General features: G+C 62.3%; 122 protein-coding genes, 2 tRNA genes and 1 pseudogene (1 of these 125 only partly in view). 70 read left to right on the plus strand and 55 right to left on the minus strand.

Annotated elements, in window-relative coordinates; translation table 11 throughout:
* The 6 genes from WBR68_RS08460 to WBR68_RS08485 all read right to left on the minus strand — a co-directional run.
* Window positions 1–2,963 (minus strand): retention module-containing protein (locus WBR68_RS08460; RefSeq protein ID WP_230693923.1); only part of this gene is annotated, 2,963 nt, incomplete at its 3' end.
* A gap of 84 nt (window positions 2,964–3,047) precedes the next feature.
* Window positions 3,048–3,704 (minus strand): helix-turn-helix transcriptional regulator, encoded by a 657-nt coding sequence (locus WBR68_RS08465; protein ID WP_127184102.1) that lies wholly within the window; start codon window positions 3,702–3,704, stop codon window positions 3,048–3,050.
* Window positions 3,705–3,723: 19 nt separating this feature from the next.
* A complete protein-coding gene (locus WBR68_RS08470) occupies window positions 3,724–5,145 on the minus strand; it encodes an HlyD family type I secretion periplasmic adaptor subunit (protein WP_127184103.1) in 1,422 nt (473 codons plus the stop codon).
* A gap of 7 nt (window positions 5,146–5,152) precedes the next feature.
* Window positions 5,153–7,318, minus strand: a complete 2,166-nt coding sequence (locus WBR68_RS08475) for a type I secretion system permease/ATPase (RefSeq protein WP_050448631.1) — start codon at window positions 7,316–7,318, stop codon at window positions 5,153–5,155.
* Window positions 7,302–7,514 carry a hypothetical protein gene (locus WBR68_RS08480; RefSeq protein ID WP_050448630.1) on the minus strand — a complete coding sequence of 71 codons (213 nt, stop codon included), beginning with the start codon at window positions 7,512–7,514 and terminating at the stop codon, window positions 7,302–7,304. Before WBR68_RS08480 ends, WBR68_RS08475 begins: the two co-directional genes overlap by 17 nt.
* A gap of 24 nt (window positions 7,515–7,538) precedes the next feature.
* Complete coding sequence (locus WBR68_RS08485) at window positions 7,539–9,056, minus strand: TolC family outer membrane protein (protein ID WP_050448629.1); 1,518 nt, start codon at window positions 9,054–9,056, stop codon at window positions 7,539–7,541.
* Between the two features lie 517 nt (window positions 9,057–9,573).
* Between WBR68_RS08485 and leuC the strand changes: the two genes are divergently transcribed.
* The 9 genes from leuC (at window position 9,574) to WBR68_RS08530 (ending at window position 19,144) form a co-directional block, all read left to right on the plus strand.
* Window positions 9,574–10,977, plus strand: a complete 1,404-nt coding sequence (gene leuC, locus WBR68_RS08490) for a 3-isopropylmalate dehydratase large subunit (RefSeq protein ID WP_050448628.1) — start codon at window positions 9,574–9,576, stop codon at window positions 10,975–10,977.
* Between the two features lie 26 nt (window positions 10,978–11,003).
* Window positions 11,004–11,654 (plus strand): 3-isopropylmalate dehydratase small subunit, encoded by a 651-nt coding sequence (leuD, locus tag WBR68_RS08495; RefSeq protein WP_050448627.1) that lies wholly within the window; start codon window positions 11,004–11,006, stop codon window positions 11,652–11,654.
* A 30-nt stretch (window positions 11,655–11,684) separates the two neighbouring features.
* A complete protein-coding gene (gene leuB / locus WBR68_RS08500; RefSeq protein ID WP_230693924.1) occupies window positions 11,685–12,761 on the plus strand; it encodes a 3-isopropylmalate dehydrogenase in 1,077 nt (358 codons plus the stop codon).
* A gap of 235 nt (window positions 12,762–12,996) precedes the next feature.
* Window positions 12,997–14,127 (plus strand): aspartate-semialdehyde dehydrogenase, encoded by a 1,131-nt coding sequence (gene asd / locus WBR68_RS08505; protein WP_050448625.1) that lies wholly within the window; start codon window positions 12,997–12,999, stop codon window positions 14,125–14,127.
* Between the two features lie 344 nt (window positions 14,128–14,471).
* Entirely contained in the window at window positions 14,472–16,232 is a 1,761-nt protein-coding gene (locus tag WBR68_RS08510) for a type IV pilus assembly protein FimV (RefSeq protein ID WP_230693925.1), read from the plus strand.
* A gap of 3 nt (window positions 16,233–16,235) precedes the next feature.
* Entirely contained in the window at window positions 16,236–17,045 is an 810-nt protein-coding gene (gene truA / locus WBR68_RS08515; protein WP_050448623.1) for a tRNA pseudouridine(38-40) synthase TruA, read from the plus strand.
* Window positions 17,046–17,099: 54 nt separating this feature from the next.
* Window positions 17,100–18,194, plus strand: coding sequence for a TRAP transporter substrate-binding protein (locus tag WBR68_RS08520; RefSeq protein WP_230693926.1), 1,095 nt, complete (start codon window positions 17,100–17,102; stop codon window positions 18,192–18,194).
* 63 nt (window positions 18,195–18,257) lie between these two features.
* The gene (locus WBR68_RS08525) at window positions 18,258–18,920 is read left to right on the plus strand and encodes a phosphoribosylanthranilate isomerase (protein WP_050448621.1); all 663 of its coding nucleotides are present in this window, start codon (window positions 18,258–18,260) and stop codon (window positions 18,918–18,920) included.
* Between the two features lie 147 nt (window positions 18,921–19,067).
* A tRNA-Val gene (locus WBR68_RS08530) sits at window positions 19,068–19,144 on the plus strand.
* A gap of 164 nt (window positions 19,145–19,308) precedes the next feature.
* Here WBR68_RS08530 and WBR68_RS08535 read toward each other — a convergent pair.
* The 22 genes and pseudogenes from WBR68_RS08535 to WBR68_RS08640 all read right to left on the minus strand — a co-directional run bounded on the left by WBR68_RS08535 (window position 19,309) and on the right by WBR68_RS08640 (window position 31,388).
* Window positions 19,309–20,550 carry a tyrosine-type recombinase/integrase gene (locus WBR68_RS08535; protein ID WP_230693927.1) on the minus strand — a complete coding sequence of 414 codons (1,242 nt, stop codon included), beginning with the start codon at window positions 20,548–20,550 and terminating at the stop codon, window positions 19,309–19,311.
* Window positions 20,551–20,557: 7 nt separating this feature from the next.
* Entirely contained in the window at window positions 20,558–20,818 is a 261-nt protein-coding gene (locus WBR68_RS08540) for a helix-turn-helix transcriptional regulator (RefSeq protein WP_230693928.1), read from the minus strand.
* Window positions 20,819–21,067, minus strand: a complete 249-nt coding sequence (locus tag WBR68_RS08545; protein WP_230693929.1) for a hypothetical protein — start codon at window positions 21,065–21,067, stop codon at window positions 20,819–20,821.
* Window positions 21,060–21,425 carry a hypothetical protein gene (locus WBR68_RS08550; protein WP_230693930.1) on the minus strand — a complete coding sequence of 122 codons (366 nt, stop codon included), beginning with the start codon at window positions 21,423–21,425 and terminating at the stop codon, window positions 21,060–21,062. Before WBR68_RS08550 ends, WBR68_RS08545 begins: the two co-directional genes overlap by 8 nt.
* Window positions 21,422–21,787, minus strand: a complete 366-nt coding sequence (locus WBR68_RS08555; RefSeq protein WP_230693931.1) for a hypothetical protein — start codon at window positions 21,785–21,787, stop codon at window positions 21,422–21,424. The genes WBR68_RS08550 and WBR68_RS08555 overlap by 4 nt, the downstream gene beginning before the upstream one ends.
* On the minus strand, window positions 21,784–22,398 hold the full coding sequence (locus tag WBR68_RS08560) for a 3'-5' exonuclease (RefSeq protein ID WP_230693932.1): 615 nt from the start codon (window positions 22,396–22,398) through the stop codon (window positions 21,784–21,786). Before WBR68_RS08560 ends, WBR68_RS08555 begins: the two co-directional genes overlap by 4 nt.
* Window positions 22,399–22,411: 13 nt before the next feature.
* Complete coding sequence (locus WBR68_RS08565; protein ID WP_230693933.1) at window positions 22,412–24,193, minus strand: AAA family ATPase; 1,782 nt, start codon at window positions 24,191–24,193, stop codon at window positions 22,412–22,414.
* Window positions 24,194–24,202: 9 nt separating this feature from the next.
* Window positions 24,203–24,460, minus strand: coding sequence for a DNA translocase FtsK (locus WBR68_RS08570; RefSeq protein ID WP_342490496.1), 258 nt, complete (start codon window positions 24,458–24,460; stop codon window positions 24,203–24,205).
* Window positions 24,449–25,351: pseudogene (locus WBR68_RS08575) on the minus strand (recombination-associated protein RdgC); the annotation flags it as partial. The pseudogene WBR68_RS08575 and the gene WBR68_RS08570, both read right to left, overlap by 12 nt.
* Window positions 25,352–25,361: 10 nt before the next feature.
* The gene (locus WBR68_RS08580; protein WP_230693934.1) at window positions 25,362–26,537 is read right to left on the minus strand and encodes a hypothetical protein; all 1,176 of its coding nucleotides are present in this window, start codon (window positions 26,535–26,537) and stop codon (window positions 25,362–25,364) included.
* Window positions 26,538–26,539: 2 nt separating this feature from the next.
* Entirely contained in the window at window positions 26,540–26,758 is a 219-nt protein-coding gene (locus tag WBR68_RS08585; RefSeq protein WP_230693935.1) for a hypothetical protein, read from the minus strand.
* Between the two features lie 8 nt (window positions 26,759–26,766).
* Window positions 26,767–27,573: a RecB family exonuclease gene (locus WBR68_RS08590; RefSeq protein ID WP_230693936.1), complete on the minus strand. Its 807-nt coding sequence runs from the start codon at window positions 27,571–27,573 to the stop codon at window positions 26,767–26,769.
* Between the two features lie 14 nt (window positions 27,574–27,587).
* Complete coding sequence (locus tag WBR68_RS08595; RefSeq protein ID WP_230693937.1) at window positions 27,588–27,737, minus strand: hypothetical protein; 150 nt, start codon at window positions 27,735–27,737, stop codon at window positions 27,588–27,590.
* Window positions 27,734–27,943: a hypothetical protein gene (locus tag WBR68_RS08600; protein WP_230693938.1), complete on the minus strand. Its 210-nt coding sequence runs from the start codon at window positions 27,941–27,943 to the stop codon at window positions 27,734–27,736. The genes WBR68_RS08595 and WBR68_RS08600 overlap by 4 nt, the downstream gene beginning before the upstream one ends.
* Entirely contained in the window at window positions 27,940–28,260 is a 321-nt protein-coding gene (locus WBR68_RS08605) for a hypothetical protein (RefSeq protein ID WP_230693939.1), read from the minus strand. The genes WBR68_RS08600 and WBR68_RS08605 overlap by 4 nt, the downstream gene beginning before the upstream one ends.
* On the minus strand, window positions 28,257–28,541 hold the full coding sequence (locus WBR68_RS08610; RefSeq protein WP_230693940.1) for a DUF3846 domain-containing protein: 285 nt from the start codon (window positions 28,539–28,541) through the stop codon (window positions 28,257–28,259). Before WBR68_RS08610 ends, WBR68_RS08605 begins: the two co-directional genes overlap by 4 nt.
* Window positions 28,538–28,894 carry a hypothetical protein gene (locus WBR68_RS08615; protein WP_230693941.1) on the minus strand — a complete coding sequence of 119 codons (357 nt, stop codon included), beginning with the start codon at window positions 28,892–28,894 and terminating at the stop codon, window positions 28,538–28,540. The genes WBR68_RS08610 and WBR68_RS08615 overlap by 4 nt, the downstream gene beginning before the upstream one ends.
* Window positions 28,891–29,103: a hypothetical protein gene (locus WBR68_RS08620; RefSeq protein WP_230693942.1), complete on the minus strand. Its 213-nt coding sequence runs from the start codon at window positions 29,101–29,103 to the stop codon at window positions 28,891–28,893. The genes WBR68_RS08615 and WBR68_RS08620 overlap by 4 nt, the downstream gene beginning before the upstream one ends.
* A gap of 183 nt (window positions 29,104–29,286) precedes the next feature.
* Complete coding sequence (locus WBR68_RS08625) at window positions 29,287–29,700, minus strand: hypothetical protein (protein ID WP_230693943.1); 414 nt, start codon at window positions 29,698–29,700, stop codon at window positions 29,287–29,289.
* A gap of 140 nt (window positions 29,701–29,840) precedes the next feature.
* Complete coding sequence (locus WBR68_RS08630; RefSeq protein WP_230693944.1) at window positions 29,841–30,392, minus strand: hypothetical protein; 552 nt, start codon at window positions 30,390–30,392, stop codon at window positions 29,841–29,843.
* Window positions 30,376–30,594, minus strand: a complete 219-nt coding sequence (locus tag WBR68_RS08635) for a hypothetical protein (protein ID WP_230693945.1) — start codon at window positions 30,592–30,594, stop codon at window positions 30,376–30,378. The genes WBR68_RS08630 and WBR68_RS08635 overlap by 17 nt, the downstream gene beginning before the upstream one ends.
* A 416-nt stretch (window positions 30,595–31,010) precedes the next feature.
* On the minus strand, window positions 31,011–31,388 hold the full coding sequence (locus WBR68_RS08640) for a helix-turn-helix domain-containing protein (RefSeq protein ID WP_230693946.1): 378 nt from the start codon (window positions 31,386–31,388) through the stop codon (window positions 31,011–31,013).
* A gap of 74 nt (window positions 31,389–31,462) precedes the next feature.
* On the opposite strand from WBR68_RS08640, the gene WBR68_RS08645 reads away from it, so the two are divergent.
* Window positions 31,463–31,672 (plus strand): helix-turn-helix domain-containing protein, encoded by a 210-nt coding sequence (locus WBR68_RS08645; RefSeq protein ID WP_230693947.1) that lies wholly within the window; start codon window positions 31,463–31,465, stop codon window positions 31,670–31,672.
* Window positions 31,673–31,683: 11 nt separating this feature from the next.
* Here WBR68_RS08645 and WBR68_RS08650 read toward each other — a convergent pair whose 3' ends face one another.
* The 3 genes from WBR68_RS08650 to WBR68_RS08660 form a co-directional block, all read right to left on the minus strand.
* Window positions 31,684–32,163, minus strand: a complete 480-nt coding sequence (locus tag WBR68_RS08650) for a hypothetical protein (RefSeq protein ID WP_230693948.1) — start codon at window positions 32,161–32,163, stop codon at window positions 31,684–31,686.
* Window positions 32,164–32,435: 272 nt separating this feature from the next.
* A complete protein-coding gene (locus WBR68_RS08655) occupies window positions 32,436–32,648 on the minus strand; it encodes a hypothetical protein (RefSeq protein ID WP_230693949.1) in 213 nt (70 codons plus the stop codon).
* An 85-nt stretch (window positions 32,649–32,733) separates the two neighbouring features.
* Window positions 32,734–32,928, minus strand: a complete 195-nt coding sequence (locus WBR68_RS08660; RefSeq protein WP_230693950.1) for a hypothetical protein — start codon at window positions 32,926–32,928, stop codon at window positions 32,734–32,736.
* Between the two features lie 82 nt (window positions 32,929–33,010).
* Here WBR68_RS08660 and WBR68_RS08665 point away from each other — a divergent pair, with 82 nt between their 5' ends.
* From WBR68_RS08665 to WBR68_RS08690, 6 genes are all read left to right on the plus strand, one after another.
* Window positions 33,011–33,586: a hypothetical protein gene (locus WBR68_RS08665; protein ID WP_230693951.1), complete on the plus strand. Its 576-nt coding sequence runs from the start codon at window positions 33,011–33,013 to the stop codon at window positions 33,584–33,586.
* The gene (locus WBR68_RS08670) at window positions 33,583–33,921 is read left to right on the plus strand and encodes a hypothetical protein (RefSeq protein ID WP_230693952.1); all 339 of its coding nucleotides are present in this window, start codon (window positions 33,583–33,585) and stop codon (window positions 33,919–33,921) included. The genes WBR68_RS08665 and WBR68_RS08670 overlap by 4 nt, the downstream gene beginning before the upstream one ends.
* Window positions 33,922–34,628: 707 nt before the next feature.
* A complete protein-coding gene (locus tag WBR68_RS08675) occupies window positions 34,629–35,084 on the plus strand; it encodes a hypothetical protein (protein WP_230694065.1) in 456 nt (151 codons plus the stop codon).
* Window positions 35,081–35,305: a hypothetical protein gene (locus WBR68_RS08680; protein ID WP_230693953.1), complete on the plus strand. Its 225-nt coding sequence runs from the start codon at window positions 35,081–35,083 to the stop codon at window positions 35,303–35,305. Before WBR68_RS08675 ends, WBR68_RS08680 begins: the two co-directional genes overlap by 4 nt.
* A complete protein-coding gene (locus WBR68_RS08685; RefSeq protein WP_230693954.1) occupies window positions 35,302–35,796 on the plus strand; it encodes a RusA family crossover junction endodeoxyribonuclease in 495 nt (164 codons plus the stop codon). Before WBR68_RS08680 ends, WBR68_RS08685 begins: the two co-directional genes overlap by 4 nt.
* 37 nt (window positions 35,797–35,833) lie before the next feature.
* Entirely contained in the window at window positions 35,834–36,373 is a 540-nt protein-coding gene (locus WBR68_RS08690; protein WP_230693955.1) for a hypothetical protein, read from the plus strand.
* Window positions 36,374–36,406: 33 nt separating this feature from the next.
* Here WBR68_RS08690 and WBR68_RS08695 read toward each other — a convergent pair whose 3' ends face one another.
* Window positions 36,407–37,891, minus strand: a complete 1,485-nt coding sequence (locus WBR68_RS08695; protein ID WP_230693956.1) for a KAP family P-loop NTPase fold protein — start codon at window positions 37,889–37,891, stop codon at window positions 36,407–36,409.
* Window positions 37,892–38,844: 953 nt separating this feature from the next.
* Between WBR68_RS08695 and WBR68_RS08700 the strand changes: the two genes are divergently transcribed.
* A complete protein-coding gene (locus WBR68_RS08700) occupies window positions 38,845–39,636 on the plus strand; it encodes a DNA adenine methylase (protein WP_230693957.1) in 792 nt (263 codons plus the stop codon).
* 18 nt (window positions 39,637–39,654) lie between these two features.
* Here the strand turns inward: WBR68_RS08700 and WBR68_RS08705 are convergent, their stop codons facing one another.
* Entirely contained in the window at window positions 39,655–40,020 is a 366-nt protein-coding gene (locus WBR68_RS08705) for a hypothetical protein (protein WP_230693958.1), read from the minus strand.
* Window positions 40,021–40,192: 172 nt separating this feature from the next.
* Here WBR68_RS08705 and WBR68_RS08710 point away from each other — a divergent pair, with 172 nt between their 5' ends.
* From WBR68_RS08710 to WBR68_RS08840, 27 genes are all read left to right on the plus strand, one after another.
* Window positions 40,193–40,801, plus strand: a complete 609-nt coding sequence (locus WBR68_RS08710; RefSeq protein WP_230693959.1) for a putative metallopeptidase — start codon at window positions 40,193–40,195, stop codon at window positions 40,799–40,801.
* Between the two features lie 55 nt (window positions 40,802–40,856).
* Entirely contained in the window at window positions 40,857–41,729 is an 873-nt protein-coding gene (locus WBR68_RS08715) for a hypothetical protein (RefSeq protein ID WP_230693960.1), read from the plus strand.
* Window positions 41,730–41,760: 31 nt separating this feature from the next.
* Window positions 41,761–42,234 (plus strand): DUF2280 domain-containing protein, encoded by a 474-nt coding sequence (locus WBR68_RS08720; protein WP_230693961.1) that lies wholly within the window; start codon window positions 41,761–41,763, stop codon window positions 42,232–42,234.
* Window positions 42,185–43,768 (plus strand): phage terminase large subunit, encoded by a 1,584-nt coding sequence (terL, locus tag WBR68_RS08725; RefSeq protein ID WP_230693962.1) that lies wholly within the window; start codon window positions 42,185–42,187, stop codon window positions 43,766–43,768. The genes WBR68_RS08720 and terL overlap by 50 nt, the downstream gene beginning before the upstream one ends.
* Window positions 43,765–45,048 carry a phage portal protein gene (locus WBR68_RS08730; protein WP_230693963.1) on the plus strand — a complete coding sequence of 428 codons (1,284 nt, stop codon included), beginning with the start codon at window positions 43,765–43,767 and terminating at the stop codon, window positions 45,046–45,048. Before terL ends, WBR68_RS08730 begins: the two co-directional genes overlap by 4 nt.
* Complete coding sequence (locus WBR68_RS08735; protein WP_230693964.1) at window positions 44,990–45,829, plus strand: phage head morphogenesis protein; 840 nt, start codon at window positions 44,990–44,992, stop codon at window positions 45,827–45,829. Before WBR68_RS08730 ends, WBR68_RS08735 begins: the two co-directional genes overlap by 59 nt.
* A gap of 10 nt (window positions 45,830–45,839) precedes the next feature.
* Entirely contained in the window at window positions 45,840–46,925 is a 1,086-nt protein-coding gene (locus tag WBR68_RS08740; protein WP_230693965.1) for a DUF2213 domain-containing protein, read from the plus strand.
* On the plus strand, window positions 46,922–47,380 hold the full coding sequence (locus WBR68_RS08745; protein WP_230693966.1) for a structural cement protein Gp24: 459 nt from the start codon (window positions 46,922–46,924) through the stop codon (window positions 47,378–47,380). The genes WBR68_RS08740 and WBR68_RS08745 overlap by 4 nt, the downstream gene beginning before the upstream one ends.
* A 60-nt stretch (window positions 47,381–47,440) precedes the next feature.
* Window positions 47,441–48,400 carry a DUF2184 domain-containing protein gene (locus WBR68_RS08750; RefSeq protein ID WP_230693967.1) on the plus strand — a complete coding sequence of 320 codons (960 nt, stop codon included), beginning with the start codon at window positions 47,441–47,443 and terminating at the stop codon, window positions 48,398–48,400.
* Complete coding sequence (locus tag WBR68_RS08755) at window positions 48,400–48,738, plus strand: hypothetical protein (protein WP_230693968.1); 339 nt, start codon at window positions 48,400–48,402, stop codon at window positions 48,736–48,738. The genes WBR68_RS08750 and WBR68_RS08755 overlap by 1 nt, the downstream gene beginning before the upstream one ends.
* Before the next feature lie 2 nt (window positions 48,739–48,740).
* Window positions 48,741–49,115 carry a DUF4054 domain-containing protein gene (locus tag WBR68_RS08760; RefSeq protein ID WP_230693969.1) on the plus strand — a complete coding sequence of 125 codons (375 nt, stop codon included), beginning with the start codon at window positions 48,741–48,743 and terminating at the stop codon, window positions 49,113–49,115.
* Window positions 49,105–49,557, plus strand: coding sequence for a hypothetical protein (locus tag WBR68_RS08765; protein ID WP_230693970.1), 453 nt, complete (start codon window positions 49,105–49,107; stop codon window positions 49,555–49,557). Before WBR68_RS08760 ends, WBR68_RS08765 begins: the two co-directional genes overlap by 11 nt.
* A gap of 3 nt (window positions 49,558–49,560) precedes the next feature.
* Complete coding sequence (locus WBR68_RS08770) at window positions 49,561–49,929, plus strand: hypothetical protein (RefSeq protein WP_230693971.1); 369 nt, start codon at window positions 49,561–49,563, stop codon at window positions 49,927–49,929.
* 175 nt (window positions 49,930–50,104) lie between these two features.
* Window positions 50,105–50,581 (plus strand): phage neck terminator protein, encoded by a 477-nt coding sequence (locus WBR68_RS08775; protein WP_230693972.1) that lies wholly within the window; start codon window positions 50,105–50,107, stop codon window positions 50,579–50,581.
* 98 nt (window positions 50,582–50,679) lie between these two features.
* Window positions 50,680–52,050 carry a DUF3383 family protein gene (locus tag WBR68_RS08780; protein WP_230693973.1) on the plus strand — a complete coding sequence of 457 codons (1,371 nt, stop codon included), beginning with the start codon at window positions 50,680–50,682 and terminating at the stop codon, window positions 52,048–52,050.
* Between the two features lie 15 nt (window positions 52,051–52,065).
* Entirely contained in the window at window positions 52,066–52,494 is a 429-nt protein-coding gene (locus tag WBR68_RS08785; RefSeq protein WP_230693974.1) for a phage structural protein, read from the plus strand.
* The gene (locus tag WBR68_RS08790) at window positions 52,494–52,979 is read left to right on the plus strand and encodes a phage tail assembly chaperone (RefSeq protein WP_230693975.1); all 486 of its coding nucleotides are present in this window, start codon (window positions 52,494–52,496) and stop codon (window positions 52,977–52,979) included. Before WBR68_RS08785 ends, WBR68_RS08790 begins: the two co-directional genes overlap by 1 nt.
* 148 nt (window positions 52,980–53,127) lie before the next feature.
* The gene (locus WBR68_RS08795; protein ID WP_230693976.1) at window positions 53,128–55,632 is read left to right on the plus strand and encodes a tape measure protein; all 2,505 of its coding nucleotides are present in this window, start codon (window positions 53,128–53,130) and stop codon (window positions 55,630–55,632) included.
* A gap of 14 nt (window positions 55,633–55,646) precedes the next feature.
* On the plus strand, window positions 55,647–56,276 hold the full coding sequence (locus WBR68_RS08800; RefSeq protein WP_230693977.1) for a phage baseplate protein: 630 nt from the start codon (window positions 55,647–55,649) through the stop codon (window positions 56,274–56,276).
* A 5-nt stretch (window positions 56,277–56,281) separates the two neighbouring features.
* Window positions 56,282–56,605, plus strand: coding sequence for a phage baseplate plug family protein (locus WBR68_RS08805; protein ID WP_230693978.1), 324 nt, complete (start codon window positions 56,282–56,284; stop codon window positions 56,603–56,605).
* Window positions 56,592–57,503, plus strand: a complete 912-nt coding sequence (locus WBR68_RS08810) for a phage protein (RefSeq protein ID WP_230693979.1) — start codon at window positions 56,592–56,594, stop codon at window positions 57,501–57,503. Before WBR68_RS08805 ends, WBR68_RS08810 begins: the two co-directional genes overlap by 14 nt.
* Window positions 57,504–57,505: 2 nt before the next feature.
* On the plus strand, window positions 57,506–58,201 hold the full coding sequence (locus tag WBR68_RS08815) for a Gp138 family membrane-puncturing spike protein (RefSeq protein WP_230693980.1): 696 nt from the start codon (window positions 57,506–57,508) through the stop codon (window positions 58,199–58,201).
* The gene (locus WBR68_RS08820) at window positions 58,201–58,569 is read left to right on the plus strand and encodes a hypothetical protein (RefSeq protein WP_230693981.1); all 369 of its coding nucleotides are present in this window, start codon (window positions 58,201–58,203) and stop codon (window positions 58,567–58,569) included. Before WBR68_RS08815 ends, WBR68_RS08820 begins: the two co-directional genes overlap by 1 nt.
* Window positions 58,570–58,590: 21 nt before the next feature.
* Window positions 58,591–60,042: a hypothetical protein gene (locus WBR68_RS08825; RefSeq protein WP_230693982.1), complete on the plus strand. Its 1,452-nt coding sequence runs from the start codon at window positions 58,591–58,593 to the stop codon at window positions 60,040–60,042.
* Window positions 60,042–60,704: a DUF2612 domain-containing protein gene (locus WBR68_RS08830; RefSeq protein ID WP_230693983.1), complete on the plus strand. Its 663-nt coding sequence runs from the start codon at window positions 60,042–60,044 to the stop codon at window positions 60,702–60,704. The genes WBR68_RS08825 and WBR68_RS08830 overlap by 1 nt, the downstream gene beginning before the upstream one ends.
* Before the next feature lie 2 nt (window positions 60,705–60,706).
* Window positions 60,707–62,158 carry a hypothetical protein gene (locus WBR68_RS08835; RefSeq protein WP_230693984.1) on the plus strand — a complete coding sequence of 484 codons (1,452 nt, stop codon included), beginning with the start codon at window positions 60,707–60,709 and terminating at the stop codon, window positions 62,156–62,158.
* 777 nt (window positions 62,159–62,935) lie between these two features.
* Entirely contained in the window at window positions 62,936–63,292 is a 357-nt protein-coding gene (locus WBR68_RS08840) for a phage tail protein (RefSeq protein ID WP_230693985.1), read from the plus strand.
* A 101-nt stretch (window positions 63,293–63,393) separates the two neighbouring features.
* Here WBR68_RS08840 and WBR68_RS08845 read toward each other — a convergent pair whose 3' ends face one another.
* Window positions 63,394–64,317 (minus strand): tyrosine-type recombinase/integrase, encoded by a 924-nt coding sequence (locus WBR68_RS08845; protein ID WP_230693986.1) that lies wholly within the window; start codon window positions 64,315–64,317, stop codon window positions 63,394–63,396.
* 92 nt (window positions 64,318–64,409) lie between these two features.
* Between WBR68_RS08845 and WBR68_RS08850 the strand changes: the two genes are divergently transcribed.
* The 3 genes from WBR68_RS08850 to WBR68_RS08860 are packed head-to-tail and all read left to right on the plus strand — an operon-like array spanning window position 64,410 to window position 65,616.
* On the plus strand, window positions 64,410–64,700 hold the full coding sequence (locus WBR68_RS08850) for a phage holin family protein (RefSeq protein WP_230693987.1): 291 nt from the start codon (window positions 64,410–64,412) through the stop codon (window positions 64,698–64,700).
* Window positions 64,697–65,107, plus strand: coding sequence for a M15 family metallopeptidase (locus WBR68_RS08855; protein WP_230693988.1), 411 nt, complete (start codon window positions 64,697–64,699; stop codon window positions 65,105–65,107). The genes WBR68_RS08850 and WBR68_RS08855 overlap by 4 nt, the downstream gene beginning before the upstream one ends.
* The gene (locus WBR68_RS08860; RefSeq protein WP_230693989.1) at window positions 65,104–65,616 is read left to right on the plus strand and encodes a lysis system i-spanin subunit Rz; all 513 of its coding nucleotides are present in this window, start codon (window positions 65,104–65,106) and stop codon (window positions 65,614–65,616) included. Before WBR68_RS08855 ends, WBR68_RS08860 begins: the two co-directional genes overlap by 4 nt.
* A gap of 159 nt (window positions 65,617–65,775) precedes the next feature.
* Here WBR68_RS08860 and WBR68_RS08865 read toward each other — a convergent pair whose 3' ends face one another.
* Window positions 65,776–66,054, minus strand: coding sequence for a CrpP-related protein (locus WBR68_RS08865; RefSeq protein ID WP_304505221.1), 279 nt, complete (start codon window positions 66,052–66,054; stop codon window positions 65,776–65,778).
* A gap of 1,044 nt (window positions 66,055–67,098) precedes the next feature.
* On the opposite strand from WBR68_RS08865, the gene WBR68_RS08870 reads away from it, so the two are divergent.
* The 3 genes from WBR68_RS08870 (at window position 67,099) to WBR68_RS08880 (ending at window position 71,242) form a co-directional block, all read left to right on the plus strand.
* On the plus strand, window positions 67,099–67,932 hold the full coding sequence (locus WBR68_RS08870; RefSeq protein ID WP_230693990.1) for a DUF3800 domain-containing protein: 834 nt from the start codon (window positions 67,099–67,101) through the stop codon (window positions 67,930–67,932).
* Between the two features lie 545 nt (window positions 67,933–68,477).
* Window positions 68,478–69,200, plus strand: coding sequence for a hypothetical protein (locus tag WBR68_RS08875; protein ID WP_230693991.1), 723 nt, complete (start codon window positions 68,478–68,480; stop codon window positions 69,198–69,200).
* A gap of 464 nt (window positions 69,201–69,664) precedes the next feature.
* Window positions 69,665–71,242, plus strand: a complete 1,578-nt coding sequence (locus WBR68_RS08880) for an EAL domain-containing protein (RefSeq protein WP_230693992.1) — start codon at window positions 69,665–69,667, stop codon at window positions 71,240–71,242.
* 82 nt (window positions 71,243–71,324) lie between these two features.
* Here the strand turns inward: WBR68_RS08880 and WBR68_RS08885 are convergent, their stop codons facing one another.
* From WBR68_RS08885 to WBR68_RS08895, 3 genes are all read right to left on the minus strand, one after another.
* Window positions 71,325–71,837, minus strand: a complete 513-nt coding sequence (locus tag WBR68_RS08885; protein WP_230693993.1) for an anti-virulence regulator CigR family protein — start codon at window positions 71,835–71,837, stop codon at window positions 71,325–71,327.
* A gap of 121 nt (window positions 71,838–71,958) precedes the next feature.
* Window positions 71,959–72,225 carry a hypothetical protein gene (locus WBR68_RS08890; RefSeq protein WP_050448638.1) on the minus strand — a complete coding sequence of 89 codons (267 nt, stop codon included), beginning with the start codon at window positions 72,223–72,225 and terminating at the stop codon, window positions 71,959–71,961.
* Between the two features lie 28 nt (window positions 72,226–72,253).
* Window positions 72,254–72,532 carry a hypothetical protein gene (locus WBR68_RS08895; RefSeq protein WP_230693994.1) on the minus strand — a complete coding sequence of 93 codons (279 nt, stop codon included), beginning with the start codon at window positions 72,530–72,532 and terminating at the stop codon, window positions 72,254–72,256.
* Window positions 72,533–72,651: 119 nt separating this feature from the next.
* Here WBR68_RS08895 and WBR68_RS08900 point away from each other — a divergent pair, with 119 nt between their 5' ends.
* Window positions 72,652–73,368, plus strand: a complete 717-nt coding sequence (locus tag WBR68_RS08900) for a tetratricopeptide repeat protein (RefSeq protein WP_230693995.1) — start codon at window positions 72,652–72,654, stop codon at window positions 73,366–73,368.
* A 63-nt stretch (window positions 73,369–73,431) separates the two neighbouring features.
* Window positions 73,432–73,833, plus strand: coding sequence for a YbaN family protein (locus tag WBR68_RS08905; RefSeq protein WP_198158198.1), 402 nt, complete (start codon window positions 73,432–73,434; stop codon window positions 73,831–73,833).
* A gap of 43 nt (window positions 73,834–73,876) precedes the next feature.
* On the opposite strand, the gene WBR68_RS08910 is transcribed toward WBR68_RS08905, so the two are convergent.
* The 4 genes from WBR68_RS08910 to WBR68_RS08925 all read right to left on the minus strand — a co-directional run bounded on the left by WBR68_RS08910 (window position 73,877) and on the right by WBR68_RS08925 (window position 78,663).
* Window positions 73,877–75,658 (minus strand): IlvD/Edd family dehydratase, encoded by a 1,782-nt coding sequence (locus tag WBR68_RS08910; protein ID WP_050448616.1) that lies wholly within the window; start codon window positions 75,656–75,658, stop codon window positions 73,877–73,879.
* Between the two features lie 84 nt (window positions 75,659–75,742).
* A complete protein-coding gene (locus WBR68_RS08915) occupies window positions 75,743–76,759 on the minus strand; it encodes a TRAP transporter substrate-binding protein (RefSeq protein WP_050448615.1) in 1,017 nt (338 codons plus the stop codon).
* Window positions 76,760–76,790: 31 nt separating this feature from the next.
* Complete coding sequence (locus tag WBR68_RS08920) at window positions 76,791–78,071, minus strand: TRAP transporter large permease (RefSeq protein WP_050448614.1); 1,281 nt, start codon at window positions 78,069–78,071, stop codon at window positions 76,791–76,793.
* 49 nt (window positions 78,072–78,120) lie between these two features.
* The gene (locus tag WBR68_RS08925; protein WP_127184112.1) at window positions 78,121–78,663 is read right to left on the minus strand and encodes a TRAP transporter small permease; all 543 of its coding nucleotides are present in this window, start codon (window positions 78,661–78,663) and stop codon (window positions 78,121–78,123) included.
* 132 nt (window positions 78,664–78,795) lie between these two features.
* Between WBR68_RS08925 and WBR68_RS08930 the strand changes: the two genes are divergently transcribed.
* Window positions 78,796–79,821 carry a LacI family DNA-binding transcriptional regulator gene (locus WBR68_RS08930; protein WP_230693996.1) on the plus strand — a complete coding sequence of 342 codons (1,026 nt, stop codon included), beginning with the start codon at window positions 78,796–78,798 and terminating at the stop codon, window positions 79,819–79,821.
* Between the two features lie 9 nt (window positions 79,822–79,830).
* Here WBR68_RS08930 and WBR68_RS08935 read toward each other — a convergent pair whose 3' ends face one another.
* From WBR68_RS08935 to WBR68_RS08980, 10 genes are all read right to left on the minus strand, one after another.
* Entirely contained in the window at window positions 79,831–80,724 is an 894-nt protein-coding gene (locus WBR68_RS08935; RefSeq protein WP_230693997.1) for a DMT family transporter, read from the minus strand.
* Between the two features lie 17 nt (window positions 80,725–80,741).
* Complete coding sequence (locus WBR68_RS08940; RefSeq protein ID WP_127184114.1) at window positions 80,742–81,806, minus strand: histone deacetylase family protein; 1,065 nt, start codon at window positions 81,804–81,806, stop codon at window positions 80,742–80,744.
* 19 nt (window positions 81,807–81,825) lie between these two features.
* Complete coding sequence (locus tag WBR68_RS08945) at window positions 81,826–82,116, minus strand: cupin domain-containing protein (protein WP_050448609.1); 291 nt, start codon at window positions 82,114–82,116, stop codon at window positions 81,826–81,828.
* Window positions 82,117–82,157: 41 nt separating this feature from the next.
* Window positions 82,158–83,789 carry an ABC transporter ATP-binding protein gene (locus WBR68_RS08950; protein WP_050448608.1) on the minus strand — a complete coding sequence of 544 codons (1,632 nt, stop codon included), beginning with the start codon at window positions 83,787–83,789 and terminating at the stop codon, window positions 82,158–82,160.
* Window positions 83,790–83,798: 9 nt separating this feature from the next.
* A complete protein-coding gene (locus tag WBR68_RS08955) occupies window positions 83,799–84,638 on the minus strand; it encodes an ABC transporter permease (protein WP_230693998.1) in 840 nt (279 codons plus the stop codon).
* Window positions 84,635–85,642, minus strand: coding sequence for an ABC transporter permease (locus WBR68_RS08960; protein WP_050448606.1), 1,008 nt, complete (start codon window positions 85,640–85,642; stop codon window positions 84,635–84,637). Before WBR68_RS08960 ends, WBR68_RS08955 begins: the two co-directional genes overlap by 4 nt.
* Window positions 85,643–85,744: 102 nt before the next feature.
* On the minus strand, window positions 85,745–87,319 hold the full coding sequence (locus WBR68_RS08965; protein WP_127184116.1) for an ABC transporter substrate-binding protein: 1,575 nt from the start codon (window positions 87,317–87,319) through the stop codon (window positions 85,745–85,747).
* Window positions 87,320–87,568: 249 nt separating this feature from the next.
* A complete protein-coding gene (locus WBR68_RS08970; protein ID WP_127184117.1) occupies window positions 87,569–88,813 on the minus strand; it encodes a Zn-dependent hydrolase in 1,245 nt (414 codons plus the stop codon).
* Entirely contained in the window at window positions 88,810–89,553 is a 744-nt protein-coding gene (locus WBR68_RS08975; protein ID WP_127184118.1) for a FadR/GntR family transcriptional regulator, read from the minus strand. Before WBR68_RS08975 ends, WBR68_RS08970 begins: the two co-directional genes overlap by 4 nt.
* Window positions 89,554–89,708: 155 nt before the next feature.
* Entirely contained in the window at window positions 89,709–89,981 is a 273-nt protein-coding gene (locus tag WBR68_RS08980; protein ID WP_230693999.1) for a hypothetical protein, read from the minus strand.
* Between the two features lie 126 nt (window positions 89,982–90,107).
* Between WBR68_RS08980 and hemN the strand changes: the two genes are divergently transcribed.
* Window positions 90,108–91,535 carry an oxygen-independent coproporphyrinogen III oxidase gene (gene hemN, locus WBR68_RS08985; protein WP_230694000.1) on the plus strand — a complete coding sequence of 476 codons (1,428 nt, stop codon included), beginning with the start codon at window positions 90,108–90,110 and terminating at the stop codon, window positions 91,533–91,535.
* Window positions 91,536–91,556: 21 nt separating this feature from the next.
* Here hemN and WBR68_RS08990 read toward each other — a convergent pair whose 3' ends face one another.
* Window positions 91,557–92,300, minus strand: coding sequence for a response regulator transcription factor (locus tag WBR68_RS08990; protein WP_050448600.1), 744 nt, complete (start codon window positions 92,298–92,300; stop codon window positions 91,557–91,559).
* Between the two features lie 510 nt (window positions 92,301–92,810).
* Between WBR68_RS08990 and thrS the strand changes: the two genes are divergently transcribed.
* The 6 genes from thrS to ptsP all read left to right on the plus strand — a co-directional run bounded on the left by thrS (window position 92,811) and on the right by ptsP (window position 99,084).
* Window positions 92,811–94,763: a threonine--tRNA ligase gene (gene thrS, locus WBR68_RS08995; protein WP_127184120.1), complete on the plus strand. Its 1,953-nt coding sequence runs from the start codon at window positions 92,811–92,813 to the stop codon at window positions 94,761–94,763.
* 20 nt (window positions 94,764–94,783) lie between these two features.
* Window positions 94,784–95,338, plus strand: a complete 555-nt coding sequence (gene infC, locus WBR68_RS09000) for a translation initiation factor IF-3 (RefSeq protein WP_081451529.1) — start codon at window positions 94,784–94,786, stop codon at window positions 95,336–95,338.
* Window positions 95,339–95,495: 157 nt separating this feature from the next.
* The gene (gene gshB, locus WBR68_RS09005; RefSeq protein ID WP_050448597.1) at window positions 95,496–96,467 is read left to right on the plus strand and encodes a glutathione synthase; all 972 of its coding nucleotides are present in this window, start codon (window positions 95,496–95,498) and stop codon (window positions 96,465–96,467) included.
* A gap of 16 nt (window positions 96,468–96,483) precedes the next feature.
* Complete coding sequence (locus WBR68_RS09010) at window positions 96,484–96,885, plus strand: PTS sugar transporter subunit IIA (RefSeq protein WP_050448596.1); 402 nt, start codon at window positions 96,484–96,486, stop codon at window positions 96,883–96,885.
* A 116-nt stretch (window positions 96,886–97,001) separates the two neighbouring features.
* Complete coding sequence (locus WBR68_RS09015) at window positions 97,002–97,271, plus strand: HPr family phosphocarrier protein (RefSeq protein WP_050448595.1); 270 nt, start codon at window positions 97,002–97,004, stop codon at window positions 97,269–97,271.
* Window positions 97,258–99,084: a phosphoenolpyruvate--protein phosphotransferase gene (gene ptsP, locus WBR68_RS09020; protein ID WP_342490494.1), complete on the plus strand. Its 1,827-nt coding sequence runs from the start codon at window positions 97,258–97,260 to the stop codon at window positions 99,082–99,084. The genes WBR68_RS09015 and ptsP overlap by 14 nt, the downstream gene beginning before the upstream one ends.
* A 150-nt stretch (window positions 99,085–99,234) precedes the next feature.
* Here the strand turns inward: ptsP and amt are convergent, their stop codons facing one another.
* Both amt and WBR68_RS09030 read right to left on the minus strand, forming a co-directional pair.
* Window positions 99,235–100,473, minus strand: a complete 1,239-nt coding sequence (amt, locus tag WBR68_RS09025; protein ID WP_050448593.1) for an ammonium transporter — start codon at window positions 100,471–100,473, stop codon at window positions 99,235–99,237.
* Window positions 100,474–100,505: 32 nt separating this feature from the next.
* Entirely contained in the window at window positions 100,506–100,844 is a 339-nt protein-coding gene (locus WBR68_RS09030) for a P-II family nitrogen regulator (RefSeq protein WP_006218735.1), read from the minus strand.
* Window positions 100,845–101,513: 669 nt separating this feature from the next.
* On the opposite strand from WBR68_RS09030, the gene WBR68_RS09035 reads away from it, so the two are divergent.
* From WBR68_RS09035 to WBR68_RS09080, 10 genes are all read left to right on the plus strand, one after another.
* Complete coding sequence (locus WBR68_RS09035; RefSeq protein WP_006218738.1) at window positions 101,514–101,765, plus strand: accessory factor UbiK family protein; 252 nt, start codon at window positions 101,514–101,516, stop codon at window positions 101,763–101,765.
* A 163-nt stretch (window positions 101,766–101,928) separates the two neighbouring features.
* Entirely contained in the window at window positions 101,929–103,464 is a 1,536-nt protein-coding gene (locus tag WBR68_RS09040) for a YifB family Mg chelatase-like AAA ATPase (RefSeq protein ID WP_127184122.1), read from the plus strand.
* 416 nt (window positions 103,465–103,880) lie between these two features.
* A complete protein-coding gene (rpmI, locus tag WBR68_RS09045; RefSeq protein ID WP_006218740.1) occupies window positions 103,881–104,078 on the plus strand; it encodes a 50S ribosomal protein L35 in 198 nt (65 codons plus the stop codon).
* 15 nt (window positions 104,079–104,093) lie between these two features.
* Window positions 104,094–104,453: a 50S ribosomal protein L20 gene (rplT, locus tag WBR68_RS09050; protein ID WP_006218741.1), complete on the plus strand. Its 360-nt coding sequence runs from the start codon at window positions 104,094–104,096 to the stop codon at window positions 104,451–104,453.
* 77 nt (window positions 104,454–104,530) lie between these two features.
* Entirely contained in the window at window positions 104,531–105,553 is a 1,023-nt protein-coding gene (gene pheS / locus WBR68_RS09055; protein WP_006218742.1) for a phenylalanine--tRNA ligase subunit alpha, read from the plus strand.
* Window positions 105,554–105,566: 13 nt separating this feature from the next.
* Window positions 105,567–107,984 carry a phenylalanine--tRNA ligase subunit beta gene (pheT, locus tag WBR68_RS09060; RefSeq protein WP_230694001.1) on the plus strand — a complete coding sequence of 806 codons (2,418 nt, stop codon included), beginning with the start codon at window positions 105,567–105,569 and terminating at the stop codon, window positions 107,982–107,984.
* Window positions 107,985–107,987: 3 nt separating this feature from the next.
* Window positions 107,988–108,329 (plus strand): integration host factor subunit alpha, encoded by a 342-nt coding sequence (locus WBR68_RS09065; RefSeq protein ID WP_006218744.1) that lies wholly within the window; start codon window positions 107,988–107,990, stop codon window positions 108,327–108,329.
* A 58-nt stretch (window positions 108,330–108,387) separates the two neighbouring features.
* A complete protein-coding gene (locus WBR68_RS09070; protein WP_050448590.1) occupies window positions 108,388–108,831 on the plus strand; it encodes a MerR family transcriptional regulator in 444 nt (147 codons plus the stop codon).
* Between the two features lie 244 nt (window positions 108,832–109,075).
* Window positions 109,076–109,152: transfer RNA gene (locus WBR68_RS09075), tRNA-Pro, on the plus strand.
* A 163-nt stretch (window positions 109,153–109,315) separates the two neighbouring features.
* A protein-coding gene (locus WBR68_RS09080; RefSeq protein ID WP_230694002.1) for an aspartate carbamoyltransferase crosses the window boundary here: on the plus strand, window positions 109,316–109,489 show its beginning. Its footprint extends 381 nt past the window's final position; only the first 174 of its 555 coding nucleotides appear in the window; its start codon is at window positions 109,316–109,318; its stop codon lies beyond the right edge, outside the window.

The following is a 109,489-nucleotide window of genomic DNA, read 5'->3' on the forward strand; positions in this document are numbered from 1 at the left end:
ATGCTCAGGCCCGGGGGCAGGCCGGTGGCCGAGTAGGTCAACGTATCGCCGGTGTCGACATCAGAGAACTGCTTGGAGACGTCGACGGGGGTGATGGCCTGGCCGTCATCGTTGGCCTGGTCGCCCAGCGTCACGCCCGGGGTCAGGATGGGGGTGTCGTTGGTGCCAGTGATGGTGACCGTCAGCGTTGCAGTTCCCGTCGCGCCCTGGAAATCGGAAACCGTATAGGTAATCGAGGTGGTCGCAGTCTGGTTCGCGCCCAGGTTCTGGAAGGCGGTGCCCGGATTGAACGTATAGGTGCCGTCAGCGTTCAGCGTAAAGGTGCCGCCGTTGGAACCCGCCACGGCCGTCCCCACGCCGGCGGTATTGCCGTTGACGTGCGAGACATGCAGGGCGTCGCCGTCCGGGTCCGAGTCGTTACCCAGCACGCCTTCGGTGCGGTGGTCTACGACCAGCGTGTTGTCCTGTCCGGTGGAACCCGTGTCGTCGTTGGCGATGGGTGCCGGGTTGCCGACGTTCCACACGAAGGTCTGCGTCACCGAGACGCCTGACTCGTCGGTGGCCGTCACGGTAATGAGGTACTCGCCCTTCACGCCCGTGTTGGTGTGATCGGATGCCCAGTTGGCAAACTGCCCGGTGAACGTGCCGGTAGCCGTGTCAAACGTCAGCCCGCCGGGTACGTAGTCGACCGAATAGGTCAACACGTCGCCGCTGTCCACGTCCTTGAAGAAGCCGGCCAGGTTGTAGTCGACGGTATCGCCGTCCATGTTGCTCTGGTTGTCCAGGGCAACTGCGGTGGGTGCGTCGTTCGTGCCGGTGATTTCTACCGTGAGGGTAGCGGTGCTGGTGCCGCCTTCGCCGTCCGAGACGGTGTAGGTGATCGTGCTGGTCGTTTTCTCGCCAACGGGCAGGCTCTGGAAGGCCGAACCGGGGTTGAAGCTGTAGGAACCGTCGGCGTTCAGGGTGAACGTGCCGCCGTTGGAGCCGGCTACGGCCGCACCCACGTTGGTTGCCTGGCCGTTGACCTGCGAGACGGTCAGCGTGTCGCCGTCGGGATCGGTGTCATTCGCCAGCACACCGTTCTGGGCATCCACGCTGAGGGTGGAGTCTTCGTCGGTCGCGCCGCTGTCGTTAGCGGCCGTCGGCGCGGGGTTCTTGACGTCCCACGAGAAGTCTTGCGAGACGGACGTGCCGCTCTTGTCGGTGGCGGTGATGGTGATGGCGTAGACGCCTTGAGCACCACCTTGGGACGCCGAATTGTCCAGCGTGCCGGAGATGATGCCGGTGGTCGGATCAATGCTCAGGCCCGGGGGCAGGCCGGTGGCCGAGTAGGTCAGCGTATCGCCGGTGTCGACATCAGAGAATTGCTTGGAGACATCGACCGGCGTGATGGCCTGGCCGTCGTCGCTGGCCTGGTCACCCAGCGTCACGCCCGGAGTCAGGATGGGAGTGTCGTTCGTGCCGGTGATTTCCACCGTGAGGGTAGCGGTGCTGGTGCCGCCTTCGCCGTCCGAGACGGTGTAGGTGATCGTGCTGGTCGTTTTCTCGCCAACGGGCAGGCTCTGGAAGGCCGAACCGGGGTTGAAACTGTAGGAACCGTCAGCGTTCAGGGTGAAGGTGCCGCCGTTGGAGCCGGCTACGGCCGCGCCCACGTTGGTAGCCTGGCCGTTGACCTGCGAGACGGTCAGCGTGTCGCCGTCAGGATCGGTGTCATTCGCCAGCACGCCATTCTGGGCGTCAACGCTCAGGCTGGTGTCTTCGTCCGTGGCGCTGCTGTCGTCAGCGGCGGTTGGAGCGGGATTGGTGACGTCCCATGCGAACGCTTGCGAGGTCGAGGCGCCGGACGGATCCGTCGCGGTAACGGTTACCGTGTAGACGCCGTTGGCGCCACCCTGCGAGGCGGAATGATCGATCGTGCCGGTGATGATGCCGGTGTCCGGATCGATGGACAGACCCGGCGGCAGGCCGGTGGCGCTGAACGTCAGTTTGTCGCTGGTGTCGGCATCCGAGAAGCGGTCCGAAACGTCGTAGCGGATGTCCGTCTGGGCATCGATGCCGGATTGGTCGGACAGTGCGGATGACACGGGACCATCGTTGGTGCCGGTTACCGTGACGACGACGGTCGCCGTGGAGGTCGCCCCGCTGGGGTCCGTGATGGTGTACGAGATGGTGCTGGTGGCCGTTTCGCCGACGGCCAGGTAGTCGTATTGGCCGCCCGGCGTGAACACATAGCTGCCGTCGGGTTGGACGACGAAGGTGCCGCCTGTGGAGCCCAGCACGCTGATGCCGCCCGGAATCATCGGTCGGCCATTGATTGACGTGATCGCGAGCGGGTCGCCGTCGGGATCGGAGTCATTGCTGAGCAGGTTGCCACGGACTTGGGCGTTCTGGTCGCCGCTGCTGGCGTCATTCAACGCATTCGGTGCGTTGTTGGCGACGGTGGGCGGGACTACGGCCGCATCGCCATCATCGCCAGTCGCGCCCGCGCCCGCCGCGCGGGACACGGTATCGTCGCCCTGGGCCGGGTTCGGGTAGGCCAGATCCAGCGGCGAGGTCGTTTCCAGAATTCGGGCCAGGCGAACAAAACTGCTGCCGCCGGCATCACCACCGCCCGCCACGATGGCGGCGGTCGGGTCCAGTTCGTCAAACGGGTCGCGGCCGGCTTGCAGGGCGGCCAACAGGCGATCGGAGTCGGTGCCGGTGGGCGGGGCCACCGCGGCTTCGCTCGCATCGGCCAACGGGCCCGCCAGGTCGTCCGTCATGGCAACTTCACGGGCTTCGCCGATGACGATCGGCATGCCGTTTTCAACCTGAAGGGAAACCGTGGCGCCCGAGGCCGTGACGATGTCGCTGCCGGCGGGGACTTTGCTGCCTTGATGCAATTCGGTCAGGGAACCGTCGCTATTGCGTATCCACGCGCGACCGGAGATTTCGTTGACGACTGCGGGAGAAGAGTTGGCCATGTGGGTTCCGTTTCAGGGAGTTATCCAAGATGGCCAGATACTAAACAGCGCTGGGCGGGCGCGATATTGTCCTCAAGGACAGGTTCAGGAAGGTATTTTGCTGCGCGCGTCGGCCGGCGCCGAAATGCCGTGGACCAGCAGGGCCAGTTGAAGGCGGTCGGACACATTCAGCTTCTCGAAAACGGCGGACAGATGGGCCTTGACCGTGCGTTCGGTAATGCCCAGCGCGTCGGCGATCTGCGCATTGGCCTGGCCGCTGGCGGCGTACCGGGCAACGGTGGTCTCGCGTTCGGTCAAGACCCCATCGTCCCAGGCATGCGAGTCCTGGGCGCGTTCGGTCACCAGCTTGAGCAGGCGCGCCACCAATGAGCGGCCCATCCAGATGCCGCCTGACAAAACCACTTCAAGGGCTTGCGACAGGGCAGCGGCGGGCGCATAGCTGTGACAGTAGCCGTGGGCGCCGGCCCCCAGCGCCTGTGTGCCTTGTTCGTCGTTGGGGCTGGGGCTTGCCACCACCAGGTGCAGGCCGGCCAGGGCTGGCGCCCAGGAAGGATCCTGCCAGGACGGCAGGCGCGGCACGCCGGTATCCAGCACGGCCAGCGTGCGGCCTTGCTCGCGCCAGCGTTGCAGGTCGGCCAGGCCACGACCGCGGGCAGCCAGCCAGCGCGAGGAATCCAGCGCGCGCCAGTGCTGCCAGAGCAGGTCGTCGTGCGTAATCAACAGGACGGGAACGGGTTTCATAAAGCCTTCCAGCTCTCCTTTAACGTTCGGTGAAGGCGTTTGCCTTGGCACGCAGAATCGGCTTGAGCAGGTACTGCAGCACGGTGCGCTTACCCGTCAGGATATGAACCTCGGCCACCATCCCGGGGATGATGGGCAATAGCTTGTCGCCCACGGTGCTGCGATCGGTGCGGACCCGCACCACGTAATAGGAATTGCCTTTCTCGTCCGTCACGGTATCCGCGCCGATCTGTTCGATCTTGCCTTCCAGACCGCCGTAGATCGAGAAGTCGTAGGCGGTGAACTTCACTTCCGCCTTCTGGTCAGCGTGCAGGAAACCGATGTCGCGCGGCTGGATGCGGACCTCCAGCAGCAAGGTGTCGTCCTTGGGTACGATCTCGATGATGTCCTTGCCGGGCTGCACCACGCCGCCCACCGTGTTGTTGAACAGCGTCTTGATCGTGCCGGCCAGGGGCGCGCGCACTTCCGCCAGCTTCACGCGGTCGGCCAGCGCAAGCTTGCCCTGGCGCAGGGTGGCCAGCTTGGTGTTGGTTTCCGACAGCTCGCTGCGTGCCTGGTTGCGGATATTGAGTTCGGATTCCTGAATCTTGCTTTGCGCTTCCTTGATGGATGCCTGGAAGCGGTCGATCTGCGCTTCGGCGCCTTTCTGTTCGCCGCAATACCGCGCCACATCGCGCTGCAAACGCAGCAGGTCCACTTCAGACACGGCGCCGCTCTTGAGCAGCGGCCGCGTCACCTGCAGTTCCCGCGACGTCAGGCTGCAACTGGCGGATGCCTGGTCGCGTTTGGCGATCGTTTCGCGCAAGTCTTCTTCGCGCTGGTTGAGCTGTTCGCGCGCCACATTGACGGTGGCGTTCAGCTCGGTGTTGCGCGCCAGGTAGGCGTTGCGTTCCATTTCGGCCAGGCCGGGGGCTTGCTTGAGCACTTCTTCCGGGGCGACGAAGGGTTCCCCGGTAGCCAGCGCTTTCAGGCGGGCGGACTTGGCCAGCAACGAAAGATATTCGGCGTTGTTTTCGCCGAGCGAGGACGCAAAGCGCGTGGAATCTATCTTCAGCAGCGTCTGGCCTGCTTGCACTTCCTGGCCGGGACGGACCAGGATTTCCTCGACGATGCCGCCGTCCAGGCTTTGAATGATCTGCACCTGGCGCGATGGCACTACCTTGCCTTCGCCCCGGACCACTTCGTCGATACTGCCGGTGGCCGCCCAGACGATCAACAGAAAGGTCGCCAGCAGCGCCACCCACAGCAACACGCGTGACCCGCGCGCCTGGGATTCGTGGATCACCCATTCGGCGTTGCCCACGTAGTCGGAACGCTTTTCCCGCTTGCCGTTGTCGGCGCCGTCCAGCAGCCGATCGAAGAAGAATACGAATATGTTGCGCAACTTGCGCCCCAAGCCGCCTAACAGGCCGGGCTTGGTTGCTCCTGGGTTGTTCTGCATGGCGCCCTTAACTCCCGCGTCCAACGCGTCCTTGACGCAAGGCCTCGACAACTTGCTCCTTGGGACCATCCGCCACGATATGGCCGTTGTCGATCACGATCAGGCGATCAACCAAGTCCAGCAGCGCGGTGCGGTGTGTGACCAACAGGATGGTCTTGGTGGCGCTGGCCTCGCCCAGTCGCTTGCGCAATTGGGCTTCGCTCTGGTGGTCCATGTTGCTGCTGGGCTCGTCCAGCAGCAGGATCGGCGGGTCGTTGATCAAGGCGCGGGCTACCGCGACGGACTGGCGCTGGCCGCCCGACAGCGATTCGCCGCGTTCACCAATCACCATGTCAAAACCGTTGGGGTGCAGGTTGGCAAAGTCGGAAACGCCGGCCAGGTTCGCGGCCGCCAGGATGCTGGCGTCGTCGGCATAGGGCGCGCCCATGGCCAGGTTGTGCTTCAGGCTGCCGTAGAACAGCGTGGGATCTTGCGGCACATGGCCGATGGCGCGGCGCACGTCGGCCGGATCAATCTGGCGCACGTCCACGCCGTCCAGCAGCACGGCGCCTTCGGTGGGCTGATACAGCGCCAACGCCAACTTTTCCAACGTGGTCTTGCCTGAACCGATACGGCCGATGATGCCGACCTTTTCGCCAGGCTTGAGCTTGAACGACACCTTTTTCAGTACCGGCTGGGTGCTGCCGGGGTAGGTGAACGTGACGTCACGGAATTCCAGGCCGCCGTGGAAGACGGGGCGATGCAGGAACTCGGCTTCGGCCGGGCGCTCGATCGGCAGCTTCATGTAGTTGTCGATCGAACCCAGTGACGTGCGAGCGTTCTGGTACTGCATCAACAGGCCGGCCACCTGGCCCAGTGGCGCCAGGCAGCGGCTGGCGATCATGGACGCGGCGATAATGCCGCCCATGGACATGGCGGATTCCTGTGCTTGGTAAACGCCGATGATCACAACGGCGATCGACACCATTTGCTGGACAGCCTGCACAAAGCCCACGGTGGACGACGAGATCAGCTTGAGCTTGCCGCTGGTTTGTGCGATGAACTCCGTGGCGCGTTCCCAGTTGCGCTGGACGGCGCCTTGCGCGTTCAGCGTTTTGACGGCTTCCAGTCCGGTCAGCGCTTCCACCAGCGTTGCGTTGCGCTGCGAACTGGCCTGGAAGCTGGCCATGGTCAGGGCCTCCATGCGGGCTTGCGCGGCAAAAGACACCAGCAGAATCAAGACGATGGCAACCAGCGGCGGCAGGATCATCCAGGGTGAGATCCAGACCAGCGCGGCCAGGAACAGCAGGATGAAGGGCAGGTCGACAAGCGTGGTGATGGTGGCGGATGCGATGAAGTCGCGGATGGATTCGAATGAACGCAGGTTGGCCGCGAAGGACCCCACCGACACCGGGCGGCCCTCCAGGCGCAGGTCCAGTACGCGCTCCATGATTTGCGCGGACAGGCGCACGTCGACCCGCTTGCTGGCGCTGTCCACTACGTGCGAGCGCGCCGTGGACAGGATCATGTTGAAGATGACCACCAGCGTGATGCCGATGGCCAGCACCCAGAGCGTTTCAACGGCGTTGTTGGGCACCACGCGGTCGTACACGTTCATCGTGAACAAGGGCATGGCCATGGCGAAGATGTTGATCAGCAGCGCGGCGACCAAGGCGTCGCGGTACAGGCGCCGGTTTTCCATGATGGCGGCCCAGAACCAATGGCGCTCGCGCACTTTGGCGACTTCTGGCGCGCGGGCGTCGAAGCGGAACTGCGGACGCACGAAGCACACCAGGCCGGTGTATTGCGCGGCCAGGTCCTCGGGCGTCATTTCGACCGAACTGCCGCCAAGTTCAGGGTGGCTGACCAGATACTTGCCGTCGTCTTTCTTCAGCAGCAGGCAGGCGCGCTCGCCGTGCAGCAGCAGGATGGCGGGCAACAGGTCTTGGGAAATGCCGTCCAGCGTGCGTTTGACGACGCGCGCGGAAAGTTGGGCGCGCGCCGCGGCGCGCGGAAGCAGGGCAGGGGTGAGGCGGTGCTCTTCCAGCGGCAGGCCGGAAGACAAGGCCTGGGCCGTGGCGGTCACGCCATGCAGGCGCGTGATTTCAACCAGGCAGTCCAGCAAGGGGTCGTCGTGCGCCGCGCGAGCGTCGGTGCGCCATTCCCGAGCCGCCGCTTCAGATAACTTGTCCATCATCGTCATCCAGGAGGTCCAGGTGTTCCGAGAGGCGCGCGCGTTGCTGCTTGCGCTGTGAAAGCTTTTGCTGTGCCTGTATAGGCAGGTCTGTCATGCGCAAGGTGCCATTGGCGATCAAGGCGTCGATCAGGTCTTCGAGAACGCGGACAAAGTCCGCGTCCAACTGCGAAAATTCGTTGCCCTGGGGCGTCATATGGCCTCCTTGCGTCCACCGCCATTAAGGCTTGGCGTTGGGTGCGTTCAGCGGCACGAGCGTGGGCGGCAGCGTGCCTTCGTTGTATTGAACGCGCACGGGAGCCAGGCGGGCAGAGTCCGGAACCGTCGAATTGCAAAGCTTGATCACTTCGTCGGTTACCTCCAGCTTGCCATTTTCCTCGGGCATCTCGTTGCGCGCGGGTTGCAGCGCCAGGGCGGGCAGCAACGTGTGCGACAGCGCCAGCCAGCGATACTGCGCAAGCTTGAGGTCATACAAGCCGTTGGTCAATGCGCGGCGTGACTCAAACAGCTCGTTTTCGGTGTCCAGCAAGTCCAGCAGCGAACGCTGGCCAATCTGGAATTGTTGGCGATAGGCGTCACGCACCTTGGTGGTGGCCACTTCGTGGTCACGCAGGAACGGCAGCTTCTCGCTCAGACTGGTGATGTTGTTCCAGGCCACGGCCAGGTCCTGCTGCACATTGCGGCAGGTGTAGTCGCGGATGTCGCGCGCGGCGTACGACTGCGCGGCCGTCTGGCGCACCCGGGCCGAGTCGGCGCCACCGCGGTACAGGTTGTAGCTCATCACGACCTGCACGCTGGAGCTTTGGATGTCGCGGTTTTCGGGTGTGGGGTCGTTCTGGTCACGGCCCGAGGACGCCACGAATTCAAACTTGGGCGAGAACGCGCCCTTGGACGACGCGACGCCCGCTTGTGCTGCCTGCAGCCCAGCCTGCTTGGACAGGAAGCTGGGGTTGCGGCGGAGCGACTCATTGAAATTGCCGGGTTTGACGGGCAGCTTGCTGGCGACGTCAGGCGGCGGCAGCATGGCTTCAGGCGGGAAGGCGCCGGTCACGCGCTGGAAGCGCTGTTGCACGTCCAGCAAATTTGCGGTTTCCGTCATCAGGTTTGTCTGAGCCAGAGACAAGCGGCCACCCGCCTGTTCCAGGTCGACCCGGCGGCCCACGCCCGATTCCGTCCGTTCGCCGATTTGCTTCAGCGTTTCTTCGTGCAGCGAGTAATTCTGGCGCGCCAACAGTTCCATGTCGCGATAGCGCTGCAGGTCAATGTAGGCCTGCACCGCCGCAAAGGCCGTGCTGTCGCTGGTGGCCAGCACGTCATAGAAGCGTGCCAGCTTGTCAAAGCCGGCCTGCTTGACGTCGTTGCTGGTGCGGAAGCCGTCGAAAATCAATTGGCGCAGTTCAACGTTGTAGCCGGGGCGGCTCCAACGCTGCGAACCCACGTCGGGCACGTTGCTGCGATATTCCCGGCCCACATAGCCCAGGGCGTTGATCTGCGGGAAGAACGCCGCACGGGCTACCGACTGGCCTTCCAAAGACGCTTGAAAGTCGTGGTACTTAGCCTGGATTTCGGGATTGCTGAGCAGGGTCTGCTCCACAATCTGATTCAGTGTCACTGCCGGGGTGCCCGCGGTGGGGATAGCGGCAGGCGTGGCTGCCGGCGCGGAAGTTTGGGCAAATGCAGCGGGAACAAAAGCCAGGGCAAGAATCGTAGTCGTGCGCTTGAGCAAAAACGAAGCCATAGTGATTATTCGCGAGTCAGGTTGGGAATGAATGGCCGCCATGTTGTATGTAAATGTCATGTTCGACTAGTCAAGATTTGTTAAGTCTGAATATTCAACAAATAGCGGGCCATAACGTATCGTCGCGCAACATCACCTAATTTGACTGAATTTGCACGAACTTCACAGGTTTGTTTTGCTATCGATTTTATTAATACGGTTTATTGCGTATTATTTCGAAAGCGATGTGTCCTGAGTGAAACGGGATTATATCGACTTGATAATTTTGTATCTATTTTATTTACATCTATTTTGTTGTTGATTAACTCAATGCTCGCTTTGGGCCATGCCCTGGGGCGTGGCAAAACCGCGTCGCCGAGATACAACATGGTAGTGGTGGTACTAGTATTGGTGGTGTGCTTGTACTAGGTTTGGGCCGTGGGCATAATTCACCCATGCCGCAGTGGCCGGCGCGGAAAGCGTGTTGCTTTCAACCGCGCGAGGCTCAAGCCGGATTGTCTATTTGCAGAGCGCATCCATGGCCCAAACCCTTTACGACAAACTCTGGGACGCCCACATCGTCCACCAGGAATCAGACGGCACCTGTCTGCTCTATATCGATCGCCACCTGGTGCATGAAGTCACCAGCCCCCAGGCGTTCGAAGGGCTTGCAATCGCCGGGCGCAAGCCGTGGCGCACCGGCGCCAATCTGGCGGTGGCGGATCATAACGTGCCAACGCTGAATCGCGCCCAAGGTATTGACGACCCCATTTCGCGCCTGCAAGTGGATACGCTGGACGCGAACTGCGATAAATACGGCATTACCGAATTCCGCATGAATGACCTGCGCCAGGGCATCGTGCACGTGATCGGGCCCGAGCAAGGCGCAACGCTGCCTGGCATGACGGTGGTCTGTGGTGATTCGCACACCAGCACGCACGGCGCGCTGGGCGCCTTGGCCTTCGGCATTGGCACGTCCGAGGTCGAGCACGTGCTGGCGACCCAGACGCTGCTTATGAAGAAAGCCAAGAGCATGCTGATCAAGGTCGATGGTGACTTGCCCTTCGGCTGTACGGCCAAGGACGTGGTCCTGCACATCATCGGCATCATCGGCACGGCGGGCGGCACGGGCCACGCCATTGAATTTGCCGGCAGCACGATCCGCGCGCTGTCCGTGGAAGGGCGCATGACGGTGTGCAACATGGCCATCGAAGCCGGCGCGCGTTCGGGCATGGTCGCGGTGGACGACAAGACCGTCGACTACTTCCGTGGCCGCCCCTTTGCGCCCACGGGCGTGGTGTGGGACCAGGCGGTCAAGTACTGGCGCACCCTGCACACCGATGACGGCGCCAAGTTCGACACGGTGGTGGAAGTGAACGCGCGCGACATCAAGCCGCAAGTCACCTGGGGCACGTCGCCTGAAATGGTGCTGCCGGTGGATTCCCGCGTGCCGGACCCCGACCGCGAAAAAGACGACGTGCGCCGCAGCGGCATGGAACGCGCCTTGCAATATATGGGCTTGAAGCCCAACACGCCCTTGACCGACATTCGCGTTGACCGCGTGTTCATCGGTTCGTGCACCAACTCGCGCATTGAAGACCTGCGCGCGGCGGCTGCCGTGGCGCGCGGCAAGCGTGTAGCGTCCAATGTGCGCCAGGCGATGGTGGTGCCGGGTTCCGGCCTGGTCAAGCAACAGGCCGAACGCGAAGGCCTGGACAAGATCTTCATCGAAGCCGGTTTTGAATGGCGCGAACCGGGCTGCTCGATGTGCCTGGCCATGAACGCCGACCGCCTTGAACCCGGCGAACGCTGTGCCTCCACGTCGAACCGTAACTTCGAAGGCCGGCAAGGCCAGGGCGGGCGTACCCACCTGGTCAGCCCCGCCATGGCCGCCGCCGCTGCCGTCGCCGGCCATTTCGTCGACGTCCGCACGTTCCGTTAAGCGATCACGCACCGAGTACCGACATCATGCAAGCATTTACCACTCACGAAGGCCTGGTGGCTCCGCTCGACCGCGAAAACGTCGACACGGACCTCATCATCCCCAAGCAGTTCCTCAAGTCGATCCAGCGCACGGGTTTCGGCCCCAACCTGTTCGATGAGCTTCGCTACCTGGACCACGGCGAGCCCGGCATGGACAACAGCAAGCGTCCGCTGAATCCGGACTTTGTGTTGAACCAGCCGCGCTATCAGGGCGCATCGATTTTGCTGGCGCGCAAGAACTTCGGCTGCGGCTCCAGCCGCGAGCATGCGCCCTGGGCGCTGACGCAGTTCGGTTTTCGCGCCATCATCGCGCCGTCGTATGCCGACATCTTCTTCAACAACAGTTTCAAGAATGGCCTGCTGCCGATCGTGCTGTCTGAATTGGAAGTGGCTCGCCTGTTCGACGAAGTCAAAGCCTTCCCGAACTACAAGTTGCAGATCGACCTGGACCGCCAGGTGGTGATTGCCGCGGACGGCCGCGCCATGGGCTTCGACATCGAACCCTTCCGCAAATACTGTTTGCTGAACGGCTTTGACGATATCGGCCTGACGCTTCGCCATTCCGACAAGATCCGCGCCTTCGAGGCCGAACGCCTGGCCCGCCACCCGTGGCTGGAAAGCCGTCCCATCGCCTGAACCCTATTCTGATCACAGGATCGCATTTAAATGACTCAAAACATCGCAGTCTTGCCGGGTGACGGCATCGGCCCGGAAATCGTTGAACAGGCCGTGCGCGTCCTGAAGGCGCTGGACGTTTCCTTCGACATCAAGCAGGCCCCCGTGGGCGGCGCCGCGTTCGACCAGTTCGAACACCCGCTGCCGCCGGCCACGCTGAACCTGGCCAAGGAATCGGACGCCATTCTGTTTGGCGCTGTGGGCGACTGGAAGTACGACAGCCTGCCGCGTGAATTTCGTCCGGAACAGGCCATTCTGGGCCTGCGCAAGGCGCTGGGCCTGTTCGCCAACCTGCGTCCCGCCATTCTGTATCCCGAGTTGGCCAGCGCCTCGTCGCTGAAGCCCGAGATCGTGTCCGGCCTGGATATCCTGATCATCCGCGAGCTGACCGGCGACATCTATTTCGGCACGCCGCGCGGCGTGCGCTCGTCGCCTGACGGCGCGTTCGCCGGCGAACGCGAAGGCTACGACACCATGCGCTACGCCGAATCCGAAGTGCGCCGCATTGCGCGCATCGGCTTCGAATCGGCCCGCAAGCGCAACAAGAAGCTGTGCAGCGTGGACAAGGCCAACGTGCTGGAAACCTCGCAATTCTGGCGCGACATCGTCATCGAAGTGGCGCGCGAGTACCCGGACGTCGAGCTGTCGCACATGTATGTCGACAACGCCGCGATGCAGTTGGTGCGCAACCCGCGCCAGTTCGACGTGATCGTCACCGGCAACCTGTTCGGCGACATCCTGTCGGACGAAGCGGCCATGCTCACGGGTTCGATCGGCATGCTGCCGTCGGCATCGCTGAATGCGGGCGGCCAGGGCTTGTACGAACCCAGCCACGGTTCGGCGCCGGACATCGCTGGCCAAGGCATCGCCAACCCCCTGGCGACGATCTTGTCGGCCGCCATGTTGCTGCGCTATTCGTTGAACCTGGCCCCGCAAGCCGACCGTATTGAAGCCGCTGTGCGCCGTGTGCTGGCCGATGGCCTGCGCACCGCCGACATCTTCGAGCCGGGCACGACGAAAGTCAGTACGGCAGGCATGGGCGACGCCGTACTGAAAGCCCTGGCCTGATTGCCATGCAAGGGGGCAGCGCCCTTGCGGCGCGAGCCCCGCTTTTTGAAGGGCCGCCTGCAAAGCGGCCCTTTTTTCGGCCGTGTTGCGACGGCGCCGCGAACGGGGTTTTGGACGCTTTCGACCCCAATTATTTCTAGCTGCGCCGCAACATCCCTCCGTGCATTCTGATAAATTGTTGAATTGCACGCCTTTTTCACCTGGACCTTGTCTCCACCTTTATAGAGCGATTGAAATGAATCAAGCAGTAGGCCTTATCGGCTGGCGCGGAATGGTCGGCTCGGTGCTCATGCAACGCATGCGCGACGAGAACGACTTCGCACTGATCGAACCGGTGTTCTTTTCCACCAGCAACGCTGGCGGCGCCGCGCCCACGTGGGCCGAAGGCGCGGGCCCGTTGCAAAACGCCTACGACATTGATGCTCTGAAAAAACTGCCGATCATCGTGACGGCACAAGGCGGCGACTACACGTCCGAGGTCTACCCGAAGCTGCGCGGCGCCGGCTGGAACGGCATCTGGATCGATGCGGCCAGCACGCTGCGCATGGCCGATGACGCCATCATCGTGCTGGACCCGGTCAATCGCCCGGTCATCGACGCAGCGCTCAAGCGCGGCGTGCGCAACTTCATCGGCGGCAACTGCACGGTCAGCTGCATGCTGATGGGCCTGGCCGGCTTGTTCAACAACGACCTGGTGGAATGGATGAGCTCCATGACGTACCAGGCCGCTTCGGGCGGCGGCGCGCAGCACATGCGCGAACTGCTGACCCAGTTCGGCGAGATCAACCAGGCGGTCAAGCCCCTGTTGGACGATCCCGCGTCGGCCATCCTGGAGATCGACCGTGGCGTGTTGGCCAAGCAGAAAGATGCCGCGCTGCCCCATGAACACTTCGGCGTGCCGCTGGGCGGCAACCTGATTCCCTGGATCGACAAGGACCTGGGCGACGGGATGTCGAAGGAAGAGTGGAAGGCCGAAGTCGAAACCAACAAGATCCTGGGCCGTGGCGCCGCGTTTGGTACGCCCGCCACGCCGATCGACGGCTTGTGCGTGCGTATCGGCGCCATGCGCTGCCACAGCCAGGCGCTGACCATCAAGCTCAAGCGCGATGTGCCGCTGGACGAGATCGAAGCCTTGATCGCGCAGGGCACGCAATGGGCCAAGGTGGTGCCGAACACCAAGGAAGCCACTGTTTCCGCGCTGACCCCGGTGGCTGTCACCGGCACGCTGGACATTCCGGTTGGCCGTCTGCGCAAGCTGTCGATGGGTTCGCAGTACCTGGGCGCTTTCACGGTGGGCGACCAACTGCTGTGGGGCGCCGCCGAGCCGCTGCGCCGCATGCTGCGCATCGCGCTGGCCGAAGCCTGATATCCCGCGTCGGGCGCCTTGCAACGGCGCCTGGCAGGTCGTCAAGACAAGCAGGGGCACCTTCGGGTGCCCTTGATGTTTGCGCAATCGCGGGGAGGGTGTGGTGGATGTGCCCGAGAGCCAACGCCGATGCGCCTTTCAGGTTTGTGAAATGGGCGTCATCCATTACACTTTTCCCGTGAATTGAGGCCTGTTCCCGCCTATCTGCCGCGAGACCAGCGCTAGCCCGTAATTCGACTACAAGAACGGAATTCCAGCTTATGACCCAGCGTTCGCGCCATGTGAAGCATGCCCGCCGTTTAAAAGCCCTTCAATGGGCAATCGCTTTGGCGATAGGGTCGAGCATGTGCAGTTCGGCGCTGGCCATGCGGGTCGGGCATTCCCGCGTGGTGTCGGTGCCGGGTGCGCCGTTGCAGGCGGTCGTGGGGTTGCAGGAACTGACGCCTGATGAAGTGTCGTCCCTGAAGGTGTCGGTGGCCGATGAAGCCGCTTGGCAGCGCGCCGGCCTGAAGCCGCCGGTGCCGTTGGCCAGCATGGTGGTCCGTGTTGAAGATGGCATGGACAGCACGCGCAAGAACCTTCGCGTTCGGGGCACGCAGCCTCCCGCAAGCGGCGCGGTCGACCTGTTGTTGGATATCAGTTCAAGTTCGGGGCAGCGTCAGGTGCAAGTCAGCATCCTGGTGCCCCTGCGCGGCACCGGCGCCGACGTAACGCCAGCAGCGGTGGGCGGCACGGCGCGCGCGACGGCGGCAACTGTCAATGTGAGGCGTGGCGATCATCTGTTCGCGATCGCGCAACGCAACGCAGTGCCGAACGCCTCGGTTTATCAGATGCTGGTGGCCTTGTGGCGCGCCAATCCTGAAGCGTTCATTCAGAACAACATGAACCTGGTGCGCGCTGGCCAGACCTTGAAGATCCCCGATGCGGCAACGGTCAGGGCGATCAACCCGGCCGAGGCGCGTCGCATCTTCAATGAGCATGCCGAAGCCTTTGCCAGGTATCGCGGTCGAATCGGCGCAGCCGCCAGCGCGAACCCATCGGTGGTGAAGGGGCAGGACGCGGCGTCGGGCACCGTCGCGCAACCGGGCGACACCGGCGTGGCCACTGCCGCGCCTCCTCAAGACCGCGTGCGCCTGTCCACGGGCCTGGCATCGGACAGCCCTGCCGCGCAAGCCGAGGCGCAGGCGGATGCCAGGACATCGAATGAACGCGCGATGAAAGACGTGGAAGGGCGCGTGAATCAGTTGCAAAGCAATGTCGATGAGTTGAACAAGGCCGTGGCGCAGCAAGGCGCTGCCGGAACCAGTGGCACGGGAGCGTCGGGCGCATCGGGAGCAGCAGGCGCATCGGGAGCAGCAGGCGCATCGGGTGCAGCAGGCACACCGGGTGTAGCAGGTGCAGCGGGTGCCGCAGGCACACCGGGCACAGCAGGCGCATCGGGTGCAGCAGGCACACCGGGTGTAGCAGGTGCAGCGGGTGCCGCAGGCACACCGGGCACAGCAGGCGCATCGGGTGCAGCAGGCACACCGGGTGTAGCAGGTGCAGCGGGTGCCGCAGGCACACCGGGCACAGCAGGCGCATCGGGAGCAGCAGGCGCATCGGGAGCAGCAGGCGCATCGGGAGCAGCAGGCGCAGGCACATCGGGCGCAACAGGCACATCGGGCGCAACAGGCACATCGGGTGCAGCAGGCACTTCGGGTGCAGCAGGCACACCAGGTGCAGCAGGCACGCCGAGTGCAACAACTTCATCGGGTGTCTCAGGGGCGCCTGATGCGGCTGGGGCTTCCAATTCGGCCTCTACGGATAACGCTGTTGGCGGCACACCCGCCAACAATACAAAGGACCTAACGACAAGTATGCCCAGTTGGCTGGCTGACAACCTTCTCGTCATCGTTACCGCCTTGCTGGCGCTGATTGCATTCATCATTGCGTGGCTGCTGCGCCGAGCCGGTGCGCGCCGCGATGACGACGACGAAGATACGTACGCTTATAACGAGCCCGCGCTGGACACGGCAGCGCTGAACCGCAAGCTCGATACGATCAATCTCGACCTGGACGAACCGCCCACGGACGAACCGCGCCGAGTCAGCGGACCTCGGGTTTGAAAGATGTCTAGAGTTGCATTGGGGCTGGCGTACGACGGCTCCGCTTGGCAGGGTTGGCAGACACAGCCGCATCGGCAGACGGTGCAGGACACACTGGAGTCTGCCTTGGCAAGATTCTGTGGTGTCAAGGAAGCGGTGCCCACCATATGTGCCGGCCGCACCGATACCGGGGTGCACGGCGCGATGCAGGTGGTCCATCTGGACACGGCGTTGGACCGGCGCATGGAATCCTGGGTGCGCGGTGTGAATGCCTTTCTACCGCCCAGTGTGTCAGTGCAGTGGGCGCAGGAAGTGTCAGACGAGTTTCATGCGCGTTTCTCCGCGCGTGCCCGCACCTATGTGTATCTGCTGTGGCGTGGCCGCGTGCGGCCAGCCCTGTGGGCGGGACGGGCGGGCTGGTGTTTTCAACCGCTGGACGTGGACGCCATGCGCGCCGCCGCGCAGGCCTTGGTCGGCGAACACGACTTTTCAAGCTTTCGTTCGTCGCAATGCCAAGCCAAGCATCCGGTGCGGCACATGCACCGGCTTGACATCGCGGAGCGCGGGCCGTTTCTGGTCTTCACGTTGAAGGCCAATGCGTTCCTGCATCACATGGTGCGCAACATCATGGGCGCGCTGCTCCAGGTGGGGCAGGGCAGGGAATCCGTAGCGTGGATGGCGCAGTTGCTGTCCTGGCGAGATCGCACGCAAGGCGCGCCCACCTTTTCGCCGGACGGGCTGTACTTGTCCGCGATTGAGTATCCGGCGGAGTTTGGCTTGCAAGAGCTTGATGGCGGTGCGCTGTTGTTGTCGCCATTCACGCAGTCATATTAGGAAGACGTTGTCGTCGACAGCGCCTTCATCGCGCTTATCAGAGGGGGTTTCGCCATGCAACGCCGCGCGTTTTTGAAGCACGCCGCCCTGGGAGCCGCCGGTAGCGCCACGATCGCAGCACCGGCCTTCGCGCAAGAGGCGCCGACGATAGCATGGCGGCTGGCATCCAGTTTTCCGAACGAATCGCCCACGCTGTTCGCGGGCGCTGAAGACGTTGCGCGTTATGTCGCCGAGGTCACCGACGGCCGCTTCACCATCGAGATTTTTCCGGCGGGAGACCTTGTTCAACCGGGCCAGGTGCTTGAAGCCGTACAGCATCGCGTGGTGGACTGCGGCCATACGGCGTCGACCCGTTACTTTGACGTCGATCCCGCGCTTAGCTTTGATGCCGGCGTTCCCTTCGGCTTGAACACGCGGCAGATGAATGCCTGGATGAGCGAGGGCGAAGGCCTGGCGCTGACGCGGGTGTTGTTCGACAAGTACAACATCATGAACTTCCCCTGCGGCTACACGGGCGCACAGATGGGTGGGTGGTTTCGCGGCGAGATCAAAACCGCGGACGATCTGCGCGGCCTGAAGGTGAAGGCGGGCGGCTTCGCGCGCCATGTCCTGTCGCGCCTGGGTGCCACGCCGGTGGATGTGCCAGTGGCGGAATTCTACGCGGCCTTGGAGCAGGGCACGGTCGACGCGGTGGCCTGGATTGGGCCGTACGACGATGAGAATCTGGCGCTCTATAAAGTGGCGCGCAATTATTATTTTCCAGGTTGGTGGGCCGGTACCTTGCAGCTATCGCTGTACGTGAACCAGAGCGCCTACGACGAACTTCCCAAGCCTTTCCAGTCGGCCCTGGCATTGGCGTGCCGCATGGCAACCGCCAACATGATCGCCAAGTACGACGCCGGCAATCCGGACGCGCTGCGAAGGTTGGTGTCCAAGGGGGCTCAACTGAAGGCGTTTCCCAAGCCGGTGCTGCAAGCATGCTATGAAGCGTCGATGGCGGCTTATAAGGACTTTAGCGCCAAGGATCCCATGTTCAAAAAGCTTTACGACAGCATGACCGCCTTCCGCAACAAGGAGGTGCCGTGGTTTCGCGTCGCCGAGGGCAGCTTTGATTCCCTGATCTCCACATTGGGCCAGCCCGGCGCCTGAATGCCGCTGGCGCACCCGATATACTGATACACCGCTTCCCGTTGGGCGACAGGTAAGAACGTCATGCGCACACGCATAAAAATCTGCGGATTGACCCGCGAACAAGACATCGAGGCGGCCGTTGCTGCCGGCGTCGATGCGATCGGTTTCGTCTTCTATCCCAAGAGCAAACGTTGCCTTACGCCGACGCGCGCCGCGCAGTTGCGCCGCACGGTACCAGCCTTTGTGGACGTCGTGGCATTGTTCGTGAACCCGGATCCGTCCGAGGTACAAGCCGTGCTGGATGAAGTAGAGCCGGAATTGCTGCAGTTCCACGGCGACGAGTCACCGCAGGATTGCGGCCGTTATAGCCATCGTTTTCTGCGTGCCTTCCGCGCGGGCGCGCCGGGCCTGGACACGGCGGAAAACCTGGCCACGTACTGCCGGGCTTTCGGCGAAGCGGCGGGCTGGCTGTTCGATAGCTACAGCGCCGGCTACGGTGGTAGCGGCCACGGCTTTGACTACAGCTTGCTGGACGAGGTGCGCGCGGATCCGGTGTCGCGTCCGTTGATCTTGTCGGGCGGTTTGAACGGCGATAACGTCGGCCAGGCGATCGAGCGTGTCAGGCCTTGGGGGGTCGATGTGAGCAGCGGCGTCGAGCTTGAGCAAGGAATAAAAAGTTCTGATAGAATCTCGGTCTTCGTTGATGCGGCACATGCTGCAGACACGAAATTGAAGGGAAAGTAGTGCGGTGATGTGGGCAGAAAAATGCTCACAGCTATGGCAGCGAAAGCTAGCGAAAGCAAAGCCATTACCACGCAACGAACGCAGCAAAAAATCGATTATGACGATTTGCACAGTTCAAAAAAGCACTATATAATTCTTCTTCTTTGCAGGCGGTTAGCTCAGTTGGTTAGAGCGCCACGTTGACATCGTGGAGGTCGTTGGTTCGAACCCAATACCGCCTACCAGAATACTTGCAAGAGGTGCCACGCACCGACATGAAAGCCGCATAAGTCTATGACTTTGCGGCTTTTTTGCATTTTGCCCGCCAACTGTCGCCAAGGGGTGCCAGCAGATTTAAGGGTATGAATGAGGGTAGGGCTGAAGCGGATAAGGGTAGGCCCCCAATTCCTCATTTCCCGGCGTCGGACGCGCAGCTATCAAGATAATCCGACCACCACTGCATTAACTGCCGGCGCTCATCCAGATACTCCGCGTGGTTATAGGCGCGACGGACCATATTGCGTTCCTTGTGTGCGAGCTGGCGTTCGATCACTTCCGCGCGCGCGCCGCTACGCTCGTTCATGATGGTCGACGCGAGGCCGCGGAAGCCATGGCCAGTTTGTTCCCCCTCAAACCCCAGAATCTTGAGCGCCTTGTTTATGGTCTCGGCGCTCATGGGCGTGTTGGCCGGATCCCGCAGCCCTGGAAACAGCAACCGATAGCGCCCCGTGTACTGGCCCAATTCTGCCAGCAGCGCCAGCACCTGGCGCGACAGCGGGATGACGTGGTCAGCGCCTGTTTCTTTGGCAATCAATGTCCCTTTCATCCGGCCGGCCGGAATCCGCCACAGCGCGTCATCGGTGTGAAACTCGGTCCAAGCGGCCCAGCGCAGTTCGTTGGTACGCGGGAAGGTGTGCATCATGATCTGCATGGCGATGCGCGTCTCGGGCCGGCCGTGATAGTTCCTGACTCGGGTGATCAACTTACCAAGGCTTGCCTCATCGACATGCGGGAAGTGCTTCACCGGGGCTCGCGGGTCGAGGAAGCGTTTTAGCCCTTGGGTCGGATCTGCCGGCGCTCGGCCGGTGCCCACCGCGTATTGGAAGACCATGCTGGTGGCGCTGATGAATCGGTCCGCCATATCGGGCGCCCCGCGGGCCTCAATGCGCTTCGCAGCATCCAAGACCATCTTGCCGGGGATCTCGTCCACCGCGTGTGTGCCGAAATAGGGGTAGGCGTCGTTCTTGAGCGTGTTCGAGATCCGCGCGTGATACCCATCGCTCCATGCCGGGCGCCGAAGCTTGAGCAATTCCGCCGCGACCGCCTGGAACTGCCGGTCGGCCGCCGCCTTCTGCGCCTGCGCATCTTCCTGCCGCTGGGCGACCGGGTCTTCGCCTTGAGCCAGCAACTGATCGACGCGCGCGCGCTCGGCGCGGGCGCGAGCCAACGGCACTGCAGGGTAATCGCCGAATGTGAGCATGCTCTCCTTGCCCGTCGCCGGGTTGCGGTAGCGCATGCGCCACTTCTTGGCGCCCGAACGGAGTAGTTCCAGGAACAGGCCGCCGCCGTCGAACAGCTTGTTGCCGCCGGCGGGATTGAATTTGGCCAGCCTGCATTTGGGGTCGGTCAGCGGTACAACTTGACGTGCCATTTCGTCCTCAACTCGTTTTTTTGGGAACGGCTTTATAGCCGTCGGGGTCGGCCAGCCATGCCAGGATGTCGGCGCCACGGTAGGCGGTGCAGTTCAGCGATTGGGAGGCGGGCTGCGGTGCGCGTCCCTGCAAAATCCGCTGGCGCCAGGTCTCGCGGGAAAAGGGAATGAGAAACTCAAAGTGCTGCCAGCGATACAGCCCATCCGGATGAATCGGCTTTGCCTGCACCGGCTCGCGGGTAACGTGTGATTGAGCTTGGCGTGCCATTTATAAGTCCTTGTTTTTGAGTCGAATATTTCGTTCGATGGCTTGGATGCAATCCATCAGGCCGTTGACCAGTTCGCGCATGCCGTCGAGGGCCAGCGGCGCCGTCGCCTTCACGCTGCTGATCGGGCAGCCCATATCGATGGCCAGGTACGCCTTGTCGCCGCATTGGCCGTCGTGCTGGAGGGTGATCACGCCGCTGGTGCCCGCTGGCGCAACGAAGGGGACCGTGACGCTGACGGGTTTACGCATGGGCGGGCCCCCGCTCTGGCAGGACCAGTCTGGCAAGCAGCAGAACATCGCCAGTCCAGGCCGGATAGGCAGGTTCGCCGCCGCCTGTCGTTTCCCTGCCGTAGATCGCGCGAGTTTCCTGTGCCAGTTTGGTTAACCTGATTGCAGCAGCCTGATGCGCCTGGGTGGGCTGGGGCACATCTGCAGCGGCCTCTTGCGAGAGTTCGCCGCGCTGGCGTAAGTCAGCGTCCAGCCGATCAATCACGTCGATAGCGACGCGAAGATCGTCACGACGTACGCTGCAATGGTCTGAGGAGTCGCCGGCGGCGCGCATCGTAGTGGCTTCGCGCAGGCGCGCGATGGTTGTGTAAAAGCTCATGTCGCCAGTTCCCTCCAGGTGACAACGTTGCTTGTAGCTGTGGTCAGGTGTGGCTGTGCAGCGGCGGCGCGGGTCAGGGCATCGCGCATGGCGAGGTCGTACTGCATGGGGCGCCGAACGACGGGCCGATAGGGCGGCGGGGTGACGCCGGCGCGGCACTGGTCCAGGAACCGCTCGAGGAAAGCGAGGAGGTCGGCTGGTGCCGACGCGGGCGCCGGCCAGCCGGTGCGTTCGGCAACCATCGCGGCCATTTGCAACACCGTGGTGGACGCCTTCACGGGCGCGCCGACTTTGCGCAGATGCTCGGCTGTCTGTCGGCGCGCGATCTGCATTTCGAGGGATTGGTGGCGCGGCGGGGTCATGCAGCCTCCAATTGCAGGTCCTGAATGGCGAAGTACACGGCCATGCAGCCCAGCACGTCGGCCATGGCGCTGTGTGCGTTCTCCAAGGGCTTGCCGGTGAAGAACTGGACAGCCTCGCCCAGGTTCGCGGTCTTGTAGTGGGTCCGGCCTGCCGCGAGCATCTTCGCGGTGGGAGGGGCCTTCACGATGGGCGTGGCCAGGCGCGCGGTGCATTCTGCGGCGCCGTTCTTCCATGCCTCAAGATCCGCCTCCAGCTCGCCGGCACGGTGCTGGGCGATCCGGACGATGCGGGCATCAAACTGTTCGTTGTGGGCGATGCGCGTGCGCCCACGCCACAATTCCAGGAACATGGATAGCGCCAGTGATTCCGGCACGCCCACCGCGACCGCATGTTCGGTGGTGATTCCGTGCACCGCGGCGACCTCGTCGGGAATAGTCCAGCCGTCAGGCCGAACGATGAGATCCAAGCTGGCGACAATTTCGCGCGAGTCCAGATCCACCAGGGCGGCCGCCAATTGCACGATATGCGGCTGATCGGGGTGTTCAGACGGCATCCCGAACTTGGGCAGACCGCTGGTTTCGGTGTCGTAGAAGAATCCCAGGTTTTGCATGTTGTCGTCCTTTTCAGGCGGCCGCGCGCAGCTTGGGCTGCTCGGTCGTGCCGTTTTCAATCCAGAAGGTGGTAAAGGCGTCGGTGGGCGCGGCGGGCAGCGATTTCAGCGTGCCCAGCACCAGGATGGTGTCGAGGCGGCCGTCGGTGGCGAGCGCGTCGACCAGGCCGAGCGCGTCGCCGCGGCCCGGTAGGTCCAGGCAGTCGAAGCGGTCAAGGATCAGGCAGCGCAGACCGGAGATTTCAGCCAGGGCGGCGCCGACGAGCGCGTCCACGCGCCAGCGTTCGGACTCGGACAGCAGGCGATAGGGGCGGCCGGCGAAGGTGATGACCATGTCGGCGCCGATCGCGGGCACGCGCCAGCCGGCCAGGTCGGCCAGATCGGCCAGCTTGTCGTTCACCGGTTGCAGCGCCTCGGCCAGGATTTCGCCCGGGATACCGTCAGGCGACAGGGCGTCGCCAATCGCGGACCAGGCCATTACATCCTGGTGGTAGCGTGCGGCGTTCGCCGTGCGCTCAGTGGCGCTGGTGGCGGCCCGCTTGGCGTTTAGCAGCAGTTGGACGCGCTCATCGATTGCCTTGCGTTCGGCGCGCAGCGCGGCCACCTTGGCGCGCGCGGCTTCCACGTCGGCGGGCTGGACTGCCTCGGGCGCGGCGCCGTCCTGTAGCTGGGCGACGGCCGCTTCGGCCGTGGCGATGTCGCGGCGGTCGTTCTCCACGCTGCGCGCCATCAGGTCGCGGGCCTCGATGGCCTTGGGCAGCGCGCCAGCGGCCTCGGCGTCGCCGGCGGCGCCGATCTTGCCGTACTGGTGCTCATACTCGGTGATAGCGACCAGCGACTTGCCGTGAAGGGGCACCGAGAAGTGCTCTTCAGCCAGCGTGTCGAAAGCCTCGCTCAAGCATTCAGCCAGCGCATGCACCAGCCCGACGCGTGGCCCGGATCCGGCCTTCGCCTGCAGCTCATCCACGCGCGCGCCCAACTTGGCATGCTCTTCCTGGTCAAACTCCAGCTTCTGGCGCAGCGCCGGCAATTGGGCCGCCTTGGCCTGGCGCGCGGCCAACTGATCGCGGGCAGCCGCGTAGGCCGTAGCCTTTTGCTCCAGGGCGCCCAGGGACTGCGCGGTCGCGTCGATACGGCTGTCCAGTGCGGTCAAGTCGGCTCGCGCCTTGTCCAACGCGGCCGGGTCGAAGGGCGGGATTTCTGCCTTCCAGCCTTCTGCCTTCTGGCTACCCCACTGTTCGCCGGCGGCGACCTTCCAGGCACCTTTGGCCTCGGTCGCTTGCCCCTTGGCGAATTCCGCGCCGCCGGCGAAGCCGGTGCGCAGGATGGGCTTGATCTGGGTGACGAGCGGTGCGGCGCAGCCGCGCGCGAACAGGCGGCGCTCGATTCCGTCTGCCTTGACGTTGGTCCCGGTCAGCGCGAACAGCAGGCTGCGGCGTTCGTCGGGCTTGGCAGCGGCGAAGCGCTCAGGCGCCAGGACATACGGCAAGGCGGGCGATTGGGGCACCAGGGCTTCGCCCGACTGCGCCCCTTTGGGCAGGCTGATGCCGACGGCGCCTTCGTCCAGATCCAACGTCACGGCGCCCAGCTTGGCGCCATCGCTGACCAGGGCGCCATATTCCTTTTTCAGCCCCACGCGCTCGGGCGTGCCCAACAGTGCGAGGCGCACAGCCTCCGCGATGCTGGACTTGCCGGCGCCGTTCGGACCGGCGATCAAGGCGGCCGGCGTGCGCAGCACCAGGTCCACGGCGCGCGCGCCTTGGAAGTTCTCAGTGGTGATTCGGTTGATTCGCATGGTTGCTCCTTATGCGCGTAGCTCGCGGCTGCCGTTGGACGCCATGGCGGACACCAGGCCGGCCGTTTCCATGGATTCAAGGAGACGGGCGGCGCGGTTGTAGCCAATGCGCAGATGGCGTTGAACAAGGGAGACGGATGCGCGGCGGTGCTTGCGCACGATCGTGACGGCGTCCATGTACAGCGGGTCGACGGCGTCGTCGGTGTCACCGTCGTCGCCCTCGAGCGCAAGTTGGCCAGGCGCCGCCGCTGCCGCTGATTCGTGGATCTGCTTCTCGCCTCCGAGGGCGTAGACCAATTCGGCGAGCAGCTTGACGATCTCGCCGGCCATAAGGAGAAACTCCGCATCGAAGACCTCGGCATCCGTGTCTTGAGCGGGGTGGTTCTCTTTCAGCAGGTCCAGCGGCCGGATCTTGCGGATGTCCAGATCCTCGGTCAGTTCGAACGAGATCCGATCCGACCAGGTCATGGCCAGGCGCGTGCATTGCTTGCCTGACTGGATGTGGCGGCGCACGTCGTCGGCGTCGATGGAATGCTTCACATAGCGGATGGCCGCGCCGCTTTCGCCAGATGAACGCAATTCAGCGTCCTGGTCGATGCTGAAACTGGTCGGCGGCTCGTCGGCTGCCAGCCAGCCGGTCATGGCGGATGCCGGCGATTGCGCCACGTACAGGTTTTCGATCGGAAACGGGTCGACGCACTTGGCCAGCAGCCCGATAACGATGTCGGCCTTCGCGGGCGTGCTGGTGTCGATGATCAGCCAGCGTTCGATAGTGTCAATCCACAGGCGGATATCGTCGTACTGCGTTAAGGCTGTGGGCAGTTTCTCGTCGATGATCGCTTCGCGGATTTCCTTCAATTGCTTCTTGCCGGGCTTGTAGCCCTGTTGCTGTTCGATTTGCAGCGCACGCGCGGTGGTCGCCTGGGCGATCGCCTTGCCCGGCAGCAACTTGGCTTCAATGCGCAGCGTCAGCAGCAGCTTGCCGCTCACCGCGTGCGCCAGGTCGGCCCCCTCGCGTGGCGGCACCCAGCCGATAGACTGGCGCTGCAATTCGCCGGCGGGCACATAAGCATGCGCCTCCAGTGCTTCGTTCAGTTCGTCAAGGTTCCAGAAAGGCGCGGCGGACGTGATGCGGTAGATTTTTGCGTTCTTGAACATGGCTGCTCCCTTATTCCGGCGCGGCCACGCGGCGGCGCGGCGCGCGCTGCTGGGCGCTGGTCAGGGTCAGGCGCAACTGCTGGTACAGCCGGTTGAGGCGATCGCGCTCTTCAATGTCTGCGATGCCGGGCAGGTAGTCGGCAGCGATGTCCAGGACGTCAAGCGACTTCGCCGCGCGCAACTGTTCCTCAACCTTGGCTGGGTCCAGGGCTTCACCGCCGTCGTCTTCACTGGCGCCGGCAGTTGGATCCGCATTGGTTGCCACATCCGGCGCTGCGGTTTGCGCGGGGTCATCAGTCTCGGCCTGCGCCTTTGCAAGGGCTGTGTCCGGGGCGGCCTGGGCGGCCTTGGTATCGCGGGATTCGACGTCAGTGACGTCGGCGGCCGCCGGCTGGCGCTGGGTCGGCGCAGCGCTGCCGCGCAGTTCATCCACGTTCACGCTGATCGTGCCATCCGGACCGGTGCTTGCCTCGATGATGTCCTGTGCCTCTTCGACCGTCTGCAAGCCCATCAGCAATTCGGGCGCATAGAGCTTTCCGAAGAACGACGCGGTGCGATAGCGCAGCATGACCTCGTCCATGGTCTGCCACTTGCTGCCATTCTTCGTGTACCAGCCTTCCAGCACCGCCATTTCGATCGACACGGCGGGCGACTCGATGACCTCGCCGGTTTCTTTCTCGATGGCCCAGGCTACGCACACCTTGTCGTTGATCCTGACTTTCTCGACCTTGGTGTGCCGCTGGTTGCTCTCCCAATAGGTCGACTTGTATTCAATCTCGCGTTCGCCGCGGCTCTCGATGCGAAACCGCAAAGGGGAGAACCTGCCGCAACCATTGATCGCGGCGATGATCCACTGAGACGACCAGGACGGTCGGCCTTCGACGATGTACAGGTTCTGCATGACCATCAGCGGGTCAGCGCCCATGCGCTGCGCCATGTTCAGAGCGACAACGGAGTTGGCAAGCGCGTTGGGGTTCTCACGGCTTTCCTTGACGTTGCCGAAGCGGTCCAGCTTCTCAATGGTCTGCCGATAGGCCACCGGCACCAGGGTGCTGCTGGACAGCAGGCGCGCGGCGCGCTGCATAAGTTCGAAGCCCTGAAGACTGCCGAAGCCGGGGGCCACAATGGGCATCTGCGCCTCCGGCGCGGCGCGCAGGGTTTGAACGGTTGCGGTCTGGGTCGTCATGTTCAACGTCCTTTGGTCTGTTGAGCGCGGTAATCCGCGGCGGTGGCAATAGAAATGGTTTGGCGTTCGTGCGGCTTGGCCTCGGTGTCGTACTGCTTGACCTGGCTGGCCATAAATTCGGCCGGATCCCAAGCGAGGTGCTGGGTGATGACGGGCGGGCGTTTGCCGTTGGGATCGGTACGCCGGACGAACACGTCGCGGCTGACGGGGTGCAAGGACATGTGGGCTCCTATTGATGGAAAAGGCAGGTGGACCAGCGGGCGCAATACTTCTCGCTGCAAAGGACGCTGGAGGGGTTCGGGGGGAAGAGGCCAGTGCGAAACATGGCGGCGGCGTGCTGAAGCAAGCCCGGGCGGTCGTCTTCGCCGACCATGACGCGGCGCGCGTCAAAGACCGGGCTGACAGCGGTCTCAGCGGTGGCGCCGGTCGAAAGGGCGATGATCTGGGCGCCGACGGTGCGCACATTTTTCGTGTGCTCGTACATGAGCTGATACGTGCCCGTCTGCGCGGCATGGCCGCGCGTGACCGCCTTTCCGTCGGCGATGATCCGCGCGCCAGTCTTGACGTCGGGAATCACGATCCCGCCTTCGGCTTCGGCCACGCGCGCGCGGTCCATCGTGCCGGTCAGGCGCACGGTCAAGCCGTTGCCGCAATCAATGGACAGCGGCTCTAGCTGCGTCTCCACATCGATGTAGTGAAAGCGCGGCGCCACGTCGGCGCAGTAGCGCACTAGCAGCGTCAACGCAATGCGTTCAGCGTCACGGATAGACAGCTTGTCCGCCGCACGGTCGACCTCAAAGGCCGGGTTGTGCAGCTCGTCCACCAGCACGCCGGCGGCATCGTCCGGCGAACATTCAGTGCCATCCAGGCGGGCGCGGTCATAGGCAGCGGTACCGGCGTGGACGGCCGTGCCCAGCAATGCGCGCATTCCGGAGGGCTTCTTCATGCCGAGGATGTGCGTGGCCTCCCAGGCGTGGGCGCAGTCGAAGAGGCGGCCCCAGCTTGAGGCGCGGACGGTGAAAACGTTGGGTTGCATGGCGGCGGCTCCGGTCATTTGGAGGCCTGCTGCTGGGCGCCGGCGCGCAGGGCGGCGGCTTCGTCGGCCTGCTGCACGTAGCCATAGGAGATAACGGCGCAGACCAGGGCGATGGCGCCGACGGCGTGATCGCGATCGAGGGCGTGAAAGAAGCGGCGGATCATTGAACGTCCCCTTCGGCAAGCGACGGGAAGCTCTCGTCGCTGTCTCGGCGAGCCAGATAGCCGCGGTGCTGTCCGGCGCGGGCCGCCTGCTTGTTGGCTTTGCAGGACTTCGAGCAGAAGCGGGCCCAGCCGCGGGCGCGGTCGGCCGTCCTGGCGGTGAACGTGCCGCCGCACGTTTGACACTGGTATCGGGCGGTGGAGGTCATTGCTGCTCCCCCTTGGCCTTGGCGACAGCGGCGCGCAGGTCGTGCTCCATCCGCTTGGTGTGGCGTTCTGCTTTCCCCGAACCGTCCCAGGTGTCGAGCGCATTGAGGTAGCGCTGCGCTGCTTGAAGCAGGTTCGGCGCGCCAACCAACAGGTGGGCGTTGGCTTCGACCTGGCTGTCGTCGCCGACTTCGGCGTGGATGATCAGACACCGGTCGCCGCGGTCATCGGCCAAGGTGGCGATCACGTAGTGGTCGGCATCAACGCCGTGCTTTGCCTTCGTGCAGAGCCAGGGGCCGGGCGTGTGCTGGGCGCTCATGCTTGCCTCGCGTAGTCGGAGTCGGGCACGATCACGACGTCGCCGCGGATCTGGTGAGGGATGCCGCGGGCTTCTTGGTACAGGCGCGTGGCCGCCGGGTTGACGGGCAGACCCTTGCTGATGCCGTCGTCGTCAACCAGCATTACGTGCACGCGGTCAGCGAGGCTGACGGTGTCCAGTGCATCGGCGCCGATCATTTGGCAGACATCTTGGATGGCATGTGGGCCGTGCAGCACGGTTTCGGCGCCATCGGCGCGAATCAGCTTGCGGGTCGACGTCATGCCCGACCCCCTTGCTCGTCGTCCAGGGCGGCCTGGGCGATCTGCGCCAGTTCGGTGTCGCGGTCCGCGTAGCCGGTAGCACCGCCAGCAACCTGCGCCAGTGCGTTGCGCAGGCGGGAATTGGCCAGGCGCAACGCCATGTTCTTCGATTGCAAGGCGGCTTCGGTCACCATCTTGGGCTGATCGTGCTCGGCCGCAACGAACGGCCGGCCCGCGAGCGCGGCTTCTGCACGGCTGGCGATCCAGCGCAGGCGACGGGTCTGCGACGAGCTGGCGCGCGCGGTGCGCATGATGTGGTCGAGCGCGTCATGCAGCACTACTTCGCGTTCGGGTGAAAGGGTTGGGGCGTTCATAGCTGGCGGTTCTCCGAAGTTGACGCCGCGCTGGCGCGGATCTGCCGGCTGGGCATGCAGGTGAAGTCGATGCGGGTGCCGAACGGGAACACCGCCAGCACGTCGAGGCATTCGGCTTGGCTGGTGAAGCGGTCGATAACCATCACGGGCGGCCGGTCACCGCCGGGCGGCAGAAATGCCAGCAGGACCCAAAACGTGGCGGCGGTCATGCGCGTCCCCACGGATCGGTGCGTCGGCGATAGGCGGCGAACTCATCAATGGCGCGCGCCATGGCGTAGGCGAGGGGGAAAAGGAGGAGGGCGGCGATCACTTGCGCGGCCTCTTGCGGCGCTTGAAAAATGCGCGCAGTTCGGTGGCGAGAACGACCAGGCCGACGGTGAGGAAGCCCGCCATCAGACGGCCTCCTTGATGGTGCCGGGGGAGCGCTCAATCAGCATGCGCGCGCGCTTCAGCAGCTCGTCCTGCAATGTCTTAACGCCAGGCGCGCTGGCGCGCTGGTCGAAGGGCCATTTGCTGAGAGCTGAGAGCGCGACACCGGCGGCAGCCTGGGGTGCCAGGTCGCACTGCAGGGTTTCGTTCCACCAATCCAGGCCTTCGCCAAAGGCGGCGGTGGTGCGACCGGCAAACAAGTCGAAGAGGACGCTTAGGAGGTCGGCGTCGTTCATCTCTGAGGGACCGACGGATGCTTCGCAAGGAAAGGCGCCGTGGGACGGGATGTGGTTGGGGCCGTCGCGTAGGGCGGGGAGGCGATGCAGGGCCTCGGTGCGGGCGACGACGCGCGTGGCCGCCTGCTTATTGCTGTTCATGATCTTCTCCCTGTTGCCCCGGGGATTCAGGGCATAGGAGAAATATAAGGCATGCCTAATAACTCATCAATAGGCATGCCTAATTTAAGTTGTAACAGGCAAAGAAAAACCGCCCGGAGGCGGTTGGAGATTGTGCGCGGTTATTGCTTTGGTGGAAGGGTATAGGGTTGGAAGCCTGGGCTATCCTTGTGCGTCCACCAGTTGGATGACTCCAAGGCTCTAACGGCTTTCGCTACGGTTTCTTGCACCGCCACTTGCTGCTTCGTAGCCTCACTCAACTGCTGCTGGAGAGCGACTTGTTTTTGCTCTGTCTGCTGGACCGCGGTTTGCAGATCCCTGCGAGCTTCACTGATCAACTTTTCAGTCTCTCGGCCAGAATCGAAGCTGCCAACGGCCAGCGCTACAACCCCCACAATTACACCCATCGTGGCGGCAGCCGCCTTCCAGGCAGTGCTCTTCTGCTCTGCGCCTTGTGCCTTGATATCACGCAAGGCGTCTTCAATCCGCGAAAGACGCCCATCCATCTTCGCTTCGATGGTTGCGAGCTTCGCATCGAGTTCGGGGCGTGGTACATGGTCCATCTGGGTATTCTCGTGCGATCGACTCCCCAAGGCAAGCGCCCTAGACATTTCGTCCGCTCGCTGCTTAAGGTGCTCTCGCGTTGAGCGGATGTCGTCACTTTCCTGAATCATTCTCGCCTTCCATGGTTTTCCATGTTTTCTTGATGGCAGCCAAAACCTCCTTCAATTGGTCAGTGGCTTCAACGACGGACAATCGCTGCGTTGTCAGACCTAACCCAATATCTACGGCATCTAGGGCTGCGTCCACGGCATCTGCGTGGGCCGTCTTCGCATTGAGTAACTGCATTCGCAGATTCTCAAGTTCATCGGTCATTTAGAAGCATCCATACTGGTTACACGTCTTCGAAAACGTGTTGCCTCGGCTGTCGGTCCCATAGGTGTGGGTCTGATTTCCCAAGGTCTGCGTGGTGGAGTTCCACGTATTCCCGTTCGACGCCGTGCCGAAATGCTGGGTCGTGTTTCCAAAAGTCTGGCTAGTCTGGTTCCAGGTATTTCCGGTCTGAGCGTTGCTTCCTTGTACCGTCGTGGTGTTTCCAAAACGCTGGACTTGGTAGCTATTGCCCTTGTCGTCAAAGCAGCTCTGCATTGCATTCGTTCCGACGCAATTCGCCTGAGCAGGGCCGCCAGCAAAGGCCGCCAAAACTGAAAGACTCACAAGCACTTTTCTCATTTGGTCACACATCCGTTAAAAGTTTGCCGCAACGGGCAACCAGCGCGAGATGGCGCTGATTAGGCGGCCTTCGTACCGGTGGAGCTTTTGACATCAAGATTGCCTCGGTAAGCAATCACTTGGCCCAATACCCATTCTTCGATGCCGGCACGTTGTGCATCAGACAGTTCATAGAAGTGCTGCTTTGATATACGTGGGAAGGGCCAGTCCGACTCCAAACGCCTTTCCCTCGGCAGCGTGCCATCCGCCAACCACGCCTCGCTCACGTTTAGAAGCTGCGCCACACTGACCAAGTTGGCGCCCCTGATGTTCTTTGTTTTACCGTTCAGCCAATCGGCAACTGACGGCGGTTTGATGCCAGCGGCGCGCGCCAGTTCGACCTGCTTTACGCCGGCCGCACTCATTGCCTCACGTAGGCGTTCTGCAAGTGTCGTCATTCGGCAATCCTAATGGGAACTCCAGTAGGCATGCCTGCATTTGGAGTTAGGAGGTTCTTGACGAAAAATAAGGCATGCCTAATAATCCCGGCATGGACATCAAACACCCCGACTCCGACATCATCGACGCCCTGGGCGGTACGGCGGCTGTTGCCCGCTTGTGCAAGGTCAAAGATCCCTCCGTTTCGGACTGGCGTAAGACTGGTATTCCCGCAGCGAGACGCATGTTCCTCGAAATGGTGCGGCCAGAAGTATTCTCGGCTGCCCAGCGGGAGGCGGCGTGATGTCGATGCGGTCACTGTGGCCCGACCCAGGTCGACTTGCAACTGGGGCAGGTCAACTGATAGACGCCACCCATAAAGAACCTGCGCTGCAATACAACCTTGGTCTTACTAGGCCCGTCGAAGCACTGTTGACAGATGTAGTGATCCGGCTGCGTGAAAGCTGGGTCGCTGGTCCCGAAAAGTGCTGGCGCCGGATTTGTCTTGTATGCGAACTGGCCGGGACTGATCTCGACAAGCGAGTATCGGCCGCGCTCTGCAAGGACTTCCTTCAGTTCTCGCAATTCTCGTGTGGCTTCGAAGTTCTCATGCTGCAACGCGTTAACGGCAGCCCCGAGTTCGAAAAGGCGTTGCTGGGCATCGAGCAGCTTTTCGTTCATGGCCTGAACTATCTCCATCGCCTTGGCTTCGTCCCGTATAGACAAGGCTCCTCTGCCGAGGTCAATCGCGCCATTGATGGCGCTGACGGCACTTGTGATCAGCGAAAAATCCATGCGAGTTCCCCCAACGTAGAAATGGGCTGTGTGAGAACTCCCGATTCTACGTGGCGCGGGAACAGCAACGGGGAGGGCGACCATGCGTAAGTTCCTTTCTCGGATCATCTTCCAGCTTATCGCTCCGCACCTGGATCAATACTTGGAAGAGCGGGACCGCCTTCAAGCCCGGGAGGCGCTCCGTCGCTCGTTCCCTATGCATTCAGACGAGCAGCTCTCAGAACTGGCTCGCATGGACGTTCCTCTTGAACGTGAAGCCGCCAGTGCCGAGGCTAGTTCCCGTCCCGAATCACGCCCTCCAGTAGCGAAATCACCCTCTCGATGGAACGCGTGTGGAGCTCTTCGAGTGACTGATCGCGCTGATGCATCGGACCATACGGCAGGCGAAACGTAATGGTCTCGCCAGTTTCGAAGGTAAAGGACTTTTCGATGAACTCGGGTTGCTTTCCGAACTCGATGCGCGTCTGCATATCGCGAATTTCCATGGCCGGTTCCTTTCCCAAAGTAGGGCTGTGTGAGAGCACCCATTCTAAGGGGCTGGAGCTGGTCGCCCATTTGCGCCGCCAAGGCCTAATGCACCCCGGTAGCCGCCACTGGCGGTGGCTCCGTATCCGCGCGGTAGTCCGTCTCAAGGCACAGGCGGTCGAAGACCGCCCGCACTGTCGCCTGGTCCGCGTCGCCCACTACCGCGTCGGCGATCTCCTTGGCCAATTTCAGCAGCGCCAGCGTGGCCTGGGCGGCGCCGTCTTCCATCTTCATTCCCATCTTGCATTCCTCGGTCTGCTCATCTGGTGGAAATGTAACCGTCCGGAGTATTTGACGCATGCGACATGAATCGCACAAAACCTTGATCGCCGTCCTGCGCGATCACACCTCGGCCTGGCGCAAGTCGCTCGACTGGTCCCGGGAAACGATGGTTGAAACGATAGTGCGGGAACACGAAGCCCGCAATGGGCCCGCCGTGACCGGCATTCGATTCGAGCCGCCCACACAGGACGCATTCGCGCGGATGAAGGCCAATGCCGACCGGGTGTCGCGCTGGTTGGATGACGAGAGCAAGGAGAACAACCTCCTGCCGGCCAACTTCCTGCCGTCCGTGCTTGCGGCCATGCCACATGATCGGCGCCGGCATTGCGTCGACGATCTTTTGCGCCCGCTCAACTTGGCGGTGCGCACGCTGGCCACCGAAGGCGCCGAAACCTTGTGCGTCGGGCAGTTGGCCAACGTCCTGCGTGAGCAGGCCGAGGCAAGCGCCGCGCTTGCGGCCTTGCTCGATGGCCAGGCGACCAAGGAAGAACTGATTCAGGCCCACCGCGAAACATCGGAATCCATCGTTGCGCTGCGCCAGGCGCGAGCAACCGTGGAGCGTCAGATGGTGGCGGCGGGCATGCAGATCCCTGCCAAAGAAGCGGATCCGTCATGAGAAGCGCGCGAGAGCAGGCACGGCGCCCGTGGCCCGATATCGAGCGTGTGGTATTGCGCACGTTCTACCTTGACGCGCCCACGGCGGCGATCAGCGCCGCATTTGGCCTGCCCATGCCGCAGGTCCACGGGCAGGCGCGGAAACTCGGGTTGGCCCAATCCGCTGCATACCATCGTCCGGTCAACGAGCCCATACGTGTGGAATGTGCGCCGAGCGCCACGCCGAATCGTGACGCCTTGCCAATCAGCCTGGCTGCTGCGGTGAATATTGCGCGCCTGGCCAGCCTGCGGATGTGGGATGCCTATGCACTCCTGGAAATGAGGGATGCGGCATGACTGATACGCAGTCGACGTCCGCGCCTCTAACTCCCGCAGACTGCGACCTGCGGGACTTCCATTTCTTGCCATTAGACGTGGTGCGGTTGCGCGACAGCGATTTGGCGGTGAAAGCTGATGGCGAGGCTTTTCGTTGCGCCGTTCTGCTGTGGTGTGCAGCTTGGCACCAAGTGCCAGCAGCTAGCCTTCCCGACGATGACGAAATGCTGGCGCAGTTGGCCGGCTTCGGCCGCGTAACCAAAGAGTGGTTGCGCCATCGTGCGGGCGCCTTGCGAGGTTGGCTGAAATGCTCAGATGGACGGCTGTATCACCCGGTGGTGGCTGAGAAGGCGAACGAGGCGTGGCGCGCAAAGCTCATACAGAGATGGAAAACGGAGTGCGCGCGAGTCAAAAAGCACAACCAGCGGCACGAGACAAACTTGCCTGTCCCAGATCTGGATGAGTGGTTGTCCCTTGGTTGTCCCCAGGGACAACCAATTGGTGTCCCTGGGACAAGAAAAAATGTCCCAAGGGACAGCGGCGCCAGTCCGCCGGGACACCCCCCGGTTGTCCCTAAAGACACGCACTCCAAGGGACAGGGAGAGGGACAGGGACAGTATTTAAAAGAAAAAGAAGCAGCGGCGGCGTCTCTCGCGCACACGCCCGCGAACGATGACGACCCTGCGCCGCCGCCGCTGGACTGCGGGAAGACGCCCGAAGAGCGCGCCATGTCGGTTGCCGTTTGGCTGCGCCGCAGAGAGCAAGCCCGAGGCAAGCAGCCGCGTGGCACGAACGCCAGCGATCCACGCATCAGGGCATGGATCGACGCTGACGCCAGCGGCCTACAGCTTCTGGACGCCTACAACCAGGCCGTGCTGGACCGCGAGGCGACAGGTGACCCGGGCCCCATCACGCCCGGATTCCTGGACATCTTCGTCGCCAAGGTGCTGAACCCGCCGCAGGCAGAAAGTGCCCTCAAGGGCGTACGCCCGGCCGTGTCGAAGTCCGATCCGCTGGCCTGGCTCACCACCGCGTCAGGCCTGGAAGGGAAGGGCGCCGAGCTGGGCGTTGTGCAGGGGCAGAGCGAACCGTTCCCGTCGTTCAAGGCCAGGGTGATCGCCGCCGCGGGCCTGAGCGAAGACGACAAAGCTCGCGCCCGCGCAGACCTTGGGGTCCACATATGACCGCCACCGTCGAGTGCGTCAGCTGCGTGCTGTTCACGCTGCGCGAAGCCCCGAAATACGCCCAACTCGGCTTGGGTCGGTGCGCCGCGATGACTGACCGCCCGGGCACCTTCGTCAGCCCGCAATACCCCCGCCAGTGTCGGGACCACCAACCAGCGCCGGCGGCCAAGACGGCCGCGCGTATCGAATGGCTGTGCGACGTGCGCAGCGAGGGAGCATGATGTCGAACCAGATCACATTCACCGTGCCGGGCGTGCCGCAGGGCAAGGGCCGCGCAAAGTCCAGTTCGCGTATAGGCCGCGACGTCAAAACGGGAGCCACGCGCGTCTTCACGCGCCACTACACGCCAGAGGCGACAGTGGCCTATGAAAGCTTGGTCAAGCTGGTTGCAGCGCAGGCCATGGCCGGGCGCGAAGCCTATACCGGGCCGATACGGATGGACCTGGACATTGTCCTGCCGATTCCGCAATCTTGGTCCAGGGTGCGGCAGCGCCGCGCGATCGCGGGCGAGATCGCGCCCACCGTGAAACCGGACGGCGACAACGTCGAGAAGGCCATCAAGGACGGATGCAATGGGGTCGCATATCGCGATGACGCCCAGGTGGTCCAGGCCAGCAAGCGCAAGGTTTACGGCCTGGTGCCGGGCGTGGCAGTGGTGCTGACCGTGCTGGACATGGAACCCGCGCAGGGAGTGAAAAAAAATGCGGCGTGAAGCTGGGACCTTTGCATGTGCAGAACACGCGATCGCCGTGGCCTACCTGATGCTGGCCATGCCCATCGAGCCGAAAAACCCGACGCAGTTGATCTGCGAAGCATTGCAGGAGCGCTTTGACGTCGAGTACGAGCGCAAGGCGCTGTCGGGCCTAACGCCGCACGACTGGCATGCGCAGGCGGTGTTCACCGTCAAGGTGATGGAGCGCACGCTGGGCGAGGGGATTGGCTTTCACATCCTGCACGCGCAGTACGGCACGGGCGAAGAGGGCGCCACCAGCGCGCGCCGGGTCTCAGAGTGGCTGAATCCGGAAGCGCCTGCAGACAGCCGAGAGAGGGAGGTGACCGACATGCTGACGGCGCACATCTTGCGGGGCAGGCCGCGGCTGCGGGACATGTGCGACAGATTCGACCTGCCATATTCCGCACTGCAGCGGCCGGCGAGTGCATATCGCGTGCTGGTGGAAGGTGCGCGCCGTGCTGCGCTGAAGAGGCTCGATATCCGGATGCGGGAGGCGGACATCGTGGTGGACTTGGAAGGCGACGTGGCGCCCACCGCGCTTGACAATGTGAACTAAGACGAGCAGACCAAGAAAGCCGCTCGTGCCTAATCACCTGTCCTCTTTCAGATCCGTGGCAACGAGGTTTATGCGCCTGTCGATTTCTCGTAAATCAATCCACGAACGGCTGAAATACGTATTGCGCAGAATTTCATACCGTCGGCAGACTTCCAATAGCCGAACGTCCTCCGCGCTTTTCGTGGCTGTAGCAGTGTTGGCCCGCTCCATCAGAGACGCCACGTATTCATGGTGAGCGCTGTAGTGGGCATATAACAGGTTGGCCTCGATCATCATACCCGCGTGGGAGTTGTAAAACGCCTCCCCTCCTGGGCTGACTGTTTGAAGCGCTGCCATTGCTTGGTCTGCCTGAATTTTGCCCGTCACGAGCCTGCGGAGCATTTGCTCATCGTGCATCCTTAGGAAGATTAGAAAAACGACGATGATGGGGTCTAGGTGCCCGTTTGAGGCGGTTTGACGGACTACGAGCATCAGCCTTGATACCATGCGTTGGATCACTCGCGGCGATAGGTCAAAGTGGTGGGCGAGATTTTTTAGAATCGTCACAATCCACTCGCGATCTTCCCGCAAGATTGTGTAGTTTGATCGTGCCTTGAAAAAGGAGTCCGCGCCGCAACTCGTCAACATCGCATTGACCATGTTGCCAAGGTCTGCACGCGGCAGCCTCAGTTCAAGATCGACGAAGCGGCGCAAATACTCGGTTGCGTCCAGGTCGTCGCCGTAAACCTTACGGGTGCTCGCCTTTAGCTGTTCAAGGTCTAAGGCCAAAACGAACACCAATCCGGGCACGCTAAAAAAATGCTTGATTCTCTCGAGCATGGCGATAGCGAACGTTGGTCGGCAGCGATCGAGCTCGTCAATTACCAACACCAGAGGGGGCCATTCCTGCCCGTCGGGCGTTGAAACCCGGACATACTCAATCAGTTCTTCAAGCAAATGACGAAATTGATTGGCAGCTTTCCGCTCCTGTTTGAAATTCTCAATGAAGTCGACAGTGAGGTCCTCGCTGGCTTTTAAGGCCGCTTCGCCGGCTGCCTTGGCGATTCCTTCCGCCGTCGCTCCGATGTCCACAAAGCCGGCGGTCGCGGCCTTTACTGCTGCAATTGCCCCATGTTTCAGTATGGAGTTGCCCAGCTTCTTGAAGCGGTCGATCTTTGAAGGGTCAAGCCCGCGAGGGAACCCTTTGATCTCAAGTAGACGATCATGTAGCGCCGCTACAAGCGGCACCAGAGGGTCGGTTGCATCGTCCACCTCCCACGCATTGAAGCTCACGGTCGTAATGTTGGCGCGAGCTAGCTCGGGTTTCAGCAGCCCCAAGGTCGTGGTCTTGCCACTACCCCAGGGGGCATTTAGAGCGACCACGAACGGTTCGCGGATTGCGTTGAGGAGGTCGGTGACCGCCTCAACGAAGGGTTGCCGCTCAAGCCTGTCGTTGGCAAACGGCGCAGCGTCCGTGATTTCGATTTCGGGGGGGCGGAAACGCAACTGACTCGGTTCAAACTCTTTTTCGTCGGTCATGGCGAGCTATAGGGATGTTTGAAGGTGTTGAAAGCGGGGGCGTTCGGGTCTTGACAGGGTGAATCAGATTATGCAGAATTCGCCCAGACTCGTAGCAAGTACGACCTGAAGAAACGCCCCGGCCGAAAACCGGGGCGTTTTGCTTAGAGGAGCAGCCATCTTTCCAAGGTGGGTGCGAAGCCTGCTTTCATGGTTAGGGCAAAAAGGATGTCGCTCCAACCCAATACTAGCCAAAGCATGGCGAGGCCCGACAGGTCCCTGGAATCGCGGAACCAACGGTCATTCCTGAGGTGGTTTATACGCACCGGAATGTTGTCTTCCGCGTTAGAGCCTCGCAGATTGCGCAAGAACTGTCTTGCTCGCTGCGTATGCGCCTGTGCCGTCCAAGCGCTAGCGAGTAAGGCGTGTATGAGTGACGCAATGCAGACGACGGCGGCGGCGACAAGAAGGGCTGGGGGCACGCCTGGAACAGCAAGCAAGGTGGCTGTTGCGGCGATCCCAAGGCCAGCTCCCGTTGAGATGAACTTGATGAACGATGCGTCTGCATCCGCGGCCCGACAGGACTCCTGGTACCAAATGTCAACTGCTTGTGATTGACTAATTTCAAAGATGGGCTGACGCCGAAATTGACTAGGACGCGCGCGGCGCTCGCCAAATCGGATTGCCGCTAGGAGTGCGAATGGCGCCAGGATTTGGAGCACCAAAAGCAGAGTCAAGGGGATGTGTTTTCCTAGGACGATGCGGGGCCAATCGAGACCCTGAAGTGCTGTCCATGCATCGAGAACGAAGTTCGGTATTTCCACGTATCGACTCCGAGCAATAAGCAAAAGACGGCGACGGTCGAGCAGCTGTAACTGCTCGACCGACAGCCGACCCACGGGTTAAGGCCGTGAGCGACCCGAGGCCGTCCCACCTGTACAGGCGGGGGCAACGGTAACACATCCTCACAACCTATGGCATCCCCAATCATTCCATGGCTGGGCGGCAAGCGTCGCCTGGCCGATCGCATTTTTCCGTTTTTCCCCGCGCATGAGTGCTACGTTGAACCCTTCGCGGGCGGTGCGGCGCTTTTCTTCTTGCGGCCTACTCCGGCTAAGGTCGAGGTGCTGAATGACGTCAACGGCGAGCTGGTGAACCTTTATCGCGTGGTGCAGCACCACCTGGAAGAGTTCGTCCGGCAGTTCAAATGGGCGCTGACCAGCCGCGACGTGTTCAAGTGGCTGCAGATCACCAAGCCGGAGACGCTGACCGATATCCAACGCGCTGCGCGCTTCTTCTACCTTCAGCAGAACGCATTCGGCGGCAAGGTGGACGGGCAAACTTTCGGGACTGCAACGACAGCGCCGCCGGGCCTGAACCTGCTGCGGCTTGAAGAAAACCTGTCGATGGCGCACCTGCGCCTGGCCGGCGCCTACATCGAAAACGTGCCCTGGCAGAAGTGCCTGGAGATGTACGACCGGCCGCATACGCTCTTCTATATGGACCCGCCGTATTGGGCGACCGAAGGCTATGGAGTGCAGTTCGGGTTCGAACAGTACGAGGACATGGCGGCGCGCATGCGCAAGCTGCAGGGCCGTGCGATCGTCAGCCTAAACGATCACCCTGACATCCGCCGGGCGTTCGAAGGCTTCCACATTGAGGCCACCGACATCCGCTATACGGTGGGAGGAGGGCGCGGCGTGGAGCGGGGCGAAATCTTGATATTCAGTTGGGATGTAGCCGCGGCCCCGGCTGGACTGTTTTAGGCGTCGCAGCCTTTCGACCTAGGCCGGCCCCATCGATTCAGCAATTCCTTCACGCACATCAAGTAGGAAGGCGCTGGATTCGGGTGTCTGAATCATTGATGGGACGGCAAGTTCCAGCAGGCACGTCAACATCTCGTTGAACCACCATTTGGGATCAACGCCGACCGGTGTGACGTGCGAATAGGTGAGGTATCTGATCGCGCGCGTGGTTATGTTGGGATCTCGACCTGACATGATCACATCTGCAGCTTGCGCAGCGGCGATTCGAATGAATTCGCCTGCGAGCTCTGCTACGGCAATTTCGGGCGTGCCCTGTTCTGACCATAGGGTGCCTCTTGCCAAGTTTCGGCAGGCGGCTTGCAGTGCAGCAAGGTCAAATTCCATCGGCGTTTCTCCTTGCTGCGCGGGTTCGATCTGGACAAAGGTTTGTGTCCAGTGTGGGCTGCGTCCGTACTTGTATGCCGGCCTACCAATTCCAGCAAGTTATTGTTTTGGCCGGATGTGGGACGAGCGGTCATCGCTGGCGTTTCAGCAATGCAGATTGTCGGTGGCATAGATGTCTTTAACCAAGGCAGAACGTCCTCGACCTATGGCGGGGGAGAGCTTGGGCTTTTGTCCCGCGCCCGAGCTGCTCGCCTGGGTTGAGCGGGTCATCCTCTCCGAGGGTGGCGCGCTCTACAACCCCGATCATGCCCACCTGGTCGACGCCGATCTGGCGTTCCTGTGGGCGCCGAACGCCTTTGAGAAGGCCGGCCGCGTGGTCCTGGGCCAGGCCGAACAGGTCATGTTCCGAGCGGGCGGTTGGCAGAAGGCGCGCCAGGAGCAGCAGATGGTGGAGTGGTTCGGCCGAGTGCCGGCCTTTCTAATCACGCTGGCCGCCGACTACTGCGCCGATTGTTCCGACGCAGACTTTTGTGCGCTGGTCGAGCACGAGCTTTACCACATCGGTCAACGCCGGGACGAGTTCGGCGCGCCTGCCTTCGATAAGGAGGGCCGGCCGAAGCTGCGAATTGTCGGGCACGACGCCGAGGAATTCGTTGGCGTGGTGGCGCGGTATGGGCCGTCGTCGGACGTGCGGCGCCTGGTGGCGGCCGCTGGTGCTGCGCCGGCTGTGCCACGGCTGGATATCGCCTGGGCGTGCGGGTGCTGCCTCAAGGCGGCGTAGCCGTACCCAAATTGTGTTCCTGACTCTATGATTCTGCCAACTTATGGAGAGTCAAATGAGCGAGTTCAGCTTGTTCGTCAAAGAATTTATTGAGGCGTTTCCCAGTACATTCTGGACTGCCGTCGGCGGCTTTTTAATCTGGCTGCTTACCACTCTTTCCAACAAAATGAGCAATGCTCACGCGCGCAAAATGCAGCGCGACCAATTCAGGTTTCAAGCGGAAGAGAGGCTGCGCGAGAGGCAGTACGAGGTTAAACGCGAGGTGATTTTGCCTGCACTCGAGGCGGGAAACCAAGCCGTGGCACTCTTGGCGGAATTGTGTCGAGCCGACATCGATCCAATCAAGGTGAATGAGGGAATTGCGAACGCTGGTATCAAGATGGGCGCAGCCTCCGCTATGGGGTCGATGGACACGTGGACGAAGATCGGTAAATTTCAAATGGCGATATCGAAAGTTCAATCGGAACTTGCTTTGATGCGTGCCCCGATTGAACTGGAGAACTCGAAACTAAAGTACTCGCGGGAGCAGGCGAGTGTGGCAAATCGTGAACTGGAGGCGGCAAACGCGGATCAACGCAGGGCCCATGGCGAGAATGGTTACCGAGAGGAAGACGTCGCGCGGATTACGCGGATTTTCGAGGCTTCGAGTCTGTATTTCGAAAGCATGAATCAGCGACAAAGCGAAGCGGCGCAAAGGCTACACGATGCCATGCTTCTGTCTTTTCAGCGATTTCGCGAAGAACTGCCCGCTCTGGCTGAGCTTGCATTGCAGTGCATCGTTGCTTTGCGGACGGAGCTCGAGATCCCGTCGGATGAAGCCGCAATGTTAGCGTTGCAAGCTGAACTTCTTGCACAAAACGACAAGCTACTAGGTGATGCAGCTGACCAAGTTCGGTCATTGCGCGAAGCATCTCCTGGGACCCCATAGGTCTACTTGACCTCTCTGGCAGTACCTCCTTATGGCAAAGCTCACCGACGCCCACAAGCGCTTCATCGTCCAGGCGCTGGCCTGCTGGGATACCCCCAGCCAGGTCGCGGAGGCCGTGAAGGACGAGTTCGGCGTGGACGTACCGCGCGTGCAGGTGGCACAGTACGACCCGACCAAGGTAGCCGGCCAGAAGCTGGCCAAGAAGTGGCGGGACCTGTTCGAGGTGACACGCGATCGGTTCCGGCAGGAAGTGGCCGAGATCCCGATCGCGGACCAGGCCTTCCGGCTGCGCGCCTTGGGCAAGATCTACGAACGGCATCTGAGCCGGGGAAACGTCGTCGGCGCCGCCGCGGTCCTTGAGCAAGCTGCCAAGGAGGCCGGCGGCGCCTTCACGAACAGACGGGAGCACACGGGCGCCGGCGGCGGCCCGATAGAACAGAAAACGGTGGTGGTCGATGAAACACAAGTCGCCGCCGCCGTCGCCAAGCTCCAAGGCGACTACTGACCCTGCCGTCCTGCGCGCCACGGCCAAGGCCATGTGCGAGCAGGACCACCTGTTCTTCAGCCGGTACTTTTTCAAGCACCGCCAGGCCATCAAGTTCCGGGTCAACTGGCACCATGAACTGATCGCGGAAAAAGTGCAGGCCGTCATTGACGGTCGCATCAAGAACCTGGTCATCAACGTGCCCCCGGGTTCGTCGAAGACCGAGCTGGTCGCCATCAACTTGATGGCCCGGGGCCTTGCGCTGAACCCGCGCGCCCGGTTCCTGCACATCAGCTATTCCGACGACCTGGCGCTGCTGAATTCGCAGACGGCCAAGGAGCTGGTCCAGTCTGACGAGTTCCAGGAACTGTGGCCGCTGAAGGTGGCGGCGGACGCCAAAAGCAAGAAGCGCTGGAACATCGAGGTCGATGGCCGGAAGGCCGGCGGCGTGTACGCGGTGTCGCTGGGCGGCCAGATCACCGGCTTTCGCGCCGGGCACATGGCAGACGGCTGGCAGGGCGCCATCGTCATCGACGATCCGCTCAAGGTCGGTGACGCCTACAGCAAGCCGCGCCGCGCCAAGGCCAACCGCGACCTGATCGCCACGGTGAAAAGCCGTCGGGCAAATCCCGACACGCCGATCATCGTGATCATGCAGCGCCTGGCGCAGGAGGACGTGACCGGCTTCATTGAGGCCGGCAACCTTGGGCCGGATTGGGAACAGGTCGTCATCCCGGCGCTGATCGATGACGCTTACGTTGCCGGCCTGCCGGCTTCCGTGCAGGCGAAGATCGACAGCAGTATCCGAGACGAAAAGGGGCGTTTCAGCTACTGGCCGTACAAGGAGCCGTTGGCGGAACTGCTCGCCATGGAGGCCGGCGCGGGCGCTGATCAGGACGGCGCGCGGGTCAGCCGCTACGTGTTCTCGGCGCAGTACCAGCAGCGTCCGGCACCGCTCGGCGGCGACCTGATCAAGGGTGCGTGGTTTGGGCGCTATGTCGTGCCCCCACGGATCGTCTCGCGCAAGGTCTTCGCGGACACCGCCCAGAAGACGGCCGAGCGCAACGACTACAGCGTTTTCGAATGCTGGGGCTTGGGCGACGACGGCAAGATTTACCTGCTGGACCTGCTGCGCGGGAAATGGCAAGCGCCCGAGCTCAAGCGCCGGGCCGTGGACTTTTGGGCGAAGAACAAGCCGTTCAACCCGAAGCTGTCGGCGCCGCTGCGGCAACTGCTCATCGAGGACAAATCGAGCGGTACCGGCTTGATCCAGGACATCGGCGCCGACGGAAAGATCCCCGTCAAGGGCGTGGAGCGCGACAGGGACAAGCTCACGCGGCTCATGGACGTGCAGAGCTACATCGAGGCGGGCCTGGTGTGCATCCCGGAGGAGGCGCCTTGGGTGGCCGACTTCGTGACCGAGTGCGAGGCCTTCACGGCGGACGACACGCACGCGCATGACGACCAGGTCGATCCCTTGGTCGACGCAATCAACGACATGCTCGCCACAGCGGGCAGCAACCTAGGGCGCTTCTTGGCGCTGGCAAGCAAATGATGAACCAAGACGGCTACTTGAGCGCGGTGCTGGGTCAAGCCCTGCTTGACGCTTCGGCGGGTGGCCTCGGCACGCTGGATGATCTGGCGATGTATGCCGAAGGCGGGCTGCCGGCGCGCGTGGTGGACATGATCCCTGACACGGCGGTATCGCGTGGCGTGGAGATCACTGGCGACGACCGGGTGCGCGGCGAGCTGGACCGCCTGAAGGCGCTACCGGCGCTTGCCGACGCTTGGCGCTGGGCGCGGCTGACAGGCGGCGGCGCGATTGTCGTCGTTGCCAAAGATGGGCGCGCGCTGCGGGATCCGCTGAACCTTGAGGCCCTTGATCAGTTGCTGGAGCTGAAGGTGTTCACGCTGGATGACGTGTCGGCGACGGAGAAGCGGTATTCGGATCCGAACGAGGCCAACTTCGGCATGCCCGAGGTTTATCGAGTCCGCACGCAGACGGCAGGGGCGGTCGCGGCCGAGTTTTTCGTGCACGAATCGCGTCTGATCGAGGTGCCGGGGGATCCCTTGCCGGCAAAGATGAACCGCAAAGGGATCCCCTGGGCGGGCCGGCCAGCAGTGGCCCGGGCCTTCCGGGCCATCCGTCGATACAGCGAGGGTCTGCATTGGGCGCTGCGCCTGCTGGAGAAAAAGCAGCAGGCCGTGCACAAAATGAAGGGCTTGGCCGAAGCGATCGCGGCGGAAATGGAGGCCGCCATTCGGAAACGGGTGGAGATGGTCGACGCGGTGCGCAATGCGCTCAACGGCGTGGCGGTGGACTCCGAGGACGACTATCAGATCCTCAGTTCCGACATGGGAGGCGTCAAAGACACCCTAGCGGAATTCCAGATTGCGCTGGCCGCCGAGACGGGCATTGCTGTGACGCTGCTTTTCGGGCGTTCGGCCGCTGGTTTGAATGCTACCGGCGACGGCGATCTGGAAGGTTTCTACAACGGCGTGGCAATGGGGCGCGCCGCAAAGGTGAATCCCGCGTTGGAACGCCTGGTCTCGCTGATTCGCGCCCAGCGCACGCTAGCCGGTGGCGGTGAGGCGCAAGGCGAGGCCTGGTCGATCGCATGGCCGCCGCTGAAGCCGGCCACCGCGAAAGAAGAGGCGGAAGTCCGTAAGGCCAACGCCGAGGCCCAGGCCCGTGAGATGGACGCGCTGAGCGCTGCTGTGGACAACGGTCTTAGCCAGGACCAGGCGTTCCAGTACATGAAGCAGGAAGGACTCTATGGCCTCATCCCTGATGCCCGCGGCGAGTCGGCCACGTCGTACGCCGCGTCCACCTAAACAATGGCGCTATCCCCTGGGTGACGAGCGCGACTATCTGCGCGCGCTGCGCACTCAGGCAGAAGCCGCCATTCTGGCGGTCGAGCGGCATGTGCTGCCCGCGCTGCCGCGCGTGCTGCGCCAAGATGACTTGCGCAACACCCCGGAAGGCGACGAGGGGTGGTTTGAATCGCTGCGGCGCGCCTTCATGCAGGCGCTGGGCGCAGCAACGGTGGCGGATGGCCAGGCGGAAGGCTTGGTCAGGTTGGTGGCCCAGCGTGTCGAGAAATACAACAAGGATCAGTTTCACCGGCTGCTGCGCCGGGCCTACGGCGTGGACGTCTTCAAGTCTGAGCCGGGACTGGCCAGGCTCCTGCGGCCTTGGGAGGCAGAGAACATCGGCCTGATCAAGTCGATCCCCGAGCAGTATCTGGACACGCTGCACGGGCGCGTGGTGGCCGCCGTGCGAAATGGCACGTCGCTGCGCGATATGACCAAGCAGATCCGCGAAACCTACGACCTACCGCGCAAGCGTGCCGAATTGATCGCACGTGACCAGATCGGCAAGCTGAACAGCGACCTGACTGAATACCGACAGACCAACATTGGCGTCACGAAATACCGGTGGCGCGGGATCCTGGATGACCGCGAGCGCGATGAACACGTCGCGCGCGAAGGGCAGGAATTCGAGTGGGACAAGCCGCCGCCGGACGGCCATCCCGGCAAGCCCATTCGTTGCCGGTGTTGGGCCGAGGCGGTTTTGCCGCTCTTCGATGATCTGGACGCATTGATCGTCCATTGAGGAAAAAATCATGGTGATGCGATTTGACCGGGTGCCTCTGAAGGCGACCCGGACGGACGAGGGCTACCTGACCGACACGCCGGTGCTGACGCGAACCGGCGTTTTTGAATACCGCGACGGTGCTGGCCGCCTTCGACGCGAGTACCGGCCGCCAGAGGAGGTGTTCAACGCCGACTCGATGGCGAGTTTGCGCGGCAAGCCGATCACGGACGGTCATCCCGGAAAGGTGACGTCCAAGAACGTGCGCCAGCACATGATCGGTACTGCACTGTCCGGAGGCCGCCAGGACGCCGACGAGAACATGGTCGGGGACATCCATATCTTCGACACCGGGCCGGTCGATGCCGGCAACAAGGAACTGTCCCTGGGCTACGAGCTTGAGCTCGACGAGACGCCCGGCGTCTCGCCCGAGGGTGAGCGGTACGACGCCGTCCAGCGAAACATCCGATACAACCACCTGGCGGTGGTGAAACGCGGTCGCGCCGGCAACGCGCGGCTCAATCTTGACGCGGCAGACGCCGTAACGAAAACCGAAGAGGAAAATGACATGACCATGGTCAAAATCCGCCTCGATTCCGGCCTGTCGTATGACGCGGCTCCGGAAGTGGCGAACGAACTGGAGCGCCTGCGCGCCGAGGTGAAGACCGCCGCCGCCAAGGCGGACACCGAAGCAGCCCGCGCGGACAGCGAGAAGGCGCGTGCAGATCAGGCCGAGGCGGGCATCGCCAAGGCCCGCGAGGACGCCCACGGCGCCGCGCTGGCCCGCGTGAAGCTGGAAGCGACCGCCGCCCAGCACAAGGTCGAATTCAAGGCCGACACCGCTGACCGCGCGCTGCGCGAGGGCGTCATCAAGGCCGTTCGCGGCGATTCTTTTGACCTGACCGGCAAGACCGACGGCTATGTGGAGGCAGCATTCGACCTGGCTGTCACCGATGCCCAGGCCCGCCAGGACGCCCTGGCGCAGCAGCGGCAGCAGATGGGCGGCACCCAGAAGCCGCCCGCAGCGAAGGAGCGCGCGGACGGCGCCGATCAGCCGACTTCCGCGCGCAGCGCGCGCTCGGCCTACCTTTCCAACCTGAAAAAAGGAGGCGAATGATGCCCCCCGTTTATGACGATCGCATGGACGTTGCCTACGCCGGCATGAAGGCTGACCTGGGCTATGACGACGTCGAAACCTGCGCCGCCGCCGGCAACATCCGGCCCGGCGTGATCGTGGGCGACACCACGAATGACCGCATCGTCGCCGGTCCCGGCTCGCGTGTTCGGGGCCTGGCGCTGCACACGCACACCATTCCGCGTGAGGGCGGCTACCGCGAATTTGACGCTGTCAGCGTGCTGCGCGTGCGCCGCGGCTGGGCGCTAGTCACCTCCGGTAGTGAGGTGACCAAGGACGGCCCTGTGAAGTGCGCCGCAGATGGCTCGGTGTCGGACGACGGTGCCACGGCAGTGCCGAACGCGGTCTTTCGCTCGGGCGCCGTCGAAGTGTCCGGCGGCAAGATCGCGCTGATCGAACTGCACGCGCCGTTTGCCGTGGCGCCCACGGCCCCCTGACCGGCACCCACAATCAATTAACCCAAGGCCCCGAAAGGGGCCTTTTTCATTGGGAACACCATGGAAAAACACGAGCATTACGACGAGGCCGACCTGCCGGCCGTCAAGAAGATCGTCGTGGCGCTGGCCGGCATGCGCGAGGATGAAGGTCTTTTCACCGCGCGCCAGTTGGACTACGTCAAGACGCGCACCTATGACAAGAAGCTGCCGCCGATGATTGGCCTGCAGCTGGTGCCGATCTCCACCGAAGTGCCCGAATGGGCCGAAACCTTCACGTACTTCATGTACGACGAGGTCGGCATGGCGCAGATCGTCGCAAACTATGCTGCTGACCTGCCGCGCGCTGACGTCAAGGGCGAAGAGAAAGTCGCCCAGATCAAGAACGTCGCCGATTCCTACGGCTACAGCGTCATGGAACTGCGCGCGGCCGCGGCCAATCGCACCGAATTGCCCACGCGCAAGTCGATGGCAGCCCGCAAGGCGGTCGAAATCAAGCTGAACCAAATGGCGCTGATTGGCGACACGAAGTTCGGCCTCTATGGCCTGGTGAACCACCCGAACGTGCCGCTGGTCGTGGGGTTGCACGGTGACTGGTTGAACCCGACTACCACTGCGGATCAGATCCTGGCCGACCTGGACATGATCTACGACGCGGTGCCCAACCAGTCGAAGGATGTCCACACGCCCACGCGCTTGGTCATGCCCACCGAGCAGCGCAGCCGCATCTTTTCGCTGCGCGTGCCGGACACCAACGGCAAGACGGTGGGGCAGTTCTTCCAGGACAAGCACCCGGGTCTGCAGATCATGGGCGCGTCCGAGTTCAAGGGCGCCGGCGGCGGTGGCAAGGATCTGATACTGGCCTACGAGTACAGCGAGGAAAACCTGGCCATGGAACTGCCCATGCCGTTCAACCAGTTGGCCGCACAAGCACGCGGTTTGGAACTGGTGGTGCCCTGCCTGGCGCGCGCCGGCGGGGTGGTCGTGTACTACCCGCTCTCGATGGCGAAGGGGGAAATCTGATGTCGTACTACACCAACGCAACCAAGGCTGTCATCAATATCGGAGGCCACACTGTGATCGCCCCGACGAAGACGGCCAAGGTAGACCCGGAGATCCGTGGCGTGCAGGACCTCATCAAGCGCGGCATGCTGGTTGAAGCCGAGTCGCCGAAGGACGATCAGCCGGTGGCCAAGAAGGGCGGCAAAGCCGGCAATGACACCGGCGGCGCCAAGGAGCCGTCTACGGTCAATGAGCTGAAGGCCTGGCTGGACGAGCAGGGCGCTCAGTACGACGCCTCGGCCAACAAGGCTGAGCTGCAGGGCATCTACGAGGCCTTGAAGGCCGGCGCGGGGCAGTAGTCATGGCGGCCACGGTCGACGATCTGGACTTCCTGGCGCCGGCGGTGGCCTCCATGGCGCGCCCGGACAAGGAGCGTGCACTGGCGATGGCCGCCGAGTACCGTCCGGCGTGCCTGCCCGCCAAGAAGCAGGATGAGGCGCAGCTCTGGTACGCGGCCTGGCTGCTGTACAGCATCAAGCAGCAGCGTGCTGCAGAGGATGACGGCGTGCTGGTCAGGCCCGGCGTCGTGAGCGAGAAGGAAGGCGACCTGCAGCGCACATATGGCGAGGTCGCGGGCGCGGAAGACCCCGCAGGGTTTTACGGGCGATATGAGCGCTTGGCACGTCTCTGCAGCGTTGGCGCGGCGACCGTGAGGAGCACACCCCGTGGCTGCTAAATCTATCGATCGAGGCTTAGCCGCTCACGTGCGCTTGGCAAAGGCGATCCATGGGCGCGGCGTGAAATTCGGGATCCAGGCGAATGCCGGAAAGGATCCTGAAACGGGCGCGGACTTGCTTGATATCGCCATCATCAATGAGTTCGGTACCGAGCATATCCCTGCGCGCCCGGCTCTGCGGGATTTTGCGGAGAAGAATGGCCAAGTGTTAGGCCAGGCCATAGACCGCGCTGCCGCCGCAGTGCAGGAAGGCCGGATTACGGTGGACTCGGCGCTGGACCAGCTGGGAACCTTCGCTGAGAAGCATCAGAAGGCGCATTTCCAGCAGTCGAAGAAATGGGCGGAGCCGAACGCGCCGTCGACCGTCGCCAAGAAGGGCAGCGACGTGCCGTTGATCGACGATGGTCTGCTGGTCGGCGCCGTCCGTTACGAGAAGGTGTAGCGCATGAGCTTTCGGAAACCCCACGTGATCCGCACGCGGCTGCCGGGCCGCCGTGAGCGCGGGCACTGGATTGAGGGCGAGCCTGGCTCGGACAAGACGATCCAGGCTTCGGTACAGCCCGCCAAGACTGGCGACTACGACCAGTTGCAGGCGAACCCGGAAGGGCGTCGCATGCGCGCCGCCGTTCGGATCTACACGTCCGAGGTGCTGGATGTCGCCGGCCAGGATTGGACGAACGGCGACCGCTTGGTTTGGGGCGCCGGCCCGCTGGCGGGTGAGTACCTTGTGGTGGGCGTCGCGCCATGGCAATCGGGTGTGATTCCGCACTACCGATACCTGGCCGTGCTGCTGGCCGCCTCCGAAATGCAGTAAGCCCAAGGATTCCCGGCCGCCTGGTCCGGGGCCGGACGGGGCTAAACGTCCGGAGGACTCCCCAGGCCCGGCTGGGCATTCCAGGCTACCGGGTAGGGCAGCATCGAGTCGGCGCGCGCATAGGCGTGGGGTAGCCGATAGTCCCATCGATGCACTATCAATTTTTCGGATTGCCATGCCCCCAGAAGACGCGATTTTCGAACTGATCGAGGCCGCTGCAGGCGGTATGCCTGTGATCTTCGCAGGCGAAAACGGCTCATTGCCCACCGGACCGTACATCAGCTTGGCTGTGCGTTGGGCCAATGTCAGCGGCGCCGAGGCTGGGCGGGTGGACGATGAGGGCGCCCAGCCAGTGCACCACCACGCCGACGCCGTCGTCGAGCTGCAGAGCTTTCGCGCCGCAGCGTATGACGCGCTGGACGAACTGGTGCTGAAACTTCGGCATCCCGTCTACGAGGATCGGGCCGAGGCGTTGGGCCTTGCCTTGTTTGAGATCGGGCGCTTGCAGAACGTTCCAATTCTGCGCGACACCGTGCGCTTTGAGCGGCGTGGCCTTCTGGAACTTGGAATCCGATACGCCCGCGTCCATTCCGAGTTCGTCGGCATCATCGAAACCGTCACCGGCACGGTGACAACTTTCGGTGGACCGTAGCCGGCCATCGAACCCCCTTTCCCGCGACTGTCGTGCCCGCGCCATAGCGGCTGCGACGCGCAATCGCCATCTGGCCGCCTCCTGGGCGGCTTTTTTTATTGGAGCCGCACATGGCCAAACTCAATAGGATCGTCAACGTGGCGATCTCCCTAAACACCACGGCGATCAAAGAGCAGAGCTTTTCTGACCTTCTCGTCCTGGGTGCCCACGCGATGAGCGTGAATCGCATCATGGTGGTGACCGAGCCTGGTGAATTGCTGGACCTGGGGATTGCCTCGAACGATCCGCTGTATGTGGCGGTGCGCGACGCCTTTAAGCAGATCCCCACGGTGACCCGCGTCTTCGTCGGCCGTCGGCAGGTGGACACGTCCCGGCTTACCGTCACGGCCGCTTCGCCATCGGATTATTCGGTCACGTTGACCTGGCGCGATGAGACGGGCGAAATCAAGATAGCGCAGGCGGCGGCTTCGGGCGACGCCAGCAGCACGCCTCAGACCATCGCGACTGCGCTGGTGGCCGCGGTGACCGCTGCCAATGCGCCGGTCACGGCGGTCGCGGTGGGCGCGGAAGTATCTATCACCGCAAACCAAACCGGCCAGGCGGTTGGGGTATCGGTTAAAGGAAACCTGCAGTTGGCGGCACCGGCAAGCACTGAAACGCCGTCCGCAGCTTTGAATGCATGCCTGCGTGAAAGCGCGGACTGGTACGGCGTGGCGCTGGCCAGCCGCGTCGAGGCGGACGTGCTGGACGCCGCGGACTGGGTCGAGTCGAACGAGCGATTGTTTGGCGTTTCCAGCGACCAGGCCGGCATCATCGACGCCGCCGTGTCCAACGACATCGCCTCCAAGTGCCAGCAGAAGCAGTACTTCCGAACGCACGTCTGGTACCACGGTCAGGCGGGCACGGAAGCCCTTGAAGCGGCGATCGCGGCCAATCGCTTTACCTATTACCCCGGTGGTGAAACGTGGGCGAACGCGCGGCTGGCGGGCGTCACCTATGACAACTTGGCCGAGGGCCAAGCGCTGGCTGCGCACGCCAAGAATGCCAACACCTTCGAGCAGATGCGCAATTTCGCGGTGACGCAGAACGGAAAGGTCGCGGCGGGCGAGTGGATCGACGTGATCCGCGGGCGTGACTGGCTGGCCGAGCAGGTCAAGATCAACGTTGCTTCCCAGTTGATCAACGCCGACGGCAAGGTGCCGTACACCGACGCCGGCATCCTGGTCATTGTCAACGGCATCCGGCAGGCGCTGATGCTGGGCCAGGCCCGGGGGCTGATCGCCCCGGACGAAATCGATGACGCCGGCCGGAAGATTCCGGGCTTCGTCATTACCGTGCCGCGCGCGGCCAGCATTTCGTCGAACGACAAAGCGAACCGCATCTTGCGCGACCTGAAGTTCACGGCGCGCCTCGCGGGTGCCATCCACGTTGCCGAAATCAAAGGCAACCTGACCTATCAACAACTGTAATCGGGGTGCAAAAGCATGTCCGTTAAAACTTACGCACCGAATCAGGTGAAGATCGTCATGGGCGCGCTGCCCCTGTCGGGCCTGGCCGAAGACACCTTTGTGACGGTGGCTGAAATCGGCGAGGGCATTTCGTCCGTCGCTGGCGTCGATGGCGAGGTGGCCCGTTCCATGTCGCGGGATTCCCGCCTGCGCATCACCGTCACGCTGATGCAAACCAGCGCCAGCAATGCGGCGCTGACCGCACTCCACCAGGCCGACAAATCGACCGATGGCAACGGCGCCGTGCCGGTGGCTATTACCGATCTGCGCGGCACCTCGCTTCACGCATCGGATTCCGCCTGGATTGTGAAGACGCCGGACGCGGGCTACGGCCCCAAGGTGGGCACGCGCGAGTGGACCATCGAAACTGGGCCGGCAATCAACGTTGTGGGGGGTAACACCTGATGAGCGCCATCAAAGAAGTCACGATCGGGACCACTATCTTTCGCATTTCCCGATTCGACCCGTTTCGCCAGTTGAAGCTGCTGGGCGACCTTCAGAAGGAAGTCCTGCCGGCCGCCGGGTCGATGATGGCCGCCGTGTTTGGCGGCGAGGGCGAGGCGCAAGCCAAGGACGAGCAGGCGATGCTGCAAGCATTCCGCGACCTGTCCGCCCGGCTCGGTGGCGATGCCCTAGCGGGTTGGGCCGATCGGCTGATAGACGCCGAGCTGGTCACGTTCGAATTGGCCGGCCGCGATCCGCAGAAGCTGACGGCCGCCCATCGGGGCATGGCGTTTTCCGATTTTTCGGAAATCCTGGAGCTGCTCTTTCACGTCCTTGAGCACAACTTCGCCGGCCCTTTGGTGCGCTGGGCCGGCCGCTTTGGTCCGGCCCGCGAGACGCTGGCGAAGCTGTCGGCCGGTTCGAACCAGGCTTCGAACGAGAGCTAATCATCTGGCGGCCCATTCTGGCCCGCCTTGTCAGCCTGGACGCCGTTAAGCGCGGCGACATAGATCTGCTGGACATCCTGAAGCTGAACGCTCTGATGGATGCCCAGGAGGCCGCTCAGGCGGCGGCGCAGAGGAAAATGGGGTAGCGATGACTACGGTACGCGAACTGGTGACGCTGCTGCGTTACGAGGTGGATGAGTCTGGGCTGAAAAAGTACCAGCAGTCCTATCAAGCGGCCCAGGCCGCCATGGGTGCGGCCAGTGCGAAGACTGTTCGGGCCATGCGCCAGGCAGTCGTCGGCGCCGGTGTGCACCCAAGTGTATGGGCGCCGCGTCCGATGCCTGCGCCTGTAGTGTCTCAGCGTCCGCCGGCTCCTCTCGCGCCGGCTGTCAGCGCGCCGACGCCGGCAGTGCCTCGCGCTGCGCCGCAGGCGCCCCGCATGCCCGTGTATACCGCACGGCGCGGGCGGCCTGTGTCCTTCCCCGTGGACGCGTCCGGCGCGCGTGGCAAGTTTTCGCAGATCCAGGGTGCGTATAACGGCCTCATGGGGCGCGTGCGGGCCGGGTTGCATACCGTGCGCGAGGTCGGTATTGGAACGTGGCAGGGTATCCGCCTGGGGATCCAGGACGCGCGCCAAGCGCAGGACCGTATGACGCGGGCGCAATGGCAGGGCGTGCGCGCAATCAAGGAGCAGCAGAGCGCGTTTTCCGGACTGCGAGGGATCATCAGCGCGGTTCTAGGCGTTTCCTTGGTCAAGCGGATCTTTGGCGGTATCGACGCGTGGGGCCAGATGGAAGCGCGGATGCGGCAGGCTACTGCCTCGGCGCAAGAATATGCCGAGGTGGACAAGGACCTGGCGCGGATCTCCCGCGTTTCGTACAAGTCCTACGCCGACAACGCGGAACTGTTCGTGCGCACCCGGCGCACGATGGCCGATCTTGGCAAGACGACTCAGGACACGATTGACGTGACTGAAAGCTTGTCGCTGGGCATGGCGCTTTCCAGCACTAAGGCGCAGGACCAAGAATCAGTCATTTCTTCGCTGACCAAAGCCATCATGCAGGGCAAGGTCGGCATGGACGAGTACAGCACGCTTATGCGTGCGGCGCCGCGCCTGCAGGTTGCCCTGGCCGATGGACTGGGCATCACGACGGCCATGCTTTTGGAGCAGGTGAAAGCGGGCAAAGTGACGACGGATCGGTTCCTGCCGGCGCTGCAAACGCAGTTGGCCAAGATGCGAATCGAGGCCGAGAGCATGCCGGTTACCGTCGCGGACGCCATGACGGTGTGGAATGACGCATTTGATCGGTTCTTCGGCAAGACTCTGACGGCTGGGCGCACGGTGGTGCTTGGCGTGACCAAGTCGATCGAGTTCATGGCCGATCACATCGCCACGTTGGTCAAACTTCTCGCGCTCACGGGCGCGACCTGGGGCCTGGTCAAGTTGCGCGGCTGGTTGCGGCTGGCCACGTTTCAATCGGGCGGGCTGACGCGATCACTGATCGGCGCCGCTAGGGCTGCGATCGGGCTGGATAGCGCCATGGCATTGCGCCGCGGCCCTGCTGGCGCTCTTCGAATGCTTGCCCTCTGGCGTCGGTCGCTGGCGCCGTTGTTGCGCATGGCCGCGGTCCTCACCACCATTTACCTGATTGGCGACGACATTGCCGGTTGGCTGCGTGGTGATATTTCTGTGACCGGTGAACTGATCGGCCGCGTGGAGGAATGGCGCGAGGAGATCGACGCGGTAAGAGCTGTTCTGGTCGATGTGAAGGACTTGCTCGGTGGCGCAGGCCAAGAGTTGGAGCCGTGGATCAAGAAGTGGGGAACGGTGTCCGTGCTCGCCTACGGCCTGTGGAAAATTCTGTCACCCGTTCGCGGGTTGATCATGTTCCTCGCCCGTACGGCGGTGCCACTCCTATGGCGGGCTTTTGCAATGACGCCCATCGGCCGGATCGTCACGGGCGTCGTCCTGCTCGCGACTACGCTCTGGGAAATCTGGAAAAACTGGGATCAGATCAAAGCCCGCATCGCGGCGTCGTGGGAAGCACTGAAGGCCAAGGTGAAGGGGACATTCCTGGAACCGGTGTTGCAGTACTTCGAAGAGCTTTGGGCCTTTTGGGCGAAGATTTTTAAGGGTGTCATCGCAGGGTTCAAGGGTGATTGGGACGGCGCAATAAAGCACTGGCGCGAGGCGTTCACCGGTGTCTGGACCTATTTTGACGACATCGGCGGCAAGATGATCGCCAAAATCAAGGAAATCGGCGGGGCAATTCAGACCTGGATTAACGACAAGGTCGAGGCCGCCAAAAATTGGTTCAAGGGGCTGCTGCCCCCGGACGCTGACGAGGAAACCCGGGCAATCATGACGGGTCGCCGGCGCGCACCCTCTTTGGTAGACAAGCCGGCGTTCAGTGCGCTGATCAACGGTGGCACATTGCCAATCGTCTCTAGCGGAACGGTCGCGCAAGCCGGCGTTTCCGCAGGGCGCGGTGCGGTGAAGGTCGAGAACCACACGGACATCACCGTGAACGCTCCGAATTCCAATCCGGACAGCGTGGCGAATGCAACGCAACGCGGTATGAACGTCGGACGCCAGCGCACGGTCGACGCCATGTCGCGGTTTTTCGTCACCGGGGTTGAAGAGGGCCGGTAAAGAAGGGGCTGAGCATGAGCTTTGTGGCAATGATTTTTGGCTGGAATGGCGGCACCAGCATCGGCGCGGTGCCGCTGGACGCGCTGGTGAGTGAGAAGACGTCACTCAACAGTCGCGCCACCGACTACGCCGTTGAAGATGGCCCGCCTGTGACTGACCATGTGGTGCAGGAATCGGAATTGTTGACCCTTGATGGCTGGGTCACAGCAGCGGAGGTGTCACTGCTCGGGGGGCTTGTGGAAGGCGCTGTCAGTGCGCTTCGCACCGGCGGTTCGCTAGGGGGACTTTCCGCAAAGGCAGGCCGTTCCAAGCTGATCAGCGCAAAAGACGCGCTGCGCAAGATCCACGCGGACCGACTGCCCATCACCGTGACGACCGGGTTGGACGTGTACGTGGACGTGGTCATGGAGCGATGTGAGATCGGCCGGACCAATGAGGGCGGGGACCGATTCGAAATATCCGCTGATTTCAAACGGATCCGCAAGGTGACATTGCGGCAGGCTGACATTCCTCCTGAGAAAACCTCGGGCAGCGCCACCGGCAAAGCTGGACAGACCAAGGCCAACGCCGGCAAGACCAACGGTGTCGAGGCGACGCCGAAGCAAAAGACGGATTTCAGCAAAATGACGGGGTGGGGCGAATGATAGTCATGCCAGTGCTGGACGCGAATGACAGCCTCACCGAGGTGGAGTTGAATGGCCTGACCTACTTCCTGCGCCTGTCCTGGAATAGCGAGGCCGAGTTGTGGGTTCTCGCGGTTGAGAACGCCTACAACGAGGTCATCGTCGCGGGCGTGGCGGTGGTGCCCGACACTCCACTGCTCGCCGGCTATCGGCATTTGGATGTGCCGGCGGGAGAACTGGTGGCGCTGGCACCGGACCGGCGCGACACGGTAAGCCGGGCGGCGTTGCCGGCGGGCGATGTCGCGCTCATTTACGTCGACGCGGAGGAAATCGCTGATGGCCAGGTTTAACCGTGTCTACCGGCTCCTTGTGGGCAAAGGCGGCGCAAAAGGCCTGGAAATTCTGCCTCCGATTCGGATGACATTCGATATTTCGAAGGATGCCGATGAGGAGCCGAACGATCACACAATCTGCATATATAACCTGGCGGCCGCCACCCGTAAGGCGCTGGAAGAGCCAGATTTGCGATGCGTCTTGTACGCGGGCTACGCGGAGGAGGGCGGGCCGCTGCTGATGGCGTCCGGCAGTGTGGTCTTTGCGTACACGAGGTTCGAACAGCCTGACGTGGTGACCGAGCTGATCGTGAAGGACGGATTTGCCGAAGTTCGAGACACCGCTGTATCCATAGGCCTGGGGCCAGGCGCGCAGGCGAGCGTCATCATTCGGGATATTGCCCGCCAAATGGGTCTGCCTCTCGTGATGGCCGATGATGTCCCGGACCGGCGCTGGCAGCAGGGTTTCTCTTTCTATGGAGCTGCGCGTACGGCGCTGCACAAGGTCACCCAGGGTACCGGCCTTGAATGGTCGATCCAGAATCAGCAGCTTCAGGTTGTGCAGCGTCGAGGCACTACGCGGCGCCAGGCCGTGGTGTTGGCCGCCGACACTGGGCTGCTGGGGTATCCGGAGCGCACGCGCGAGGCGGCGCGGGAAAAGGCGAAGGTCAAGGACAAATCCACCGGTGATGACGTCAACCTGGTCAGCGCGCGCCAGCAACGCGACGGCTGGCGGGTGACGTCTTTGCTGTTGCCAACCATCAATCCGGGCGACCTGGTCAAGCTGGAGAGCCGGTCGGTGGAGGCATTCCAGCGCGTCGAGGCCGTGCGGCACACCGGTGACAGCGAGGGCGGGGACTGGCAAACCGAACTGGAACTGGTGGACAGGTCGGCGCCGCCGAGGAAGAAGGGTTAGACATGAGCAACATGATCAAGATGATGCGCGCGGTGATCGCGTCCGAGCTCGCCGAAGTCTACACAACTCTGCCGGGTGAGGTGGTTGCCTACGACGGGACATTCGTGACGGCGCGGCCGGCACTAGCCAAGCGCCTGGCCAACGGCGAGGCCCTGGCACCGCCCCAGGTCGTCCGCGTGCCGGTGTGCTGGCCCGTAGGCGATGTGAATGGCGCGCAGGCACTTATCTCGGTGCCGCTGAAACCCGGTGACGCGGTGAAGCTGTCGTTCTCTGCGCGCGCGCTGGAGAACTGGCTGGCGGGCGACAACGGGCCGCCCGACGATCCCCGGCAGTTCGACTTGTCTGACGCCTTCGCATCGCCATTGGTTCGTCCAGGCACGATGGCGGCCGATACCGAAAACGTCAGCATTCAGTACGGGCCGGCGACGATGAAGCTGTCGCCCTCCGGCGACCTTACATTCCAGGTCAAAACCTGGACGGTTCAAGCCCAGCAAACAACTTTCAACACGCCGCTGACCGTCAATGGCCCGCTGCTCTATACGCAGGGCATGGCAGGCGAGGGCGGCGAAGGCGGGGCATCCATGCGGATCCGCGGCGGTGTGGCCTATGAAGGCGGCGCGATCACACACAACGGCAAGAACATCGGCGACAGCCACCGTCACCCTTATGCCGGCGGAATCACGGAGGGCCCCACCTGATGGCTTTGGATCTCGCACTTGCGTCCGATCACGACTTGGACGTGGACTTGCTCGGTCGCACATCCTTCGTGGATGGCGCCGACCGGATCGCGCAACAGGTGAAGGTCACGCTGCTGGCATTTATGGGCGAGTGGTTCCTCGATACGACGTTCGGCGTGCCGTATCTGCAGGACATTTTGGTCAAGGCACCCGACCGCGCGAGTATCGAAGGAATTCTTCGCTCCCGAATCAAGGCCGTGCCCGGAGTGGAGCGTGTTCGTAGCCTGGATCTTCAGATCGAACGGCAACTGCGCGTCCTTCGCGTCGCCTTTGACGCCGACACGACGGCGGGGCGACTTCAACGGGTTGTCGAGCTGGGCACCCCCTAAACCATTTCTATTGAGGTATCTATGGCCTACGGTGTAACGCCGGATGGGTTCGTGCGCCCGCGGCTGCCCGAAATCCGGCAGGAGATCGTGGCGGACTTGCGCGCACGTATGCAAGCGGCCGGCTTTGGCGGGACAGTAGAAACCCGCCCTGACAGCGTGACGGGTCTTTTGATCGACACCTTTGCCGAACGCGAAGCTGCGCTATGGGAGCAAGCCGAGGGCGTCTATTACGCCATGTACCCCGGTTCAGCGACCGGTATTTCTTTGGACCGGGCGGTGTCTTTCACCGGCGTATCGCGGTACCGCGACGAGGCATCGCGTGCATACGTGGTCTTGTACGGATCGGCGGGAACATCGGTGCCGGCCGGCGCACAGATCCGCCATCGGGTAAGCCAGAATCTTTGGGCGATCGCGAGCGAGACACCAATCCTCCCTGGTGCGGCCGCCGATATCACGCTTAAGCCTGAAGTCGCCCCGAACACCGAATACCGGATCTCGATCGACGGCGCTCCCTACGTCTACGCCACGGGGCCGACGGCCAATCTGCCACAGGTGCTTGCCGGCCTGGTCGCCGCGCTTTCTCCCAGCGGCTTTGAAGTGTCGAGCGATGGTGTCGTTGTGCGGATCCAAACTGACGGACGAGTGGCGGCGGCATTTAGCTGGTCTGCGTCGATCGCATTAATCCAGCTCGGCTCGCCCGCCCTGGCGTTCACATTGCAGGCTTCCACGGAAGGCGCGGCAGAGGGCGACTTGGATGGAATCGTGACACAGGTCGATGGTTGGAGTGCTGTCTCGAATCTCCAGGCGGGTGTGGCGGGGCGATTGGCAGAGAACGGCGCAGAATTACGCGCGCGCTATTCGACGGGCCTGTTCAGACTAGGCGCGGCGACCCTGCCGAGCATTGCGCCCAATGTCCGGGATCGAGTCGCAGGGGTGCGCACGGTCAAGGTGTTCATGAACAATACCGACGTGGCCGACCAGCTAGGACGACCGCCTCATAGTGTGCATGTGGTGGCAGACGGCGGCCTTGACGATGAAGTCGCGGAAGCGATATTTCGGGTGGTCGCCGCGGGGATTGATACCTATGGGCAGCATCTCGTCGTGGTTCGAGACGACGAGGGCGCCGAGCATCCCATCCGGTTTGATCGGCCGGAGCGTGTGTACGTCTGGGTGCGCTGCGTGACCACACTACTGCCGCCGTCGGAGCAAGCGTTCCCGCCGGGTGGACTCAAGGAAATCGCGGACAACTTGGCCGCCGCCGGCGAGGCATTCGTCATTGGTGAGGACGTCATATTGCAGCGGCTGTACGGCGCCATTTATCGCACCGCGGGCCTAGCCTCGGTCGACCTGCGGTTGGCGCATTCGACCAGCGCCGCCTTCGTGCCCCAGCCTACCGATTTCGCCGCGGCAAACATCAGCATCCAGGATTTCCAGGTTGCCGCATTCGACCTGTCACGAATCGAGGTGATCTGATGGACCTTCGCCAAGATCACGCGGGCGTCGCCTGGGGACACTGGTTGGGGCAGTTCCAGGCAAAGCCACGCCTGCAGGCGCTGGTGAAGGCGCTACTCAAGCCGGCCGAAGGCATCCAGGGCGCGCTGCGGGCGCTTTATGAAGACCGCTGGCTGGATACGGCAGTCGGCAGGCAACTGGATGGTATCGGCGAAATCGTCGGCCTGCCGCGCGTCATCGACGAGGCGATCTACATCCAGTTCTTCGGATTCCAGGGGCAGCCGAATGTCGGGGGCTTCGGGCAAGCGCGGTTTCGTCGTGCCAATGAAAACCCCGTTGCGGGGTCTGCCACGTTGCTGGATGCGGAGTACCGCAAGCTTCTGTACTGGAAGATCGCCCTGAACAATGGTCACGGTACGGCGCCAGAAATCGCCAGTTCGTTGAAGCCCATCTTCGATGTGGCGCGCGTGGTCGTGCAGAACGCCGGCAACGCAAAGATTCGGATCTGGGTGAGCCGGATTCCCGGCCCCAACGATCCGCTTATGGCCAACCCCTACAAGTGGGTGCCTCAAGCCGCCGGTGTCGGTGTGCAACTTATTACCGGCTCAACGGAGAAGCCATTCGGCTTTCGTGAGCAAGGTTTCTATGGCTTTGGCGTCGGCGTGCTGGCGCGAGGAATTTGACTATGGCTGATCCCACCTTTTTCGAACTGTTCAAGTCCACTTGGGCGCAAAACGGCCTGACTGAAGGCATTACCGACCTTCAATACAAAACCGGCTGGGCTTACATCGGATCCGTGCCGCCGTCGGTCGAGCAATTCAATAAGGTCCAGCAGGTCACCGATGAGCGGCTGGCCTGGCTGTATCAGCAGCTTGAAGGTTTGGCGGCGGTGACGGGTCGGCCATTGGTCGCCACCAGCTCGGACGCGCTCAGCTATGCGCAGCAGAACCTAAATGCCAGCAATCTGACGTCCGGCACGGTTCCCGTCGCGCGGTTGTCGGGTACGGCGTCGTCACTTACCTCCGGGGCCGCCGCGAAATGGGTAACGGCGCGCACAATCGCCGCGAGCGGTGACGCCACTGGTTCGACGACATTCGACGGTTCGGCCAACGCATCCCTGTCATTGACCCTGGCGGCCAGCGGCGTTACCGCGGGCACCTATGGGAACGCCAACGCCTTGCCGACGTTCACCGTCGATGCTAAAGGCCGCGTGTCGGCCGCCGGCGAGGTGGCGCTTGGCAACGCAGCCACCGCGACGAAGCTGGCCACGACGCGCCAGTTCTCTGTAACGGGGGGAGCGACAGCGGCTGGCGTGAGCTTCGACGGATCGGGCAGCGTCGCTCTGGATGTGACAGCGCTAGATGTGTCCAAAGCTACAGCCGGCACGTTGCCTGTGGCACGGGGCGGCACCGGATTGGGCACCGTAGCCGCTGGCTCGTACTTAATGGGCGCAGGCGCCGACAGTTTGGTCCAGCGGACGCCGGCTCAAGTGTTCAGCGATATTGGTGTTTCCCAAGCCATTGCGGCTTACGTCGAGGGCAGCTTCCCCCGGATTTATTCGATTGCGGCGCTGCCTGCCACCAACGTCGGCCCGATTCTGGTGGCGGAAGCTGCCGAGGTGTGGATCTGGGTGGCCACCAGCTTTTTTACCGGCTACCGGTCTCCTCTTTGTGGCCGCCCGCTTGACGGTCATACGGTGGCTCCATTGGTCAACGAGATAGATGCTGTGGGAGGCGTCCTCCTGAAAGCGGCCTATGCCGGCCTCTGGGGCTATGCCCAAGAAAATGGCCTTGTAGTCACGCAGGCGAACTGGGAGGCGCGGAGAGGCGGCCACTACTTCGTCAATGTGGACGAGAACACGTTTCGCGTTCCAGACCTGCGCGACATGTTCCGTCGTTTCACTGGGACTGACGCTGACACTGCAAATGCGAGAGTGTTGGGCAGCAGGCAAGGTGATGGATTGCGCAGCCATCTGCACACTTTGCCTAATGCCACCTGGGACGCGTTCAGCGGAACGTCGTCTATGGGCTCCGCTAGCGGTTCATCGGGCACTGTCATAAGTCGTTCGACCACGTCTGCTGGTGGTGCTGAAACCCGGCCGGTGAACGTTGCTTACCACCCGCGCATCCATGCTTGATGTCTGCCTCACTGCAAATGCAAGGGCATTGGGTTCTAAGCAATCCGACCAGTTTCGAAGCCACGGCCACGCGCAGAACGCGGCCACGCTGGACCGGAGCGGCAATGCCAATGCTGCGGGCGGCACGCTGCTGGCTGTGCGCAATCTCGGGGAGGGCTTAACTACCTTGGCTACAGGCGGGGCAGAAACCCGGCCGATGAACACGGCGTATCACCCGAGGATCCACGCCTAGATCACGCATGAATGCGAGGGTTGTAGGCAACGTTCACGCCGCGCGTTTCCGCGCCGCCGGAAGCAAGGGTGACCCCGCCGCTCGGGCTTCCGCCCGAGCGGCCGACATCATTAGCATTGGGCGTTGCGCTCGTTTGCAAATTGCTGGGGCCTGCTGTGAGCGTATGGGCGTGGCTACGCAGGCTGTCACCCTGGCGGCTTCCGAGTGTCCTCGCATTTGCAGTGAGGCGGACGTCATGCATGGATCCTTGGGTGAAACGCCACGTTTTTGCCACGGCTTTCGCTCGATGTACGGGCTACTCGGGACGCATCGAACGTGAGGGTGTTCTGGGACAAGCCGGTTCCTACCAGCAACCGCGAAGCGCCCGTGGTCCCGGATGCAACCGTTACGTTGAAGGGGCCACTGGGTGCGTTCAGAATGGGTGCCCCGCCAGAATCATCAGGCCGAAACTGGAACTGGCCAGCGATGTTCTGCAGGGCATCGGCCTGTCGGCTTCCCAACCCTCTCGCATTTGCAGTGCAAATTCCATTTACTAGGAGATCAGTATGCAGAAAGACGTATTTCAGACTGGCGACGACGGTCTTTATCTGTACAAGTCCGTCGCCAATGAGCTGGCGTTTACGCCGCGCGTGTTCAACATCCCCTATGGTGCTTACGAGGATGTGCCGCCGGAACCGCACGCAGGAAAATGGCCGCGACGAGTAGGCGAGGCTTGGATCATGGTCGACGACTATCGAACTACACCATTGTGGGTGGTGGAGACTGGCGCGCCGTACTCTGTCGGTGCCGAGCATGACGGCGCTGGCGGCAAAGTTAGCTACCCGGGTTGGGGCACGCTGCCGGCTTGGCTGACCACGGACGAGCCGCCGCGACCAGCTGAAGTGGATTCGAACGAGACTTAGGTTCTACGCCGCCAGAGGCAGAGCCTCCGCCTCGATATCGCGCTCACGGCGCATTTCTTCCAGTTGGCGCCGGCCCAATGGGCTGCGAACCAGCTTCTGGGCTAACTCTCGGCCGTGTGGGTGGTAGTAGCGCAGCAGCATTCGAGTGTCCACGTTGCCATTGACCTTGGCCAGCTCATGAATCTGGAACACCGTGGCGAGCTGCGAGGTGCCTTCGTGCCGAAGGTCGTGAAATCGCAGGTCGCGGAAGTATGCGGTGTTCGGCCGGCGACCATAACGTCGACACATATTTTCATAGCACAAGCGAGCGCGCCGCCGTGCGCGAATGAAGGCGCGCGTGACTGAGCCCGGCTGCATTGTGAAGATGCGGCCACGCAGGGGCTTGCCGGTGACCCACCGTCGCAGAGCCTCGCGCGCGCGTGGCTCTGCGGAACATTTCGCGCACGCCCATTTTTTGTATGTGGCAGGTGCACCACTCCGTGCATGAGGTCCAGGTGTTCGCGCACGATGCCGACCACCTCGGAGCGGCGCATGCCGGTTTCTTTGGCGACAGTGAGGATGGTGGGTAGCTCGATCGACCGGGTGGCGCGGATGATCCATTCCAGCTCCTTGCGGGGGCAGTGGTCTTCGGAGACGCCGCGCAATGTGATGCGGTCGAACAGCCGGCGGTCGCGCGCGTCGTCCACCGCTGGCCGACGCACCAACTGCACCGGATTGGCCAACTGGTCGAAACCCCAGTCTTTCCGGATCACCGTATAGACGTGGGACAGGAAGGCCATCCGCCGTACGACGGTGGCGGGCGCCTTGTCCTTCAGCCACTCGTCTCGCAGTTCGGTTAGGTCTGAGCTGCGAATCCGGTCAACCGGCCGGATGGCCAGGCGCGTAGCGCGCCAAACGCGCGCGATGGACTGTTCCGCCGCGTGGCCCTTCTTTGTGGATGAAACCTCGGCCAGATAGCGCGTCAGCGCTTCAGCCAAGGTAGGCGTGGATTTGCGGCGGGGCTGACGGCGGGACCAAGGTTTCATGGGCAAAAGGCCCGAGTTGTAACGCACATCCGTTTTTCTTGTTTTTTACTTTGCCCGCATGTGCGGGCTTTTTTTCGTCTTCAGGGGACGTTATGAACGATTGGGAAAGAACGCTTGCATGGCTGGCCGGCGTCGGCGCGTTGGTCGCAGTGGGCCGCGCACTAACGAACAAGGAGGCACTGTCATGGCGCGTAGTGGTCGGGCGCGTGATCCTCGGCAGTGCGCTGTCGACGGTCGTGACGCTGCTCTTGATTCCGTATCCGGATGCGCCCAAGCCCGTGTTAGTGGGGGCAGCCGCGGCCATGGGAATTTTGGGCGAGCAAGTTCTGGAGTTGGCGGTGCGCCGGCTCATCTCGTTCAAGCTGGGAGGTGACCCGAAATGAGCCAGTTCCAACTTTCGCAGCGAAGCCTGACACGACTCATCGGTGTGCACCCTGACCTTGTCGAAATCGTCAAACTGGCAATTCAGCGCACCACCGTCGATTTCATGGTGGTGGAGGGCGTCCGGACGCTGGCGCAGCAGCGCGAGTACGTGACCAAGGGCGCCAGCCAAACGATGAGCAGCTACCACCTGCCGCAGGCAGATGGCTTCGGCCACGCCGTCGACCTGGCGCCGCTGGTGCGCGGCGCGATTCCCTGGAACGATTGGCAGGCCTTCGCCGATCTGGCCGACGTGGTCAAGGCATGCGCCGCAGAGCTTGGCGTGCCGGTGGAGTGGGGCGGTGGATGGAAGTCGTTCAAGGACGGCCCGCATTTCCAGATCCCGCGCGATTGGAAGGGGCGGACATGATCGCCGCGCTTGTGAAGTCGCTGGGTGGGTGGAAAGGCTACGCCGCAACGGCGCTGGCCAGCGCGCTTGTAGCTGGTAGCGGTGTCTGGAAAGTGCAGAGCTGGCGGTCTGCGGCCGAAATCGCTGAGATGCGAGCCGATCAGTCGGACCGCGTCGCTGATTCGCAGCGCCAGGCGCGCGAGATCCTTGAGCGGCGCGTGGCCGAAGTCGGTCAGATTAACGAACGGAATGCCAAGGCCGAATGGGTCGCTTATGGGGGGATGCGCAATGCGCAAGTACAGGATGACGGCCTACGGGCTGATGTTGATGCTGGGCGCCAGCGGTTGCGCGTCAGTGCCGTCTGTCCCAGCAACAGCAGCGGAGTGCCCGCAGCCGGCGCCGCCGCCCGCCTGGGTGATGGAACCCGCCCCGAACTTGATCCTGCTGCTCGATCGGATTATTTCGCCCTCCGGGCTGGAATCCAGCGAGTGACTGCGCAGCTTGCTGCATGTCAGGCCAGGCTCCGCTAAGTCTCAGTACTTGAGCCGATCCAGGTTCTGAAGTCGCTTATGGCTACTACGTACTACTACGCAACGCGAGGAGGACTCAAAAAAAATGCCCCACCCCCTATAGGGAAGGGGGCGAGAGCCCGTACGCGAACCGGCAGACTCGCCTGCGGGCGGCAGAATTTACCACAGGCCTCTGGCCGATCCCCGATTTTTTTTGGAAATTCGCCAGGACAGCCCTCCTGACCATTTGAGGATCCGGAGTGCGCTACAGTCACTCAAAGTCTGGTAGGTTTTTTCGCTTAACCACCCGAGTTCCCAGGCCCTCATCTTAAGGCGGCGTTCTATGAGCGTCTCTCGAGCCTGGCCAGTCAAGGCACCGGCGCGATAGTAAGGGCAATCCCACAAGCTCAATCCAGCTCGGGCAGCTACTGCTCCCTCTTCCTGAATGTCGGGGCGCATTTCAGTGGCTCCGTTTGTGTTTCAAACTCACGCCGCTGGAACGTCCCCATTCTCGTTTCGCTTTCGCTTTTCAGGCGGCCTATGAGCCACGGTGACTGCGACGGTTCCGTCTGGCAGTCTGTACTTGCCATCGGCCAGCCAAATAACAGGCTCTCCTGTGGGAAGCGTGCATATGTATTGATGGGTCGGCGCTTCGCTCCCATTGCGTGTCACGGCCAGCCTCCTTTCAATGCGGCACGTTGAACGATCTGGAAGCTTTACGATTACATCAGACAGTCGTGAGCCACTAACCATTGCGAGTTCCTCCCGCAGTCATGGGATTTGCAATAGCAACATCAACGATCAAAAATTGGATTCCGGACCCGCGTACGGCATGCCAAGCACAGAGCAGAACTACGGGCACACATCATTCTTCCGGCAGCGAGAGTCGCCGGATATCAGATGGATATCCGATCGGAGCCAGGATCTGCTCTAGAAGGAAAATTACCCGTCGGTCGTTGTGCGCGCAATTCGGGAACGCTCTGGCTGTCACAGTTTCGCAACAGTGAGCGACCGCTTCGTTCTGCGCTGCCTAGGGCATGCGCCCGCACGCGAACTGTGTTGTTGAAGTCGGTCCAAAATTGACCCAGGATGAGTGCGATCGATTGATCGCCGTCGGGGCTTCGTTTTATCGAACGTTAGCTCGCGCCGAGGACTAACGGCGGACTTCGGTGTTGGGTGGCTGAACTAAATCTTCACTTCAAGCGGCCGCAAGAACGGCAGACGAAACTCGATTGAAGCTAAAGTACCTCCAAGGCTGGGCGCGCCGGGCCATGGGAGAGGATAGTGCCAAGTAGACAGCCTGTAGGAGCAGATGGGAAAGGTGCTGCCTGATGGGCTGATTAGGCGGACCGGGTGCCGAGCCACATTCGGGCCTGGGTGTCGCACCGTAGACTCGATCGGTGCATGGGAAGATGAAACCAGTGGCTTGGCATGCTCTCGTGCCTGGAATTGTACGCATTGGGTAAAATGAGCAATCCCATTTAGCGGCTTAGAACAAACAATATGTCCCGTGAGCTGATTCTTTATTGCGATGAGTCTGATATTTCAGGCAAGCATTTTGCGAATTTTTATGGAGGCGTGTTGGTCGAGTCAGCCCACCTTAATGAAGTGGTTTCGACACTGCAGGCAGCCAAGAATCGTCTCAACTTGGGGGCTGAAGTCAAATGGCAGAAGATTACCGAGGCCTATGCCGGCAAGTACATGGAGCTGATGGACGAAACCTTCGCGCTAATGCATGCCGGCAAGCTGAAAATGCGTGTTATGTTCACCCAGAACTATTTTGGAGCCAAGAAGCTTACGCCTGCGCAGCGGGAAAATAGTTTCTTCCTTCTTTACTACCAGTTCGTCAAACACGCATTTGGCTTCCGATATTGTGGAGGCGATCTTGGGCCAGCGAAGGTCCGCATTTATTTTGATAAACTACCGGACACCGACGAAAAATGCCTCGCCTTTAAGGGCTATGTGTCTGGGCTCAATGGAAGCCAAGCTTTCCGGGGAGCCGGACTGACGATCGCTGAGGATCAGCTGGCTGAGGTGGACTCCAAGGAGCACGTGCTATTGCAGTGCCTCGACGTCGTTCTCGGCGCGATGCAATTTCGTCTTAACGAAAAGCACAAGGAGAAGCCAGAGGGCGCGCGAGTGCGAGGAAAGCGAACCAGGGCAAAAGAGGCTGTCTACAAGCACGTTAACAGCCGAATCAGAGAGCTGTATCCCAATTTCAACATCGGAATAAGCACTGGTGGGGAGCCGGAGATGCGTTGGAAGCATCCGTACCGTCATTGGCTTTTCAAGCCTGCGGACCTCGAAATTCGGCCCCAATTTGCCAAGCGAAAATAGAAAAGCCCCGCGCCAGCTACATAAGTGTCCCAAGTGGAACTTGGGCGTTCGCTGAACGAAGGGCTAAGTGGAATTTACTCAAAATTGGCGGCGACGTCAACATCCACGCTCAGTGCCTGGGCCGAGTCTCCCTGTGGTGAGCTCCTGCGGCGCGTGATCGCGTTCTAGCAGTTAAAGTCGGGATCCAAGGTCCACGGCGAGCCTGGCGCTGTAACCCTAGCGGGGTGCCATCCCCTTCCGCAGCTCCCTGGACGTTTCCATCATTTCCTGGACGTCTTGACGCGTTCGATCACAGGATTCTTCCCACAGACCACTCATGAAATCATCGTAGGAGTCGCTATTGAGGCCTACCGGGCGCCTGATCCTCCGACCGCTAGTAGGCGCGCCGCGTAAGCCTTCAAGCTGGGCGAGATCCTCGTCCAGCGATCTGGGATCGGTGAACATTGGATGGGGGCATAGGTTATGTTCACCGTGCTTCCGATTAATAATGGCCAGCCCGAGTCCATCAGGAGAATTTAGTGAGTAAGCGGGATAGCGAGCCAGCAATGCCCACAGCATTCAAACCAGAGTTGCTGTTCTTTGTCCCAATATTGGGATATGCATTAGCGTATGCGTATGAGGCCGGTGCATACAAAGCTGCTGACGCCCCGTCGATTTTCATCGTGGTTTCAATTGCCCACATATTTCTAGGATGTATGAGCGTGGTGGTACCCCTTTTGAGTGTGGGATATGCTTCGTCCAAGAGTTCTAGGCGGATTATAGATAGGGGTTGGAGTGGGGCTCTGAATGTTCTGTTTTTTTCAATGCTTGGATATAGCCCGCTTGTTGTCTATGGGATCTGGAAAGACGATGCGAGCGCCTTATACTTCGGTGTGGCCAGCGGGGCTACGTTTGCAGCCGTAGTCCTCCTGTATGTTGTGAGGAAATCGCCTGGAGTCACAAAGTTCTTTGACGACCATGATCCAACGATAAGAAACCTGCTCGCAATAGGGGTTGTGACTTTGGTTGCCGTTTTCTTTGCGGCAGGCGCGGGAATGATCGCCGAACGGTCACGGGAGACTTACACCGTTCTAGACAATGGCTGTATTACCTATACTCGCGTTTTTCGAACAATTGGGGACACGGTTATCCTGTTTCCAGCGTATAGAGGTGTGGGAAACGCATACGAGCTGGTCTCACTGAGCAGCAGAGGCTTGCTGCGACTGAAGGACGTGAGTCGCGAGGAGTACAGGGCGGCTCTTGCGATGGTCGGACCTTGTGCTAGGTAGGGCGCAAGCTGCGTGGGAACACGCGAATTCGGCTGCTTTGACCGGTTAAGCGGTATAGAATAAGGGTAAGTTTGAGGGTAAGAATCCACGGGTGAAGTCGCTCTCTCCTTACAGATCAATGACCTAGGGGCGCAGTTGGATGCCAATACCGCCTACCAGAATACTTGCAAGAGGTGCCATGCACCGACATGAAAGCCGCATAAGTCTATGACTTTGCGGCTTTTTTGCATTCTGCCCGCCAACGCTCGGAGGGGGCGAACGCGTGACGCAGTCAGCGCCTGCATCAAGCAAGACCTGTTGCCGTGCATCAATTTTGCGCAAAAAGGACGGCGAGGAAAGTGGCCTTGATGGAATGATTGCCGCCGTCTGCGCTGATCGTAGAATCTCCTTAGTTCCTAAGGATGATTATGACGACAGGCCGTCTCCCAAGCCGGTATGGGTTGCTTTTGGTCCTTGTGCCAACTGTGGTGCTCACCGTGCTTTGTGGGGCAATCGGCTATTCGCTTGAAGCTTCGCACGCGGACGAGATCGTTGATCACAATAATGACCATCTACTTCGACGTTCGCTCGACATTGCCAATGAGCAAATCGCCACGATTATTGAGCTGAGCGCTCCGGCGGAATCATGTTCGGACGAGGACCTTGCCCGGATGAGGACGCGCCTCTTTAAGTCGAGGTATGCCGGCGACATCGCTCGGATTTCCGATGGGGCATTGAGATGCTCGGCCGTGTGGGGACGCTGGAAGGAACCGTATGCGCTTCCTCCTGGCGGGAAGCGCGTGCGCTACGGCATCACCCTGTGGAGAAATCTGACAAACCCGGTTCAGCCATCGTTCATTGGCGGGTTAGCGGCAAATGACCGCGTGGCGGTATTTATTATCCCTAATGCACTTGGCGAGGTGGAAGAGCACTCTGGCCGTTTGTGGGGACGGGCATTTTCAAGAGACGGAAGCACAATCCAGGAATTCGGTTCTCAGCCACATGCGACGAAAGACTCGGGTGTTAAGGGGCGGCTAGAGAGCTGGCTTGGGATAGTTCGGCATGGGGCCACGTGTTCGTCGGCGGGTGAACCCGACGTCTGTGTTGAGTCGTTTACCAGGGTGAATGCGCGCGTTTCCGTCCTGGTGTCAGCCCTGATCGGGATAGTACTGGGCGCGGCCAGTGGCATAGCGCTGTTCCTCTGGTGGCGAGGCTCAAACGGTTTGCGAGTGAGTATGGCCCGTGCTCTACGTCAAGAGAAAATACACGTTCGCTATCAGCCGCTTTGTTCTCTAGCAACAGGCAAAATGGTTGGCGCTGAAGCGCTTGCCCGCTGGACGCACGATGAAGTGGGGCCTATTCCTCCGGACACGTTCATTCCGTGGGTTGAGTCGATGGGACTCCGTCGACTTTTCACGAGATACATCATCCGCAATGCGATTGACGGCGTGCGGGAACGCTTGACCGCCGCACAGCCATTCTATTTGAGTGTCAATGTCTTTCCCGCAGATTTGGAAGACGACTTGTTCCTTGAATTTCTCGTTCATTGTGTAGCAGAGCGTGGAGTCTCGCCCGCGCGGATTGTGCTTGAAGTGACAGAGTCTGCGAGGTTCTCAACCACCTCACCGGCAGAACTGTTCAAGCGCTATCGCAAAGCGGGCTTCAGAGTCTTCCTGGACGATTTTGGCGTGGGGTATTCCAACCTTGGGAACGTCCTCCAATGGGACGTCAGCGGGATCAAGTTGGACAGAATTTTTGTCAGGTCAATTGGAGACGTTTCCAGCGCCACTCCGGTATTGGATCAAGTAATCGAAATGGCCAATCAACTGGACATTCAACTCGTCGTGGAAGGCATAGAAATGCGCAGGCAGGTTGACTACATACTAGAACGAGCGCCGCAGGCCGTAGGCCAGGGTTGGTTTTTTGGAAAACCAGTCCCGGCCAGCGAGCTGGACGAAGTGGTGATCGGCGCGGACCCGCACATGGAAGTGCGCTCCTCGTCTGCTGGTGGACGACGGCCCTTGGTGTTCGCAATGGTTCTAGAGCCCTGCAAAGCCGCGTAAATCTTAGACTTCGCGGTTTTTTGTTTTCAGCTTCTGCTCTGCATGCCGGCTGTTGCGTGGGTGCCTACGCCTGCGATCCGTGTCAATCAAAAACGTCAAAAAGCACATCGGCGACCACGGCGGTCGCGACCGCCACGAGGATCAGATCGGATCCTGCGACTCGCCATTCGTAGCCAGGATAGGCGGGCAGGCGAGCCAGCATCGGACCTGGGACCATCTTCTTTGCAATGCCCGGAGGCAGAGGCTTGCCGCGCGCCAGATTCTTACGGACGCCAGGCGGTAATGCGCTGTAACCCGACAACCCATACTCGTCCGCGTAGCCTCTGACGACCGAGATCGTGATGCCGGCGTGGCGCAGCGTCACGTTCGTGTCACCGGAATCGGCGGCTCCCCCTTTGGGCGAGCCGCCCTTATTGCCACTATTACCGTTGCCATTGCCTTTACCGTTGCCGTTGCCGTTGTTCTTATTGCCCTGGCCCTGGCCCGCGTTATCAGGTTTTCCTTTTCCTTCTGGCGGAGCGGCGACTGCGCTGCCACCCAAGTACAGACAACAGATCAGGGCAGCGGCATATTTCTTGATAGCGGGTGCATCCATGGATTGGCTCCTGGTCAGCCAAAAGTGGCAGTGAACCGATTCTAGGATGGTCGTAATCCTTTGGAGTAGGGGAGGAATTGATAAAGATGTAAGTGGAATTGGCTGCGGTGTTGATGCGAATTCATGGGGTTCCCGCTTCCTGCGTCGCACGGCCCGCTTGTTTGTTTTTCATCACCCCACGAATATTCAACGCGGCCAGCCCGACTTGAAGCGCGATCAGCGCAAACGCCCCATCGTGCATGCCCCATGCAATCCATAAGGCATTGCTAAATAGAAAGACCCAAAACCCCCATTGGCGTTTCGCTTTTCCTTGAGACGCCACGAGCCATGCGGCCGCCAGCGAGGTAAGCATCGCCGGCCATTGAAGAAAATCCCATAGTGCTTGCATGGTGCGGCTCTCGTTCACGCTTGCTGCGTCAGCGCAGTTTCCTGACGACACGCGCCAGTTTTGCGATGCCACCCGTGCCACTTGCGGCGCGGCCCATCAGCGCCGTGCCGGCAGCCGTCAGCACGGTGCGCTTGAACAGGGTTCGGCCCTTCAGACCGGCCACCATCAGCAATGCGCCCAAGCCAAATACGATCACATGCTCGCCTGGAAAGTCGGGCCGCCTGGCGTCGATGTCTTTTAATTCGCGAAGTCGCGAGCGATGCCCGTGCTCGACAGGTTCCATTTCCACAACGTTGTCGGATTTCATGGTGCTCCCCCAAAAATAGAAACTGGCTCCCACTCAGCAAGTGACATGCCAGGCGCTGCGTGCGCCAGTCCCGCGCCATATCTGATAAGGTCCGGCGTATCTTCTCCACCGGCCACACTATGCATAACTCCATCAAGGCTCTACTGCTGGTTCCTTGCCTTTGGCTGGGCGCTTGCGCCGTCAAGCCGCCGCCCGCAACGCAAGCGCAGCCCCGCATCGACGAGCTGCCCATGTACGGGGGCATGGATCGATCGGCCGCCGCGGCACTTCAGGCCAGCGACAAAAAGCTGGTTGCGGACGCGGTTCAAGCGTTCGGCTCCGCCGACAAGGCCTCGCGGGCGTGGGTGGCCCAGGGATACCGCTTCTATCAAGCCGACCAACTGGGCATGGCGATGCGCCGTTTCAACCAGGCTTGGCTGTTGAATCCGGATAACCCCGAGGCCTATGCCGGCTTTGCCGCCGTGCTGCATGACCAGGGCAAGTTCTGCCAAGCGATGAGCATGATGGATTTGGCGATCAGCCATGATCCGCCCACCTTTCAGGGCATTTATGCGGACGCGGGACGCATCGCGGCCCGCTGCGCGGCGGAAGACAAGACGCTGCCCCCTGAAGCACGGGTGGCGGCAACCGCCCGTTCCGACGAGTGGTACCGCAAAGGCGAGGCCGTCGAGCCGGATAAGGGGTATCTGTATTCGGCGTGGGCCACCGCCTATTACTGGCGGGGGCAATACGACCAAGCCTGGGCGATGGTGGTCAAGGCACGAGCGGCGGGCGGATCGCCCGGCCCGAAATTCATGGAAATGCTACGCGCCCAAATGCCGGAGCCACGCACATAGGCCGCCCATCATGGCGTTGAATACGGCTGCGCTGGCGGCATTTGCGATATTCTGCTGACCATCATGATCAAAGCTCTATGGTTGGCGTTGGGCTGCGTGATGCTGGCATTGGGCGTCATCGGCGCGTTCTTGCCGGTCATGCCGACGACGATTTTCCTGATTTTGGCGGTGGGCTGCTTTTCGCGCTCGTCTCCACGCCTGGAAAAATGGCTGCTGGATAGTCCGACTTACGGGCCGCCCCTGCGCATCTGGCGCGAACAGAAGGCCGTGTCGCGCAAGGGCAAGACGTACGCTTGTCTGGGCATGGCGCTGGGCTACGGCATTTTCTGGTGGAGCGCGCATCCGTCGTGGCCACTGGCGGCGGGCGTTGGCCTGTTCTTTCTGGCCAGCGCGGTGTATGTGCTGAGCCGCCCGGCACCCAGAACGACGGGTGCCAGCGCCAATGGCGAGCCGTCGCAACGCTAGAGGTTCCGCGCCGAAACGGCGCGGGGTATTCAGCCTGACGCGTTCAGTGTGAATGCCGGGGATCGCCGCGCGTTTCGATCACTTTCAGATATAGCGTTGCGGGCTCCAGGCAACCGCCGGTCGACAGTTGGCCGACCAGTTGCCGATAGAGTTCCTGCCAGGGCGTTTGCGGGGCCGGTGGCTGGTACGCCGGTTCCTGTTTACGCCGCTCCATTTCCGCGTCATCCACCAGCGCCGTCACGCTGCGTTGGTTCAGGTCGACGCGGATCTTGTCGCCCGTGCGCAGCAGCGCCAAGCCCCCGCCCGCGGCGGCTTCCGGTGACATATTCAGGATGGACGGGCTGGCCGAGGTGCCGCTTTGCCGACCGTCGCCCAGGCAAGGCAGCGAGTCCACGCCGCGCTTGATCAGGTGCGAGGGCGGGGCCATGTTGACAACCTCCGCGCTGCCCGGATAGCCCACGGTGCCGGCGCCGCGTATCACCAGGATGCAGTGTTCGTCGATGTTCAGGGACGGGTCTTCGATGCGGGCGTGATAGTCCTCGGGGCCTTCGAACACGATGGCGCGCGCCTCGAAGGCGTTCTCCGATCCCGGCTCTGACAGATAGGTGCGGCGGAAGGCTTCGCCCACGACCGACATCTTGATGATGGCGCTGTCGAAGAAGTTGCCGGACAGCACGATGAAACCGGCACGGTGCTTGAGCGGCGCCTCGCAGGTGCGGATGACGTCGGCGTCGCGGGTCTTGGAGGCGGCGGCGATGTCGCCGATGGTTTTGCCGGACACGGTGGCGCAGTCTGCGTGCAGGCGGCCCGCGGCCAGCAGTTCGTGCATGACGGCGGGCACGCCGCCCGCCCGGTGGAAGCCTTCGCCCAGGTGTTCGCCGGCTGGCACGCAATTGACCAGCAGCGGCACGTCTTCGCCCAGCCGCTGCCAATCGTCCAGGCTAAGGTCGATGCCGGCGTGGCGGGCCATGGCGATCAAATGCGGCGGACAGTTGCTGGACGCGCCCAGCGCCGACGCTACGACGATGGCGTTTTCAAAGGCCTGCCGGGTCAGGATGTGCGACGGTCGCAGGTCTTCGCGCACCATGTCGCAAATGCGCATGCCGGTGGCGTAAGCCATCTGCGCGCGTTCGCGATAAGGCGCGGGAATGCTGGCGCAGGTGGGCAGCGACATGCCCAGCGCTTCCGCCAGCGAGTTCATGGACAGCGCCGTGCCCATGGTGTTGCAGTGCCCGACCGACGGCGACGATGCCGTGGCCAGCGTCATGAAACCTTCGTAGTCCAGCTTGCCCGCCGCCATCAGGTTGCGGGCATGCCAGATGACGGTGCCCGAACCTACCCGCTGGCCGTCGTGCCAGCCGTCCAGCATCGGCCCGCCCGACAGCACGATGGCGGGCAGGTCAACCGTGGCGGCGGCCATCAGGCAAGCCGGGGTGGTTTTGTCGCAGCCGGTGGTCAGCACCACGCCGTCCAGCGGATAGCCGTGCAAGATCTCAACCAGACCCAGATAGGCCAGGTTGCGATCCAGCGCTGCCGTGGGCCGCCGGCCTTGTTCGGCCAGCGGATGTACTGGGAACTCCATCGGGATGCCGCCCGCGTCCCGGATACCCGCCTTGATGCGCTCGGCCAGCGCCAGGTGATGCCGGTTGCAGGGCGCCAGATCGCTGCCGGTCTGGGCAATGCCGATGATCGGCCGCCCAGACTGCAGCTCTTGCCGCGTCAGGCCGTAGTTAAGATAGCGCTCGACGTAGATCGCCGTCATATCGGCGTGCGAGGGGTCGTCGAACCATTTCTGGCTGCGCAATTTGCGGGGTATCTGAGACATGGGTGACTCGCTTGCTTCGCGTGGGCGTCAGTGATGAGACGTCAGTAATCAAGGCCCGAACATCAGGCCTTGCACCATCAGGCCTTAATTACGCGCCTTCTGGATCTCGTCGTTCATTTGCTTGATGAGGTCGGGCCCCAGCTCCTGGGTGTACTTGTCGACCACCGGCTGAACCTTTTCGCGCATGCGCGCCACTTCCTCGGGGCTGACCGTGTTGATCTTCATGCCGGCCTTTTCAAGCGTCGCCATGGCCTTGGTCGAATCCGCGCGGCTGTCCTTGCGCTCGAAATCGCGCGAGGCCGCGGCCGCCTGCCGGATCAGCTTCTGTTCGTCAGGCGACAAGGTGTCCCACCATTTCTTCGAGGCCAGCACCACCCACGGCGTGTAGACGTGGCGCGTGATGGTCAGGAAGGGCTGCACTTCGTAGAACTTGCTGCTTTGGATGGTGGTGATGGGGTTTTCCTGGCCATCGACCGTGCGCGTTTCCAAGGCGGTGAACAGTTCCGAGAACGGCATCGGCACGGCGTTCGCGCCCAGCGTGTTGAAGACGCCCAACGCGATCTGGTTCTGCATGACCCGCAGCTTGATGCCTTGCATGTCTTCCGCGCGCACGATCGGATGCTTGGAATTGGTCATGTTGCGAAAGCCGTTTTCCCAATAGACCAGTCCCACCAGGCCCTTGGCTTCCAGCTTCTTCAGCAGGTCCTGGCCCACCTTGCCGTCCAGCACGGCGTCGGCTTCCTTTTCGCTGTTGAACAGGAAGGGCAGGTCAAACACGCCAAATTCCTTGACCATGCCCGCCAATGGCGCGGTGGAACCCACCATCATTTCCTGTGCGCCGCCAGCCAGGGCGCCCTGCATTTGTTCATCGGAACCCAGTGTTGCGGAACCAAAGGTCCTCATCTTCAGCTTGCCGTCGCTGACTTTTTCAAGCTCTTGCGCCAGGAAGCGCGCGGCGCGGCCCTGGACGCTTTCTTCGTTCAGGCCGTAGCCGAAGCGGATCAGGCGCGGCTTGACGTCGGCCGCCGCGGCCACGCCGGCCACAGCGCAGGACAGCGCGGTAGCCAGCACAAGTAGACGGGTCTTGAATCGAATGGTCATGGTGCTCCTCCTTGGGGTTTTCTCTATGCCGCTAGTGCATCCAGCGTGCGGGTACGGTGATCAGTTCGGGGAAGATCACCAACAGAATCAGCAAGATCGCGTAGGCCACGACGTAGCGCCACACCCCCTTGCAGATAGTTTCCATATTGATGCGGGCCACGCCGCACACCACGTTCAGCACCGTGCCCACGGGCGGGGTCAAGAGACCCACGCAGCCCACCATGACGAACATGACGCCGAAGTAGACGGGGTCGATGCCGGCCTTGGTGACGACCGGCATCAGCACCGGCGCCAGAATCAGGATGGTGGGCGTGAGGTCCATGACCGTGCCGATCAGGATCAACAGAAGCAACAGCGCGAACATCAGCAGCTTGGGCTGGTCCATGATGGGCGCTAGCAGCGCGATAAGATCTTGCGGCATGTCGGCCAACGTGATCATGTAGGACGACACCATTGCGGCGGCCACCAGGAACATCACCACGGACGTGGTGCGCGCGGCGTTCACGAACAGCGGCACCAGGTCCCGCAGGCCGATCTCGCGGTAGACGAACAGGCTGACGATCAGCGCATAGACGGCGGCCACCACGGCCGCTTCGGTCGGTGTGAAGATGCCGCCACGCAAGCCGCCGATGATGATCACGGGCAACATCAGCGCCCACAGCGATTCGCGCAGCGCTTTCCAGCGCTTGCTCCAGGGTTCGCGTGGTGACGGCGTAATGCTGCCGTGCTTGCGCGCCACCCAGGTCCATACGGCCACCAAGGTCATGCCCATCATCAGCCCGGGCGCGATGCCGGCGAAGAACAGCTTGGTGATCGACACATTCGTGGCCACTCCAAAAATAATGAACGAGATGGACGGTGGAATGATGGGGGCGACGATGCCGCCCGCGGCGATCAAGCCCGAGGCCTGTCCGGCGTCGTAACCTTTTTCGCGCAACATGGGGATCAACAACGATCCGAGCGCGGCGGCATCGGCCACCGCCGAGCCGGAAAGGGCGGCCAGCAGCACACTGGCGAAAATGGCCACATAGCCCAGTCCGCCTTGGACGTGCCCGACAAACATGCTGGCCAGGCGCACGATTCGACGCGAAATGCCGCCAGCGTTCATGAGCTCGCCCGCCAGCATGAACAGCGGCACCGCCATCAGCGTGAAGCTGTTGGCGCCCGTCAACATGTTCTGCGCCAGGATCTGGGTGTCGAAGAAATTCAGTTGGAACATCATTGCCAGGGCACTGAGCAGCAGCGCGAAGGCAATCGGCATGCCCAGGGCAATCAGCCCAAGCAGCACAAGCAGGAAGACGGTCAGGATCATTGCGGGTTTCCGGGCGGGGCAGGGAGGCGGGTGCGGGGGAAGGCCGGGATCAGATGGCGGGGTCTTCCGGACTGGATTCCGCCGGCAAGGGGCCACCGGCCAGCACGCGGATGATGTCGACCACGGTCAGGATGCCCATGGCGACCGACGCGTACAGCGCCGCGCTGTTGAATACCGCCAGACGCATTCCCGTGACAGGCAGCACGGTGCCCATGCCGATCACGGTCTGTACCCAACTGCCTTGCGCCATCAGCCAAAGCACCCACAGCACCAGCAGTTGGCAGAACACATGCGACACGCGGCGGGCAGCGGGGCCGAAGCGATCGACCAGCATGGTGACGCCGATGTGCTGGTGATCGCGTAGCGCAATGACCGCGCCCAGGAAGATCAGCCAGACAAAGGCCAGGCGGGAGACTTCGTCTGACGCATTGATGCCGGAGTTGAACAGGTAGCGCAGCGCCACGTTGCCGAACAGCAGCACGACCATGACGACCAGACAGGCCACCATCAGCCAGGTCTGCAACTTGAAACACCAGTCAGCGGCGCGGGCCAACGGTGAACCGCCGGGCCGCCCGGAACGGGAAGCTTGCATGTTTGTCTCCTGCCCCGTTTTCCGGGGCTTTTTTCGCTTATGCTTTTGCGGATGTTAGCGCTAACATTTCGACTTTGGCAAGCCCCTCTTTTTGCGTCAGACTACGCGCTGCCCATCCGACCACGAGGCCCAATGTCCGTCCGTAAACCCCGAAGCTCACACGCCGGCCGCATCACCATGCAAGAGGTTGCACGCCGCGCGGGCGTCAGCGCCATCACGGTGTCGCGCGCGTTGCGCACGCCCGACAAGGTGGCTGAGGCCCTGCGCCTGCATATCGTCCGGGTTTGCCAGGAATTGGGATATGTACCCAACCACGCCGCCAGCGCCTTGGCGTCAGCGCGGTCGCAAACCGTGGTGGTGCTGATTCCGTCGCTGAGCAACGTGGTGTTTGTGGACATCATTTCCGGCATCAAGGAAGTGCTGGATCAGCAGGGGTATCACATGCTGATTGGGGTGACGGGGTATTCGCCTGACGCTGAAGAAGCCTTGCTGCGCAAGTATCTGCAGCATTCGCCGGACGGGGTGATCTTGACCGGTATCGACCACAATCCCGGCACGTGGGCGTTGCTGCGAACGCAGCGGATCGCCACGGTGCACACCATCGAAACACTGGCCGATGGCGAAGACATGAGCGTGGGTTTTTCGCAGTTTGATTCGGGCTATGCCGCTTGCCGCCACCTGGTGGAGCGCGGCCGTCGCCGCATCGGCATCATCGGCGCTCAGTTGGACCCACGCTCGTTGCGCCGCTGCGAAGGCGCGCGGCAGGCGCTGCGCGATGCGGGCTGCTACGACGCCACGCTGGAAATCATGACGCCGGAGAAATCGTCCATCAGCCTGGGGGCGTCCTTGCTGGACACCTTGCGCGCCCAGCATCCCGATTGCGATGCCGTGTTTTTCTGCAACGATGACCTGGCGCAGGGCGCGGTGTTTCAGTGCGGCAGGCTGGGCGTGCGCGTGCCCGAGCAGATGGCCATCATCGGCTTTCATGATCTGGCCGGCACCGCCTGGACCACGCCGCCTTTGTCGACCATTGCCACGCCGCGCTATCAGATTGGCTTGTCGGCGGCCGACCTGTTGATGCGGCACCTGGCCGGGGAACCCGTCGCCCAACGGCATGTGGACTTGGGCTTTACGCTGGTGCAGCGCGAAACCAGTTGAAGGGCGGCGTCAGGCCGCGCGGCGCAGCGCCAGGAACACGCCCGAAGCCATGATCAACCCCATGCCCGCCAATGCCATGGCGTCTGGCGGCCGCTGAAACCAGAACGTGCTGAACAAGACCGCCAGCAGCAGTTGGAAGTAATTCAAAGGGGCCAGCGTGGCGGCCGATACGCGTTGGAACGCGGAAATCAGCAGCACCTGCGCCAGGCCGCTGCATACGCCCAGCGCGATGATGAGCGTGGCGTCGGCTGGGCCAGGCCAGGGGTCTGGCAGGAAGAAGGGGGCGGGCAAGGCCGTGACGATCAGGCAGATGATCGCGGTATAGGCGTATTGCACGGGGCCGGGCACCTTGCCTGACAGCTTGCGCGTCAGCACCTGGAAAATCGCGTAGCACACGGCCGACACCGCCATCAACAGCGTGCCCAGCAGCGGCAAGTCGGAGCCTGGGCGCACAATCAAGAGCATGCCGGCAAAACCCACGGCTACCGCGACCCACTGCACGGGGCGCACCCGTTCTCGTAGCAACCAGGGCGACAGCGCCACCATGATGAGCGGCGAGGTGAAATAGATGGCCGTGGCTTCCGACAGCGGCATCCAGATCAGCGCGGTCATGAAGCATGTGGCCACCGTGGCGAGCGTTATCCCGCGCAGCACCAGCAATGGTTTCTCGGGCGCGTCGCGCAGGCGCAGGCCGGGACCGTGGCGCCATAGCATGTAGACCGCAAGGACAATGACGGCCAAATACCGCATCACGTTCAGGAAGGGCGCGGGGTAGCGCTCCAGCATGTGCTTGGAACCGGCGTCGAAGGTGGCGAACGCGACCAGCGCCGCGAAGAACAGCAGGATGCCCGCGTTGCGCGACGCGGTGGGGGCGGGCAGGACGAGGTCGGGAACGGAGGCCATGGAATGATGCGCGCGCGTCAGGCGCTGGCCCGCCCCATGCCTTGCAGGAAGGCGTCTAGCGCGGGGCCGATGGCCTGAACCATGTAGCCGCCTTCCTGCACCACGACGGTAGGCACACACAGGCTGGCCACGCGCGCGCCGATGTCGCGGTAGGCGTCGATGTCCAGCTTCAGTACGCTGATGGGGTCGTCTTTGTAAGTGTCGAAGCCCAATGCCAGCACCAGCGCTTGCGGTGCGTAGCCAGCAAGGGTCGACAATGCCGTATCCAGCGCGGCCAGGAAGGGATCGTTGCCCGATCCATGCGCAAGCGGCAGGTTCAGGTTGTAGCCTTCGCCCGCGCCGTGGCCACGTTCGTCGGCATAACCGGTATAGAACGGGTAATAGGCGCTGGGGTCGGCGTGCAGTGACACGGTCATGACGTCGGCGCGCTGGTAGAAAATGTTCTGGGTGCCGTCGCCATGGTGTGCGTCCACATCCAGCACCGCCACCTTGGACCAGGTTTGCAGCAAGCGGCTGGCCGCCGCTGCGCTGCTGTTCAGGTAGCAGAAGCCGCCAGCGCGGTCATGATGCGCGTGATGGCCGGACGGCCGGCACAGCGCGTAAGCCATGCCCCCCGTACTGGCGACGTGGTCGGCCGCCGCCACCGCGCTGTGGGTTGACCGCAGGGCCGAGCGCCAGGTGTGCGGGCCGATCGGGCAAGACAGGTCGCTTAGGTAGTAGCCCGTTTGCGCCACGATGGACGGCGACGGGCAGGGCCCGCGTCCGGTCTGTTCGACACGCCCGTTGTAGTAGGGCGACAGGTTGGGCAGGACTTCCGGCCCGGGATCCACGCCGGGCGCCTTCAGCGATTGCCAGCGCGTGTAGGCGGTTTCCAGGTAGTTCAGGTATGCGGCGCTATGAATGCTCTCTAGTGGCTTGCGGCCATAGTCGGAAGGCGCCTCGACCAGGATGCCCCGCGCCGCCAGCGCGCCTTGCAGGCTTTCCGCCCGGGACGGCAGATCGGTGGGGGCGCTGAGCCGGCCCAGCCGCATGAATTGCTGCGGAGTGTGCAGCAATTGTTCTTCCGAGAAAAACGCCTTCATGATGGTCCTCGCTGATGCGTCAGGCCTGCTTGATTTCGATTTCGACAAAAACGAATTCGGTATCGCCGGGATTGATGACGTTGTGCTCAACGCCAACCGGTCGATAGTAGGCGATGCCCGTCGTGAGCTGGCTGGTGACCTGGCCAGTGGGCGTGTCCAGCAGCAAAGGACCGGTGGTTTGTGGGACCACCACGTAGTTCATGCCATGGCGATGCCAGCCCGTTTCGCCACCGGGCGGAAAGCGCCATTCGGTGACGGTTACCAATTCGTTGTCGATCTGCACGGTGGGAACGGCGGCGGGACGTTGCACGAGGAATGCTCCTGAAGTGTTGGCTAAGGTCGGGAATGTGATCAGGCCATTGTCGCCTGGGTGGGGTCCCAGTGCTGGCCGGGCACGGCGGCGATCAACTGCCGTGTGTATTCATGCTGCGGCTTGTCGAAAATCTGTGACGGCGAGCCGTACTCGACAACTTTGCCGCGATGCATGACCAGCACCGAATTGCATATCTGCGCGGCAACCCGCAGGTCGTGCGTGATGAACACCAGCGCAATCTGCAAGCGCTGTTGCAGGTCATGCAGCAGTTGCAGCACCTGCGCCTGCACCGACACGTCCAGCGCTGATACCGATTCGTCGGCCACCAGCACCTTGGGCTCCAGGGCCAGCGCGCGCGCGATGCCGATGCGCTGGCGCTGCCCACCCGAAAACTGATTCGGGTAGCGGTCAAAGGCGGACGGGTCCATGCCTACCAGCGACAGCAGTTCGCGCACGCGGGCCTCGGCCTTCGCGCGCGGCACGCCATTGGCCACCGGGCCGTCGCTGATGATGCGGCCCACGGTGTGGCGCGGGTTTAGCGAGGCGAACGGGTCCTGGAAGATCATCTGGATATCGTGGCGCAGCGGGCGAAAACGCGACTCCGACATCTTGGCGATGTCCTGGCCGTTGAAGATCAATTGCCCGCCGTTGATGCCCACCAACTTCAGCAGGCATTTCCCGATGGTCGATTTTCCCGACCCCGATTCGCCCACGATGCCCAGCGTCTCGCCCCGCCGCACGGCGAAGCTGACGCCGTCCACGGCGCGCACTTCACGCTTGCCGCCCAGCCAGCCATGGCCGATCACGTAGGTTTTCTTCAGGTCTTTCACTTCCAGCACGGGCGCGTCGTCGGCCGTTGGCACGCGTTCTTCTCCACGGCGGTGCGGCACGGCCGCGATCAGCCGCTGGGTGTAAGGGTGGCGCGGTCGGTTCAAGACCTGGTCGGCGGGGCCTTGTTCCACCAAGATGCCTTTTTCCATGACGGCGACGCGATGGGCAATTTCGGCTACCACGCCAAAATCGTGCGTGACAAACATCACGCCCATGCCTTTTTCCTTCTGGATGCGGGCAATCAGCGCCAATATCTGCGCTTGCGTGGTGACGTCCAGTGCCGTGGTGGGTTCATCGGCGATCAGCAACGCGGGCTCCAGGGCTAGCGCCATGGCGATCATCACGCGCTGGCGTTGGCCGCCCGACAAGCGGAACGGGTAGACGTGGTAAAGCGTGGCCGGGTCCGGCAGGCCCACGAAGTCCAGCAGTTCCAGCGTGCGCCGCATGCGGTCGGCGCCGGGATAGGCGTTGTGGACACGCATCACTTCACTGATTTGTTCGCCCACGGTCATCAGCGGGTTCAGGGCCGACAGCGGCTCCTGGAAGATCATCGCCATGTCTTTGCCGCGCATGGCTTGCAGCGTGGCTTCGTCTTGCCGCAGCAGGTCTTGGCCACGGAACAGAATACGGCCCTGCTGCGGCGTCAGATAGTCGGGCAATAAACCCATGATGGCGTTGGCGCTCATGGACTTGCCCGAACCGGACTCGCCCACGATGCAGAGGATTTCGCCGGCGCGGATATCGTAGGAAACGTCCTGCACGGCGAAGGGGCGGTCGCCGCCCCGGGGCAGCGCAATGCTCAGGTTCTGGATGGATAGCAGAGGCGTGGCTTCGGTCATGTCGGCCTCCTATTCGCCGCGCTTGCGCAGTTGGGGGTTGAGGGCGTCGTTCAGGCCTTCGCCGATCAGGTTGATGGCCAGCACGGTCAGCAAGATGGCCACGCCGGGCCATACGCTCATCCACCAGGCTTCGCGGATCATGGTGCGCGCGGCACCGATCATGAAGCCCCAGCTCATCAGGTTGCGGTCGCCCAGGCCCAGGAAGGACAGGGACGATTCCGTCAGGATGGCGGTCGCCACCATGAACGAGGCCGACACAATGATGGGCGACATGGCGTTGGGCAGGATCTGGGTGCCGACGATGCGCGCGGGCGTCTGGCCGATGACGATGGCGGCCTGGACGAATTCGCGCTGCTTGAGCGTCATGAATTCCGAACGCACCAGCCGCGCCGCCGGTGGCCAGGACACCACGGCGATGGCCCCCATGATGGAATACACCGATGGGCTCAGGATGGCCACCAGCACCACCGCCATGGCCAATTGCGGAATGGTCTGGAAGAACTCGGTAAAGCGCATCAGCGCGTCGTCCACCCGGCCGCCGCAGTAGCCGGCCACCGACCCGATCAGTATCCCGAACAGCAGCGCCACCGCCGTTGACAGCAGACCCACCATCAGCGACACGCGCGCGCCCCACACAAGGCCCGCCGTGATGTCGCGCCCCAGCATGTCGGTACCGAAGGGGTAGGCGGCATTGGTGAACGGCGGAATCAAGGGGTCGGCCACCATCATCCAGGGCGACTCTTCATACAGCAGCGGGGCGGCCAGCGCCACGATCACAACAATCAGCATGATGGCAAGGCCAGCCACCGCGCCGTAGTTGCGCATATAACGTTGGGCAAAAGACTTCATGCGGCGGCTCCTTGCTGCGCACCGGCGCCAATGCGCGGATCGATCAGGCGGTACAGCACGTCGGTCAGCAGGTTGAACACCACCACCATGATGGAAGTGACGAGGAAGATACCCAGCAGCAATTGGTAGTCGCGTTGCAGCAGGGCGTCGAACATCAGGCGGCCGATGCCCGGCCACGCGAACACGGTTTCGGTCAGCACCGCGCCGCCGGCCATCTGGCCAAGCTGGATGCCGGCGAAGGTGATGACGGGCAGCAGGGCGTTGCGCAACACGTGGGCACGGATCACGCGGCTGGGGCTTACCCCCTTGGCGCGCGCCGTCTTCACGAAGTCCATGCCGATCACTTCCAGCATGGATGCCCGCGTCAAGCGCACGTAGACGGCCATGAAGAAGCAGCCGAGGGTCACCGTGGGCAGAATCAGATGCTGTGCGATATCCACGGCGCGGGCCCAGCCGGTCAAGCCGGCGCCCACCGTTTCCATGCCGAAGGCGGGCAGCCAGCCCAGCACCACGGAGAAGAGCAGGATGCCCATCAGCGACAGCCAGAACAAGGGCGTGGCGTACAACAGCAACGCGCCCGTCATGACCGAGCTGTCGATCCAGCGGCGCTTGTTGCGGTAGCGCGCCTTGGCGGCGACTACGCCCAGGAAAACGCCCAGCACGATGGAAAAAACAAAGGCGCAGGACATCAGCAGGAACGTCGCGGGCAGGCGCTCAACGATCAGGTCCAGCACCGGCACGTGGTTGCGATACGAAAAGCCCAGGTCCAGCTGCACCACGCCCTTCAGATACAGCATGAGCTGCGTCATGATGGGCTTGTCCAGCCCGAAGGCCACGCGCAACTGGTCGACGTAGGCGGCATCGCCCGCGCCGGCCTGGCCCGCCAGCACGGCGGCGGGGTCGCCGGGCGCGAGGCGAATCAGGAAGAAATTGATGATTACCACGCCCAGCACGACCACCAGGGCCTTGCCGATGCGGGACAACAGAAAAGACAGGAATTTCATGCTTGAAGTCCTTCTCAGGCTGGCGTGGGCAGCCAAGGGCATGCCCGCCGCGCGGCCGGGATCCGCCGCCGTGGGGATCTCCACGGCGGCGTCTTGCTGCGCTTACTTTTCGATGTAGACGTCGTCGAACGATTCGTTCAGGCCAATGGCGGTCTTGACCAGGTTCTTGACGTTGGCGCGATACAAGGTGGGGAATTCCATGTCCACCATGAAGCCGTTGGCCACTTCGTTGACCAGGGTCGTCTGCAGCTTGGAGTAGAGCTCCTGGCGCTTGGCCGGATCCACTTCAGAGGCGGCTGCTTCCCACTGCTTGTCGGTCTCGGGGTTGCTGTAGCCCTGCACGTTGGCAAACGGCGAACCCTTGACGATGTTCGACGAGATATACAGACGCTGCACGCCCAGCGCCGGGTCGCCGTACTGGTAGGTGAAGTTGGTGGTCAGGTCGAAGTCCCAGTTGCCGGTGCGGCTGGCCCAGCCGCCTGCATCCGTGGATTCCAGGTTCACCTTGAAGCCCAGTTGTTCCAGCGCCTGCTTGGTGTATTCGCCCAAGCGGTCCCAGGTGGAACCGTAGGGGAAGCTCAACTGGCGAATCGTGTAGTCCTCGGGCTTGATGCCCGATTCCTTGATCAGCGCACGCGCCTTTTTCATGTCGAACGGCATGGGCGGCGTGTTCTTGTCGTAGAACATTTCGGTGGTGACGAACGGGCCGGTCGACACCTTGCCCAGGCCGAAGAAGATATTGTTGACCACCATCTTGCGGTTCATTGCGGCCATGACCGCTTGACGCACCTTCAGATTGTCGAAGGGCGGCTTGCGCATGTTGAACAGCAGGTAGGCCTGCGGCGAGAACATTTCCCAGCCGGCCGTGGTGTATTCCACCTTGGGCAGGGCGCGCAGGCGCTTGATGTCGACGTTGTCCACGTCGCCGCCGCGCAGCACGTCCACGCTGCCGCGTTCAAAGGCCACCGCGCGCGAGGCCGCGTCCGGGATCACGTTGAACACCAACTCGTCCAGGTACGGCAGGCCCGGCTTCCAGTAGTTGGGGTTGCGCGTCAGCTTGATGTATTCGCCGCGCTTCCATTCCTTGAACATGAAGGGGCCCGTGCCCACCGGCTTCTGGTTGGCCGGATTGGTCATGAAGTCGGTGCCGGCATACAGATGCTTGGGCATCATGGGTGCGAAGCCCGGTTCGAACATCAGCATGAAGGCCGGGAAGGCGGTCTTCAGCTTGATGACGACGGTCTTGGCGTCGGGCGCGGTGACCGAATCGACGAACTTGTTCAGGATGACGCGGGCGCGGGCATGCGTCTTGGGCAGCATCTCGGCCAGCGAGAACACCACGTCTTCGGACGTGAATGGCTTGCCATCGTGCCACTTGACGTTGTCTTGCAGGTGGAAGGTGTAGGTCAAGCCATCGGCCGACGCCTCCCAGGATTTGGCCAGGCCCGGCATGGGCTTCAGGTTGGTGTCATAGGTCAGCAGGCTTTCGTAGATCTTGCCCGCGACGAATTGCGTGGGCCCCTGCTGGTTGATGGCCGTGACAATCACGGGCGGCTCGGGCTGAACAATCATGTTCAGGGTGCCGCCCTTGGTCTGGGCCAGGGCTTGGGTGGCGGGGAGCGCGGCCGCAAGGACCAATGCGCCGATGCTTAGGGAGAACCATTTCTTCGATTTCACTGCGAGCCTCCGGGCTGGAAAGGGACTGACAGGTGACCGCCGCTGCGCGGCGGATGCCGTGCTTTGACAAGCAAACCTTGTGCCACCTGGGTTTCTCAGGGGTACTACAGGTGAAGCCGCTACAGCCATGCTTCGTACAGGTGCTGGGTAAGGCAGGCCGCGCACCATTGCGGCGAAATCGGCAGTGCACCGCGGCGTGCCGGACGTGGTCGGCATGGGCGGCGCACTGATCAAGTTAAAACGTGGCCGCTAGCGCGCGGCGTTGGCTCGCGCCACCATGGCGTCAAGCAGGACGTTGCAACCGGCTTCCAGATGCTCGGGCTGCGCGTCTTCAATTTCGTTGTGGCTGATGCCGTCCTTGCACGGCACGAAGATCATGGCGGTAGGCGCCACCGCGGCCATATAGACGGCATCGTGGCCGGCGCCCGTCACGATGTTCATGGCGGGCAGGTGGCGGCTGGCCGCGCCCTGGCGAACCTTGTCCACCAGGTCGGTGTCGAACGGCGTGGGGCGGAAATACTGCACGTCTTTCAAATCGACTTGCACGCCATGGGCTACTGCGATGTCATCGCAAGCGCGCCGCCATTGCTGGTCCATGCGGGTCAAGGTGGCTTCGTCTTCGTGGCGCAGGTCGGCGGTAAAGCGGACCTGGCCCGGGATGACGTTGCGCGATCCGGGGTGCGCGTGGATTTCTCCAACAGTGCCGCGCCCGTGCGGCTGATGCGCGTTGGCAATGTTGATCACTGTCTGCACCAGAAAGCTGGCGGCGAACAGCGCGTCGCGGCGGATCGCCATCGGGGTGGGGCCGGCGTGCATTTCCATGCCCGTCACCGTGATGTCGTACCAACGCAGGCCCAGCGATCCGGTCACCACGCCGATGGTTTTTTCTTCGTGCTCCAGGATCGGGCCTTGCTCGATGTGGGCTTCGAAGTAGGCGTCCACCGGGCGCCCGCCCACAGGGTCCGTGCCGGCATAGCCGATGGCGGCAAGCTCGTCGCGCACCGAAATGCCCTGAGCGTCCCGCGCCGATAGCGCCGTCTCCAAGGGGAACTTCCCGGCGAACACGCCGGATCCCATCATCACCGGCACAAAGCGCGATCCTTCCTCGTTGGTCCAGATGGCCACTTCCAGCGGCGCTTCGGTCTGCACGCCAGCATCGTTCAGTGTGCGCATCACTTCAAGCCCGGCCAGCACGCCGTAACAGCCATCGAACTTGCCGCCGGTGGGCTGGGTATCGATGTGGCTGCCGGTCATGACGGGTGGCAAATCGTTGTTGCGCCCCGCGCGGCGCGCAAAAATGTTGCCCACCTGATCGACCCTTACGGTCATGCCGGCTTCGCGCATCCAGGCGGTGACCAGATCGCGGCCTTGGCCGTCAAGCGCGGTAAGCGCCAGGCGGCAGTTGCCGCCTTTGGGGGTTGCGCCAATTTGCGCCAGATCCATCAAGGACTGCCACAGCCGTTGGCCATTGATGGACAGGGAAGACGATGTCATGGGGCGCCTCGAGGGTCGGAAAGTGAGTCGAAGTCTTCACGCAGCCGTGCCAGGATGCCCAACAGATGTGTGTGCATGGCGTGGCGCGCGCGGATCGGATCTCGCGCCGTGATGGCGTTCAGAATGCGTTGATGCTCGGCCTGGGCGGCGGCCCAGGCTCGTGTGGTGACAAAGTAATCCTGCATGCGGCTGTACACCGAGCTGGCCTGGCTGAGGTTCCACAAGTGCGCCACGGCCGAGGCCAGCGCGGCGTTGCCGCAGGCCGCGCCAATGGCGCTGTGGAACGCGCGGTCATGGTCGCCGGGCGCGTCGGTCAGCGACATGGCCGCGTGAGCGTCGCGAATGACGGCAATCTGCGCGGGGGTGGCCTGGTGCGCGGCCAGCGCGGCGCATTCCGGTTCAATCAGCATGCGCGCTTCCAGCAGGTCAAAGGGGCCGATGTCGTCCTGGCCGGCTGGTACGGCTACGCCGCCGGCGGGCAGGGCGGGAAACGCGGCGCCATCGGGCGCGATGGTGACGAACACGCCCGTGCCCACCCGCACCTCTACGTAGCCTTCGATTTCCAGTGCGATCAAGGCTTCGCGGATCGACGCGCGGCTCACCTGCAGTTGTTCCGCCAGTTCGCGCTCGGATGGCAGGCGTCCGCCTCGCGCGAAGTCGCCCGCCCGGATGCGGCCGGCGATCTGGTCGGCAATCATTCGGTAAAGACGGGTGGCGGCGACAGCCTGGAAGGTGCTCATCAATGGGGCGGCGCTATGGCCTGGTGGTCAGGCCACCAATATAGGCACGCTGCCATTGAAATAGAAGGGAAATATTGCTATTTCAGGGAAAACGATCAGAGGGATTTCACGTCTTCCTATCTGGTGGTCAGGCCAGTTAGGAAGCGTGCAGCCGGCTATTGCTGTCCGTTGTCGCCGTCGGGTTCCGGCGTCTGCGTGAAGGCGCGGACCAGGCGGGCGATGCCGTCCAGTTCGTCATGGGCGCCGACGACCCATTCGGGTTGCTCGAACGGGCTGTCCGAGGGCGCGTTGTCCATGTTTGCTTTCAGGTCGTTAAGCAGTTCCAGCGCCATATCGGTGGCTTGGGGGCTGCTGCGGGTGGAAAGGGCAATGGCAATTGCCAGCGCTTGGCGCATGGCCAGCAGGCGGCCGTCCAGTTCAGTGCCCATGAGGCGTCCTTGTTATGCAACGTGAAAGGGGGCATTTTAAGGTCCGGGCGAGTCCCGCGCGCGGGTGCGGGCAGCGTTTGCGCCAGATCAAGATGCGTCGGCAGGCATGGGCGAATAATTCCGGGTATGCAAGCCGCCCTACGCCCATCCGAATCGCCGCCCGCGCCTGTCGTCGCCGCGCCCTTTTTTCCCCCTCAGTTGCTGGCCAGGCTGGACAAGAACGGGCCGCGCTATACGTCATATCCCACGGCTGACCGCTATCACGGCAATTTTGGCGAAGAAGACTATCGGCTGGCGCTGCGACAGCGGCGCGCCACCTCTCCGACCGAGCCCCTGTCGCTGTACGTGCACATTCCGTTTTGTGATTCGGTTTGCTATTACTGCGCGTGCAACAAGGTGGTGACCCGGCATCACGACCGCGCCGCCCGGTACCTGGATGCGCTGGCAAGCGAAATTGCGCTGCATGTCAACGAGCTGGGCGCGGGCGTTCCCGTGTCGCAACTGCATTTCGGCGGGGGCACGCCAACCTTTCTGTCCGACAACGAACTGACCCGCCTGATGCAGGACTTGCGGGCGGCTTTCCAGTTTGCGCCTGACGCCGAGATCTCGATCGAGGTCGATCCCCGCACGGCCACACCGCAGCGGCTGGCGCATTTGCGCGAATTGGGATTCAACCGGTTGAGCTTCGGCGTGCAGGATTTTGATGCGCGCGTGCAAAAGGCGGTGCATCGGGTGCAGTCGTTCGAAGACGTCCGGGCGCTGATGCAAAGCGCACGCGCGCTGGGCTATGACTCGGTCAATATGGATCTGATTTACGGGCTGCCGCTACAGACCACCGAATCGTTCGCTCGCACTATCCAGCAAGTGGTGGCGCTGCGCCCTGACCGCATTGCGCTGTACGCCTATGCGCATCTGCCCGAACGCTTCAAGCCTCAGCGCCGCATCAATGAAGCGGATTTGCCTGACCGCGCCACGCGCGTCGGTTTGCTCGGTTCCGCCATTGATGGCTTCCTGCAGCAGGGCTATACCTACATCGGTATGGACCACTTCGCGCTGAACACCGATGCGCTGGCGATCGCCAAGCAGCGCGGTGAATTGCATCGCAATTTTCAGGGCTACAGCACGCAGCCCGACCGTGACCTGATCGCGCTGGGCGTGTCGGCCATTGGCCAAATCGGCCACACCTACAGCCAGAACGCAAAGGGGCTGGATGCGTACTACGGCGCGATCGAATCCGGACATTTCGCGGTCGAGCGGGGCCTGGTGCTGTCGCCCGACGATCTGGTGCGGCGCGAAGTCATCATGGACATCATGTGCCAGGGGCGCGTGGACTTCGCCGCCTTCGAAACGCGCCATGGCCTGCGGTTCGGTGATTATTTCAGTCGCGAACTGCTGCAAATGGCCAATCTGGCCGAATTGGGTCTGGTCAACCTGCGGACGAGTGACGTGCAGGTGACCGGCTTGGGTTGGTATTTTGTGCGAGCTGTCGCGATGGTGTTCGACGGTTATCTGGGCAGCGTCAGCAGCACTGCCAGCTATTCCCGCATCATTTAGGATCGCCGCCGCGCGGTGGGTTCATTCGGCGAACTTTTCGCGCAGGTAGAGCGCAAGCGACAGGTCATCAGCCAACTGAAGTTTGCGCATGGCGCGGCGCTTGTGGGTGCTGATGGTCTTTTTGCTTCGCATGAGCCGCGTCGCAATCTGTGTGACCGACAGGCCCTGGCTGATATGGCGCAGGATTTCGACCTCTGATGTCGTCAGCATCGCATGCGGATGCGTGGGCAGCAGCGGGCGGATCTTGCCGTCCTGCACGGAAAGAAAACCATCCTGGCCGCTAAGCACGCCTCGAATGATCTCGGGCAGCAGCACCATGCCCCATTGTTTGGCCAGGTAGCCGTTGGCGCCAGCACGATAGGCGGCATATTGCGTTTCCTGCCGGTTTCCGGCTGAAAACGTGATGATCGAAAGCGTAGGGTGGTAGCGGCGCAAGCGGCGCAGGAAGTTGACGCCATCCCAGGGCTCCTGCGGCAGGTAAAAGTCAATCAGGGCCACGTCACAGGGGGCGCTGCTCAGCTTTTCCAACAAGGCGCGGGCGGATGTTTCGCGATGCAGCACCCGAAAGCCCGGCCGGCTTTCTAGATACGCGCCAACACCCAGCGCCACGACCGGATGGTCGTCAAGTATGGCCACCTTGATGACCGAAGGCAGGCGCGACAGCAGCAGGTGCCGGCGCCCGCCCGAACGGCCGCCGCTTTCGCCGCAGCGAGGCGGATTTGAAAGAGATGGCGCTTTGGTCACACGTTTTGGGACAGCTTTCATCGATGCTCCACGAGCCGGTAAATAGAACGTTGGTGGCGAGTTCTGCCGGCCAGAGTTGAAGTCCGGAGCACGCTCCGTGGTGAGTCGTAAATTTGCGATGGAAGGTTACGTTTTTGGACGGCTGTCCGGATAGGAATCACGTGAAAATCAGACCGTTGCACCTGTGTGCGAGCAATCGCTTTCGCTATGGCCATGCGAGGCTTCCGGAGGCGGGCGGGCTCAGCGGAAATGGTGCTACAATCGGCAACGTAATTAATGCCCCAATATTCATGCGCGCCGCCTTGGGCGCGTATATACAGGTTTAGAATCATGTTTTTCCCGCTGGCACGAACTACGACCCGGAACTTTCGCCCTATGTCGCGTTAGTTTTTCGTGCGTCGGGTTCCACCGTGTCAGGTCAGCGGCAGAACTCAGCAAGACAACCAAAAAACGCGGCTCTCAAGCCGCGTTTTTCGTTTCCGTTTCCCTAGTTTGATTTTCTCGTTCCCAGAACCCCAGGAAGCACTCCCGATGGTACAGATCACATTGCCCGATGGTTCGCAACGCCAATATCCGGGGCCGGTCACGGTCGCCGAAGTGGCGCAGTCGATCGGTACGGGCCTGGCCAAGGCCGCCTTGGGCGGCCGCGTGACGTTTGAAGGCGCGGATTCCAAGCTGGTCGACACCAGCTTTCGCATTGAAGGCGATGCCCGCCTGGCGATCGTGACCGCCAAGGATGCCGACGGCCTCGACCTGATCCGCCACTCCACGGCTCACCTGTTGGCCTACGCCGTGAAGGAATTGTTTCCTGACGCCCAGGTCACCATCGGCCCCGTGATCGACAACGGCTTCTACTACGATTTCTCGTACAAGCGCCCGTTCACGCCTGAAGACCTGACGGCCATCGAAAAGAAGATGGCCGAGCTGGCCAAGAAGGACGAAATCGTGACGCGCGAAGAATGGTCGCGCGACGACGCCGTCGAGTTCTTCAAGGGCATTGGTGAAAAATACAAAGCCGAGATCATCGCGTCGATTCCGTCGAACGAGCCGCTCAGCCTGTATCGCGAAGGCAACTTCATCGACCTGTGCCGTGGCCCCCACGTTCCGTCCACGGGCAAGCTGAAAGTCTTCAAGCTGATGAAAGTGGCCGGCGCCTATTGGCGTGGCGACAGCAAGAACGAGATGCTCCAGCGCATCTACGGCACGGCCTGGGCCACCAAGGAAGAACAGGAAGCCTACCTGCACATGCTGGAAGAGGCCGAGCGCCGCGACCACCGCAAGATTGGCCGCGAACTTGACCTGTTCCACTTCCAGGACGAAGCGCCGGGCCTGATCTTCTGGCACCCCAAGGGTTGGGCGTTGTGGCAGCAGGTAGAGCAGTACATGCGCGCCATCTACAACAACAACGGCTACCAGGAAGTCAAGGCGCCGCAGATTCTTGACCTCTCGCTGTGGAAGAAGACGGGCCACTGGGACAACTATCGTGAAAACATGTTCACGACCGAGTCCGAGAACCGCGTCTATGGCCTGAAGCCGATGAATTGCCCGGGCCACGTGCAGATTTTCAATGCCGGCCTGCATTCTTACCGTGAACTGCCGCTGCGCTACGGCGAATTCGGCCAATGCCATCGCAACGAGCCCTCGGGATCGCTGCACGGCATGATGCGTGTGCGCGGCTTCACGCAGGACGATGGCCACATTTTCTGTACCGAAGAACAGTTGCAGGACGAATGCGCCGACTTCACGGCACTGTTGCAAAAGGTCTACCGCGACTTCGGCTTCACCGAAGTGCTGTACAAGGTCGCCACGCGTCCTGAAAAGCGTATCGGCTCGGACGAAGTGTGGGATACGGCCGAGCAGGCGCTGATGGAAAGCCTGCGCCGCACGGGTTGCGAATTCGAGATTTCCCCCGGGGAAGGTGCATTTTATGGTCCCAAGGTGGAATACACGCTGAAAGACGCCATCGGCCGCCACTGGCAATGCGGTACCATTCAGGTCGACTTCTCGATGCCTGTGCGCCTGGGCGCCGAGTATGTCGACCAGAACGACCAGCGTCGTCCCCCGGTCATGCTGCACCGTGCCATCCTGGGTTCGCTTGAGCGTTTCATCGGCATGTTGATCGAAAACCATGCCGGTGCAATGCCGCCCTGGCTGGCCCCGGTGCAAGCCGTTGTATGCTGCATTTCCGAACCTTCGGCCGATTATGCGGCTGAAATAACACAAAGCCTGAAAAAACAAGGCTTTAGAGTAGAGTCCGATTTGCGCGGTGAAAAAATCACTCGTAAAATCCGGGAGCACAGCCTGCAAAAGGTGCCGTACATTCTTGTCGTCGGCGACAAGGAAAAACAAAATGGCACCGTAGCCGTTCGCGGTCTGGGTGGTTTGGACCTTGGCGCCATCGCATACGACGAATTCGTCGCGCGGTTGTCCGAGGATGTCTCCGCCCGTCGCGACGTCAATCAACCTGATAGCAGTGCTGCTTAACATTTCTAGGAGCTTTCAACATCGCCACTGAAAAAGCCAATCGCATCAACGGTGAAATCCGCGTCCCCGAGGTGCGCCTGATAGGTCTGGACGGAGAACAGCTGGGCATCGTCAAGATTGCCGACGCGTTCCGTCTTTCCGAGCAAAGCGACGTGGATCTGGTGGAAATCGCGCCGAACGCCGAGCCGCCGGTCTGCCGTTTGATGGACTACGGTAAGTTCAAGTACCAAGAGCAGAAGCGCCAAGCCGAAGCTCGTTCCAAGCAGAAGGTCATCCAGGTCAAGGAAGTCAAATTCCGTCCGGCCACCGACGAGGGCGACTACCAAGTCAAGCTGCGCAACCTGCGCCGCTTCCTCGAAGAAGGCGACAAGGCCAAGGTGACGCTGCGCTTCCGTGGCCGCGAAATGGCTCACCAGGAACTGGGAATGCGCGTGCTTGAACGTGTGCGTGACGATCTGCTGGAACTTGCCCAGGTCGAAGCCATGCCGAAGCTCGAAGGCCGTCAGATGGTCATGGTGCTGGCGCCCAAGAAGAAGGCTGTGCCCGCCGCGGGCAAGCCTGAGTCGGCGGCGTAAGTTCCTGCCTTGGCCTTCGCTTGAAGGCCTGGCCGCTTCCCATTCGACCCGCCGTCCATTCTGTGACCGGCGGGTTCGCTTATTGGGCGGCTCTGCGCTACGATGTAAAAAAGCTGCCTTCCCGTCAGGGAAGGCAGCGTACGTTCAGGGTGTCGCGATGCATGTATTGTTCGTTATTGATCCCTTGCCGCTTCTCAAGGCGTACAAGGACAGTTCGGTTGCCATGATGCGTGCCCTCGTGGCGCGCGGCCATACGCTTAGCGTGGCCATGCAGGGTGACCTTTACATCGAGGCCGGCACGGTCAAGGCTGTCACCACGCCTATCGCGCTGGTGGCGGATGCCGATCTGCACGGCCACGACTGGTGGACCGAGTCCGCCGCACAAGACCTGCCGCTGGCGGATTTTGGCGCCGTCGTCATGCGCAAAGACCCTCCCTTTGACATGGAATACGTGTATTCCACGCACCTGCTTGAATACGCCGAGGCACAAGGCGCGCGCGTCTTCAACAGCGGCGCCGCCATCCGCAACCACCCCGAAAAGCTGGCTATCACCGAGATCAGCGAGTTCACCGCCCCAACGCTGGTGACGCGGAACATGGCTCGCCTGAAGGCCTTTCACGACACGCATCACGACGTGATCGTGAAGCCCTTGGATGGCATGGGCGGCACCGGCGTGTTCCGCTTGCAGCCCAAAGACCCCAACCTGAATGCCATTCTGGAAACGCTGACCGACAACGGCGCGCGCACCATCATGGCTCAGCGGTATATCCCCGAAATCGTCAACGGCGACAAGCGCATTCTGCTGATCGGCGGCGAGCCGGTGCCGTATTCGCTGGCTCGCATTCCCTTGGCCGGAGAAACGCGCGGCAACCTGGCCGCCGGCGGCCGCGGCGTGGCACAGGAATTGTCCGCGCGCGACCGCGAAATCGCCGAAGCCGTGGCCCCCAAACTGGCCGCTCGCGGCCTGCTGCTGGTGGGCTTGGACGTCATTGGCGATTACGTCACCGAAGTCAATGTCACCAGCCCCACCTGTTTCGTAGAGATTGCCGAACAGACCGGTTTCGATGTCGCGGGCATGTTCGTCCAGGCGCTTGAAAAAGCCGTGGCGACGACTGCTCTCGCGGCCTGATCTTTCTGGAACCGTCATGACCACGGGTATTGTTATCGTCGTGCACGCGCCCTTGGGCGCGGCGATGCGGGAATGCGCCAGCCACGTCATGGGCGACCTTGACGGCATGCTGGCCATTCACGATATCCAGCCCGAAGACCGGCCCGACGAACAGGCGCCCGCCGTTTTGAAGGATATTCTGGGCCAGGATCACGGTGCTGGCGTGCTCGTGCTGACCGACTTGATCGGCGCAACCCCCGCCAACATCTCCAAGCGCGCCGTGGCCGACGCCCAGGCACAGGGCATCCAATGCTGCGTTCTGGCGGGCTTGAACACCCCGATGCTTCTGCGCGCATTGACCTATCGCAATCTTCCGTTGGCTGAAACGCGTGAGAAGGCCTTGGCAGGCGGAGTGCAGGGCGTCTTGCGTGTAGACTGACGGGCAGAAATTTGCCCTAATATGTCGGCTGGTCATTCGAGTCGAAAAGCGGTTGGTGGTTTGGCTCTTTGCTGCGATCAACACTGCGGCGTTAATCCGCGGTCATAATATTTCCTATGCCTACAAAAGACATCGTCATCAGCAATAAGTTGGGTTTGCATGCGCGGGCCGCTGCCAAGCTGACGCAATTGGCCAGCAAATTTTCAAGCGAGGTCTTCATTTCTCGTGGCGCGCAACGCGTGAACGCCAAGAGCATCATGGGCGTCATGATGTTGGCGGCCGGGTTGGGTGTGACGGTCAAACTGGACGCTTCCGGCAACGATGCCGAGCAAGCACTTTCCGAAATCGAAACTCTGTTCGACAGCAAATTCGGTGAGCAGGAATAGAACAACCCCTGAATCCGTCAGCCTGGGCGTCGCCGAGGCTGGCCGGTCTACGACTCTGAACAATGCCCACGACGGGGCTGGCGGCGCCAGCCCCGTCGTTTGCCTTTACGGCAAGGGCGTCGCGAAGGGATATGCCATCGGCCGCGCGGTCGTCATGGGCGCTGCGGCGCTGGAAGTGGCGCACTACCGGATTGCCCCCGAGGACGTGGCCGCGGAAAGCGCCCGTCTGACGGAAGCCCTGGCATCAGCGCAGCACGAACTTCGGCAGTTGGCGGACACGCTGCCCGCCGACGCGCCGCGCGAGCTGGGCGCCATGCTGAACGTGCACAGCCTGCTGCTGGGTGATCCCTTGCTGGCTGAGCAAACGCTGGGCCTGATTGCCGAACGCCACTACAACGCCGAATGGGCGCTGACCACGCAAGGCCAGATGCTGGGCCAGCAGTTCGACGCCATGGAAGACGAGTACCTGCGCGAGCGCGGAGCTGACGTCCGCCAGGTGATAGAACGGGTGTTGCATGTGCTGTCCGGCACGTCGGTGATCTTGCCCGATATGTCGCACATGGGCGGTGACGACGCGCTGGTGGTCGTGGCGCATGATATTTCCCCAGCGGACATGCTGCGCTTGCGCGGTGGCCGCTTCGCCGCCTTCGTAACAGATCTGGGCGGTCCCACGTCCCACACCGCCATCGTGGCGCGCAGCATGGGTGTGCCCGCCGTGGTAGCCATGGGCAATGTGCGTGAACTGGTGCGCGACGGCGACATGCTCATCATCGACGGCGCGGCCGGCGCGGTGGTGGTTAATCCCTCTGATCGGATTCTTCAGGAATACCGCCGCCGTCAGGCCGCCTACGCCGATGAACGCGCTGAACTCGGCTTGCTGCGCGACGAACCTTCCGTCACGCTTGATGGCATCGATATCGTGCTGCACGCCAACATCGAACTGCCCGAGGAAGCCGCCTTGGCGCTGGCTTCCGGCGCGCACGGCATTGGTTTGTTCCGCAGTGAATTCCTGTTCATGGGCCGGCCCGACCTGCCTGGCGAAGAAGAGCAGTACGAAGCCTATTCCTCGGTGGTCAAGGTCATGGCGGGCAGGCCCGTCACGATCCGAACGCTGGATATCGGGTCGGACAAGACGCTGGACGGCGAAGCTACCGTCGCCACCAATCCTGCGTTGGGGCAGCGCGCCATCCGCTACTGCCTGGCGCGTCCTGAAATGTTCGCCACGCAGTTGCGCGCCATTTTGCGGGCGTCGGCACATGGCCCGGTCCGCCTGCTGATCCCCATGATTGCGCACATGCACGAAGTGGTGGCGACCAAGGCCGCCATCGAGTCTGCCCGCCGCGAACTGGACGCGCGCGGTCAGGCCTATGCGCCGCACATGGAGGTGGGCGCCATGGTGGAAGTGCCCGCCATCGCGATCGCGATCGAGCCGTTTGCGCAGGCGCTGGATTTCCTGTCCATCGGCACCAACGACCTGATCCAGTACACGCTGGCCATCGATCGTGGCGACCACGACGTGGCGTCGCTGTACGATCCGCTGCACCCCGCTGTATTGCGGTTGGTGGCCAACACCATCAACGCGGGCGAGCGCGCCGGCAAGCCGGTGGCCGTCTGCGGCGAAATGGCGGGCGATTCGCGCATGACCCGGTTGCTGCTGGGTCTGGGGCTGACTGAATTTTCCATGCATCCGCAGCAACTGCTGGACGTGAAGCGCGAGGTGCGCCGCGCGCACTCGAACGCTTTGCGGATCAAGGTGGCTACGGCGCTCAACCGCGCCTTGCCTGTCGACCTGGATGCGCTAGGCCCGACATGACCCCAGCCTGAACCGCCATACGCTGAACGCCCCGAGATGGGGCGTTTTTCTTGCTGTCGATACGTGCAATGAAAAACGGCACCGGGGTTAAGCCCCGGTGCCGTTTTTCTGCAAGGCCCGCCGCAAGTGCAGCGGGCCTGCCATACCGCTTTAGCTGTGATACGCCGATTCGCCGTGGCTGGTGACGTCCAGGCCTTCGCGCTCCTGGTCTTCCGGCACACGCAGGCCGCACAGGGCGTTGGCGATCTTGTAGGCAATCCACGCCACCACACCGGACCAGACAACGGTCAGCAGCACGCCTTCCAGCTGGACCCACAGTTGGTGGGCGATCATGCCGGGTTCAGCCAAGCCAGGTCCGCCGAGGATCTGGGCGTTGAACACGCCGGTCAGCAGGGCGCCTACGATACCGCCCACGCCGTGCACACCGAACACATCCAGCGCGTCATCGGCACGCAACAGGCGCTTCAGACCATTCACGCCCCAGACGCAGACCACGCCAGCGACAACACCGATGATCAGTGCTCCCACCGGGCCAACCAGACCGGCTGCGGGGGTGATGCCCACCAGGCCGGCGATTGCGCCAGACGCAGCGCCCAGCATCGAGGGCTTGCCCTTGACGGCCCATTCCGTGAACAGCCAGGCCAGGACGGCGCCTGCGGTGGCGATCATGGTGTTGAAGAAGGCCAGGGTGGCGTTCTCGTTGGCGGCCAGGGCCGAACCCGCGTTGAAACCGAACCAGCCCACCCACAGCAGGGCGGCGCCCACGAAGGTCATCGGCAGGTTGTGCGGCTGCATCGCTTCGCGGCCGTAGCCGACGCGCTTGCCAACCACATAGGCGCCCACCAGGCCGGCTACGCCTGCGTTGATGTGCACGACGGTGCCGCCGGCGAAGTCCAGCGCACCCGCGGCGTTAAGCAGGCCCGGTGCCGTTTCGGAGGCGAACCACACCATGTGGGCGATTGGCACGTAGGCGAACGTGAACCAGATCACCGTGAACACCAGCACCGCCGAGAAGCGGGCGCGTTCAGCAAAGCTGCCCACGATCAGCGCGCAGGTGATGCCGGCGAACGTGGCCTGGAACGAGGCGAACAGCAGCTCGGTCAGGGAGTTCGACATGGCGTACGAGCCATCAGCCGGGTTGAACATGCCAGAGAAGAAGGCGCGCGACAGGCCGCCGAAGAAGGCGTTGCCCTCGGTGAAGGCAAGCGAATAACCGTAGATGAACCAGAGAACCAGGCCCAGCACGAACGTGCACAGCACTTGCAGCAACACAGACAGCACGTTCTTGCTGCGTACCAGGCCGCCATAGAACATCGCCAGACCGGGTACGGCCATCATCAATACGAGTAGGGTAGAGACGAGCAACCAGGAGATATCTGCTTTATCCATTTTCAGGCTCCAATGAGTCTTTATTTATTTATTTACAGCGCAGCTTCGCCAGCTTCACCCGTGCGGATACGGATAACTTGTTCCAGGGGCGCGGCGAAGATCTTGCCGTCGCCGATCTTGCCGGTACGAGCGGCTTGCTCGATCGCTTCGATGACCTGATCGACAAGGTGGTCGGGCACGGCGGCTTCGACGCGTAGCTTGGGCAGAAAGTCGACGGCATATTCCGCGCCGCGATACAGCTCGGTATGGCCCTTTTGACGGCCAAAACCCTTTACTTCGGTAACAGTCAGGCCCTGGACGCCGATCCCGGATAGAGCCACCCGCACTTCGTCGAGCTTGAAGGGCTTGATGATGGCGATGATGAGTTTCATGGCATTTCCTCTCATGGTTGCACGTTGGCTACAGCTACTAAGCAATATCCATGCCATGTTTTTTGATGCCCGGGGTACGGGTGGCAGGCGCAGGAGTTGTGCCTGTTTGCACCAATACGGGGCGTCGTGCACCACGATGCGGCCTCAATGTGGTGCGTAACGTGGGGATCCGGGTGTATGCAACAAAATATGTTTCAGGCTTGGTATTTGTAGCCAGTTAATGCTGCACCGGTTGCTGTTTGTATTGCGTTTTGCATTCCCCTGGCTGTCTGCGTGACAAGCGGCGATGTGGCGCGCAGCCTTGCGGGCCGGGCGCTGCAAGAGTGCGACGGCTCGTAAAACGGGGGCCGATGCGTGATCTCGGACGATCAAAATAACGGTTTTGCGTGATACCAGGGTTTACACGCATCAGCTTGTTGCGAAGCATCACCTGACGAAGAATCAACAAAAGGCAGTCGTCTGGCTGGTTCGCGAAGTCGGCAGGCCAGATGGGTTGCGCGTAACGATGTTGGTAGGGGGTTGCCGCCATGGCAGCCCGGTTTTCTCCTGTGCTTTGATGGGCGGTCACCGCATGCGGCCCGCCCTTTTTTTTGCTGGGCGCTGGGCTGCCTGCCTGCGACGGGTCGCCAAAGCACTACACTTGAGCCATCAAGAACACGAGAGGCCGCTATGAATAACCGCACCCAATGGATGGAAGACATCCAGAAGAATATTTCCGACCTGATCGCCCGTAGCCCGGCGGCTGATGTGGAACGCAATGTGCGCGCGATGATGACGCAGGCGTTCTCCAAGCTGGATCTGGTCACGCGCGAGGAATTCGACGTCCAAGCCGATTTGCTGGCCCGTACGCGGGCGCGCGTGGATCAACTGGCCGCCCAGGTGCAGCAGATGGAGTCGCGCTTGTCCGCCCTGGATAAGTGATCTGTCGCTAGCCGGCTTGCTGGCTCCAGACAAAACGACCGCCCCGTGCGGTCGTTTTGCGTTGGCCGGCACGGGTCTGGATAAGGGACATCAATGTCCCGGTCGGCCGCGGCCCGCGCGCGAAATTGCCGATACTGGCGGTCTTGTATTCACGGAGACTGTCTTGACGCTTGCCGTACTTGCCAGCCGCGCGCTTAGCGGCATGCATGCGCATGCCGTCCGGGTCGAGACCCATTTGGGCCCGGGGCTGCCCAGCTTCAACGTCGTGGGGCTTGCCGACACGGAAGTGCGCGAAAGCCGCGAACGCGTGCGCGCTGCGATTTTGAACAGCGGATTCGATTTTCCGTCGGGCCGGATCACGGTGAATTTATCGCCAGCCGACATCCCGAAGGAATCGGGGCGTTTTGATCTGCCCATCGCGTTGGGCTTGTTGTTGGCATCTGGCCAACTGGCCGCGCCTGTGGGGGGTGACGATGTAGCGGGCAAGCCGCCTGTGTCAGATCCGTCGCTGGCGGATCTGGTGTTTGCGGGCGAGCTGTCCCTGACAGGCGCTTTGGTGCCGGTTGCCGCGCCTTTGGTCATTGCGCTGAGCGTCGCCCGCGATGCCCCTGGCGCCACGCTGATTTTGCCGACGGGCAGTGCCGAAGAAGCTGCCTGGGTGCCGGACTTGCGTGTCTTGTCGGCACGCAGCCTGGCGGACGTTGCCGCGCATGCCTCGGGCGCGCACTTGCTGCCCGACGCCATCCCAAAAGCGTGGCCGCAAGCGCCTCCCGGGCCATGCCTGTCCGATGTGCGAGGGCAGGCTGGCGCCAGGCGGGCCTTGGAAGTGGCTGCGGCGGGCGGACACAGTCTGCTGATGGTCGGCCCGCCCGGCGCGGGTAAAAGCATGCTGGCGGCGCGTCTGCCAGGGTTGCTGCCGCCACTGGACCGGTCTCAGGCGCTGGAGGCGGCGGCCGTTGCCACCTTGGCGGGCATGCCGCAAACATTGATGGGCCAGCCGCCGTTTCGCTCGCCGCACCATTCCGCGTCGGTTGCCGCGTTGGTAGGAGGGGGAAGCCGGCCGCGACCCGGCGAGATCAGTCTGGCGCACAATGGCGTGCTGTTCTTGGACGAATTACCCGAGTACAGTCGGCGTACCCTGGAGGCACTGCGCGAGCCGTTGGAAGCGGGCAGGGTGGTTATCGCCCGAGCGTTGCACGCCGCACAGTTTCCGGCGCGCTTTCAACTGATCGCTGCGATGAACCCCTGCCCATGCGGATGGCGCGGGCATCCCGTGCGGGCCTGTGTATGCAGCCCCGACCAAGTTGCGCGCTATGTGGGCAAGATATCGGGGCCGCTACTGGACCGAATCGACCTGCACATGTCGCTGCCGCCTTCCGATCCGGAGTCCATGGCGGGGCCGGCGGGCGAGGCCTCCCGCCATGTCCTGGAGCGGGTGAGGCGGTGCCGTCAGCGCCAGCATGACCGGCAGGGCAAGCTGAATGCCGCGTTGAGCGGCGCGGAGCTTGATCAGTACTGCGTGATGCAGGCAGACGCCCAAACGCTGCTTTTCCAGGCCATGCGCCGCCTGTCCGGGTCTGGTCGAGCCCTGCACCGGGCGTTGCGGGTTGCTCGCACAATCGCCGATCTTGATGGGGCGGACGAGCTGGGCGCCGGTCACGTCGCGCAGGCGGTTCAATACCGCCGGCCGGGTTTGTAGGGTTGCTGGGAAGCCGGCTGAGCATCCGCTCCGGGTTTTTCCGCATTCCGGCTCGACAACAACCCGGAAATCACCATATAATCAAAGGCTTTCCCGGGTCTGGGCTCCTTATTTGCCAAGTTCCTGGGGAGAGATCCTGAAAGAAATTCCAGGGAACTGGTTTCCGGAAAGAAGTTTCCGGGAAGCGGTTTTCAGGAAAACGGTTTCAGGAAAGCGGTGGCGCTTCAAGTCAGGCGTTGCCGGTAGCAATACCCTAGCACTACCCCAGCAATACCCCAGCAACACCCCCAAGAAGTGGCAACAGGTTTACAAGTCTTGCCGTTGTGTCGGTACCAGCCCTCGGGCTGCCAGCCACCAGCGCCCAAGCACCTCGCGTCATGTCAAATCAACAACGAGTTTAAGTTTAGGGAATCATCATGCCCAAGATGAAAACCAAGAAAAGCGCTTCCAAGCGCTTTAAGGTTCGCGGCAGCGGCTCCATCAAGCGCGGTCAGGCGTTCAAGCGCCACATTCTGACCAAGAAGACCACGAAGGCCAAGCGTCAATTGCGCGGCTCGACGGCCGTTCATGAATCCAACGTGGCCTCCGTCAAGGCCATGATGCCTTTCGCTTGATAAGGGAGTCTTAATATGCCTCGCGTCAAACGCGGCGTAACTGCCCGCGCACGTCACAAAAAAGTCATTGCCGCCGCCAAGGGTTACCGTGGCCGCCGCGGTAATGTGTTCCGTATTGCCAAGCAAGCAGTCATGCGCGCTGGCCAATACGCCTACCGCGACCGTCGTAACAAGAAGCGCACGTTCCGTGCTCTGTGGATCACGCGTATCAACGCTGCTGTCCGCGAACATGGCGTCAGCTACAGCGTGTTCATCGCTGGTCTGAAGAAGGCTTCGATCGAACTCGACCGTAAGGTCCTGGCTGATCTGGCCGTGCGCGACAAGGCCGGCTTTGCCGCCATCGTGCAGCAAGCCAAGGCTGCCTTGGCTGCCTGATCGCGCGCTTTAACTCATCGCGCATCGCTGCAAACGGGGCTGTAATAGCCCCGTTTGCGTTTTGAAGGCTGGATTTCATGACTCTATTGGTTGACGACCTGGTCTCCCAGGCGCAAGAACGGTTCGCCGCGGCTACGGATGCCGCCGCGCTTGAGAACGCAAAGGCTCGATTCCTGGGTAAGGAAGGCGCACTGACGGTGCTGCTCAAAGGCCTGGGCAAACTCGATCCCGAGCAGAAGCGCGAGATGGGCGCCCGGATCAATCAGGCTAAGCAACAAGTCGAAGAGCTCTTGAATTCGCGCCGCGCCGCATTGGCGCAGGCGGAACTGGACGCCCGACTGGCCTCTGAAACCATTGACGTCACCCTGCCGGGCCGCGGTCGCGCGCCTGGAGGCATCCATCCGGTGATCCGGACCTGGGAACGTGTGGAAGCCATCTTCCGTTCCATTGGCTTTGACGTGGCCGACGGCCCCGAAGTGGAAAACGACTGGACCAATTTCACCGCCTTGAACAACCCGCTGGACCATCCGGCGCGTTCCATGCAGGACACGTTCTACGTCGACATGAACGACGCCGACGGCCTGCCGCTGCTGCTGCGCACGCACACCAGCCCCATGCAGGTGCGTTACGCCCGCATGCACAAGCCGCCCATCAAGGTGATTGCACCTGGGCGCACCTATCGCGTCGACAGCGACGCCACGCATTCGCCCATGTTCCACCAGGTGGAAGGGCTCTGGATCGCCGAGGACATCTCGTTTGCCGATCTGAAAGGCGTGTACACCGATTTCCTGCGTTGCTTCTTTGAAAGCGATGATCTCGTCGTGCGTTTCCGTCCGTCGTTCTTCCCGTTCACGGAACCGTCTGCCGAAATCGACATGATGTTCACCTCGGGTCCCAACCGTGGCCGCTGGCTGGAAATTTCCGGCTCGGGCCAGGTGCACCCCGAAGTGGTGCGCAATTTCGGCCTTGATCCCGAGCGTTACATCGGCTTTGCCTTTGGTTCCGGACTTGAGCGCCTGACGATGTTGCGCTACGGCGTCAACGACCTGCGCCAGTTCTACGAAGGCGATTTGCGCTTCTTGCGCCAGTTCAACGAATAACAGACGGCTGATCATGCAATTTCCCGAATCCTGGCTGCGTACGCTGGTCAACCCTCCGATCGCAACCGATGAACTCGCGCACCGGCTCACCATGGCCGGCCTGGAAGTCGAAGACACCGCGCCCGCCGCGCCGCCCTTTACCGGTGTGGTCGTGGGCCACATCGTCGAGATCGCGCCGCATCCCGACGCCGACAAGCTGCGCGTCTGCCAAGTGGATGATGGCTCCGGCGAACGCCTGCAAATCGTGTGCGGCGCGCCGAATGCGGCCGCTGGCCTGAAGGTGCCGCTGGCTCGCGTGGGCGCGGAACTGCCCGGCGGCATGAAGATCGGCGTCGCGAAAATGCGTGGCGTGCAATCGTCGGGCATGTTGTGCTCGGCCCGCGAACTGGGCTTGTCGCAAGACCACGCCGGCCTGTTGGAACTGCCCGCCGATATGGTGCCCGGCCAGTCCATCCGCGAAGCGCTCGACCTGGACGACACGCTCTTCACGCTCAAGCTCACGCCCAACCGCGCCGACTGTCTGTCAATCCTTGGCGTGGCGCGTGAAGTGGCCGCGCTGACGGGTGCGCCGCTGTCCGTGCCCACGGCCGTTGCCGTGCCCGTGCAGCTTGACGAGCGTCTGCCCGTCAAGATTGAAGCCCCTGATCTGTGCGGCCGTTTCGCCGGCCGCGTGATCCGCGGCGTGAACGCCCGTGCCGCAACGCCCGACTGGATGAAGTCGCGTCTTGAGCGCGCTGGCCAACGTTCGCTGTCGGCCTTGGTCGACATCTCGAACTACGTGATGCTTGAGCTGGGCCGTCCGTCGCACGTGTTCGATCTGGACAAGATCGGCGGCGACATCTCCGTGCGCTGGGCGCGCGAAGGTGAAACGCTGGAACTGTTGAACGGCCAGACCGTCACGCTGGATCCGAAGGTGGGCGTCGTCGTCGCTGGCGATCAGGTGGAAAGCCTGGCCGGCATCATGGGCGGCGAAGCCACGTCGGTCACGCTCGACACGCAGAACATCTATCTGGAAGCCGCGTTCTGGTGGCCGCAAGCCATTGCTGGCCGCGCACGCCGCTACAAGTTCAGCTCGGAAGCCAGCCATCGCTTCGAGCGCGGCGTGGACTACGCCAGCATCCCCGAGCACATTGAATTCATCACGCGTCTGATCGTTGATATCTGCGGCGGCCAGGTTGGCCCCTTGGACGATCAAATCGTGAACCTGCCGGCGCGTCCGCCCGTGCGCATGCGCCTGGCGCGTTGCCATCGCGTGCTGGGCGTGCCCGTCACGCAGGAACAGGTCGCGAAGATCTTCGCCAGCCTGGGCCTGGAATTCACGGTTGAAGGCGATGACTTCATCGTCAGCCCGCCGTCGTACCGCTTTGATCTTGAGATCGAGGAAGACCTGATCGAGGAAGTGGCTCGCATCTACGGCTTCGAGAGCATTCCCGATGTGCCACCGATGGCGCGCGCCAAGATGTTCTCGCAGCCTGAAGTGCATCGTGGCGCGCATGCGCTGCGCCGCCTGACCGCCGCCCAGGACTACCAGGAAGTCGTCAACTACAGCTTCGTCGAAGCCGATTGGGAACGCGACTACGCTGGCAACGACACGCCGGTGCGCCTGGTGAACCCGATTGCCAGCCATTTGTCGGTCATGCGTTCAAGCCTGATTGGTGGTCTGGTTGCCAACATCCGTCATAACGCCAACCGCAAGCAGTCGCGGGTTCGTGTGTTCGAACTGGGCCGCGTCTTCATGCGCGACGCCAGTGCGCAAGATGGTCCCCTGGAAGTTGCGGGCGTACGTCAGCCAATGCGTCTGTCGGGCGCTGCCTGGGGCCCGGCCGTTGAAGAGCAGTGGGGCATCGCCACGCGTCAGGTCGATTTCTTTGACGTGAAGATGGATGTCGAGGCGCTGTTCGGCGCGCGCGGCCGCCGCCTGCGTTTCGAAGCCGCCGCCCATCCGGCACTGCATCCGGGCCGCAGCGCCCGCATCGAACTGGACGGCAAGCAAGTGGGCTGGATCGGCGAATTGCATCCGCGTTGGGCGCAACAAGCCGACCTGGCGCATGCTCCCGTCGTGTTTGAGCTTGACGTGGACGCGCTGTCTGAAGGCGAGCTGCCCCAAGTGCGCGAGCTATCGCGTCAGCCGGTGGTGGTACGCGATCTGGCGCTGTGGGTGGACGCCGCGGTGTCGACGCAATCGATGCTGGACACCGTGTTCGCCGCGGTCAAGGCCGATGCGCAACTGGCTGTTGTGCAAGACGCGCGTGTGTTTGACGTGTGGCGCGAGAAGGCCCAGGGCGCCGAGCCCGTCACGGAGAAAAGCCTTGCTTTCCGTTTCTGGCTACAGGACACTGAGGTCACCCTGGACGAAGCTCGTGTGGCGGATTGCCTGTCCCGCATCAAGGATGCATTGGTCAGTGCCCACGGCGCGCGCCAGCGTACATGAACCATGGGGAACAGTATGCTTGCTGCCGAGCCACGCACCCTGACCAAGGCTGAGCTGGCCGAACTGCTCTTCGAGCGGGTCGGCTTGAACAAGCGCGAAGCCAAGGACATTGTCGATACCTTCTTCGAAGAAATCCGCGACGCGCTGGCGCGCGGAGATTCCGTCAAGCTCTCGGGTTTCGGCAATTTCCAGGTGCGTGACAAACCACCGCGCCCGGGCCGCAATCCCAAGACCGGCGAGACCATTCCCATCGCCGCACGCCGCGTGGTCACGTTCCACGCGAGTCAAAAACTCAAGAGCGTGGTGGAGCAGGCCACCCCTGCTGCACCCGACGCCGCGGAGTGATACGCTTTGTCGGTAATTGTTATCGGCACCCGGCTTACTCGCGGCATAAAATTCGCTTATGACACGTACTGAATCCACCGTTACGCTACCGCCCATCCCCGCCAAGCGTTACTTCACCATTGGTGAAGTCAGCGAGCTGTGTGGCGTAAAGCCTCACGTCTTGCGGTACTGGGAGCAGGAATTCACCCAGCTCAAGCCGGTCAAGCGGCGCGGCAACCGCCGCTACTATCAGCATCACGAAGTGCTGCTGATCCGCCGCATCCGTTCCTTGCTGTATGAACAAGGCTTCACGATCAGCGGCGCACGCAATCGCTTGGGCGACGCGCGCGATATGCCGCACGATCAAGACGCAGCGGTGCGTTTGTCTGGCGCCGAAATGCAAGGCTTGCGCAACGAACTCGCCAACGTCTCGACGATGTTGGCGGATGCTTTGGGCCTGCCTGCAAATGCAGCCAGCAGCGCCAATACGGCAAGCAGCAGCAACGTTGGCACCGCGGTCTGAGCGCTGCGCGTATCGATCGCTTCATCGTCGTCAACGATCTTCCGACAACACGCAATATCCGCAACGCGCGAAGCTGATCCAGCAACGTGCGTTGCAAGTCGTAGTGCCTTTGCGCGTCATGCGCCGTCTTGTATGTAGCTGATGCAAGCGACGATCATGAGGCGCAAATTTTTTTGAGTATTCAGCACTTTTTTTGCACCAATCCGTGCAAACAATTTTTTGTTCTGCTATACTCTTTTTCTTTCGGGGCGTAGCGCAGCCTGGTAGCGCACTTGCATGGGGTGCAAGGGGTCGCGAGTTCGAATCCCGCCGTCCCGACCAGCAATACCCTAAGGGGGTTAGTGATGAAAATCACTAACCCCCTTTCTCATTGTGCGATGTTCTGGGGGCTTTGCTCTATTGTTGATGGCGCAATACCGTCGACGCAGGCGTTTGATCATTGGCGCGTCGAGCATTTGCGCGGCAACATAACCGGAGATCAAGAATGCGGAAGCTAATTGCAGTCGCGCTCGCTTTTTCTGCTTTGATTGGTTTCGCTCAAGCGCAGAACACGGATTCATCGCCGATGGATCATTCCAAGATGGACCATGCGGCTCACATGAAAGGGAAGGCTGACGCGCAACGTCAGACAGAGGTTTCCCAACGAGGCAAAGAGGTT

The sequence above is a fragment of the Achromobacter sp. JD-1 genome (genome assembly GCF_038594925.1).
GTDB classification, from domain to species: domain Bacteria; phylum Pseudomonadota; class Gammaproteobacteria; order Burkholderiales; family Burkholderiaceae_B; genus Achromobacter; species Achromobacter spanius_C.

Coding starts and splice junctions, on each gene's coding strand:
- WBR68_RS08815 (WP_230693980.1), top strand. CDS start 57,506: ATGAGCAACATGATCAAGATGATGCGCGCGGTGATCGCGTCCGAGCTC.
- WBR68_RS08830 (WP_230693983.1), top strand. CDS start 60,042: ATGGACCTTCGCCAAGATCACGCGGGCGTCGCCTGGGGACACTGGTTG.
- WBR68_RS08480 (WP_050448630.1), bottom strand. CDS start 7,514: ATGACGCCCCAGGGCAACGAATTTTCGCAGTTGGACGCGGACTTTGTC.
- WBR68_RS08525 (WP_050448621.1), top strand. CDS start 18,258: ATGCGCACACGCATAAAAATCTGCGGATTGACCCGCGAACAAGACATC.
- WBR68_RS08950 (WP_050448608.1), bottom strand. CDS start 83,789: ATGACCGAAGCCACGCCTCTGCTATCCATCCAGAACCTGAGCATTGCG.
- WBR68_RS08895 (WP_230693994.1), bottom strand. CDS start 72,532: ATGAAATCCGACAACGTTGTGGAAATGGAACCTGTCGAGCACGGGCAT.
- WBR68_RS08565 (WP_230693933.1), bottom strand. CDS start 24,193: ATGCGAATCAACCGAATCACCACTGAGAACTTCCAAGGCGCGCGCGCC.
- WBR68_RS08590 (WP_230693936.1), bottom strand. CDS start 27,573: ATGCAACCCAACGTTTTCACCGTCCGCGCCTCAAGCTGGGGCCGCCTC.
- WBR68_RS08705 (WP_230693958.1), bottom strand. CDS start 40,020: ATGGAATTTGACCTTGCTGCACTGCAAGCCGCCTGCCGAAACTTGGCA.
- WBR68_RS08750 (WP_230693967.1), top strand. CDS start 47,441: ATGGAAAAACACGAGCATTACGACGAGGCCGACCTGCCGGCCGTCAAG.
- WBR68_RS08595 (WP_230693937.1), bottom strand. CDS start 27,737: ATGATCCGCCGCTTCTTTCACGCCCTCGATCGCGATCACGCCGTCGGC.
- WBR68_RS08770 (WP_230693971.1), top strand. CDS start 49,561: ATGAGCTTTCGGAAACCCCACGTGATCCGCACGCGGCTGCCGGGCCGC.
- WBR68_RS08840 (WP_230693985.1), top strand. CDS start 62,936: ATGCAGAAAGACGTATTTCAGACTGGCGACGACGGTCTTTATCTGTAC.
- WBR68_RS08790 (WP_230693975.1), top strand. CDS start 52,494: ATGAGCGCCATCAAAGAAGTCACGATCGGGACCACTATCTTTCGCATT.
- WBR68_RS08870 (WP_230693990.1), top strand. CDS start 67,099: ATGTCCCGTGAGCTGATTCTTTATTGCGATGAGTCTGATATTTCAGGC.
- WBR68_RS08560 (WP_230693932.1), bottom strand. CDS start 22,398: ATGCAAAACCTGGGATTCTTCTACGACACCGAAACCAGCGGTCTGCCC.
- WBR68_RS08820 (WP_230693981.1), top strand. CDS start 58,201: ATGGCTTTGGATCTCGCACTTGCGTCCGATCACGACTTGGACGTGGAC.
- pheS (WP_006218742.1), top strand. CDS start 104,531: ATGACTCTATTGGTTGACGACCTGGTCTCCCAGGCGCAAGAACGGTTC.
- asd (WP_050448625.1), top strand. CDS start 12,997: ATGAATCAAGCAGTAGGCCTTATCGGCTGGCGCGGAATGGTCGGCTCG.
- WBR68_RS08875 (WP_230693991.1), top strand. CDS start 68,478: ATGCCCACAGCATTCAAACCAGAGTTGCTGTTCTTTGTCCCAATATTG.
- WBR68_RS08585 (WP_230693935.1), bottom strand. CDS start 26,758: ATGTCCTTGCACCCCGTCAGCCGCGACGTGTTCGTCCGGCGTACCGAT.
- WBR68_RS08760 (WP_230693969.1), top strand. CDS start 48,741: ATGGCGGCCACGGTCGACGATCTGGACTTCCTGGCGCCGGCGGTGGCC.
- WBR68_RS08685 (WP_230693954.1), top strand. CDS start 35,302: ATGATGTCGAACCAGATCACATTCACCGTGCCGGGCGTGCCGCAGGGC.
- WBR68_RS08550 (WP_230693930.1), bottom strand. CDS start 21,425: ATGAGCTTTTACACAACCATCGCGCGCCTGCGCGAAGCCACTACGATG.
- leuB (WP_230693924.1), top strand. CDS start 11,685: ATGACTCAAAACATCGCAGTCTTGCCGGGTGACGGCATCGGCCCGGAA.
- WBR68_RS08535 (WP_230693927.1), bottom strand. CDS start 20,550: ATGGCACGTCAAGTTGTACCGCTGACCGACCCCAAATGCAGGCTGGCC.
- WBR68_RS08740 (WP_230693965.1), top strand. CDS start 45,840: ATGGTGATGCGATTTGACCGGGTGCCTCTGAAGGCGACCCGGACGGAC.
- WBR68_RS08910 (WP_050448616.1), bottom strand. CDS start 75,658: ATGTCTCAGATACCCCGCAAATTGCGCAGCCAGAAATGGTTCGACGAC.
- WBR68_RS08660 (WP_230693950.1), bottom strand. CDS start 32,928: ATGGGAATGAAGATGGAAGACGGCGCCGCCCAGGCCACGCTGGCGCTG.
- WBR68_RS09015 (WP_050448595.1), top strand. CDS start 97,002: ATGCCTACAAAAGACATCGTCATCAGCAATAAGTTGGGTTTGCATGCG.
- WBR68_RS08920 (WP_050448614.1), bottom strand. CDS start 78,071: ATGATCCTGACCGTCTTCCTGCTTGTGCTGCTTGGGCTGATTGCCCTG.
- WBR68_RS08510 (WP_230693925.1), top strand. CDS start 14,472: ATGTGCAGTTCGGCGCTGGCCATGCGGGTCGGGCATTCCCGCGTGGTG.
- WBR68_RS08975 (WP_127184118.1), bottom strand. CDS start 89,553: ATGAGCACCTTCCAGGCTGTCGCCGCCACCCGTCTTTACCGAATGATT.
- WBR68_RS08655 (WP_230693949.1), bottom strand. CDS start 32,648: ATGGAAATTCGCGATATGCAGACGCGCATCGAGTTCGGAAAGCAACCC.
- WBR68_RS08680 (WP_230693953.1), top strand. CDS start 35,081: ATGACCGCCACCGTCGAGTGCGTCAGCTGCGTGCTGTTCACGCTGCGC.
- WBR68_RS08670 (WP_230693952.1), top strand. CDS start 33,583: ATGAGAAGCGCGCGAGAGCAGGCACGGCGCCCGTGGCCCGATATCGAG.
- WBR68_RS08955 (WP_230693998.1), bottom strand. CDS start 84,638: ATGAAGTCTTTTGCCCAACGTTATATGCGCAACTACGGCGCGGTGGCT.
- WBR68_RS08785 (WP_230693974.1), top strand. CDS start 52,066: ATGTCCGTTAAAACTTACGCACCGAATCAGGTGAAGATCGTCATGGGC.
- rpmI (WP_006218740.1), top strand. CDS start 103,881: ATGCCCAAGATGAAAACCAAGAAAAGCGCTTCCAAGCGCTTTAAGGTT.
- WBR68_RS08845 (WP_230693986.1), bottom strand. CDS start 64,317: ATGAAACCTTGGTCCCGCCGTCAGCCCCGCCGCAAATCCACGCCTACC.
- WBR68_RS08865 (WP_304505221.1), bottom strand. CDS start 66,054: ATGCGCCCCGACATTCAGGAAGAGGGAGCAGTAGCTGCCCGAGCTGGA.
- WBR68_RS08605 (WP_230693939.1), bottom strand. CDS start 28,260: ATGAGCGCCCAGCACACGCCCGGCCCCTGGCTCTGCACGAAGGCAAAG.
- WBR68_RS08610 (WP_230693940.1), bottom strand. CDS start 28,541: ATGACGTCGACCCGCAAGCTGATTCGCGCCGATGGCGCCGAAACCGTG.
- WBR68_RS08855 (WP_230693988.1), top strand. CDS start 64,697: ATGAGCCAGTTCCAACTTTCGCAGCGAAGCCTGACACGACTCATCGGT.
- WBR68_RS08745 (WP_230693966.1), top strand. CDS start 46,922: ATGATGCCCCCCGTTTATGACGATCGCATGGACGTTGCCTACGCCGGC.
- WBR68_RS08695 (WP_230693956.1), bottom strand. CDS start 37,891: ATGACCGACGAAAAAGAGTTTGAACCGAGTCAGTTGCGTTTCCGCCCC.
- WBR68_RS08925 (WP_127184112.1), bottom strand. CDS start 78,663: ATGCAAGCTTCCCGTTCCGGGCGGCCCGGCGGTTCACCGTTGGCCCGC.
- WBR68_RS08630 (WP_230693944.1), bottom strand. CDS start 30,392: ATGATTCAGGAAAGTGACGACATCCGCTCAACGCGAGAGCACCTTAAG.
- WBR68_RS08600 (WP_230693938.1), bottom strand. CDS start 27,943: ATGACCTCCACCGCCCGATACCAGTGTCAAACGTGCGGCGGCACGTTC.
- WBR68_RS08715 (WP_230693960.1), top strand. CDS start 40,857: ATGAGCGAGTTCAGCTTGTTCGTCAAAGAATTTATTGAGGCGTTTCCC.
- terL (WP_230693962.1), top strand. CDS start 42,185: ATGAAACACAAGTCGCCGCCGCCGTCGCCAAGCTCCAAGGCGACTACT.
- WBR68_RS08615 (WP_230693941.1), bottom strand. CDS start 28,894: ATGAACGCCCCAACCCTTTCACCCGAACGCGAAGTAGTGCTGCATGAC.
- WBR68_RS09010 (WP_050448596.1), top strand. CDS start 96,484: ATGACCACGGGTATTGTTATCGTCGTGCACGCGCCCTTGGGCGCGGCG.
- WBR68_RS08645 (WP_230693947.1), top strand. CDS start 31,463: ATGCCTAATAATCCCGGCATGGACATCAAACACCCCGACTCCGACATC.
- WBR68_RS09035 (WP_006218738.1), top strand. CDS start 101,514: ATGAATAACCGCACCCAATGGATGGAAGACATCCAGAAGAATATTTCC.
- WBR68_RS08755 (WP_230693968.1), top strand. CDS start 48,400: ATGTCGTACTACACCAACGCAACCAAGGCTGTCATCAATATCGGAGGC.
- WBR68_RS08735 (WP_230693964.1), top strand. CDS start 44,990: ATGGCCTCATCCCTGATGCCCGCGGCGAGTCGGCCACGTCGTACGCCG.
- WBR68_RS08465 (WP_127184102.1), bottom strand. CDS start 3,704: ATGAAACCCGTTCCCGTCCTGTTGATTACGCACGACGACCTGCTCTGG.
- WBR68_RS08640 (WP_230693946.1), bottom strand. CDS start 31,388: ATGACGACACTTGCAGAACGCCTACGTGAGGCAATGAGTGCGGCCGGC.
- amt (WP_050448593.1), bottom strand. CDS start 100,473: ATGGATAAAGCAGATATCTCCTGGTTGCTCGTCTCTACCCTACTCGTA.
- gshB (WP_050448597.1), top strand. CDS start 95,496: ATGCATGTATTGTTCGTTATTGATCCCTTGCCGCTTCTCAAGGCGTAC.
- WBR68_RS08980 (WP_230693999.1), bottom strand. CDS start 89,981: ATGGGCACTGAACTGGACGGCCGCCTGCTGGCCATGCGCCAAGCGCTG.
- WBR68_RS08545 (WP_230693929.1), bottom strand. CDS start 21,067: ATGCGTAAACCCGTCAGCGTCACGGTCCCCTTCGTTGCGCCAGCGGGC.
- WBR68_RS09065 (WP_006218744.1), top strand. CDS start 107,988: ATGGGGAACAGTATGCTTGCTGCCGAGCCACGCACCCTGACCAAGGCT.
- WBR68_RS08635 (WP_230693945.1), bottom strand. CDS start 30,594: ATGACCGATGAACTTGAGAATCTGCGAATGCAGTTACTCAATGCGAAG.
- WBR68_RS08900 (WP_230693995.1), top strand. CDS start 72,652: ATGCATAACTCCATCAAGGCTCTACTGCTGGTTCCTTGCCTTTGGCTG.
- thrS (WP_127184120.1), top strand. CDS start 92,811: ATGGTACAGATCACATTGCCCGATGGTTCGCAACGCCAATATCCGGGG.
- WBR68_RS09030 (WP_006218735.1), bottom strand. CDS start 100,844: ATGAAACTCATCATCGCCATCATCAAGCCCTTCAAGCTCGACGAAGTG.
- WBR68_RS08850 (WP_230693987.1), top strand. CDS start 64,410: ATGAACGATTGGGAAAGAACGCTTGCATGGCTGGCCGGCGTCGGCGCG.
- WBR68_RS08800 (WP_230693977.1), top strand. CDS start 55,647: ATGAGCTTTGTGGCAATGATTTTTGGCTGGAATGGCGGCACCAGCATC.
- WBR68_RS08540 (WP_230693928.1), bottom strand. CDS start 20,818: ATGGCACGCCAAGCTCAATCACACGTTACCCGCGAGCCGGTGCAGGCA.
- WBR68_RS08555 (WP_230693931.1), bottom strand. CDS start 21,787: ATGACCCCGCCGCGCCACCAATCCCTCGAAATGCAGATCGCGCGCCGA.
- WBR68_RS08730 (WP_230693963.1), top strand. CDS start 43,765: ATGATGAACCAAGACGGCTACTTGAGCGCGGTGCTGGGTCAAGCCCTG.
- WBR68_RS08990 (WP_050448600.1), bottom strand. CDS start 92,300: ATGAAAGCTGTCCCAAAACGTGTGACCAAAGCGCCATCTCTTTCAAAT.
- WBR68_RS08720 (WP_230693961.1), top strand. CDS start 41,761: ATGGCAAAGCTCACCGACGCCCACAAGCGCTTCATCGTCCAGGCGCTG.
- WBR68_RS08805 (WP_230693978.1), top strand. CDS start 56,282: ATGCCAGTGCTGGACGCGAATGACAGCCTCACCGAGGTGGAGTTGAAT.
- WBR68_RS09070 (WP_050448590.1), top strand. CDS start 108,388: ATGACACGTACTGAATCCACCGTTACGCTACCGCCCATCCCCGCCAAG.
- WBR68_RS08940 (WP_127184114.1), bottom strand. CDS start 81,806: ATGAAGGCGTTTTTCTCGGAAGAACAATTGCTGCACACTCCGCAGCAA.
- WBR68_RS08835 (WP_230693984.1), top strand. CDS start 60,707: ATGGCTGATCCCACCTTTTTCGAACTGTTCAAGTCCACTTGGGCGCAA.
- hemN (WP_230694000.1), top strand. CDS start 90,108: ATGCAAGCCGCCCTACGCCCATCCGAATCGCCGCCCGCGCCTGTCGTC.
- WBR68_RS08470 (WP_127184103.1), bottom strand. CDS start 5,145: ATGCAGAACAACCCAGGAGCAACCAAGCCCGGCCTGTTAGGCGGCTTG.
- WBR68_RS08930 (WP_230693996.1), top strand. CDS start 78,796: ATGTCCGTCCGTAAACCCCGAAGCTCACACGCCGGCCGCATCACCATG.
- WBR68_RS08650 (WP_230693948.1), bottom strand. CDS start 32,163: ATGGATTTTTCGCTGATCACAAGTGCCGTCAGCGCCATCAATGGCGCG.
- WBR68_RS08700 (WP_230693957.1), top strand. CDS start 38,845: ATGGCATCCCCAATCATTCCATGGCTGGGCGGCAAGCGTCGCCTGGCC.
- WBR68_RS08775 (WP_230693972.1), top strand. CDS start 50,105: ATGCCCCCAGAAGACGCGATTTTCGAACTGATCGAGGCCGCTGCAGGC.
- WBR68_RS08960 (WP_050448606.1), bottom strand. CDS start 85,642: ATGAAATTCCTGTCTTTTCTGTTGTCCCGCATCGGCAAGGCCCTGGTG.
- WBR68_RS08475 (WP_050448631.1), bottom strand. CDS start 7,318: ATGGACAAGTTATCTGAAGCGGCGGCTCGGGAATGGCGCACCGACGCT.
- WBR68_RS08935 (WP_230693997.1), bottom strand. CDS start 80,724: ATGGCCTCCGTTCCCGACCTCGTCCTGCCCGCCCCCACCGCGTCGCGC.
- WBR68_RS08885 (WP_230693993.1), bottom strand. CDS start 71,837: ATGGATGCACCCGCTATCAAGAAATATGCCGCTGCCCTGATCTGTTGT.
- rplT (WP_006218741.1), top strand. CDS start 104,094: ATGCCTCGCGTCAAACGCGGCGTAACTGCCCGCGCACGTCACAAAAAA.
- WBR68_RS08620 (WP_230693942.1), bottom strand. CDS start 29,103: ATGACCGCCGCCACGTTTTGGGTCCTGCTGGCATTTCTGCCGCCCGGC.
- WBR68_RS08625 (WP_230693943.1), bottom strand. CDS start 29,700: ATGAACAGCAATAAGCAGGCGGCCACGCGCGTCGTCGCCCGCACCGAG.
- WBR68_RS08675 (WP_230694065.1), top strand. CDS start 34,629: ATGTCGGTTGCCGTTTGGCTGCGCCGCAGAGAGCAAGCCCGAGGCAAG.
- WBR68_RS08520 (WP_230693926.1), top strand. CDS start 17,100: ATGCAACGCCGCGCGTTTTTGAAGCACGCCGCCCTGGGAGCCGCCGGT.
- WBR68_RS08580 (WP_230693934.1), bottom strand. CDS start 26,537: ATGACGACCCAGACCGCAACCGTTCAAACCCTGCGCGCCGCGCCGGAG.
- leuC (WP_050448628.1), top strand. CDS start 9,574: ATGGCCCAAACCCTTTACGACAAACTCTGGGACGCCCACATCGTCCAC.
- pheT (WP_230694001.1), top strand. CDS start 105,567: ATGCAATTTCCCGAATCCTGGCTGCGTACGCTGGTCAACCCTCCGATC.
- WBR68_RS08915 (WP_050448615.1), bottom strand. CDS start 76,759: ATGACCATTCGATTCAAGACCCGTCTACTTGTGCTGGCTACCGCGCTG.
- WBR68_RS08710 (WP_230693959.1), top strand. CDS start 40,193: ATGTCTTTAACCAAGGCAGAACGTCCTCGACCTATGGCGGGGGAGAGC.
- truA (WP_050448623.1), top strand. CDS start 16,236: ATGTCTAGAGTTGCATTGGGGCTGGCGTACGACGGCTCCGCTTGGCAG.
- WBR68_RS08825 (WP_230693982.1), top strand. CDS start 58,591: ATGGCCTACGGTGTAACGCCGGATGGGTTCGTGCGCCCGCGGCTGCCC.
- WBR68_RS08485 (WP_050448629.1), bottom strand. CDS start 9,056: ATGGCTTCGTTTTTGCTCAAGCGCACGACTACGATTCTTGCCCTGGCT.
- WBR68_RS08890 (WP_050448638.1), bottom strand. CDS start 72,225: ATGCAAGCACTATGGGATTTTCTTCAATGGCCGGCGATGCTTACCTCG.
- leuD (WP_050448627.1), top strand. CDS start 11,004: ATGCAAGCATTTACCACTCACGAAGGCCTGGTGGCTCCGCTCGACCGC.
- WBR68_RS08795 (WP_230693976.1), top strand. CDS start 53,128: ATGACTACGGTACGCGAACTGGTGACGCTGCTGCGTTACGAGGTGGAT.
- WBR68_RS08970 (WP_127184117.1), bottom strand. CDS start 88,813: ATGACATCGTCTTCCCTGTCCATCAATGGCCAACGGCTGTGGCAGTCC.
- WBR68_RS08810 (WP_230693979.1), top strand. CDS start 56,592: ATGGCCAGGTTTAACCGTGTCTACCGGCTCCTTGTGGGCAAAGGCGGC.
- WBR68_RS08905 (WP_198158198.1), top strand. CDS start 73,432: ATGATCAAAGCTCTATGGTTGGCGTTGGGCTGCGTGATGCTGGCATTG.
- WBR68_RS08860 (WP_230693989.1), top strand. CDS start 65,104: ATGATCGCCGCGCTTGTGAAGTCGCTGGGTGGGTGGAAAGGCTACGCC.